Source organism: Klebsiella sp. H-Nf2, assembly GCF_002806645.1.
GTDB lineage: Bacteria > Pseudomonadota > Gammaproteobacteria > Enterobacterales > Enterobacteriaceae > Klebsiella > Klebsiella variicola.
On the sequence record NZ_PIBL01000006.1, the window covers coordinates 1 to 115,343 of the forward strand.

The following is a 115,343-nucleotide window of genomic DNA, read 5'->3' on the forward strand; positions in this document are numbered from 1 at the left end:
CTGGTCATGTTCCCGGCGAACTGAGAGCCAATGCTGCCCCCGGTGCTGATACCGCCGCCCTGATGCTGCGTCTTATAATCCGCCTGGTTGTGGATATCGCTGAAACCCAGCGTGCCGGTATCGAGGCCGTTTTTATCTGCGCTTCCTGTGGCAGCAATGACCCCGCCATTCAGCTGCGTGTGGCTGCCCACAGTGACATCAAAGCCGCCCTGACCGGCAAATATCCCGCTCTGCTCCTGCCCCGAGGACCAGTCACTGGTCATTTTGTCACGACTGGCATTCAGGCTTCCCGACCACGACCCGGCGCCGGAGGTGTAGCCCAGGCCACCGCTGAGGCTGCTCTGCGTGCTGTCGTAATTGACGGGTAAAAAAGATCCCGGCGCTGAAGTCGGGATCTTTTGCAGTTAATAAAAATCGGGATCAACCAGACCTTCAGCTTTCACGATTTCAAGGAAGCGTTTATAGGCCGTTTCATCCAGTTCAAGAAGATCGTCCAGTAACTTTTCTTTAATTAAGGCCCAGTGGTGGATACCTCTCGCATTATTCTCAAAGTATATTGCCTCAAAACTTATTTCTGGATTAATTACAGATACTTGAGTTGATCTATATGCCAGCAGCCCACCGTACCCCTTTAAAAAACCCAAAAAATAAGTTTCGTCACCAAACCAGTAAACACTAAAAACATCAACAACCCTACCTAAGGGATCTCTATGATCTCGTATCTTCATTTTTTTACCCCATCAGTTATTGAAGGACCTGGCTGCAGTGGATTCCGCTGTGGAGTAACAATTTTCATATCGTATGCTTTACCAGTATTAAAATTGTACTGATAATGTACTGATATCGATGATCCATCAGGCAGATAATGCGTCGCCTCCATTTTCTGGAATCCAGCAGAAGTAGGAAATCTGGGATCATTATTCATATCCGGCAACTTTCCACCTTGTGAAGGATTTGATTCAACCTGTTTCCAGAACGTTTGCTCATTCAAATCCCTCGGCGCTGTAAATTGTTTACCCGGCTTAGCCGTCGAGATCTTCTCCGCTGCACTAATCAGGATTTTGTTATCAATAATACCGGCTGCTTTACCCGCTAACGATAACGCTTTTTCTGCCGGGATTGACGTCAGCAGAGCCAGCGCATAATCCTTCGCCTCTTCCGCTGTCAGCAACGCCATTACCGTATCCGAGCCCGGGCTATTACTCAGAATGGCTTTGATAATATCCGCGCTTTCCGGCAAGTCGCCGCGCACGATATCCTTTAACCCGGCCTGTACCTGCTCCGGCGAAAGATTGTTGTCCTGCGCATACTTCACCCAGGATGTGGCTGCCTGTCCGGTTTCCGTCATCCCTTTTGGCAGACTCAGCGAGTTAGTCTCAACAACAATCCCAACCACAAAGGCTGGGATCTTTTCGACATAGATTAAAATCCCTTTACTTTAAAAAGGCGGAATAATGCGAGTCCAATGCCTCCAATGCTTCCACCATAAAGTCCTAATTTCGCTCCGTGCAAAACATCCTGCCAAGTTGTATTAAAACCATCGCCAAGCAGCCACAGTAACAACGAAAAAAAAATCTTTCCGCATACAGATAATGCGATCATGAATAAAATCGTAGCAACTAAGAGAAATAGAGACTGAACACATCTAACTCGGAGATCATTTTTCATTTTTATCTCCTATTTTTTTTATTACCTGTTCAGCTCCTTTACCGCCTCCCTCTGATATTACTGAAGCTCCAATATTACCCATATTGCCTGGAAGCTTACCAGGCAACATCTCCTTAGAGATCCCCAGTTGACCTTTAATTTCGGTATATTTCAGCAAGTCAGGATTAAACTTAGGATCCCAGCCGCCGGTTAGCCATTTACCAGCCGCATTTGTGCCTGAAGAGATTAGTTTGCCTCCCCAGTAACCGCTAGCAGAACCCAGACCATTAGTAATTGCTCCTGTTAAAGGATTGTCACCGTTGATCTGATTGGTTAGCACGCCACCGGCTGCATTCCAGCCCACTGTTCCCCATAAGCCATTCCCTATGCTTGCAACGTTTATCCAACCAGCAACAACAGAGTTAACCGGATTCACCTTGCCATCTTCAGCATACTGAGCACCTGCGTTTACCCCTGCGCCCAACCCCCACATCACCTGCGCGGTACCGGGTAATAACGCCACACCTCCTGTAGCCAGTGCTCCCGCATAGGCTTTGTTTTCCGCCAGGCCTCGCTGACAGGCTTCTCCAGAAGGATTGTCTGCACACGACAGCACATCCTTACCATGCTCCCTGGCTTTTTCTCCCTGCGTCCATTCATTTCCACCCAGAAGGTTATTCTCCACCGCGTTCTTCCCGCCCTGCGCGCCCGCCACCGCTGACGCCGTACTGTCCCCGGCCAGACCACCTGCCATCCCTGCTGAAATGGTGGCCAGCGTACTCACCATCTGCTTCTGTGCTTCCGTCAGCGTGGACAAGTCCGTCACGCCCGGATACAGCATACCAGCAATCGCCCTCGCGGCCAGTTCACCTGCTGCCGCACCTGCCGCGGCACTGTTGCCCTGCAGCGCCGCCACCGCACCGCCCAGGATGGCGTGCGCCACCACCGCGGCACCGTCACTCAGCCCTGAACCGTGACCGATAAGATTCGCCAGCTCCGGCGCCGATGCCCCTGCCAGCGCCCCGGCGATATCACCGCCCGCCAGTCCCTGAAGCGCTGCAGTCGCTGCCTGGATACCCCGCTGCAGGTCACTGCCGGTTCCGTATGCAGCCATCGCGGTACGACCCGCCTGGTCCGCAATCTGTTCTGCCGTCGGACTGCTGTTACCCTCTGCCTTCAGCTTCGCTTCCGCCGCCGTCAGGGCTGCAGGGTCTTTTATCGCCTTCTGTTTTGCTATCTCGCCCTGCGCGCGCGCAATATCTGCCGCCTGGCGGCCAATCTCCCCTGTCAGCTGCACTTCCTGCAGGCGCCGCTGCTCCTTCTCCTTGTCAAATATCGGCCCGATACTGCCGCTGGCGTGTTCCGTGTCGCGACTCAGGTCAGCCACGTCCTGCTTCTGATTACGATTTGACTGTAGATAAAAATATCCTGCCTCAAGAGGGCGGGATTTTAGTTATCTAATGACAGAGCTACTTTTTATTTTTATATCCGGTCTTATACGTATTTCAACCTTATTTATTAATTCTTTTGTAAGAATTTCGGCATAAATATAATCACCTAAATTATCATTCCTTATACTAAATGAACTAACACCATCGATAGAGTTATGTAAAATTTCATTTTCATGTAACCTCACCGTGTATTGAATCCAACCTTCAACAACACTAAATGAAAAGTCAACACTAAGGCCGCATTTATTTTTTGCAGTATATAAAAAACTGATATTATCTCGTTCAAACGAGACAGGTTCACTTTCAAAGAATGAAAGCAACTCAATTTCGTCTGGCTTATTTTCTATGAACATTACTTAGTTACTCCATTTTTCGGTATGGTCGTAATGAATCGATGAGAGCCGTCTTTCATAACTTCGAAAGTACTTTCAAACACTGTGGCCTTTCCTGAAGGGCCAATAAAGAAAGATTCCCTGATTTCAAAACTACCATATTGATCCGTATATTTTTTCACGATGTTATTTGAATCTTTTGTCGCTTGAGTGAAATGCTCAGCCAAAACCGCATGACCATTAATATCATCTGCCACACCTAATCGTTTCATTTCCAGAGCAAGTTGATTTGTACGATCCAGCGTATGGCTATTACCTGTTGCTTTACCAAAAAGATAATCAAATTTTTTCGCATCAACTACAGAATTTGCTATCGTCTGCGCTGTGGTAATTTCCGGCACTTTCTTCCCTGGCAGGATAATACCTGCCAGCATTCCCCCCGTGGCTTCCAGCGCCGCCTGATTTCCTCCGGCCGCTTGTTTGACCGTATCCACAACCGCTGACCAGGTTTCGCTTTTCATCAGAGCGGCGACACTGTCGGCCACGGCCTGATTCTTGCCTGACAGGTCGCTCAGCGCTTTATTACAGTAGCTGTCGCCGACCGCACAGGAGGCCAGCGCCATCACCGCATCAGCGGCGTAATCCGCTGAGCCTAATGCCGCATCGCCGGTATCCGCAAGGGCATTGATAATACCGTTCGCGATGGAAGAAGTTGTACCCTCGCCAAGCTTGTCCCTGACCTGATTTTTCAGGGATTCAGCAGCCTGTTTTACTGTTGCACGAGCCTGATCGCCCGCCAACGAGTTATTCTCAACCGCGTTCTTCCCGCCCTGCGCGCCCGCCACCGCTGACGCCGTACTGTTCCCGGCCAGACCACCTGCCATTCCCGCTGAAATAGTGGCCAGCGTACTGACCGTCTGCTTCTGTGCTTCCGTCAGCGTGGACAAGTCCGTCACGCCCGGATACAGCATACCGGCTATTGCCTTCGCGGCCAGTTCACCTGCTGCCGCGCCCGCTGCGCCCGCCGCCGCACTGTTGCCCTGCAGCGCCGCCACCGCACCGCCCAGGATGGCGTGCGCCACCACCGCGGCACCGTCACTCAGCCCTGAACCGTGACCGATAAGATTCGCCAGCTCCGGCGCCGATGCCCCTGCCAGCGCCCCGGCGATATCACCGCCCGCCAGCCCCTGCAGCGCTGCAGTCGCTGCCTGGATACCCCGCTGCAGGTCACTGCCGGTACCGTATGCAGCCATCGCGGTACGACCCGCCTGGTCCGCAATCTGTTCTGCCGTCGGACTGCTGTTACCCTCTGCCTTCAGCTTCGCTTCCGCCGCCGTCAGGGCTGCAGGGTCTTTTATCGCCTTCTGTTTTGCTATCTCGCCCTGCGTGCGCGCAATATCCGCCGCCTGGCTGCCAATCTCCCCTGTCAGCTGCACTTCCTGCAGGCGCCGCTGCTCCTTCTCCTTGTCAAATATCGGCCCGATACTGCCGCTGGCGTGTTCCGTGTCGCGACTCAGGTCAGCCACGTCCTGCTTCTGGCTGGCCTGGTCACGGATGATGATAGTGCCCTCGGATACCGCCGACTGCGTCGTACTTTCCGCATGGCCTTTGCTGCCGCCACCCGCCAGCAGGGCGCTGGTCATGTTCCCGGCGAACTGAGAGCCAATGCTGCCCCCGGTGCTGATACCGCCGCCCTGATGCTGCGTCTTATAATCCGCCTGGTTGTGGATATCGCTGAAACCCAGCGTGCCGGTATCGAGGCTGTTTTTATCTGCGCTTCCTGTGGCAGCAATCACCCCGCCATTCAGCTGCGTGTGGCTGCCCACAGTGACATCAAAGCCGCCCTGACCGGCAAATATCCCGCTCTGCTCCTGCACCGAGGACCAGTCACTGGTCATTTTGTCACGACTGGCATTCAGGCTTCCCGACCACGACCTGGCGCCGGAGGTGTAGCCCAGGCCACCGCTGAGGCTGCTCTGTGTGCTGTCATAGTGGTCGCTGTCCCGCAGGCTGGTTATCGTCAGGTCGCGGCCGACATCAGCGGTCACCTGGTGACCGCTGACCTGCGCGCCGGCCAGCGTGGTATCCCGTCCGCTACTGATGATGACCTGATGACCGGCATCCACCGTGGTTTCATTCTGCCAGGTGCCGTTACCGCTCTCGTGCCCTTTGCTGCTGCTGGCGTTTGCCGAGATGCTGATACCGGCTCCGCCGGAGCCCACCCCCACGCCGACGCCAATACTGCCGCCGCTGCTTTTGTTGCTGCCGGTAGTCTGCTGTGTATCCTGCGCCGCAATGAGGTTCACATCCCTCAACGCATCCAGCGTGACATCCTTACCGGCTTTCACCTGGCCGCCCGCGACCGTGATGTCGCCGCCCGTTGCCGTAACAGCGAGGTTATTTCCGGCATTCAGGGTGCTGCCGCTGGTCATCACCTGCTCCGAATGTGACCGGGAGGAAGAGGACTGCGAACCCAGCGACGCGCTGATACCAATCGTATTGTTATTGTCCTTATCGCTGCCGCCTCTGGCCCCATCCAGCGCGACGGCCTGGGCGGCCTGGACACCGGAAAGTGCCGCTTTTGTTCCCTGGAGCGCACTCAGGCGGCCATCACTGACCTCTTTCGCCTTCTGCGCGGCGGAAACCGTATTGTTCACCGCACCGCCTGCGCTGCCTGACAGGGCCACCGTCAGCCCGCTGGATTTCTGCTCAAACTTCTCGTCGACTGTCCGGGTGTCCTGCCCGGGGTCAATCACCACGCTGTCGCCGGTGATGCGGATATCCCGGCCCGCAACCACATCAGAACCACCGATATGCGCCTGCTTACCGGCAGAAATCACCACGCTACCGCCCGTACTTCCCGTCGTGGAAGCACTCTGGCTCTGGGTGGTACCCGCTTCACGCAGTTCGTGCGTGGTTTTACTGCTGCCGATAGAGAATCCGATCCCCCCGGTTCCCGTCAGGCCGGATTTTTTCTCTTCTTTAAATCGCCAGGCGGTATCGGTATTGGTCGCCGCCGTGATATCGACATTATTACCTGCGTGGAGCTGAACATCACCCTCACCCACCACCGCCGAACCCTGCAGCAGAAGATTATTCTCTGCCAACACCTGAACCTGATCTCCGCTTAACAGCGTACCGGCTTCACGGGTGGCGCTCTCCTCTTCGATGGTATGCGTGGTTTTCTTACTCAGGAACCCCTTTTTGGTCTTCGTCTCTTCCTTGTAGTGGTAATCGCTTTCCGTCGCCGTGGTCAGGTTCACATCGCGGCCCGCCGCCAGGCCGATATTCCCGCTGGCAGTCACCTGCGCCGCTTCGGCGTTGACGTCGCGTCCAGCAATAATCGTAGTGCTGCCGCCGCTGGCAATGTCGGTACCCTGCTGGCGCACGGATTCATCGATAACGGCTTTCTTACTGCTGTAATTGCTACTGCCTGCGGTGGTGGCTTCCGCCTGCAGGTTCACATCGCGTCCGGCCTGAATACCGACATTCCCTTCCGCTGCGATGCCTGCCGCCTGACTGGTCACATCCCGCCCGGCCACCAGCGTTACCTTATCGCCTGCGGTCACCGTGCTGCGCTCTGCGCCGCTCTGATGGCTTTCGCTGCCGCCCGTGCGGCTGCTCTGTTCGTTACCCGCCGCGTTCAGGTTCAGGTCATTGGCCGCCACCAGCTGCGCGGTGTGACCCGCATTGATGGCGCTGGCCGTCACGTTCAGATCGTTGCCCGCCCGCATTATCGCGTTACCGCCCGCCGTAATGCTGCTGCCCTGATACGTTGTGGATGATGAACGACTGTTTTTCTGGCCCCAGAAGCCAGACTGGCTGCGACTCTCGGTGAACTGGTTGGCGGCAATATTGATGTTACTCCCGGCTTCCATCACCAGATCGCCGCCGGCGCTCACCGTCGCTCCGGTTATGTTGATCGTGTTCGCCGCGGCCATATACAGGCCGTCGCTGGCAGTAATGGCAGCCGTTTGCTCGCTATCGGTACCGCTGAACTGGATATTGCCCCAGCGGCTGTCATCGCCAACACGCCACTGCTCAGTGCGGGTGACGTTATTGATGCTACCGCCGGTGCTTACCAGCTGCAGCGTTTTCGCAGATATCGTCGAACCAATGTTATTGATATCGCCAGACGCGCTCAGGTCAAGACGGCCATCCGCGCGGATAAGTCCGGCGTTAAGGTTGCTGAAGCTATTACTGCTGTCAATGGCAAGGCCGTCTCGCGCCAGCAACGTACTGCCGCTGTTGCTGATATTGCCCCCTGCCAGTTGCACGGTATTGCCGCTGATTACGCTACCGTTCCGGACGCTAACGTCCTTCGGCGACAGGTAAACTTTCGGCACCATCACGGTCCGACCATTAAGCGTTGCGGGCTCCCACCACAGAATGCTGCGATTGAGCGCCGCCACCTGTGCGGCGGTGAGCGCCACGCCAAACGTCAGGCCAAGCGAGGTCTGCACGTCGGCCGCGTTGTCCATCAGATAACGCATCTGATCGAGATCAGATCCGAGGCCATCAAGATAGCGTGACCCGGTCTGGTTCAGCACCACGTTGCTGACATACCGAGTATCAAACGCCGCATCGCCCAGAAAACGATAATCGCTGTCAGGGTTAAGCCCCAGGCGATCCAGCATATATGACGAGCCAAGGAACGAGTCGCCATCGGTGTACTGGCTGCCCGTCTCGCGTGGCGCGCTGCCTGGATTCATGCCAGCCAGCTTATACAGATCGCCAAACAGCGACGGATCGAGCTGGCCCAGGCCATTGAGCTTCGGATTGACCGTGATCAGATATGGGCTGTCCGGATCGTCGGAAATGACAAAATAGCCGTTGATGCCGGACGGCAGTGGATAGTTATCGCCCAGCGGTTCCTGAACGAGCGCCGTACCGTTGCCGATGGTCTGGCTGCCGCTACCGGTTGTGTCGTTCCAGTCCGGGCGAGTCATCGCGGCGGTATCAGCCCCGGCGAGGGACTGCAGACTCTCACTGTCGTCAGTGAGTTGCGCTGAAGGTGTGTTCAGGTCAGGCGCGACAAGCGTGTTGCTTATTTTATCCGCATTAGCGATGCTGTTGGTGTTGCTGATGTCGCTGGCGAAACTGGCGCTGACGTTGCCGCCAGCCTGGATCAACGAACGGTAAATCTCTCCCTGTTCGGCCGTGGATTCATACCCGGCCAGGGTAAAACCAATGGTAGAGCGTTCGGGCTGCGCATCCTCATAGTTATTGTCATCCGTGGGATAAGGCGCCCCCGGCGCAACGGCGTAGCCGGCGCCCTTGCCAAAGCCAATGTTGTAGCCATAGCGGTGCGGGTCGTACTGATAGATATACCAGTCAGTGACGGTACCGGCCTGCCAGCTCTGATTGTTGAGCGTATTTCCCGTTAACGCGATATCGCCATTTGCCAGAATATGGCTGGCAACGTTCTCCAGTGTGCTGGCGCTAATATGTAGATTATTCCCCGCGGCAAGGCGTGCTGCCCCGCCCCGGCTGGTGACCTCCGTCCGCGTCTGGCTGCCGATAAACTTCTGCTGTGCTGATTCGGCGTACATTGCATAATAGAGCTGGTTCCAGTTGTGATAGCTGCAGGCGCCATGACCGTTACATGCCCCTGACTCGCTTGATGCCAAATAGCTGCTCAGGCCGTACGTCCCGTCAGCCAGTTGGCTGATATCGACATCGATTATCGCCTCTCCGAGACCCGGAATGGCCTGCTCGCCGCTAGTCTGCGAGATCTTCACCTCCAGCCCATCACGCTGATTGAGCAAGTACCCGGTGCTGATGGTCATGTCACCCTGCGTGGTTTCAATCGTTCCCGAGGTGTTAATCACTTCAGTGTTGGCATCACCGCTGGCGTTTTTTTGCATCACCAGGTCATTACCCGCCAGTATGTCGCCGTGCAGGTTATGAATGCGGTTGGCAAACAGCGAGAGATTATGGCCCGCATACAGCAAGGCGGTGTTGAGGATCGTTCCGGTGGCCGTTAACACCAGGTTTCCTGCCGTACCGGTAAAGCCATCAAGCGTGATATGGCCAAGGCTGGTCAGGCTCACGTCCCCATCAGCCTGCAGAGAACCTTCCCCATTCATCGCAATCTGTTGCCCGGTCAATGCCGTCTTGCCGTTGCCAGCTACCAGTTGACCGTTATTGATGAGCTGCCCGGCGGCGGTCAGCGTTACGCCATTGCCCTGTAAGGCGCCAGCGTTGGTGATATCGCTCTGGCTGCTGATGACAAGCTGTTTGTTTGCGGCCACAGTTCCCTGAGCGATCCAGCTGTTGACCAGCGCCAGCGTCAGATTACCCAGGGCGACTATCTGACCCGCGCCGCTGAGGGAGGCGACGTTCGCCAGAAGATCGCCGCCGCTGAAGAGTTTGCCCGTGTCGTTGTTTACGCTGTCGCTGTAAAGCAACAGGTTCTGCTTGCCGAACAAGGTGCCGCTGTTGGCCAGTGTCCGGGTGTCGACACTTAACTGTGCGGCCTGAACGGTGCCGCTGTTTAATAGCGTGCTCCCCGTCAGCGTGGCCTGATTTTCCGCCAGCATCGTGCCTGCGTTGGCGATCTTCGCCGCGTCCAGAAGGAGATGGGTTGCCTGCAACCAGCCGCTGCCGCTGTAGTATGGGGTGGTAAGCGTCAGGTCTCCGCCAGAGACAATGTTGCCGGCGTTGCGGGCATATAAGGTACTGTTGAGGCTGGTTGCGCCATGGCTTTGGATCGTGCCGTCATTGCTGAACGCAGACGCCGTCAGCGTCAGCTCCCCCTGACTGAGGATGGCCCCGTTGGCCTGGTTGTTGAGCGCTTTTAGCAAGTTCAGCGTCAGATTGCGGTCCCCCTGCAGGCGTCCGCTGTTGCTGAGCGAAGCCACGCTAATCTGCGTATTCGCCCCCTGCAACTGACCGCTGTTGTTCAAGTCTTGCGCATGGAGGACAAGCGATCCCCCGGTCAGCAATTTGCCCTGCTGCTGCAGATCGCCATTCAGCAATACGTCAAGATGGCTTACCCCGCTAATCTCTCCGCTGTTGCTCAGCGAGTCGCCTTTCATCGTCAGCATACTGGCGTTCACCAGCCCCTCATTGCTGAGCGCGTGGCCGCTGATATGGACATCCCTCAGGGCAGTCATTTTACTGCCGTTAATCGCCTGCAGATCGCCGCTGAGCGTTAACGCCAGATCGACCGCGTTCTGGATCGCGCCGCTATTGATGAGGTTCGCGCCCTCAATAACGATGGTTTTCCCCTGCACCCGTCCGTGGTTAGCGATATCGCCAGCGGAGAGTGTCAGGTCGCCCTGGCTTAGCAGATCGCCGTGGTTATCCACGGTTCCGTTGCTGCTCAGCGTGAGCGCGTCAAGCCCGATAACGGTTCCTTGATTGCCGATCCTGTCTTGCGCCAGTGCGATCCGGTTTGCCTGCAGCGAACCATTGTTGTTGAACAGGGCTCCCGTAAACGACATATCGCCGGCGGCAAGGAGCTTGCCGCTGTTTGTCAGGGAGGGGGTTCGAAGGATGAAATCTCGCTGGCTCATGATGTCGCCATCATTGAGTAATGCGCCGCTGACGGTGACATACAGATTGCCTGTCGCCAGGAGAGAACCGCTTTGCCGCCAGTCCTGCGCATTAATACGCAGTTGCTGCCCTTGTATGGCGCCTGCGGCGTTTAGCGTCGTCGCGGTGAGCGACATATCCCCTGCGGTCAGCCAACGTCCTGTGGCCCCCTGAGTCAGCGAATCGCCGGTGAGCGTGAGTGCCTGATTACCCTGAAGCAGACCGTCATTGGATAAGGTGGCGGTCTTAACCGTTAACGTATCGGCGATGATGGCACCCGGATTGATCAGGGTCGTGCTGGCCAGGGTGAGCGCGTGGTCGCTGGTAATAAGCCCGCGATTGCGGATATCCGGGATATCGAGCGTCAGATTTGCCGCGCTATAGAGCGTACCGTCCTGCTGGTTATTCAACGTTTGGCTGGTAACAGAAAGTTGAGCCTCTCCCTGTAGCAAGCCATTGTTGGTGAGAGACTGGGACTGCGTGGTCAGCCTGGAGGCGATGGCCACACCGCTATTGCTGAGTTGCGGGGCTTGCAATGACAGGGTATCAGCACTGCTTTTACCACTGTGGGTCAGTTTTTCGCTGGCGTGCACGGTGAGAGCGGATTTAGCCGCCTGAGTCCCTTTTAAATCAACCTGTTTCGCCGCAATATGCAGGTGTTTTCCCTGGATTTGCGATGCCGCGCTGGTGGCGATTGTCTCCCCCGACACAGCGATAGCGCCGGTGGCGTTTATCGCGCCATTCAACGTCTGGCGGGCGGCATCAAGGGAGATGGCGTTGCCAGCGATCAGGGCGCCATGATGGGCCAGCGTCTTCGCGGTCACCGAAAGATCTTCAGTGGCCGTCATTCTTCCCTCATTCGTCACGCTATCGCCGGCCCGCAGCACGATCTGGCGACCCGCATCGATTTGGCTCTCGCTATCCTGGCGGATGGCGCTGGCCGTCAATGAGACATCCTGTCCGGCGGTCAGTTTTTCACGGCTTTGCGTGATTGAACCGCCCGCAGTCAGCCGCAGATCGGTATCGCTGGTCAGGGACCCTTTGCTCAATACCAGATCGCTCTGACTATGCAATGTGATTGCGCCCCCGGCCTTGTGATCGCCGGTGAGCATAATATGCTGGCCGCGAGCGGCGATCGCGCCGCTGGCCAGTGAGTGACGCAAAGCAAGCCTGCCATTCGCCTCAAGGGTGATATCGCCCTGGCGCGCATTCAGGTCGCCGAGGTTCACCCCCACGCCGTTTTCGCTCGACACCAGACGAATACGATTGGCGTACATGCCGCCCAGCGCCCCGGTATCCACCGCCAGCGTCGGGGTCTGATCTTCTCCACTCATTGGGGTGACAGTGCCATGGCTATCTACCCGGTTAGCCCCGGCAATCACCGATAAATCCCGGGCATGAATCGCCGCATTCACTTCCGTCGCACGGGAAATAATCGACAACGCATCGCTGCCGCTGGCGTCAATGCCTTTGCCTTCAATGGAGATGGTTCCCTTCACGACCTCCAGCGCCTGCAAATTTCCCGCCGCATCAAACACGGGTTTGCCAGTGGTCAAGGTTGCCTGGGGAGTGTTAATAAAGCCGCAGCCGTTACAGGTGATGCCATAGGGGTTGGCGACCATCACGTTCGCCGCCTTGCCTGCGACTTCGGTGTAACCGTTCAACTGCGATCGGTGACCACCGGTCACTTCGTTAATGATGCCCTTCGCTTCCCTCCCGGCCTGCAGATTCGGGTTGTTCTGGATAAACCCACCGAGCTGGGTCTGATTCAGCTTCCCGGTCGCATTGTTGAGGATTAAACCCTCCTGACCAACGTGGTAATCCTTAAACTGGTTATGCGAGATCCCGCTGCCGTTCGGGGTGGCAATATTAACGACCGGCACGCCATTTGCGGCACTATCCACACCAGTGGCGCCCTCGGGATTGATCGCTGCGCCAATGGCCGGCAGGAGCGGCTGCCCGGCCAGCAGGAGGCTAATCAGGTAACTTAGCAGACGCGATGACAGGCGAATGGGAGGCTGATGCATGACGATAATCCTTTAAAATGCCACGGCAACGCGGTAGTAGATATTGAGGCGATCGGGACCAAGCCAGTCCGGATACGCCAGCGGACCGGCCACGGTAAAAGAGGTGGATAACCAGCGATTCGTCGTGGTGAACCCTACCGCTGCGCCCCACAAGGTTCCGGCGGCGCTGGGATCGAGTCGGTCAGCATGCAACCAGCCGCCATCCAGTGCGGCCAGAGCACCGACCTGCCCAATGGCGGGGATCGTAAAAAGCGCGTAGTTCAGTTCATTACGCCAGTAGCCGCCGTTGTCCCCTGAAATGTACTGTTCTTTAAAACCACGTACTGAGCTTTCCCCGCCTAAGGTCAGGCGTTCGCTGCCGTATAAGCGGTCCGGAGACCACTGGCCGTAAAGGCTGCTAAGCCACCAGAGATCGTTGAGCAACGGGCGCTGAAAGCTGGCGCTCAGACTCCATTTTCTGAATTCCGCTTTTGGCAAATCGCCCGGTTTATTACCGTCACTTTCGGCACCAAACCACGGCATTCCGCGGGAAAACGTGGGGTTGAAGGTGGCAATCCCGGCAAACATTTTTTGCGTGTGGTTGAGGCCAAACAGCAGTGTCGTCAACTTATGGCTACTGCTCTGCAGCAAAACATCGTCGAGATAATTGTGGTTGGTCCGATAACTCAGTCCGGCGGAGAGGCCCGTTTTCAGGTCGCCGTTGCGAAAGAGAACCTGCGAGAAGTTTAGCCGGTGGGTTTCGGTGTCACCGCTGGTACGCCAGATCCAGCCGTGGTTATCGAGTGTACTCAGGTAGTTATTCCAGCTGTAGCTATAGTCAAACAGCGTATAACCGTTAGGAATGCTGACCCCTGCGGCAACATTCTGCGCATCTTTGGCATTCGAAAACGCGCTGCTGCGCCCGCCGCTGACAAACCAGCGATCGGCCAGCCCTAAAAGATTGTTGCCTGTTAAACCCGCGTTGATTTGTCCGCTACCTGTACTCTTCTGGCCGCTGTTGTCGACGCTCATCGACAACAAAAGTGGGCGCTCCGCTGTCGCCGTCAGGTTAACGATTGAACCGCCAGGTTTTTCGCCCGGCTGGATTTCAATTTGCACAGGCGTCGTGCGCGCGCGGTTAATCTGCTCCATCCCCTGTTCGATATCACGCAGGTTAAGAATATGGCCTTCCAGCCCTGGAAACGCCATTGTTAACTCACGTTTAGCCGCGCCTTCCATGGTGATTTTTTCGAGCTTTCCTTCAAGAATAGTCAGATGTAATACCCCGGAACGTAAATCCTGCTCGGTCAGAAAAGCGCGGCTGGTAATATATCCCCGACTGATATACCAGTCGGAAATAATATTTACGAGTTTAGTAATACGCGCAATATCCATGCACTGCCCAAGCCAGGGCCGGACTATTTTTTGCTGCTGACGCGGATCAATAAGCGTCGCGCCATCTAACGCGATGCGATGGATAGAAAAACAGGGGCCATCAGAGGCTTCAGGCTGCGCAGGCATCGCCGCGTGAAGGCTTGGCGTGGCGCGCTCCAGCGATTCACGTTGCTGCTGGTTCTGACGCAGTAATTGTTGCTGCTGTTGCTCAACGCTGTCGCGATCGGCTGGCGATAAAAAAGCGGCGTGGGTGGTCAGACTCAGCGTCATTAGTCCCAGAGCCAAATACAGAGATTTCATCCGTGTTCTCGTTATTACTTAACGTTCAGTGCAAAAACATATTCCATTATATGTTGCGCGGATTTAAGCATGAAACTTACGGTATGTGAACATGAAATAATGAACGAGGATCGTTTTTAGGATAATGACTTTTGCGCAGCAAAATAGACGGCAGGGGAAAATAACGAATGTATTAACACGTATTTGATATATGTTTTTCAACCGCAATAGCACAGCCAGGTTACAGGATAGGGAAAATGGTGTCCGGTACGAAAAAGCAGCAAGAGGATAAGAAGCTGATATTAAATGGCACGCCCTACAGGATTCGAACCTGTGACCTACGGCTTAGAAGGCCGTTGCTCTATCCAGCTGAGCTAAGGGCGCCCTGAGAAGCGAGTGCTTCGCGGAGTGAAACGCCTGGAATTATACGGTCCACGTCCGTTGAGTCAATCCATTTTGCCAGGAAACTGCGGGGCTTATACGATGCTGGCGAAATATCCCTCAGCAACTGTACAAGAAGCATACCACCGGGGCTCTTACGCGCGTAAATCGACTTAGTGGCCAGGCGCAACACACCAATACCCCTGCTCTGAACAGGGTCAAAACAGGCTAAATTCACCGCAGACAGGATAAAACCGCAAACGAGGACTGACAGCGAGGCCCGCTTCTGACAAAATATCCTCATCCCCCTTTCGTAAAGATACAGATGGAATCCTCTCTCTGATGGCAGCAAAAATTATTGACGGTAAAACGATTGCGCAGCAGGTACGCTCTGAGGTTGCGGAAAAAGTGAAGGCTCGCGTTGCGGCCGGAAAACGCGCCCCTGGGCTGGCCGTCGTGCTGGTCGGTAGCAACCCGGCCTCGCAGATTTATGTCGGCAGCAAGCGCAAAGCATGTGAAGAAGTGGGCTTCGTCTCCCGCTCTTACGATCTCCCGGAAACCACCAGCGAAGCCGAGCTGCTGGAGCTTATCGACACCCTGAATGCCGATAAGACCATCGACGGTATTCTGGTTCAGCTGCCCCTCCCCGCAGGGATCGACAACGTCAAAGTGCTCGAGCGCATCGCGCCGGATAAAGACGTCGACGGCTTCCATCCCTACAACGTTGGCCGCCTGTGCCAGCGGGCGCCGCGCCTGCGTCCGTGCACTCCGCGCGGTATCGTGACCTTGCTGGAACGCTACAATATCGACACCTACGGCCTCAATGCGGTGGTCATTGGCGCGTCCAATATCGTCGGTCGCCCGATGAGCATGGAGCTGCTGCTGGCCGGCTGCACCACCACCGTGACCCACCGTTTTACTAAAAACCTGCGCCATCACGTCGAAAACGCCGACCTGCTGATCGTCGCGGTAGGTAAACCGGGCTTTATTCCTGGCGAGTGGATTAAAGAAGGGGCGATTGTGGTCGATGTCGGCATTAACCGTCTGGAAAGCGGCAAAGTGGTCGGTGACGTGGTGTATGAAGACGCCGCCGAACGCGCATCCTACATCACCCCGGTTCCCGGCGGCGTTGGCCCGATGACCGTCGCCACCCTGATTCAGAACACGCTGCAGGCGTGCGAAGAGTATCACGACGTTGAGGAGGCCTGAGATGGCGACATTTTCCTTAGGTAAACACCCGCACGTAGAGCTGTGCGATCTGCTGAAGCTGGAAGGCTGGAGCGAAAGCGGCGCCCAGGCGAAGCTCGCTATCGCTGACGGGCTGGTGAAAGTTGACGGCGCGGTGGAAACCCGCAAACGCTGCAAAATCGTCGCCGGTCAGACGGTGAGCTTTGAAGGCCAGAGCGTCACCGTCACGGCCTGACAGCGAAAAGAAAAACGCCCGCTTTAGCGGGCGTTTTTTTATGGCTTACTTCCGGCGCCAGGTGGTGCCCTGCGGGCCATCTTCCAGCACAATACCCATCTCGTTGAGACGGTCGCGCGCCGCATCCGCCGCCGCCCAGTCTTTCGCTTTACGCGCGTCCAGACGCTGCTGGATGAGCGATTCGATCTCCGCCACTTCCGCGTCGTCGGCCTGCGCGCCGCTCTGCAGGAACGCGTCCGGCTCCTGCTCCAGCAGACCCAGCACAGAACCCAGCTTACGCAGGTGGGCCGCCATGCCATTTGCCGCTGCGGCGTCCTCGGTTTTCAGGCGGTTCACTTCACGCGCCATATCGAACAGCACCGAGTAGGCTTCCGGGGTGTTGAAGTCGTCGTCCATCGCCTCGATAAAGCGTGCTTCGAAGGCTTCGCCACCCGCCGCGTCGACGGATTTGTCCGTCCCGCGCAGCGCGGTGTACAGACGCTCCAGCGCCGAACGCGCCTGCTTGAGGTTCTCTTCGCTGTAGTTCAACTGGCTGCGATAGTGGCCGGACATCAGGAAGTAGCGAATCGTCTCCGCATCGTAATACTTCAGCACGTCGCGGACGGTAAAGAAGTTACCCAGCGATTTCGACATCTTCTCGCGGTCAACCATCACCATGCCGGAGTGCATCCAGTAGTTTACGTACTCGCCGTCATGGGCGCAGGTGGACTGGGCAATTTCGTTTTCATGATGCGGGAACATCAGATCCGAACCGCCGCCGTGAATATCGAAGTGGTTGCCAAGCTGCTTGCAGTTCATCGCCGAGCACTCGATATGCCAGCCCGGACGACCCGCGCCCCACGGCGACGGCCAGCTTGGCTCGCCCTCTTTCGACATCTTCCACAGGACGAAGTCCATCGGATTCCGCTTGACGTCAACCACGTCGACGCGAGCGCCCGCCTGCAGCTGATCGAGATCCTGGCGCGACAGCAAACCGTAGTTCGGGTCCGTCGGCACGTCGAACATTACGTCGCCGTTATCCGCCACATAGGCATGGCCTTTGGCGATCAGCTGTTCGGTGATCTCAATGATCTCCGCGATATGGTGCGTCGCGCGCGGCTCGCTGTCGGGACGCAGAATATTCAGCGCGTCAAAATCTTTGTGCATTTCGGCAATCATGCGATCGACCAGCGCGACAAAGCTTTCGCCGTTTTCATTAGCGCGCTTAATGATTTTGTCGTCGATATCGGTGATATTGCGCACGTACTTCAGCTTATAGCCAAGAAAACGCAGATAGCGCGCCACGACGTCAAAGGAGACGAAGGTACGGCCATGGCCGATATGACAGAGATCGTAAACGGTAATACCACACACGTACATGCCGACTTCCCCGGCATGGATAGGTTTAAATTCCTCTTTCTGGCGCGTCAGTGTATTAAAAATTTTTAACATCGAAGATTCCGTGTAGACGTGTGTGGGTAATGAAGTCTCTATAATACCCATAATTCAGACCGGACGCAGCACACATTGCAAGGTGCATCGACCCCCGCGGTTATGCTATAACACCCCCCTATATCTCACCCGACATCGGGTGCTGGCACCACACTCATCGGAACAGGATGCAAAAATGGTTACTTTCCACACCAATCATGGCGATATCGTAATCAAAACGTTTGACGACAAAGCGCCGGAAACAGTTAAAAACTTCCTGGACTACTGCCGCGAAGGTTTCTACGACAACACCATTTTCCACCGTGTTATCAACGGCTTTATGATTCAGGGCGGCGGTTTCGAACCGGGCATGAAACAAAAAGAGACCAAATCTCCGATTCAGAACGAAGCGAACAACGGCCTGAAAAACACCCGTGGTACGCTGGCAATGGCCCGTACTCAGGCGCCGCACTCCGCCACTGCCCAGTTCTTCATCAACGTGGCCGACAACGACTTCCTGAACTTCTCTGGCGAAAGCCTGCAGGGTTGGGGCTACTGCGTTTTCGCTGAAGTGGTTGAAGGCATGGACGTGGTAGACAAAATCAAAGCGGTTGCCACCGGCCGCAGCGGCATGCACCAGGATGTGCCGAAAGATGATGTGATCATCAAAAGCGTCACCGTCAGCGAGTAATTCGTGGCGACACTTTTTATTGCAGATTTGCACCTGCAAACAGAAGAACCGGCGATCACCGCCGGTTTTCTGCGTTTTTTACAGGGCGAAGCCCGCCAGGCGGACGCCCTGTATATCCTTGGCGATCTGTTTGAAGCGTGGATCGGCGATGACGATCCCAACCCGTTGCACCAGCAGATTGCCGCGGCAATCAAAGCCGTCGTCGACGCCGGCGTGCCCTGCTACTTCATCCACGGCAACCGCGATTTTCTCGTCGGCCAGCGCTTTGCCCGCCAGAGCGGGATGCTCCTGCTCGCCGAAGAAGAGCGACTGGACCTCTATGGCCGTGAAGTGTTGATTATGCATGGCGACACATTGTGCACCGATGACCCAGGCTATCTGGCGTTTCGCGCCAAAGTCCACACCCCGTGGATCCAGCGTCTGTTCCTCGCCCTGCCGCTGTTTATCCGCCGCCGCATCGCCGCTCGCATGCGCGCCGACAGCAAAGCCGCCAACAGCAGCAAATCAATGGACATTATGGATGTGAATCCACAGGCGGTGGTTGACGCGATGGAGCGGCATCACGTGCAGTGGCTGATTCATGGCCATACCCATCGCCCGGCGGTCCATGAACTGCAGGCCAACGGCCAACCCGCATGGCGCGTGGTACTCGGCGCCTGGCACAGCGAAGGTTCGATGGTCAAGGTGACGCCGGACGACGTCAAACTCATCCACTTCCCGTTCTAGTTCCTGCGCGAGCACAATTCCGAAAGCGCCTTTTGCCTGGGCGAAGGTGCGCGCTTCCCCGCGTCCTGCATGCTAGTCTCCCACGACATCACTCTCAAGGAATGAGCATGAACAGGAAAAAGTGGAGTCAGCCGCTGATGTGGGGAATGATCATCGCGATCCTCAATCCGTTAGGGGTTAGTTATATCGCCTTAATCGGCGTCGCTATCGGCAACACGCTGACGTTTGTCTGGTGTGCAATGCTGGCGTGGGCCATCTATTTCTATGCCATTTATTTGCTCTGTACCCGCCCTCACGATAGTCGGCTGGTACAAATCTATTTACTGATTATGGGCACCCTGATGCTCCCGTGGGGGTTAGTGCTGCTTATCACCTGTATCATGAATGAGATAAAGGCCAATAAGCCGCGATCGACGTCATCACTGAACGAGACAAAAGACGGCTAACCATGCGCACGCAACCGTTTTCCTTGCTGGCAGTTCATGCTATTCTCTGTGGCCTCTAAAGCAGTGTGAAACACACCCACAGGAGTTTTAAGACGCATGTCTTCCCGCAATAATTCGGCGCGTATCGCCATCGTGATGGGGTCCAAAAGCGACTGGGCTACCATGCAATTTACCGCAGAAATCCTTGATGCCCTGAACGTTCCGTACCATGTCGAGGTGGTCTCCGCCCATCGCACGCCCGATAAGCTGTTCAGCTTTGCTGAAAGCGCCGAGAGCCACGGTTATCAGGTGATTATTGCAGGGGCAGGCGGCGCGGCGCATCTGCCGGGCATGATTGCGGCGAAAACCCTGGTGCCGGTGCTCGGCGTACCGGTTCAGAGCGCAGCCTTAAGCGGTGTCGACAGCCTCTACTCCATTGTGCAAATGCCGCGCGGCATTCCGGTCGGTACGCTGGCTATCGGAAAAGCTGGCGCAGCGAATGCTGGCCTGCTCGCCGCGCAGATCCTCGCTCAGCATGATGCCGAACTTCACCAGCGCCTGAGCGCCTGGCGTCAGGCGCAAACCGATGAAGTGCTGGATAACCCGGATCCGCGGGGTGCGGCATGAAACAGGTATGCGTGCTCGGTAACGGTCAGTTAGGTCGCATGCTGCGCCAGGCCGGTGAGCCGCTGGGCATCGCCGTCTGGCCGGTGGGGCTGGAAGCCGACCCGGAAGCGGTGCCGTTCCAGCAGAGCGTCATCACGGCCGAAATTGAACGCTGGCCGGAAACCGCCCTCACCCGTGAGCTGGCCCGCCACCCGGCGTTCGTCAACCGCGATGTTTTCCCGATTATCGCCGACCGCCTGACGCAAAAGCAGCTGTTCGACAAGCTTGGCCTGGCCACTGCCCCGTGGCAGCTGCTGGCGGATAAAAGCGAATGGCCGGCGGTGTTTGCCCGTCTCGGCGAGCTGGCGATCGTTAAGCGTCGCGTCGGCGGCTACGATGGCCGCGGCCAGTGGCGTCTGCGCGCTGACGAAACCGCGCAACTCCCGGAGGATAACTACGGCGAGTGCATCGTCGAGCAAGGGATTAACTTCTCCGGCGAAGTGTCGCTGGTGGGCGCCCGCGCTCATGACGGTAGCACCGTCTTCTACCCGCTGACCCGCAACCTGCATCAGGACGGTATTCTGCGCGCCAGCGTGGCCTTCCCGCAGGCCAATGCCCGCCAGCAGGAACAAGCGGAAAGCATGCTGACGGCGATCATGAACGAGCTGAACTACGTCGGCGTGATGGCGATGGAATGCTTCGTCACCGCCGAGGGGCTGCTGATCAACGAGCTGGCGCCGCGCGTGCATAACAGCGGCCACTGGACGCAAAATGGCGCCTCCATCAGCCAGTTTGAACTGCATCTGCGAGCGATTACCGACCTGCCGCTGCCGCCGCCGGTGGTCAACAGCCCGTCGGTGATGATCAACCTGATCGGCACCGATCTCAACTACGACTGGCTGAAACTGCCGCTGGTGCACCTGCACTGGTACGATAAAGAGGTGCGTCCGGGTCGCAAAGTCGGCCACCTGAACCTCACCGACAGCGATACCGATCGCCTGAGCGCGACGCTGGAAGCGATCAAACCGCTGCTGCCGCCGGAGTACACCAGCGGCCTGTTCTGGGCGCAATCGCAGCTCAGCTAAGCCCTTCGTGCCGGGGATTTGATCTATCCCCTTCCCCGGCACACCTTGAGGCGCGTACAATCCCCCCCTTGCTGTAAAGCCCATTTCTGTTTTGACTTCAGAGGATAGCCCATGACCAATGGGACGGATTATCGCGCCATTCTCGCCAGCGATACGCCACTGATTGACGTACGCGCCCCGGTGGAGTTTAGCCAAAGCGCGATGCCGGCGGCGATCAACCTGCCGCTGATGAATGATGAAGAACGCGCCGCGGTCGGCACCTGCTACAAGCGTCAGGGGCCAGAGGCCGCGCTGGCGCTCGGCCATAAGCTGGTTGATGGCGACCTGCGCGCCAGCCGGATCCAGGCGTGGCTGGAAACCAGTGCCCGTTACCCGCACGGTTACCTGTGCTGCGCCCGCGGCGGCCAGCGGTCGCATATCGTCCAGCAGTGGCTGAAAGACGCTGGCGTGGATTACCCCTTGATCGTCGGCGGCTATAAAGCGCTACGCCAGGCGGCGATCCAGGCCACCGACGAACTGGTGCAGCGCCCAATCGTGCTGATTGGCGGCTGCACCGGCAATGGCAAAACTCAGCTGGTTTGCTCGCGCCCGGATGGTATCGATCTGGAAGGGCTTGCCCATCACCGCGGTTCATCATTCGGTCGAACCCTGCAGGATCAGCACCCGCAGGCCACCTTTGAAAACCATCTGGCGGTCAGCCTGCTTAAAAAAGCCGAACAGCAGGCCCGCTGGGTGCTGGAAGATGAAGGCCATATGATCGGCGCCAACCATCTGCCGGAGTGCCTGCGCCTCCGCATGGCGCAATCGCCGCTGGCGGTGGTGGAAGATCCGTTTGATGTTCGCCTCGAACGGCTGCGCGAAGAGTATTTCGATCGCATGTATCACGACTTTATCGCCGCGTATGGCGAAGAGAAAGGCTGGCAGGCATACGGCGAGTACCTCCATCATGGTCTGTTTGCCATCCGCCGTCGCCTGGGGCTGCAGCGTTTTGCTCAGCTGACTGAACGGCTCGATGAGGCGCTGGCGCAGCAGCAGCGCACCGCCAGCACCGAGGCGCACTTCGCCTGGCTGGTGCCGCTGCTGGAAGAATATTACGATCCAATGTATCGCTATCAGTTGGGGAAAAAAGCCGGGAAGATCCTGTTTCGCGGCAGCTGGCAGGAGGTCGCCGCCTGGCTGGCGAAGTAATCACATGCTCTATTGTCCCGGCTTGCGGCTTAAACGCCTTAGCCGGGCTACTGGTCGGCGCGATTTATAGCCCCGGTAGCGCAGCGCAACCGGGGAGTTGTGACCGCTTAGAAGTCGTAGCGCAGGCGCACCAGGTTCATATCCCCCAGGTTGTCGGTGCTGGAGGTAAACACGTGTTCGTAGTCAACGCGGAAACCGTAATCCAGCTGGAAGCTGATCCCCAGACCGTTATCGATACGCTGGTAGTTGCGGCCATTCACGTACTGCAGGCGGTCGCCCATAAAGTACGGCTGAATAGATTTAACAGCGTATTGATTGATCGGGAATTTATAGCCCGCGAAATATTCAATCCCCCAGGCGTCGCCGGCGAAGTAATTATGCACATCGGTTTTTTTGGTGGTGAGGAAGTTCTGATACCAGCCGCCGCCAAAGGAGAAGGTCCAGTTATCCGGGGTCCAGCTCAGCGCGGTACCGACGATGTTCTGGTCATAGGTTTTGTTGTCGGAACTTGACGGGTCGCGCATTTCGGCGCGAGTGTAGTTCCACGCAGTACCCCAGGTCAGGTCCTTCATGATGTGGTAGTCCGCACCAATAGAACCGCCGCCTTTACGCTTGTAACGCAGGCCGTTGCCAGGCAGATACTCACTGTCTTCGAACAGATAAGAGCCGTAAAGATCGACATCACCCACGGTTTTCTTATATTTCAGCATATTACGTGAACGATAAGAACCATCGTAATCGCCGTTAATACCGTTGCCAGGGGCCTGACCGATCATATCGTAGTCCCAAATATCGGTTTTCACGCCAACCACATCATAGTAAATGCTGTTCTGCTGCCCGTAGGTTAAGGTCCCCCAGGTATCGCTTTTTAGGCCGGTATACAGCATGCGGCGGGTGGTATTGTTTGCGCCTTCCGCGTAGTGGTTATCCCAGTCAAACAGTGCCGGAATGTTCACCCCCAGTTCGTAGTAGCTGATCCAGCTAATATCATCGAACAGGTAGTAATCCGCCGCGAAGCGGAAACGGGTGCCACCGTCGAAACCGTTACGCTTATAGGATCCTTTATCACCATCGCCACTCATCATGTTGAACTGCGGACGAATACTCCCGCCGACGGTAAAGTTAAGCCGACTTAACGGATCGCCCGCCTGCGGATCTTGTTTCAGCAGCGTGATCTCCGCGTGGGAAGCAAGTGACGTTAACGCTAATGCTGCGCCGATCGAGATCGCCAGCGCTTTTATTTTATGTGCCATAGTTTTTCCTTGATTAATAAGCAACCTTATATTTACCAGCTGAATATTAACCGCGAATCCACACAGCGTGTTGTCGGTTTTTTAATGTTTTGTGCGCTTAAAAATCAACTAGTTATCAATTTGTGCGCTTAAAATAAAAGCGCCGCCAAAAACGGCGGCGCATCATCGAAATGCAATAATCTTACTGGCTAAACTGGCGGAACAACGCTTTCCCTTTTAACAAACGCAGCCCCAGCCCGCCACCGCATAGGGATAACAACACCGCTCCCGTCAGCGGCAGCATCACCCACAAGCGCCAGTCCGGCGCCCAGGGGAAATCAAAGACTCGGGTCTGCAGCATCGCCAGCGCCACTTCCGCGCCTATCGCCGCCACCAGTCCGGAAACCAGCCCCAGCAGGGCAAACTCCGCCCACAGCGTGGCGCGTAGCAGTGATTTACCAGCCCCCAGCGTGCGCCAGACCACCAGCTCCTGATGCCGTTGGCGCATACCGACCTGGACCTGCGCCAGCAACAGCAGCACACCGCAGGCCGTGACCAGGCCCACCATCACCTCCAGCGCCCGGCTGACCTGGGAGAGCACCTGGCCGACCTGACGCAGGATGGCGCCGATGTCCAGCAGGCTAACGGTGGGAAACTCGCGGTTCAACTGGGTCAACATCGCGGGACCGTTATCCCAGCGGAAGCTGGTGAGCCAGCTCTGCGGCTGCCCGTCCAGCGCCCCGGAGGGGAAAATAAAGAAGAAGTTGGGCCGCAGGCTCTCCCAGTCAACTTTGCGCACGCTGCTGACCTTCGCGCTGAAGTCCTGAGTATCGCCGGTAAAGGTCACCGTATCGCCGATCTTCACCCCCAGCCGCTGCGCCAGTCCCTCTTCAATCGATACCTCGCCCGGCTTCGGCGGCCAGTTGCCGGCCACCAGCGGATTATGATCCGGACGATCGGCGCTCCAGGTCAGATTGAGTTCCCGGTTAAGCGCTTCATCTTTGTTCCCGTCCGTGGAGTGACCGTTGATCTGCGTCAGACGAGCCCGGACGATCGGATAAAATTCCGCCGCCCGGGTCTGGTGTTCGGCGAGGAAAGTCTTCACCGGCATTATCTGCTCAGGGGCGATATTGATCAGAAAGTAGTTCGGGCTTTCCGGGGGCAGCTGCTGCTGCCAGCGGTCAAGCAGATCGCCGCGCAGCACCAGCAGCAGCGCCAGCAGCATAAACGACAGGGAAAACGCCGCCAGCTGGCTGAGGGTCGACCACGGCTGGCGCAGCAGGCGGTTCACCGCCAGGCGCAGCGGCAAGGCTTTGAGCGTCAGGCGTTTGAGCAGCCACAGCAATCCCCAGCCCACCAGGCCGCACAGCAGCGCCAGTACCACTGCCCCGGCCAGTACCGACCACAGCAGCGGGCTGCCGCCCATCAGCCAGGCCAGCCCGCCGACCACAATCGCGCAGACCACAGGAATATAGTGTTTCAGCGGCCAGACGTTAGCCACGACATCCTGACGCAGCACCCGCAGCGGCAGGGTCGCCAGCAGCAGTCGATACGGCCGCAGGCCCACCAGCAGGGAAATGACGCCTGTCGCCCCGATAGCCCACAGCCACGGCCAACCACTGGCAGCGGGTAGTGCGGCGGGCAGCACCGGTTTGAGCATCAACAATAGCAGGCGCTCCAGCGCCAGGCCCACGACCCCACCGGTTATCACCGACAGCGTCAGCAGCAGCAGCCACTGACCGACGATAAGCTTGCGCAGCTGCGCCCGCCCCGCGCCCAGCGTCTTCAAAATCGCGACCAGATCGTAGCGGCTGCGACAGTAGTGGCTCATCGCCACGGCGATCGCGGCAACGGCCAGCAGCAACGTCAACAGCGCGGATAACAGCAGGAACTGCTGCGAGCGTTCGAGGGATTTGCCCAGCGCGCTGTCGTCCTGTTCGAGGCCAGTCCAGCGATGCTCCGCGCCGAGCTTCGGCAGCAGCCATTGTTCATAATCCGCCAGCTGTTGCGCGTTACCGGCGAACTTATAGCGCCATGCGACGCGACTGCCGGGCTGCACGGCCCCGGTTCTTGCCACGTCGGCCATATTCATCATCAGTCGCGGCGCCATCTGGAAGGGGTTAAACCCCGCGTCTGGCTCCTGAATCACTTCCCCGGCAATGCGCAGCGTGGCATCGCCCACGTCAATCGTATCGCCGGTTTTTAGGTTCAGGAGCGCCATCAGCCTTGGCGCCAGCAGCACGCTCCCCGCCTGCGGTTTCAGCCCCGGCGGTTGCGTTTCGAGGGTGCCATACAGCGGATAGCGATCGTCCACCGCCTTAACGTCCGCCAGCTGCGGCGTATCACCGGCGAACGTCATGGTGGCAAAGCTCAGCTGCTCGCCGACGGTCAGCCCTGACTTCCGCGCTTGCGCGATCCACTCGGCGGGTACCTCGCGGGAACTGCGCAGCGTACGGTCGCCGGCCATAAACTCCCGGCTTTGCTGGCTAAGGCCTTTCTCCATCCGATCGCTTATCGACCCCAGAGCCAGCACGCAGGCCACAGAGAGACTTAACGCCAGCCAGACGATCAGCAGCGACGGCGAGCGCCATTCGCGCCAGAACCAGCGGGCGATCATGCTTCCTCCCGCAGCTGGCCATCCACCAGGCGCAGACGGCGATCGCAGCGCGCCGCCAGCAGCGGATCGTGAGTGACGAGGATCAGGGTGGTACCGTGTTCGCGATTAAGCGAGAACAGCAGATCGGCAATTTTGTCCCCGGTCTGGCGATCGAGGTTGCCGGTGGGCTCATCGGCGAACAGGAGGGCCGGGCGACCGTTAAAGGCCCGGGCCAGCGCCACTCTCTGCTGTTCACCGCCGGAGAGTTGCGCCGGCAGGTGGTGCAGGCGTTTGCCAAGCCCCAGTTGCTCAAGCAGCGCGCGGGCATCGCCCTGACTCTCGCTGTCGCTGGCGCCGCGCAGCAGCGCCGGCAGCTCGACGTTCTCCAGGGCGTTGAGCGTTGGGATCAGCATAAAGGACTGAAAAACAAAGCCAACGTGCTGCGCCCGCAGCGCCGCCCGCGCCTCTTCATCCATTTGGTGCAGCGGTTTGCCCAGCATTGAGACTTCCCCGCTACTGCCATCGTCCAGGCCAGCGAGGATCGCCAGCAGGGTCGATTTGCCGGAACCCGACTCGCCAATCAAGGCGATGGTCTGCCGCGGTTTGACAACCAGCTCAACTCCGGTGAGGATGGAGAGCTGATGCTCTCCCTGACCGACGGATTTCTTAAGATGATGAACTTCAAGTATGTTTTCCGCTGGCATGTGCCTTTCCTGTTTTTGTTCCTGTTTACCTGCCGCGCGATGGCGGCGGACACGCTGCTAATACTCGGCGACAGCCTGAGCGCTGGCTATCGAATGGCGGCCAACGCCGCCTGGCCTGCGCTGCTCAATGAGAAGTGGCAGGCGAAAACGCCGGTAGTGAACGCCAGCATCAGCGGCGATACCTCGCAGCAGGGGCTGGCCCGCCTGCCTGCGCTGCTTAAGCAGCATCAGCCGCGCTGGGTGCTGGTTGAGCTCGGCGGCAATGACGGACTGCGAGGCTTTCCACCGCAGCAAACCGAGCAGACGCTGCGCACCATTATCAAGGATATCAAAGCGGCCAACGCCGAGCCGCTGCTGATGCAAATTCACCTGCCGGCGAACTATGGCCGCCGTTATAATGAAGCCTTCGGCGCGATTTACCCGGCCCTGGCCAGGGAGTTCAATATTCCTCTCCTGCCCTTTTTTATGGAAGAGGTGTATCTGAAACCACAATGGATGCAAGACGACGGTATTCACCCGAATCGCGACGCGCAGCCGTTTATCGCCGACTGGATGGCGAACCGGCTGGCTCCCTTAGTTAATCATGACTCCTGAACGCCAGGGGTCGCTGACAGGTAAAGTTATGCAAAAATCGGTTTTAGTGACAGGCTGTTCCAGCGGAATTGGTCTGGAAAGCGCGCTGGATTTAACCCGCCAGGGCTTTCGCGTGCTGGCGGCCTGCCGCAAAGCGGAGGACGTCGCGCGGATGCAGGAGCTGGGGCTAACCGGTATTTTGCTCGATCTGGATGACCCACAGAGCGTGGAGCGCGCGGCGGCGGAGGTGATTGCGCTGACCGATAATCGTCTCTATGGCCTGTTCAATAACGCCGGTTATGGCGTCTATGGCCCGCTGAACACCATCAGCCGCCAGCAGATGGAACAGCAGTTTTCCGCCAACTTTTTCGGCGCGCATCAGCTGACCATGCTGCTGCTGCCGGCGATGACGCCGCACGGCGAAGGGCGCATCGTGATGACCTCCTCGGTGATGGGGCTTATTGCCAGTCCCGGTCGCGGCGCCTATGCCGCCAGTAAATACGCCCTCGAGGCGTGGTCCGATGCGCTACGCATGGAACTGCGCCACAGTGGTATTCAGGTCAGCCTGATTGAACCGGGCCCGATCCGCACCCGCTTTACCGATAACGTCAACCAGACGCAAAGCGATAAACCCGTAGAAAATCCGGGCATTGCCGCCCGCTTTACCCTCGGACCGGAGGCGGTGGTGGAAAAAGTGCGCCACGCTTTTACCAGCGATAAGCCAAAGCTGCGCTATCCGGTCACCCTGGTCACCCATGCGGTGGCGCTGCTCAAACGCCTGCTGCCCGCCCGCGCGATGGACAAAATTATCCACGGCTGAGTTGAAGCGCGGAATGCCGCCCCCATGTAAAACAGAAATCGACTAACGAGAAATGCCCATGTCCGAACAGAATATTGTCAATATTAGCGAAGCGAACCTGCAGCAGACGCTACAGCAGTCCATGAACGCCCCGGTGCTGTTTTATTTCTGGTCTGCCCGCAGCCAGCACTGCGAACAGCTGACCCCAGTACTCGAGCGACTGGCCGCCCAGTACAACGGCCAGTTCACGCTGGCGAAGGTCGATTGCGACGCCGAGCAAATGCTCGCTTCACAGTTTGGTCTGCGCGCCATCCCTACGGTTTATCTGTTCCAGAACGGCCAGCCGGTGGACGGTTTTGAAGGCCCGCAGCCGGAAGAAGCGATTCGCGCCCTGCTGGATAAAGTCCTGCCGCGCGAAGAGGAGCTGAAAGCCCAGCAGGCGTTGGCCCTGATGCAGGAAGAAAAATACGCCGAGGCATTACCGCTGCTGAAGGAAGCCTGGCAGCTGTCGAATCAGGACAGCCAGATTGGTCTGCTGCTGGCGGAAACGCTGATTGCCCTGCACCGTTCCGATGAAGCGGAAAGCGTGCTGAAAACCATCCCGCTGCAGGATCAGGATACCCACTATCAGGGGCTGGTGGCGCAGATTGAGTTGCTCAAACAGGCCGCCGACACCCCGGAAATCCAGCAACTGCAGCAGCAGGTGGAACAGAATCCGGACGATGCGCAACTGGCCTCCCAGCTGGCGCTGCAGCTGCATCAGGTCGGGCGTAATGAAGAAGCGCTGGCGCTGCTGTTCAGCCATCTGCAGAAGGATTTAGGTGCCGGCGATGGCCAGGCGCGCAAGATGCTGCAGGAGATCCTCGCCGCCCTCGGTACTGGCGATGCGCTGGCCGCCAAATATCGTCGTCAGCTGTATTCGCTGCTGTACTAATCCGTTGCTCTTACCCGGATAGCGCTGCGCTTATCCGGGCTACAGATTACGCCGTGGTAGCCCGGGTAAGGCGTGAACGCCGCAACCCGGGATCGTTCACGGGCGCTTTTTCAGCTGCGTCACCACCAGCTGATGGCGGGCATTGAAGAACTTCCGGTAGGTCAGATAGCCGGCGATAATCGTCGACAGGCTGGCGGTCGACAGCAGCATAAAGGTCACCATGATCTGGTACTTAATCGCCTTCACCGGGTCAATACCGGCAAAAATTAGCCCCGACATCATCCCAGGCAAGCTCACCAGCCCGACCGTTTTCGCTGAATCGACGGTGGGAATCAATGACGCGCGAATGCTCTCGCGAATCAGCCGCGCCGCAGCCATCTTCGGCGTCGCGCCGAGGCTCAGCTTCTCCTGAATCTGCTGCTGCTCGCTGCTGAAGCGCTGGCCCATATTGTTGTAGCACAGCCCCACCGCCACCATGGCGTTACCGGCCACCATCCCGGCAATTGGAATAACCTGCATCGGCACAAAGGCGATCGACCCCGAAAAGACCAGTACCGCCAACGTTAGTCCGGCGCCGGTGGTAATAGCGATAAACGACGAGACAAAAGCTTTATCGATATATTTACTGCGCTTCTTCGCATTCCACGCCGCGTTAAAGCAGATAAACAGCACCATCAACAGCGTCAGAACCGCATGATTGACGTTAAAGATATATTTCAGCACATAGCCGACGATAATCAGCTGCACGATCGCCCGGCAAATGCTCCAGATAATATCTTTTTCCAGTGCCAGTTTTTCCCGATAGCTGACCAGAATAGCGATCAGCACCAGCACCATCGACAGCGCCAGTGATTCGTTCGTAATGTTATGCCCGTTCATGCTGTACCTCCTGCATGTTTCCGCCGGCAGGTTGCAGCGTAATCACTTCATCGGCATGCGAAATTTCGTTGCGATCGTGGGTGACCCACAGAACAGCGACCTGTTTTTCCGTCGCGTAGCCATGAATAATTTCATTCACATTCTGTTTATTACTTTCATCCAGCGCGCTGGTAATTTCGTCCAGCAGCAGCACGCGCGGCAGAAATTGTAAATTGCGGATCAGCGATACGCGCTGCTTTTCCCCGCCGGACAGTTCATTAATAGACTTTTCCAGCATATTTTCGCCAAGGCCAAAGCGCTGTAGGTCAGCCACCAGCGCCTGCGGATCGGGTTGTTTATTGCGGATCTGCCACGGAAAAACCAGGTTATCGTAGACTGAATCACCGAACAGCGCCGGCGTCTGCGCGCAGTAAGACACCTGCTGACGATAGGTTTCCGGCGACAGCGTCGCGATATCCACATCGTCAAAAAACAGGCGTCCGGAGGTTGGGCTGAGCAGCGAGGCGATAATCTTCAGCAAGGTGCTTTTCCCGCAGCCGGAAGGCCCGGTAATCAGCTTAAATTCTCCGGGTCTGAGCTGAAGAGTGATATTGTGTAAAATAACTGCGTCGTCGGTCTTAAACCCCACACCTTCGAGACGCAAAAGCGCGTTATTTTCCTTCATGAGTCTTCCTGATTATTTTCTGAAACACCGCTAGTTTACCCCACTTTCCTTTCTCCAGGATGAGGAGAAAGATATACTCAGTTTAAACAGGCGCTATTTCCTTGTAGCGCCCCACCAGGCAACAAGACAGGAGGTTTTTGATGCTGATTTTTATTCCTATCCTTATTTTCGTCGCGCTGGTCATTGTGGCCGCGTCGGTGAAAATTGTCCCGCAAGGCTATCAGTGGACGGTAGAGCGTTTTGGACGCTTTACCCAGACGCTGCAGCCGGGATTAAGCTTAGTCGTGCCGTTTATGGACCGAATCGGCCGCAAAGTGAACATGATGGAGCAGGTGCTCGACATCCCCTCGCAGGAGGTTATCTCCCGGGATAACGCCAACGTCACCATCGACGCGGTCTGCTTTATTCAGGTGATTGACGCGCCAAAGGCCGCCTACGAGGTCAGCAATCTTGAGCTGGCGATCGTCAACCTGACGATGACCAACATCCGTACCGTGCTCGGCTCGATGGAACTGGATGAAATGCTCTCCCAGCGCGACAGTATTAACACCCGACTACTGCATATCGTTGACGACGCAACTAACCCGTGGGGGGTGAAAATCACCCGCGTCGAAATTCGCGACGTTCGCCCACCGGCGGAGCTTATCGCCTCGATGAACGCCCAGATGAAAGCCGAACGTACCAAGCGTGCCTATATTCTGGAGGCGGAAGGGATCCGCCAGGCGGAAATTCTGAAAGCAGAAGGGGAAAAACAGTCGCAGATCCTCAAAGCCGAGGGCGAACGGCAGTCCGCGTTCCTGCAGGCGGAAGCTCGCGAACGTTCCGCCGAAGCGGAAGCCCGCGCCACCCAGATGGTGTCATCGGCGATCGCCTCGGGCGATATTCAGGCGATCAACTACTTCGTGGCGCAGAAATATACCGACGCACTGCTCCAGATTGGATCCGCTAACAACAGCAAAGTAGTGATGATGCCACTGGATGCCAGCAGCCTGATGGGATCGATCGCCGGGATCAGCGAGCTGATTAAAGAAGGCGCTGGCGATCGGAAAAAATCATGATCGACATGATCCTCGCCCACCCCCATCTGTTCTGGCTAAGCCTGGGTGGACTGCTGCTGGCGGCCGAGATGCTTGGCGGCAGCGGATACCTGCTGTGGAGCGGTGTCGCTGGCGTGGCGACCGGCGCTCTCACCTGGCTCCTGCCGCTGAGCTGGGAATGGCAAGGGACGCTGTTTGCCGTTCTCACCCTGCTGGCGGCGTGGCTGTGGTCGAAATGGCTGCGCAAGCGCGTCAAAACGCAGCGCCCGGCCGATGCTCAGCTTAACCAGCGCGGGCAGCAGCTGGTTGGCCGCCGCCTGACGCTGGATGCCCCGCTGGTAAATGGCCGCGGCCACGTGCGCGTGGGCGACAGCTCCTGGCCGGTAATTGCTGACGAAGACCTCGCGGCGGGCAGCAAGGTCGAAGTGGTCGCCGTGGAAGGGATTACGCTACGGATCAGGCCCGCTGTCCGTTAAGCCTGCGCCTTGCGATGACAGCAGCCGGAAAGATTATCGATAATCGGGCACTCCGCGCTGTCATCGCCGGGGCAGGATTCGGCCAGCGCCAGCAGGTGCGCGCGCATATTTTGCAGCTCGCGGATATGGTTCTCGATATCCGCCACTTTCTCCAGCGTGCGTTTTTTCACATCAGCGCTGTGGCGCGACGGATCGTTAAATAAGGCCACCAGCTCGCGGCACTCTTCCAGATTAAACCCCACCTGTCGCGCCTGGCGCAGTAACGTCAGCTCATCGAGATGCTGCTGACTGTAGGTGCGGTAGCCGTTTTCGCTCCGCAACGGCGGCGTCACCAGCCCCTTCTCTTCGTAAAAACGAATCGCTTTGCTGGTTAAACCGGTTTTTTTCGCCACATCGCTGATATTCATTTTTTCTCCTTGACCTTCCCCTTGCTGGAAGGTTTAACCTTCTTAATACTCGATGAAAGAGTGGGTCTGGTCAATCGTTGACCGGAAAATTATTCAGGAGTTTTTGTATGTCTAACACTATCGACCTAACGCTGGATGGCCTCTCCTGTGGGCATTGCGTCAAACGCGTGAAAGAGAGTCTGGAACAGCGTCCTGACGTTGAGCAAGCCGAGGTGACCCTCACTGAAGCCCATGTCACGGGTAGCGCCAGTGCGCAAGCGCTGATTGATACCGTGAAACAAGCCGGATACGGCGCGGAGCTCAGCCACCCAAAGGCTAAACCGCTGGCAGAATCATCAATCCCGTCGGAAGCACTGACAGCGGCCACTCCTGAGCTTCCGGCAGCCCATGACGAAGATGACAGTCAACAGCTGCTGATCAACGGCATGAGCTGCGCCAGCTGCGTCTCCCGGGTACAAAACGCGCTTGCCGCGGTGCCGGGCGTCTCACAGGCGCGGGTTAACCTGGCGGAACGCACGGCGCTGGTGATGGGCAGTGCGTCCGCCGCAGAATTAGTGCAGGCAGTGGAAAAAGCCGGCTATGGCGCGGAGGCGATCGAAGACGATCTGGAACGCCGCGAACGTCAGCAGGAAACCGCTATCGCTACGATGAAGCGTTTTCGCTGGCAGGCGATTGTCGCCCTGCTGGTCGGCGTGCCGGTGATGGTCTGGGGGATGATCGGCGATAACATGATGGTCAGCGACGACAACCGTTCGCTGTGGCTGGTCATCGGCCTTATCACCCTCGCCGTCATGGTCTTCGCCGGCGGCCACTTCTACCGCAGCGCGTGGAAAAGCCTGAAAAACGGCACCGCCACCATGGATACGCTGGTGGCGCTCGGCACCGGCGTCGCCTGGCTGTACTCCATGAGCGTCAACCTGTGGCCACAGTGGTTCCCGATGGAATCCCGGCATCTGTATTACGAAGCCAGCGCGATGATTATCGGCCTGATTAACCTCGGCCATATGCTGGAGGCCCGCGCTCGCCAGCGCTCCTCGAAAGCGCTGGAGAAACTGCTCGATCTGACGCCGCCTTCAGCCCGCGTGGTGACCCCTGAGGGGGAAAAGGATCTGCCGCTCGCGGAAGTTCAGGCCGGCATGACCCTGCGCCTGACCACCGGCGACCGCGTCCCGGTCGACGGCGTGATAAGCCAGGGCGAAGCCTGGTTTGATGAAGCGATGCTCACCGGCGAACCGGTGCCGCAGCAAAAAGGCGATGGCGATGCCATTCACGCCGGCACCGTGGTGCAGGACGGCAGCGTGCTGTTCACCGCCAGCGCCGTCGGCAGTCAGACCACTCTGGCAAGAATTATCCGTATGGTGCGCCAGGCGCAGAGCAGCAAGCCGGAGATCGGCCAGCTGGCGGATAAAATCTCTGCAGTATTTGTTCCGGCGGTAGTCGCCATTGCGCTGATCAGCGCCGCGATCTGGTACTTCTTCGGCCCGGCGCCGCAGATCGTCTATACCCTGGTCATTGCCACCACGGTACTGATTATCGCCTGTCCATGTGCCTTAGGCCTGGCGACGCCGATGTCGATTATTTCCGGTGTTGGCCGGGCGGCGGAATACGGCGTGCTGGTGCGCGATGCCGATGCCCTGCAGCGCGCCAGCGAACTCGACACCCTGGTGTTCGATAAAACCGGCACCCTGACCGAAGGCAAGCCGCAGGTGGTGGCGGTGAAAACTTTCTCAACCTTTGATGAATCCACCGTCGTGCGTCTTGCCGCCGCGCTGGAACAGGGCTCAAGCCATCCGCTGGCGCGAGCGATCCTTGATAAAGCCGCCGACAGTTCGTTTCCGGAAGTCAGTGGCTTCCGCACCCTGCGCGGCCTTGGCGTCAGCGGCGAAGCGGAAGGTCATCGCCTGCTGCTCGGCAACCAGGCGCTGCTCAACGAGCAGCATATCAATACCGCCGACATAGAAAGCGAGATGACGGCGCAGGCCTCGCGCGGCGCCACGCCGGTGCTGCTGGCGGTGGATGGCCAGGCCGCCGCGCTGTTCGCCATCCGCGACCCGTTACGTGAGGATAGCGTCGACGCGCTGGCGCGCCTGCATCGTCAGGGCTACCGTCTGGTGATGCTGACCGGGGATAACCCCACTACAGCGAATGCCATCGCCAAAGAAGCGGGCATTGATGAAGTGATCGCTGGCGTACTGCCGGACGGTAAAGCCGATGCCATTAAACGTCTGCAGAGCCAGGGACACAAAGTCGCGATGGTCGGCGACGGCATTAACGACGCTCCGGCACTGGCCCAGGCCGATGTCGGGATCGCCATGGGCGGCGGCAGCGATGTCGCCATTGAAACCGCGGCGATTACCCTGATGCGCCATAGCCTCAACGGCGTGGCCGATGCGCTGGCAATTTCGAAAGCAACGTTACGCAATATGAAGCAGAACCTGCTGGGCGCGTTTGTCTACAACTCGCTGGGTATCCCGATTGCCGCCGGGATCCTCTGGCCGCTGACCGGCACCCTGCTCAACCCGGTGGTCGCCGGTGCGGCGATGGCGCTGTCATCGATCACCGTGGTGAGTAACGCTAACCGCCTGCTGCGCTTTAAACCGAAAGAGTAAACGAAACGGGCACCGACGTTGTTCGGCGCCCGTTTTTTTGCTGAGACAAGAAAAGCCCGCCGGAAGGGTGACGTGTATCACCATATGCGCTAGCATGAAGTCCTCACACTTCGGAGCGCGTATGGGCCTGTTAAACCGGATAAAAATGCTGTGGCGAGCCGCCGTCGGCTCGTCTTATTCCTGGCCTGCAATGGATATCGTCCTGCCCGGCGAACGTTATTTGCATCTCGTCGGCAGCATCCATATGGGTACCCGCGACATGGCGCCGCCGCCAGCGAAGCTTCTGAAAAAAATACGCCAGGCCGATGCGTTAATCGTCGAGGCCGATATCAGCGGCAATGAAACCCCCTTTAGCAATCTCCCCACTTACCCACCGCTGGCGGAACGCCTGAGCGATGCGCAGTTGAGCGAGCTAGAGGCGCGAGCCGGCGAGCTGGGCCTGTCGGTCGGGCTGTTCGATAACCAGCCGCTGTGGCAGGTGGCGATGGTCCTGCAGGCCACCCAGGCGCAAAAGCTGGGACTGCGACCGGATTACGGCATCGATTATCAGTTGCTGATGGCCGCCCGCGAGAGCAACATAACGGTGATGGAACTGGAAGGCGCCGACAGCCAAATCGCGCTGCTGCGCGATCTGCCCGACGGGGGGATGGCCCTGCTGGAAGACACACTGAGCCACTGGCGGACCAATGCCCGCCTGCTACAGGTGATGATCGGCTGGTGGCTGGAACAACCGCCATCGCGCGGTGCGGTATCTCTGCCGACGACTTTCAGCCAGTCTTTATATGATGTGCTGATGCACCAGCGCAATCTCGCCTGGCGCGAGACGCTGCTGGCCTTGCCGCCGGGGCGCTACGTGGTTGCCGTCGGCGCGCTGCATCTGTATGGCGAAGGGAATCTGCCGGACATGCTGACATAAAAAAATGGCCAATATTGCTATTGGCCCGTCAAAGAGGAATTTCATCATTATTATTATCCCGGGATATACATCCCGGATCGTCTGATTGTCGCTCAAAGTGACCATCACTGCCAATACTATTGCGCAAGATGGTACTATTTTTTATACAACCTGCGGGCGTATTCTGACGTCACGCAAAACCGGTTGGTAAGAAGGATAGCTATGACTCCCGCCGTTAAATTACTCGAAAAAAACAAAATCCCCTTTCAAATCCACAGTTACGATCACGATCCCAATGAGACCAACTTCGGTGATGAAGTGGTGCGCAAGCTCGGCCTCAATGCCGACCAGGTTTACAAGACCCTGCTGGTCGCCGTTAACGGCGATATGAAGCATTTGGCGGTCGCCGTCACCCCGGTCGCCGGGCAGCTGGATTTGAAGAAAGTGGCTAAAGCGCTGGGCGCTAAGAAAGTCGACATGGCCGACCCGATGGTGGCGCAGCGTATCACCGGCTATCTGGTGGGCGGCATCAGCCCGCTGGGGCAGAAGAAGCGCCTGCCGACAGTGATTGACGCCCCGGCGCAGGAATTTGCCACCATCTATATTTCCGGCGGCAAACGCGGTCTGGATATTGAGCTGGCGGCCAGCGATCTGGCGCAGCTTCTGGACGCGAAGTTCGCCGATATCGCCCGCCGCGATTGATGGCACTATCCCGGATAGCGGCGCACGCGCCTTATCCGGGTTACCCAACTCGTAGCCCCGGTAAGCGCAGCGCCACCGGGGAAATCGCCAACCTGAAGCCCAGGCTTACTGCCAGCTCACCTCGCCTTTCGGCTCGTAGGCTGCCGCATCCAGCGGCGAGTTCTTCTCGATATACTCTTTCAGCACTTCGGCATCGATAAAGCCGGTATTCACATATCCGGGTTTATCGGCGATGTTCGGATAGCCATCGCCGCCGGTGGCGTTAAAGCTCAGCGTCGCCATCCGGTAGGTCTTCGCCGGATCCACCGGTTCGCCTTTGATTTTCAGATCGTTCAGCTTGCCATCTTTGGCCACGAAGCTGACGTTAGCAAACTGCGGATAGGCGCCGGAATCCGGCTTCATCTGCGCGACGGCGGTCAGATAATCCACCACTTCCTTGCCGCTCATATCGACATAGGTCAGCACATTGCCGAACGGCTGGACCTTCATCACATCCTTGTAGGTGATATCGCCCGCCTCGATGGAGTCGCGGATCCCACCGCCGCTCATCACCGCGAAATCCGCGTTGCTGCGCGCCATTTGCGCCGCCAGCAGCAGGTGACCCATATTGGTCTGCACAAAGCGCACTTTACTGCGATCGCCCTCCAGATGACCATTCACACTGCCGATTTTGACCTGCAGTTGCGCTTTGCCTTTGTTCTGAAACGGCGTCAGTAGCGACATCATCTGCGGGTTCTCCGCGATCTGCGGCGTATACAGCACCCGCTCGCTTTGGCCGTTATCGTAAGTCACTTTTTTCTTCAGGTTCACCGGGATCAGCTGGTAGTGCACCAGCTTCATCTCGCCGTTGCGGAACTCAAAATCGGCGCGGCCGACGTATTTGCCCCACTCATGCGCCTGGACGATCCAGATGCCATTCTGACGATCCGGCGCGCACGGGGTGCCTGGCACATAATCGACCTGCTTTTTATTTTCCGACGCCATGCATACCGGATCCTGCGAGTGACCGCCGACGATCATCGCCAGCGATCCGGCAGGTAAACTCCGCGCCATTTCAACGTCGCCCGGCGCGTTGGAGCCGTGGTTACCATTGTCGTAATGACCCATGTGGGTGGTGGCCAGGATCACGTCCGGCTTTTCATTCTGCTGCAGCTCCTGGATAACCAGCTTCGCCTCTTCCGCCGGTTTGCGGAATTCGATATCGGTGAAATATTCCGGATTGCCGATCTTGGCCGTATCGTCGGTGGTTAGGCCAATCACCGCGATTTTCAGCCCACCGCGCTTAAACAGCGCCCAGGGTTTAAACAGCCGTTCACCCGTGCTTTTCTGATAAATATTGGCCGACAGGAACGGGAACTTAGCCCACTTTTCCTGCTGGCGCAGCACGCTCAGCGGATTATCAAATTCATGGTTACCCACCGCCATCGCGTCGTAGCCGATCAGGTTCATGCCGCGAAAATCGGGCTCTGCATCCTGTAAATCAGATTCTGGCACGCCGGTATTAATATCGCCGCCGGATAACAGCAGGACGCTCCCCCCTTCCGCCGCCACCTCTTTGCGGATGCCATCGACCAGCGTTTTCTGCGCCGCCAGACCATATTCGCCATAGTCATTGCGCCAGAAATGGCCGTGGTGATCGTTGGTGTGCAGGATGGTAATTTTATAGGTTTTATCCTGCTCATAGGCCTGCGCGGACAGGCTGCCCAGCGATAAGGCGGCAAATAACGCCAGCGCCACGCTGTGTTTGAAATAATGCATGCTTCACTCCCTGACTTAATCCCAAGTGCCGAAAGTATAGCGAGTTAGCCGCGTTGACAAATATGTTTTCAGAATTGCGACTTCCTTCAAACCTTATCAACAGGTATGTTAGTTGGATAATAATTCTACCCGTCATACTTCAAGTTGCATGTGCGTTGGCTTTCCTCGCTCACCCCAGTCACTTACTTGAGTAAGCTCCTGGGGATTCGCTGCGTCGCCGCCTTCCTGCAACTCGAATTATTTAGGGTATCAACCTGCATTCTCTACAACAAATAGAACTCGCTGAAGTGAACCTATGACAACCAACCAATCCGCTCAGACCTTACCCAGTACCGACGCGCCGCCGCAAAAAGCACGCACCTCGTTTGGCATCTTAGGCGCGATCAGCCTGTCCCATTTGCTTAACGATATGATCCAGTCGCTCATTCTGGCTATCTATCCGCTGCTGCAGGCTGAATTCTCCCTCTCCTTCGTGCAGATCGGGATGATCACTCTCACCTTCCAGCTGACCTCATCGCTATTCCAGCCGGTGATCGGCTACATCACCGATAAGCGCTCGATGCCGTGGTCCCTGCCGGTGGGCATGTGCTTCACCCTCTGCGGTTTGATTCTGCTGGCGCTGGCAGGGAGTTTCGGCATGGTGCTGCTGGCTGCCGCGCTGGTGGGTACCGGCTCCTCGGTTTTCCATCCGGAATCGTCCCGCGTGGCGCGGATGGCCTCCGGCGGCCGTCACGGCCTGGCCCAGTCGCTGTTCCAGGTCGGCGGTAACTTCGGCAGCTCGCTTGGCCCATTGCTGGCGGCGGTGATTATCGCCCCCTATGGCAAAGGCAATGTCGCCTGGTTCGTGCTGGCCGCCCTGCTGGCTATTGTGGTGCTATCGCAAATCAGCCGCTGGTATGCCGCGCAGCACCGGATGAATAAGGGCAAACCGAAGCCGGTCATCGTCAATCCGCTGCCGCGCAATAAGGTCATTCTGGCGGTAAGCATTCTGCTGATGCTGATTTTCTCGAAATATTTCTATATGGCGAGTATCAGTAGCTATTACACCTTTTATCTGATGCACAAGTTCGGATTATCGGTGCAAAACGCACAGCTTCATCTGTTTGCCTTCCTGTTCGCGGTTGCCGCCGGGACGGTGATCGGCGGGCCGGTTGGCGATAAGATTGGGCGAAAATATGTTATTTGGGGCTCTATCCTCGGCGTAGCGCCGTTTACCCTCGTTTTACCCTACGCCAGCCTTGAATGGACGGGGATTTTGACGGTGATTATTGGTTTTATCCTCGCCTCGGCCTTTTCGGCTATCCTGGTCTATGCGCAGGAGCTGCTGCCGGGCCGAATCGGCATGGTTTCTGGCCTGTTCTTCGGCTTCGCCTTTGGCATGGGTGGCCTTGGCGCCGCGGTGCTGGGCCTGCTCGCGGACCATACCAGTATCGATCTGGTGTATAAAATCTGTGCCTTCCTGCCGCTGCTGGGTTTCCTGACGATATTTCTTCCTGATAACCGGCAAAAAGCCTGATTATCCGGCGGCCAAAGTGCAACGCTGGCCGCCGTTATCCCTTGCGCCATCAGCCTGATGCGCGCATTCCCTCCGCGATTTTCCCTTCTGTGCCTTTTGGCCGGTTAATTCCATTTTTTTGCACAATTCAAGAATTATTCATAAACAAAGTGAACGTTTTTGTCATAAACTATTACCCGGATAGGGTAGCAAAATGGACCGATACACCACTGGAAAGGAGACGGAATGCACCACGCAACACCGCTTATCACCACCATTGTCGGCGGCCTCGTGCTCGCCTTTATTCTCGGCATGATTGCCAATAAGCTACGTATTTCTCCTCTGGTGGGATATCTCTTAGCGGGCGTGCTGGCCGGACCTTTCACCCCTGGCTTTGTTGCTGATACCAAACTGGCTCCTGAACTGGCAGAACTCGGCGTGATCCTGCTGATGTTCGGCGTCGGGCTGCATTTTTCGCTTAAAGACCTGATGGCGGTAAAGTCGATCGCCATTCCCGGGGCTATCGCCCAGATAGCCGTGGCGACACTGTTAGGTATGGCACTCTCCGCCGCCCTTGGCTGGTCGCTGATGACCGGCATCGTCTTTGGCCTGTGTCTCTCCACCGCCAGTACCGTGGTGCTACTGCGCGCGCTGGAGGAGCGACAGCTGATTGACAGTCAGCGCGGGCAGATTGCCATCGGCTGGCTGATTGTGGAAGACCTGGTGATGGTCCTGACGCTGGTCCTGCTGCCAGCAATTGCCGGGATGACGGAGAAAGGTGACGTTGGCTTCGCCTCTCTGGCCCTCGACCTCGGGATCACCATTGGTAAAGTGGTGGCCTTTATCGCCATCATGATGCTGGTCGGTCGCCGGCTGGTACCGTGGATCATGTCGCGCAGCGCCGCCACCGGCTCACGCGAGCTGTTCACCCTGTCAGTTCTGGCTCTGGCGCTGGGCATCGCCTTCGGCGCCGTGGAGCTGTTTGATGTTTCCTTCGCCCTTGGCGCCTTCTTCGCCGGCATGGTGCTTAACGAATCTGAGCTGAGCCACCGCGCCGCCCATGACACCCTGCCGCTGCGCGACGCCTTCGCGGTGCTGTTTTTTGTCTCCGTCGGCATGCTGTTTGACCCGATGGTGCTGGTCCAGCAGCCGCTGGCGGTGCTGGCAACGCTGGCGATTATTATCTTTGGTAAATCCGCCGCCGCCTTTTTCCTCGTGCGTATGTTTGGTCATTCGCCGCGTACCGCACTGACCATTGCCGCCAGCCTGGCGCAGATTGGTGAGTTTGCCTTTATTCTCGCCGGTCTGGGGATGGCGCTTAACCTGCTGCCGCAGGCCGGACAAAACCTGGTGCTGGCCGGGGCGATCATCTCGATTATGCTCAACCCGGTGCTGTTTACCCTGCTGGAAAAATATCTCGATAAAACCGAAACCCTCGACGAGCAGACGCTGGAAGAGGTGCTGGAAGATGAGAAGCAGGTGCCAGTCGATATCTGCAACCACGCGCTGCTGGTTGGCTTCGGTCGCGTCGGCAGCCTGCTGGGCGAGAAGCTGATGGCCCAGGGGATCCCGCTGGTGGTGGTTGAGACTTCGCGCACCCGCGTGGATGAGCTACGCGAGCGCGGGATCAGCGCGGTGCTGGGCAATGCCGCCAATGAAGAGATCATGGAGCTGGCGCATCTCGACTGCGCCCGCTGGCTGCTGCTGACTATCCCCAACGGCTACGAGGCCGGAGAGATTGTCGCTTCCGCACGGGAAAAATGCCCGAACATCGAGATCATTGCCCGCGCCCATTATGATGATGAAGTGGACTACATTATTGAACGCGGGGCCAATCAGGTGGTGATGGGCGAGCGGGAAATTGCCCGTGCCATGCTACAGCTTCTGGAAACGCCACCGGCCGGTGAAGTGGTCACCGGCTGATGCACGCCCCTCTCCCATCAGGAGAGGGGCTCGCTTAACGCTCCCAGTATGCCTCTTCCAGGCTGTCCTCACGTTCCGGCAGGCCGCGGGTTAAACGCGGCGAGTGCTGGTTCAGCACCTGATAGCTCACGCGGTTGGCATATTTACACACCTGCGCCAGCGACGAGTAGGTCAGCCATTTGCATTTGTGCTTGCTGGAGTTGGGCACATTATTACGATGGTAGTTATTGGCGGTGATGTCATGTAGCAGCGCCGCCAGCGCGCCGTCGCCTGCGCCGTTGGTATTCATGATTTTTTCAGGTCCGCCCATATACGGGGCGATATGGGAATAGATACGCAGCGGATTAACGCAATCCTGGTGACGCATCGCACGGCTGAATTCAAACTGGTTAAACTCCGGGATCGCCCCCGGCAGCAGCGGATGCTGGGTTTTACGCTTTGCTTCTTCTTCGGTAAAGCCCGCCATATACAGGCCCGCCGGCCCGGCGGTGCACAGCACCAGGTCGACCCAGTCCAGCGCTTTATCCGCCGCCGACAGTGGATCGGCAAAACCGGTCAGCGCTTCCCCTTCCTCTTCATTCATCGCCAGAATAGAGACATGCTCCTGCAGGAACTGCTGCCACCACGCCGGGTTATCGGCAATCACGTATTTGGTCCCGAGAGTTAACACCACCGGCACATCGTGCTTTTTGGCGTACTCGATGGCTTTCATCGTGGCGTCCGGCATTGGCTCGCCCGGCTTGCAGCGTACCAGGTAAGAGGTCAGCACCAGCGCCGAGGCGCCGGCGATCACCGCTTCCGGAATGCTTTCCGGGCGCAGCTTGTTCATATGGCCCGGGCTGATGGCGAAGGTGCGCTCGCCGCTGTCGCTGATCAGGGTAAAACAGCGGCCAATGGCGCCGTCGACGCCCTGCAGATAGTTCAGATCGGTGCGGCTGGAGGTATTGCACAGGTAGCGATAGGCATAGCCGCCGATTTCGATATTGCTGCACATCACGCCAAGCAGCACCGAGCGATCGTCCGCCAGCACCGAGTAGTTGTGCATGGTATTGCCGATGGTGCCGCCGGCAAACTGATGGGTAATGAGATTGTTGCGTACCAGCTCCTGGTACAGCGCCTCGGCGACATCATCTTCAATCACCAGAGAGTGGCCTGCACTCAGGCCATAGCGCACGATAAACGCTTCATCCACTTTCGCTTCGATATCCACCAGCGTCTGGTCGATACCCACCACCCAGGAGACGCTGGATTCATTCTCCGGCTGTATTTGCTGGAGCAGCGGGTCGCGGGCGTTAACGGGAAAATAGTGTTTGGATTTGCGTTTACCGGGAAATTTCATAGTGGCGCTTAAATAACAGGGAACAAGCGGGAAATAGTAGCATATTCCCCGCCCTGCGCGCGATCAGCGATAAGGTGCCGTCAGGTTGACCATCATCTCAATATGCGCCACATCCGCGTTTAGCGCCGGAATATATTCATACTGCTCGCCACCCGCTTCGAGGAAAACTTCCCGGTTCTGAACGGCAATCTCTTCCAGCGTCTCTAGACAGTCGGCGGAAAAACCCGGGCACAGCACCTGAATATGCTTCGTCCCCTTCTCGCCAAGCATTTTCAGCGTTTCATCGGTGTAGGGCGTCAGCCAGGGCTCGCGGCCAAAGCGCGACTGGAAGGTCATCATCACCTGCTCCGGCGGCAACCCCAGCGCGGAGACCAGTTCCCGCGTGGTATCGCGACAGCGCTGGGGATAATCGTCCCCCTGATTGGCATAGCGCTGCGGGATCCCATGATAGGAGAGCAGCAGCAGATCGGGTTCACCGTGCACGGCGAAGGAGGCGCGCACGCTGGCCGCCAGCGCATGGATATAGTCCGGATGTTCGGCATAGTCGCGAATAAACGAGATACCGGGAATGGCGCGCTTTTTCGCAAGGATCCGCGCCAGCTCATCCCAGACGGCAGCCACCGTCGAGCAGGAATACTGTGGGTACAGCGGCAGCACCACGATGTGTCCCACCCCCTGCGCCAGTAAATCATCCACCGCGCTGGCCAGCGACGGCGAACCATAGCTCATACCCAGCGCCACCGGCGTATCCGGCAGCCTGGCGGCCAGCGCCTGCTGCTGGCGACGGCTGTATACCATCAGCGGCGAACCCTCATCCATCCATACGGACTGATAGAGCTTCGCCACGCGCGGGGAGCGAATCGGCAGTATGACGCCACGCAGCAGCGGCCACCATAGCAGACGAGACGTATCCACCACCCGTTTGTCGCTGAGGAATTGTCGCAGATAGCGCTTCACCGCACCGGGGGTGGGCGCATCGGGAGTGCCTAAATTGGCCAGCAAGATACCTGTTTTCGTCTGATGCATTACCGCCTCTTAACCATTTGAATCGCAGCCAATTGTAGCTGAAATGGCGCTAAACGGAACCAATCATAGCAAAAGGTGGAAATGAGAGGAGTTCTCATCCTGCCGCAGCAGGATGAGAAAAGGCTTTATCAGCCGAGGATTTTTTCCAGTTCGGCGCGCACGTCAGCCACCGCTTTGGTGCCGTCGACTTTGGCGTATTTGGTGTTGCCCGCCTGCGCTTCTTTGGTGTAGTAGCCGATCAGCGGCGCTGTCATCTGATGGTATTCCACCAGGCGCTTACGCACGGTCTCTTCCTGGTCGTCTTTACGGGTGGTCAGCTCTTCGCCGGTCACGTCGTCTTTGCCTTCCACCTTCGGCGGATTGAATTTGATGTGGTATACGCGACCGGATGCCGCATGAACGCGACGGCCAACGATGCGGTCGACGATCAGTTCGTCCGGCACGTCGAATTCCAGCACGTAATCAACGGTAATACCCGCTTCTTTCATGGCGTCAGCCTGCGGAATGGTGCGCGGGAAGCCGTCCAGCAGGAAGCCGTTACGGCAATCTTCCTGGGCGATACGCTCTTTCACCAGCGCGATGACCAGCTCATCGGTCACCAGCTTGCCGGCGTCCATAATGTCTTTCGCTTGCTTACCGAGCTCAGAGCCGGATTTTACCGCCGCGCGCAGCATATCGCCGGTGGAGATTTGCGGAATACCGTATTTCTCCATGATGAACTGAGCCTGAGTTCCTTTACCCGCGCCCGGAGCGCCAAGCAGAATAATACGCATTACGAAAATCCCCTCAAAAGTCGATTCAATTTTTCAAAAACGCTAAACCATACCACCAGAACGGCGATGGCTCAAGGAAGGCGGTGTGGCTGAAACGGTTAATGGTGAGATATTTTATGCAATCCAATGTGAAATGCCCCACCGGAGCAAATTGCTCAGGCGGGGCATTTATCCCGTTCCCGGCGTCGCGTCGCTCGGCCGGGCTACTCGTTCAGGTTCGCGTCAGGAAGCCAGCAGCTGGTTCATACGGCGGATAAACTGGTTCGGATCTTCCAGCGTGCCACGCTCAGCCAGCAGCGCCTGATCCAGAAGCAGCTCTACCCATTCACCGAACTGCGCGTCATCCTGGGTATCGGCGGCACGTTTCACCAGCTGATGCGCCGGGTTCAGTTCGAAGATGTATTTCACTTCCGGCGCCGCCTGGCCCGCTGCCGCGAACAGCTTCGCCATCTGCGTGCTCATCTCGTCGGCATCGGTAGTGACAATCGCCGGGGTGTCGGTCAGACGATGGGTCAGACGCACCTCTTTCACCCGGTCGCCAAGCAGGTTTTTCACACGCTCAACGAACGGCTCCAGCGCTTTTTCAGCTTCTTTGGTGGACTCGTCCACTTCATCCGCCAGCTTATCCAGCGACTCGTCGGCTTTCGCCACCGACTGGAACGCTTTGCCGTCAAACTCGGTCAGGTAGCTCATCATCCACTCGTCGATGCGATCGGAGAGCAGCAGAACTTCAATCCCTTTCTTACGCAGCAGTTCGAGGTGCGGACTGCTCTTCGCCGCCGCATAGCTGTCGGCAGTGATGTAGTAGATCTTCTCCTGGCCTTCTTTCATGCGCGAGACATACTCTTCCAGCGACACGGTCTGTGCGGAGGAGTCGGTATGCGTCGTCGCGAAGCGCAGCAGTTTGGCGATCGCTTCCTGGTTGCTCGGATCTTCCGCCGGGCCCTCTTTCAGCACCAGGCCGAACTGTTTCCAGAAGGTTTGATATTTTTCAGCGTCATCTTTCGCCAGCTTATCCAGCATCTGCAGCGCGCGTTTGGTCAGCGCGGTGCGCAGGTTGCGGGTCACGCTGCTGTCCTGCAGGATTTCACGGGAGACGTTCAGCGGCAGATCGTTGGAGTCTATCAGGCCGCGCACGAAGCGCAGGTAGTTCGGCATAAACTGCTCGGCGTCGTCCATAATGAACACACGCTGCACGTACAGCTTCAGGCCGTGTTTATGATCGCGGTTCCACATATCCCACGGCGCCTGCGACGGGATATACAGCAGGCTGGTGTACTCCTGCTTACCTTCCACGCGGTTGTGGCTCCAGGTCAGCGGATCGCTGTAGTCGTGAGCGATATGCTTGTAAAACTCTTTGTATTCGTCGTCGTTAACTTCGGACTTGCTGCGGGTCCACAGGGCCTGCGCCTTGTTGATTTTTTCCCACGAAATCACGGTTTCGTCGTCTTTTTCTTCCTGCTTTTCAATCTCAACCGGCAGCGCGATATGGTCGGAATACTTGCTGATGATGGAGCGCACGCGCCAGTCGTTGAGGAAATCGTCTTCGCCTTCACGCAGATGCAGGGTGATTTCGGTGCCGCGATCGGCTTTGGTGATATCAGCAACGGTATATTCCCCTTCGCCGGCGGATTCCCAGAACACGCCGTTCTCAGGTTTATCGCCCGCCGCACGGGTACGCACGGTCACTTTATCCGCCACGATGAAAGCAGAGTAGAAGCCGACGCCGAACTGGCCGATCAGCTGGCTGTCTTTCGCCTGGTCGGAACCCATCGATTCCAGAAACGCTTTGGTACCGGATTTAGCGATGGTGCCGAGATGGTCGATAACCTCTTCCCGGTTCATGCCGATACCGTTATCGGCAATGGTCAGGGTGCGGTTGTCTTTATCAAACGAAACCCGTACGCGCAGCTCACCATCGCCCTCATACAAATCCGGCTGCGACAGCGCGCGGAAACGCAGCTTATCGGCCGCATCAGAGGCGTTGGAAATCAGCTCACGCAGAAAGATTTCTTTGTTGGAATAGAGGGAATGGATCATCAGGTGCAGAAGTTGCTTTACCTCTGACTGAAAACCACGAGTTTCTTGTCCTTTCATCTGATTCAACCTCAACAATGCCATTTTAAATGGGGTAAAAAAACCGTTGAGTGGGAGATGGGGACTGCGGGGAAATTTTTCAAGCGGAGACGGCGCTGGCCGCCTCCATTTGTTCAGAAAGTAATCTTGTGACGACCGGCCAGCGAGTGGGACAGCGTGGTGCCGTCAACCATCTCCAGCTCACCACCCACCGGCACGCCGTGGGCGATTCGGCTGGCATCAACGCCATACTGCGCGCACAGCTCCGCGATGTAGTTGGCCGTCGCCTCGCCCTCAACGGTCGGGTTGGTGGCAAGGATCACCTCGGTGATCGACTCCGCTTCCAGCCGTTGTTCAAGGCGATCGAGCCCGATGTCATCTGGCCCGATGCCGTCGAGCGGCGACAGGTGCCCCATCAGCACGAAGTAGCGGCCGGAATACTGCCCGGTCTGCTCAATGGCATGGATGTCCGCCGGACTCTCCACCACGCAGATCTGGCCGTTTTCCTGGCGACGCGGGTTGCTGCAGATATTGCACACCTCCTGCTCGGTGAAGGTGCGGCAATCGGCGCAGTGGCCGATTTCCGACATCGCACGCGTCAGCGCCTGCGCCAGGCGCATACCACCGCTGCGATCGCGCTGCAGCAGGGTAAACGCCATGCGCTGCGCCGACTTCGGGCCAACGCCCGGCAGACAGCGCAGCGCTTCCATAAGCTGAGTTAACAGCGGGCTGGTTTGCATCAGAACGGCATCTTGAAGCCTGGCGGCAGCTGCATACCGGCAGAAACGGAAGCCATCTTCTCTTTCTGGGTCTCTTCAATGCGGCGCGCGGCGTCGTTAAACGCGGCAGCCACCAGATCTTCCAGCATGTCTTTGTCGTCTTCCAGCAGGCTTGGGTCGATTTCCACACGGCGGCAGTTGTGCGCGCCGTTAATGGTCACTTTCACCAGACCCGCGCCGGATTCGCCGGTCACTTCCAGCTGAGCGATCTCTTCCTGCATCTTCTGCATTTTGTCTTGCATCTGCTGGGCCTGTTTCATCAGGTTACCCAGGCCGCCTTTTCCACCAAACATAGGCTTCTCTCTCAGTCAGTCATTGTTAAAGGTACTGAATGCCAGTCAGACTGGCGTTCAAATGGGGCGGATACTCTCTTCATCCAGATCGGCGTCGAAGAAACGACGCAGGGTCTGAATGTTATTATCCGCAATAATAGCTTCGCGCGCCTGCGCGAGCTTCTCTTCATAAATTGCCTGCCGCCACTCCAGCGGCGTACGCATCGCGGGATTATCGTCTTCCACGATGGTCAATTCAACCGGCGTACCGTACAACACCCCCAGCGCTTCAGCCAGCTTTTGCTGCGCGCCGGCGGAATTGAGGTGACGCTGGCTGGGGCGCAGATGCAGACAGATGCGACTGCCCTCCTGCTCTTTCCACGCGTTGAGCGCCACCTGCTCGACCAGCTTTGGCACCGCCAGTTGGCTCACTTCCGCCGCCCAGCTGTCGCGCTCGACCGCTTCTTCGGCGAGCTTGGCCGCCAGCTCCGGCGTCTTCTCATGCTCCAGTGCCTTTTTCAGCGCTTTTGGCGTGGCGACTTCGACTTTGGTCTCTTCAACCACTGTCGTCGCCTTCCAGCGATAGGCCTCTTTCTTCGCCGGGGCCTGCTCAAGCGCAGCCGCCGCCGGACGAGCCTGTACGCGCTCGCTAATTGAACTCAGTCGTTCCAGCGCAGCGTTATTCACCGGCCGCGCGCGGGAAGCGGCTGCCGGTTCACTCTTTTTTGGGGTGGTTGCTCCCTGGCTGCGCTGCAGATGGCTGCGGGCCGCCAGCACCTGGCTGGTGGTCGGCGGCAAACTCTGCGGCGGCTGTTGCGGTGGCGCAGCGGGAGCAACGGGCTGACGCGGCGTGGGTGCGGCGGTCTGTGCCGGCTGCACTTCCGGCTCTGGCAGCGGCTTACGCGGATGAAACGCCAGCGCGCGCAGCAGCGTCATTTCGACGCCCATCCGCCGGTCCGGCGCATAAGGCAGCTCTTTGCGGCCCATCAGCAACGTTTGGTAGTAAAGCTGAACGTCGCCCGGCGGTACGGTTCGCGCCAGTTCGCGCATCCGCACTTCGACCGTGGCCATATCGGCGCCCAGCGCCGAAGGCGACAACTGAACCATGGCGATGCGGTGCAGCAGGCTCTGCATCTCGACCAGCAGTGCCTCCCACTCGACACCGCGTGCGGCGGCATCATTGACACCCTCCATGACCCGCTCGCCGTCGGCAGCGACCAGCGCTTCAATCAGCGACAGCGCCTGATCGTCATCAAGGGTGCCGAGCATAGTGCTCACCGATGCGGCCGTCAGTTGCCCTTCTCCACTGGCAATCGCCTGATCGGTCAGGCTTAAAGCATCGCGCAGGCTGCCGTCGGCTGCCCGCGACAGCAGCTGCAGCGCGCGGGGCTCAAAGGCAATCTGCTCTTCGCCAAGAATATGCTCCAGCTGATGGCGGATCTGTTCAACATCCAGGGCTTTGAGATGGAACTGCAGGCAGCGGGATAAGATCGTCACCGGCAGCTTCTGCGGATCCGTCGTCGCCAGCAGGAATTTGACGTGCGCCGGCGGCTCCTCCAGCGTTTTTAATAACGCGTTGAAGCTGTGGCGCGACAACATATGGACTTCGTCGATGAGATAGACCTTAAAGCGGCCGCGGGCCGGCGCATACTGGACGTTATCCAGCAGGTCGCGGGTATCTTCGACTTTGGTTCGCGAGGCGGCGTCAATCTCAATCAGATCGACAAAACGCCCCTGTTCAATTTCCCGGCAGTTATCGCACACGCCGCAGGGGGTGGCGGTGATGCCGGTTTCACAGTTTAACCCTTTCGCCAGCAGGCGGGCGATAGAGGTCTTACCGACCCCGCGGGTACCGGAAAAGAGATAAGCGTGATGAATGCGCCCTAACGACAAGCCGTTCGCCAGTGCGGTCAGCACATGTTCCTGGCCGACGACGTCAGCAAAGGTTTGTGGGCGCCATTTACGGGCTAAGACCTGATAACTCATGGGCTGGCTCTGAAACGCTGGAAGGTGAAATCACGAAGGGGTCATGCTATCACAGCCCCGCCCGATCGGCGAGGCTATGTGGAGGGATTTGCTTAGTGGCCCGGGAACGGCACCAGGCTGTAGCAGTGGATCCCCAGCTTCTCCAGGCGCTGTTCGCCGCCCAGATCGAACAGGTTGATAATGAAAGCGGCATCGTGCACTTCGCCACCGAGACGACGGATCAGTTTGACCGTCGCGTCGATGGTGCCGCCGGTCGCCAGCAGATCGTCAACCACCAGCACTTTGTCACCCGGTTTGATTGCGTCAACGTGGATCTCCAGCTGATCGGTGCCATACTCCAGCTCATAGCTCTCGGCAATGGTTTCACGCGGCAACTTACGCGGCTTGCGAACCGGAACAAAGCCCACGCCCAGCGCCAGCGCGACCGGGGCGCCGAACAGGAAGCCACGCGCTTCGGTCCCTACCACTTTGGTAATACCCGCGTCTTTGTAGCGCTCGGTCAGCAGTTCAATGCTAAGCGCGTAGGCCTTCGGGTCTTCCAGTAAGCTGGTGACATCGCGGAAAAGAATGCCAGGTTTTGGATAATCCTCGATACTCTGGATGCTGTTCTTCAGATATTCAAGCTGCTGTGCAGTTGCGGTCATAAGTGTATGCCTGATTGAAACGGTGTTACCCACGGGCGTGCAAAAGGGGCCAAAGAAACATTTGTTTAACCTTTGACCAGGCTTACCCGCGCTCGAAAACGCCAGAATTTACTGGCTGTCAGCAACAATTGCAACAGGCATTATTGCGCATCAGTGCTTTTGTTGCTTTGCGTCAACCACCGGAATGCGCCACATAAAGATCAGCAGACAGGCCAGAATGACCAACAGCATGATGCGCACCCACGTAAGCTTAACCAGCCACAGCGAAATAGCAAAAGTCACCACGATCATCGCAATGGCGCGCGGTTTGGCGCCGCGAGGCATTGCACGGTACTGCTGCCAGTGGCGAAGATAGCCGCCAAACCAGGAGCGATACAGCAGCCATTGGTGAAAGCGCGGCGATGAGCGAGCAAAGCACCAGGCGGCGAGCAGAATAAACGGCGTCGTCGGCAGCAACGGTAAGAAGATGCCCAGCGTACCCAGCGCTACCGCCAGCCAGCCGATAATGGTTAGAATAACAGGTGGCATAATGCGAATCGTTATCAAACAGATGAGGCTACTGTAGCACAGTTGGCTGAAAGGGAATGGAGGGGTTTGGTGAAAACAGCTCAACTTTTACAAACGCTGAACGATCAGCTCAGCGAGCTGGCCGCGCTGGTTGCGCCGATGGCGGAGCACGCGACCCTGAGCCCGCGCTTTGACCGTCAGCTCTTTCACACCCGCAGCACGCTGATGCAGGCCTATCTGGCGGAAGCCCAGCAAAATTTTACCCAACTGAGCCAGGCCGTCGAGCGTCAGCAGCTGCCGCAGGTGGTCTGGATTGCCGAGCGTCTGGCGGCGCAAATCGCCGCGCTACGTCGTGAAACCGCGACCTGGTCGTTGCGCAGTTGGGACCACGCCTCGCCGGCGCTGAGCCGCTGGCAGCGCCGTCGCCTGCAACATCAGGAGTATGAGCGCCGCCTGCTGGCGATGCGCGACCAACGCCAGCGCCAGCTGACGCAGGCGACCAGCCTTGACGAACAGCAGCGACTGGCCAGAGAAGTTGAGGCCTACAGCGGCCGGCTAGCCCGCTGCAGGCAGGCACTGGACAAAATTGAAAACGTACTGGCGCGGCTGACGCGCTAACAGGAGAGCCCATTGTCACTGGAAAATGCATCCGATGAGGTCAAACTGGCCGTCGATTTAATCATGTTGCTGGAATCGCATCAGATCCCGGCGCAAACCGTGCTGGGCGCGCTGGAAATTGTCCGGCGGGATTATGCAAACAAGTTAAAAAACGCGGAAAGCGGGTCGCAAAACCCAGAGAAGTAGGATGTTGTCTCCGGCAGTATGCTGGCAGTCTGGTCCTCTGCGCATGACGCCACTGGAGACAATATTCATGGAGAAAGTCAGTCAAACCCCACACGACGCGGTGTTTCGTCAGATGCTCATGCATCAGGCGGTCGCGAAGGATTTTTTGCAGTTGTACCTCCCCGCGCCGTTTCTGGCGATCTGCGAACTGGATTCGCTGCAGCTGGTCTCCGGTAGCTTTGTTGAAGAGGACCTGCGCGCCAGCTATTCCGATATCCTTTACTCACTGCGCACGCGTCACGGACCCGGCTATGTTTACGCGCTGATTGAGCACCAGAGTACCCCGGACAAGCTGATGGCGTTTCGCCTGCTGCGCTATGCGCTGGCCGCCATGCAGCGTCATCTGGACGCCGGCCACGACACGCTGCCGCTGGTGGTGCCCATTCTCTTTTATCACGGCAAAGTGAGCCCCTGGCCCTGGGCCCGTAACTGGCAACAGCTATTCGCCGATCCGGCGCTGGCGAAGACGCTCTATAGCAATGATTTTCCGCTGGTGGACCTCACCGTTATGCCAGATAATCAGATCGCCCGTCATCGGCGGATGGCCATGCTGGAGCTGCTGCAAAAGCATATCCGCCATCGCGATCTGGCCGAGCTGCAGGTGCCGCTGATTGCGCTGATGACGCAAGGCTATCTGACCGAAGCGCAGCTGAATACGCTGCTGCGCTATATGTTGCAGGCGGGAACTACGGAACATCCGGGGGCGCTGATCCGCACGCTGGCGGCGCAGTCGCCCAGGCATAAGGAGCTGATGATGACCATTGCCGAATGGCTGGAAGAAAAAGGCCGTAAACAGGGACAGCAAGAGGGTGAGCAGGAAGCCACTCGCAGCATCGCCGCCAGAATGCTGGCGCGCGGCCTCGAACGTCAAACCGTGCAGGAACTCACCGGGCTCAGCGATGAAGAACTCGCCGCACTGGTGCCTTGATGCAGCAGGGGCGGCTTTGCGCCGCCCCTCTTCGATCAGGACGCGGTGGTGGGCGCCAGATCGTCCCCCTTCCCGTCCCGCTTCACTTCGGTGACTTCATCGCCTTTTTCATTGCGCAGATGAACTTCCAGCTGGTTAAAGGCAATGTTGATGTCATTCTCCCGGCACAGGCGGTCGATGGCGCGGTTGAGCTCATCCACCGTGTAGCTGCGATCGCGCAGTTCACGAACATACAGACGCAGTTCATGATCCAGCGTACTGGCCCCGAAGGTGGTGAAGAAGACCGACGGCGCCGGCTCCTGCATTACTTTCGGATGATCGTGCGCGGCCTTCAGCAGCACCTCTTTCACTTTATCCAGGTCTGAACCATAGGCAACGCCGAGGCGGATCACCACGCGAGTCACGGTGTCGGAGAGCGACCAGTTGATCAAGCGCTCGGTAACGAACGCCTTGTTCGGGATAATCACCTCTTTGCGATCGAAGTCGGTGATGGTGGTGGCGCGAATACGGATTTTGCTTACCGTACCGGAGAAAGTACCGATGGTTACCGTATCCCCAATGCGCACCGGACGCTCGAACAGAATGATCAGGCCGGAGACGAAGTTACCGAAGATCTCCTGCAGGCCAAAACCTAAACCAACCGACAGCGCGGCCGCCAGCCATTGCAGTTTATCCCATGAGACGCCCAGCGACCCGAACACCGTCATCGCACCGATAGCGATAATCGCATAGTTAAGAATGGTGGTGATGGCGTAGGAGGTTCCCTGACGCATATTGAGACGCGAGAGAACCAGCACCTCCAGCAGACCCGGCAGGTTGCGTATTAGCGCCCAGGCGACCATCGACGCCACAATGGCAAACAGCAGACTGCCCATCGTGACGCTGCGCACCACGCTGGCCCCCGCTTCGGTACCGTTGTAGTGCCAGAGGGTAATGCTGTCGAGATAGGCGAAAACGGTGATCAGATCAGACCAAATCGCCCAGAACATGACGGCAAAAAGCGCGATCATCACTAACATGGTGATACGCAGCGTCTGCTGGTTGACTTGCTCAAGAGCAATGGCCGGCTCTTCCTGTGGCTCGGCGCCTTCCGCGCCCTCCTTCACCAGATGCTGACGGCGCGCCAGTGCGCGACGCCAGGCGATACGCCGCGCCGCCACGCTCAGACCGCGCAGCACGGTCTGGTACAGCAGGTTCCAGATCATCACCAGATACACGGTCTCGATCCAGCGTCCCGCCAGGCGCAGCGTGGTGTAGAAGTAACCCGTTGCCGTCAGCACCATCAGGGCTACCGGGACAATAGACAGCACGGTGATCGTCAGCAGGCGCAGGCTGTGCGACTCTTTATCGCGCCAGCTTTCCCGGCACATCGGCCAGACCAGCACGGCAATCAGCAGCAGATTGAAGAAAATCACAAACTGCCCCAGCACGTCGTCCATCAGGTTCAGTGGCGACAGCTCGGAAATCACCGACCAGAAATTCAGCGGCAGCAGCGCGAGGCTGACGCGAACAATTTGTCGCCGCCAGTGGCTGGTCAACTGTGCGGGCATATTGAAGTGGCTGACCGCCACGCCGTTCTTTTCCAGCACTTTCCAGCACAGGCCAAAGACCAGCCAGAACATGGCCAGCTTTTTACTGTACGCCCACAGCAGTCCGCTGATATTAAGCTGCATGGTGAGTAAGATCAGGCCAATCGCCAAAATTACCAGCACCACCGGCAAGGCACGAATCAGGTCGATCAGGATCGCCTTTGGCGTATGCAGCTGGGTATCGTTGCGCAGCTGCCCCACCTGGGAAGCAAGCTTAGCCTGATAATCCTTCAGCCACTGCAGACGCCAGCGGATCAGGCCGGCAATCAGCAGCAATGGTAAACCGGCCAGGAAAGCGATAAACACCGCGGGCCACGCTTTTTCCCAGTTCACGGTGATTTTCATCGCCTTAAACTGACCTTTCAGCGCTTCCGGGAAGGCCTTAATCCACTCCCAGTCCATCGGTTTATTGCTGTTCACCCAGAAAATTTGCTGGGTCAAAATTTCCCTCAGGCTGCTTGAGACACTCATCAGCTGTTGCTGATTGATCTGCAGATTGATGGCCATCATCAGCTGGTTCCCCAGCTGTTTATTAAACTGGTCAAGCAGCTCGCGGCGCATGTCGATCACTTCCAGCAGCGCGGCGTGCACTTCATCGTTCACTTCGCTGCTGTGTCCCTCTTCCAGTTTGGCGACAAAGGCGTCGCTCTGGAACAGCGCGTCGCGCTGCTGGTTCACCTCAAACTGTTCGAGCCGCAGGTCGGCGATGCGGTTGGTCATATCCTGCAGTTCGTCCGCCGACGGCAGCGTCTGCTGTTGCTGATAAAGAATGCGCGACAGCAGCAGACTGCCTCTGAGCACGGAGATTTGCTCTTTTATATCCCGCTCAGACTGCAGAGCGCGGTCGAGCCAGTTCTTCACCTGGATATTGCGCTGTACCAGCTGGTTGCCGTTCTCCGTCGCCTGGATCAGCTTCTCGCTCAGCTGGTGGTTGATATCCAGCTCTTGTTTGACCAGCGGATTGGCCTGAATTCGCGTGGTTTCATCCGGGGTGACCGCCTCCTGGGCGGTTTTCTCCGTCAGCGTCAGCCGTTTGCTGTTCACCGCCTCCTGCAGCAGCTGCAGCTGATGCTCCAGGCGGTTGCTCCAGGCGGTGACGTAGTCACGCTGCTTCTGCAGGGTATCCTGCAGGACGGTGTTGCCTTCGAGGCTCTTGCGCTGCTGCTCGATCTGCGCGTTGAGCAATGCCTGTTGCGCTTGCAACAGCACCTGCTGGGTCGGGCGCAGGGTCTCGTCGCCCACCGAAGTGCCATTCAGCCGATTGCGGATCTGCTGCAGCTGCTGGGAGGCGTTATACATGGCGTTCTGCACACGTTCCGGCTGCGTTTGCAGGGAAACCAGCTGGCTGTTGTAAGTCGCCAGATCGTTTTGCGCATTCTGCAGGTCGTCCAGCGTCTGGGTGACGCGTGACTCCAGTTGACGCAGAGAGAGTGTACTGAGCGTTTTGCGGGTGGCGGCGTCGTCGGGGACGTCGCTCAAGTTGTTAAGACTATCCACCGCCTGGCGCAGCTTCGCCGGGGCTTGCTCGACCTGCTGGCGGAGCTGCGTCGTCTCGCTTTTGATGCGCTCGATTTTATCCAGCGTTTCCAGCGTCTGGGTCAAATCCTGCTGGACCAGTTTGTCCTGCGGAGTCAGTTCTTTTTGCTTGTTTAATGTATTGAGCTGGCTCTGCACCTCTGCCCGGTCAGGGAGATCCGCGGCGCGGCCCTGAACTGGGCTGAAAAGGCCAATAAAGCAGAGCAGCGTAATAAGAAAGATAAACGTGGCGCGTTGCCTGGAGATCGTGTGCAGCATAGTAATATGAATGATTGCAAATGCCGGAGAATACCGGGGGTCGTCGCAAGCGCGCAGAATAGCACTTCTCTTCGCTGGCGAATAGCGGCGGACGGCGCTAAAAATTCACGTTCATCCGCGCGCTACGTTAAGCTGTCAGGCTCTCCGGGCCGCGTAGCGTGGGACAGAACTGATACATCTCCAGCAGGATGGCGACGTAGTCTCGCGCTTCCGCATGCAGGTCGAATGAATCAGGGGCAAACAGCCAGTTTTCCATCAGTCCGGAAAGGTAGCTGCGCATTAACACGGCCGCCCGCCGGGTGAGTAAATTGGCGGGCAATAGCTTCGCAGCGATGCACTCTTTTAAGGTCTGCTCGATACGCTCGTAGCTCGCCAGGGAGAGCTGCCGCTGGGCCTGCTGCACCACAGTCATCTCACCGACAAACTCACACTTATGGTAGATAATCTCCATCATTAATCGTCGACGTTCCTCTGTCACTGTCGCTTCAAGAACATAGACTAATATCTCCCTGATAACTGAGAGTGGATCGTTAGGGAATTTTGCCCGATACTCAACTTCGAGATCGCTAATACTGGCGTCTGACAGCTCCCAAATTTCATTGAATAAATCTGATTTATTCTTGAAATGCCAGTAGATAGCCCCCCTCGTTACACCCGCAGCTTTTGCAATTGTTGCCAACGAGGTAGATGATACGCCTTGCTGCGAAAACAGACGCAGAGCAACATCCAGAATCAGTTGCCGGGTTTCACGTGCCTGTTGTTTGGTTTTTCGTGCCATAGGTTAATGACTTTACAGAGGTTACGTTTACATACATTTGTGAATGTATGTACCATAGCATGACCATAATAGAAAGACTGTAGTGGGTTTGTGGTTGTTTGAGCCACTGAACATTTTGAAATTGGACACTCGAGGTTTACATATGAACAAAAACAGAGGGTTAACGCCTCTGGCGGTCGTTCTGATGCTCTCAGGCAGCTTAGCGCTAACAGGATGTGACGACAAACCGGCTCAACAGGGAGGCCAGCACATGCCGGAAGTCGGTATTGTGACGCTCCAATCCGCACCTCTACAAATAACCACCGAACTGCCAGGCCGCACCAGCGCCTATCGCATTGCGGAAGTCCGTCCTCAGGTCAGTGGCATTATTTTAAAACGTAACTTCGTGGAAGGTAGCGACATCCAGGCCGGCGTCTCCCTGTATCAGATCGATCCCGCCACCTATCAGGCCAGCTATGACAGCGCCAAAGGCGACCTGGCAAAAGCCCAGGCGGCGGCAAACATGGATCAACTGACGGTCAAGCGTTATCAGAAACTGTTAGGCACCAAATATATTAGTCAACAAGACTACGATACCGCCGTCGCAACGGCGCAGCAAAGCAATGCGGCCGTGGTCGCGGCGAAAGCGGCCGTTGAAACCGCGCGCATCAATCTGGCCTACACCAAAGTCACCTCGCCCATTAGCGGCCGGATTGGTAAATCCGCGGTGACCGAAGGGGCGCTGGTGCAGAATGGTCAATCGACCGCGCTGGCAACTGTTCAGCAGCTGGATCCGATCTATGTTGACGTCACCCAGTCGAGCAATGATTTCCTGCGCCTGAAACAGGAGCTGGCCGATGGCCGCCTGAAACAGGAAAATGGCAAAGCGAAAGTAGAGCTGGTCACCAATGACGGTCTTAAGTATCCGCAGTCCGGTACGCTGGAATTCTCGGATGTGACAGTCGATCAGACCACCGGCTCTATCACGCTGCGCGCGATTTTCCCGAACCCGGATCACAGCCTGTTACCAGGGATGTTCGTCCGTGCGCGTCTGGAAGAAGGGGTCAACCCTGACGCCCTGCTGGTACCGCAACAAGGCGTTACCCGTACGCCGCGCGGCGACGCCAGCGTCATGGTGGTCGGTGAAGGCGATAAAGTCGAAGTCCGCCAGGTCACAGCGTCTCAGGCGATCGGCGATAAATGGCTGGTGACTGACGGTCTGAAAACGGGCGATCGCGTTATCGTCACCGGCCTGCAAAAAATCAAACCAGGCGTGCAGGTAAAAGCGCAGGAAGTAGCTTCTGATGATAAACAGCAAGCCGCAGGCAACGCGCCATCAGAACAAACCAAGTCTTAACTTAAACAGGAGCCGTTAAGACATGCCTAATTTCTTTATCGATCGCCCCATATTTGCATGGGTGATCGCCATCATCATCATGCTGGCTGGGGGATTATCGATCCTCAAATTGCCGGTAGCGCAATATCCGACGATTGCGCCGCCAGCAATTTCCATTACCGCCATGTACCCCGGTGCTGACGCCGAAACCGTGCAGAACACCGTGACTCAGGTTATCGAACAGAATATGAACGGTATCGACCACCTGATGTACATGTCCTCCAATGGCGACTCCACCGGTACGGCGACCATCACCCTGACCTTCGAATCCGGTACCGATCCGGATATTGCCCAGGTTCAGGTTCAGAACAAGCTGGCGCTGGCGACGCCTCTGCTGCCGCAAGAAGTACAGCAGCAAGGGATTAGCGTTGAGAAAGCGTCCAGCAGCTTCCTGATGGTTGTCGGCGTTATTAACACCAACGGCACCATGAACCAGGACGATATTTCGGACTACGTGGCGGCCAACATGAAGGACCCGATCAGTCGTACCAGCGGCGTCGGTGACGTTCAGCTGTTCGGTTCCCAGTACGCCATGCGTATCTGGATGGATCCGAACAAACTGAACAACTTCCAGCTGACGCCGGTAGACGTGATCAGCGCCCTGAAAGCGCAGAACGCCCAGGTGGCCGCGGGTCAGTTAGGGGGTACGCCGCCGGTGAAAGGCCAGCAGCTTAACGCCTCTATCATCGCGCAAACCCGTCTGACCAATACCGAAGAGTTTGGCAACATTCTGCTGAAGGTGAACCAGGACGGTTCCCAGGTTCGTCTGCGCGATGTCGCCAAAATTGAACTGGGTGGCGAAAGCTATGACGTGGTGGCGAAGTTTAACGGCCAGCCGGCATCCGGTCTGGGTATTAAACTGGCTACCGGCGCGAACGCGCTGGATACTGCCAACGCTATCCGCGCAGAACTGGCGAAGATGGAGCCGTTTTTCCCGTCGGGCCTGAAAATCGTTTACCCGTATGACACCACCCCGTTCGTGAAAATCTCTATTCACGAAGTGGTTAAAACGCTGGTTGAAGCGATCATCCTGGTGTTCCTGGTCATGTATCTGTTCCTGCAGAACTTCCGCGCCACGCTGATCCCGACCATCGCCGTACCGGTGGTACTGTTAGGCACCTTTGCGGTACTGGCAGCATTCGGCTTCTCGATAAACACCCTGACGATGTTCGGGATGGTGCTCGCCATCGGCCTGTTGGTGGATGACGCCATCGTCGTGGTCGAGAACGTCGAGCGCGTGATGGCGGAAGAGGGTCTACCGCCGAAAGAAGCGACGCGTAAATCGATGGGACAGATCCAGGGCGCGCTGGTCGGTATCGCCATGGTGCTGTCGGCGGTATTTATCCCGATGGCGTTCTTCGGCGGTTCAACCGGGGCCATCTATCGCCAGTTCTCCATCACCATCGTTTCTGCGATGGCGCTGTCGGTACTGGTGGCGTTGATCCTGACGCCAGCGCTGTGCGCCACCATGCTGAAGCCTATTCAGAAAGGCAGCCATGGCGCGACCACCGGTTTCTTCGGCTGGTTTAACCGCATGTTCGATAAGAGCACGCACCACTACACCGACAGCGTAGGCAACATTCTGCGCAGCACCGGTCGTTATCTGGTGCTGTATCTGATCATCGTGGTGGGCATGGCGTGGCTGTTCGTCCGTCTGCCGAGCTCGTTCCTGCCGGACGAGGACCAGGGGGTATTCCTGAGCATGGCGCAGCTGCCTGCTGGTGCCACCCAGGAGCGTACGCAGAAAGTGCTGGATGAGATGACGGACTACTATCTCACCAAAGAGAAGAACAACGTGGAATCCGTGTTTGCGGTTAACGGCTTCGGTTTCGCCGGTCGTGGCCAGAACACCGGCATCGCGTTCGTCTCGCTGAAAGACTGGAGCCAGCGTCCGGGTGAGGAAAACAAAGTTGAAGCGATCACCGGCCGGGCGATGGGCTACTTCTCGCAGATTAAAGATGCGATGGTGTTCGCCTTTAACCTGCCAGCTATCGTTGAACTGGGTACCGCGACCGGCTTTGACTTCCAGCTCATTGACCAGGGCAGTCTGGGACACGAAAAACTGACGCAAGCGCGAAATCAGCTGTTTGGCATGGTGGCGCAGCATCCTGACGTGTTAACCGGCGTGCGTCCTAACGGTCTGGAAGATACACCGCAGTTCAAAGTCGATATCGATCAGGAAAAAGCCCAGGCGCTGGGTGTCTCCATCAGCGACATTAACACCACGCTGGGCGCAGCCTGGGGCGGGAGCTATGTCAACGACTTTATTGACCGTGGCCGCGTGAAGAAAGTGTACATCATGTCTGAAGCGAAATACCGTATGCTGCCGGAAGACATTGGCAAGTGGTATGTTCGCGGCAGCGATGGTCAGATGGTGCCATTCTCCGCCTTCTCTACCTCGCGCTGGGAATACGGTTCACCGCGTCTGGAACGCTACAACGGTCTGCCGTCGCTGGAAATTCTCGGCCAGGCAGCGCCAGGCAAGAGTACGGGTGAGGCGATGAGCCTGATGGAAGAGCTGGCGGGTAAACTGCCTTCTGGTATCGGCTACGACTGGACCGGGATGTCTTATCAGGAACGACTGTCCGGCAACCAGGCCCCTGCCCTGTACGCCATCTCCCTGATTGTCGTCTTCCTGTGTCTGGCGGCGCTGTATGAGAGCTGGTCGATACCGTTCTCGGTCATGCTGGTCGTCCCGTTGGGTGTGGTCGGTGCGCTGTTAGCCGCCACCTTCCGCGGTTTAACCAACGACGTTTACTTCCAGGTGGGTCTGTTGACCACCATCGGCCTGTCGGCGAAGAACGCCATATTGATCGTTGAATTCGCCAAAGATCTGATGGAGAAAGAGGGCAAAGGGCTGATTGAGGCGACGCTTGAAGCAGTACGTATGCGTCTGCGTCCGATCCTGATGACCTCCCTGGCGTTTATCCTCGGCGTTATGCCGCTGGTTATCAGCTCGGGTGCCGGCTCCGGCGCACAGAACGCAGTAGGTACTGGCGTAATGGGCGGGATGGTGACGGCGACGATTCTGGCGATCTTCTTCGTGCCGGTGTTCTTCGTGGTGGTTCGCCGCCGCTTTAGCAAGAAAACGGAAGATATTGAGCACAGCCATCAGGTTGAGCATCATTAATCGTTACACCTGAACAAAGGGCCGCATTCGCGGCCCTTTTTTTGTCCCTCGCCGCAGGGCACATATTGCCATTGTTTATTTTTCGTGCTGCATTTAATATATATTGATATGGCCCTGGCTATTTTTTCACATTGCCTTGCGCTCATGATCTTTACACACTCATTGACCAGGAATAATCCTAATACCAGTGCCCTCGGCCGGCGGTTTCTGAACGCGACTGCTGCCTGCCTTAAGCCAATGATTGATAAGACTTCTCTATTTCTCAGGCTGTGCGCCAGGGCCAAAGAAATTAATTTGTCTATTTTTAAGATAATTTCTCTCTGATAATTGTAATTTTTCGTAATAGCACGATGAAATCTGTTGGAGAGTGGATTATAGTTAAATCAGCAGGATTACTCAGTTAGTGTCAGGTCGGTTAGTCGTGTTCATCCCACAACGGTGTTTGTTAGTCGTCGTTTAAACCACTCAAAAGGGGATGCGTTATGGACGAATACTCGCCAAAAAGACATGATATTGCACAGCTACGCTTTCTCTGCGAAACGCTGTATCATGACTGCCTTGCAAACCTGGAAGAGAGCAACCATGGCTGGGTCAACGACCCGACTTCGGCTGTCAATCTTCAGTTAAATGAATTGATCGAGCACATTGCCACGTTCGCGCTTAATTATAAAATTAAGTACACTGAGGATAATAAGCTGGTCGCCCAGGTTGACGAATATCTGGACGATACTTTTACCTTGTTCAGTAACTACGGCATTAACTCAGCGGATTTGCAAAAGTGGAAAAAATCAGGTAATCGGCTATTTCGTTGCTTTGTCAACGCCAGTCGGGAAAACCCGGCCAGTCTCTCGTGTTAGAATTATTACAATCAAAAGGTGGAATTATGTCTGATAAGCCATTAACTAAAACAGACTATTTGATGCGCTTACGTCGTTGCCAGACAATTGACACGCTGGAGCGCGTCATTGAAAAAAATAAATATGAACTGTCTGATAATGAGCTGGCGGTATTTTACTCAGCCGCTGACCATCGTCTGGCTGAACTGACCATGAATAAGCTGTACGATAAGATCCCCACATCAGTCTGGAAGTTTATCCGCTAATTACTGCGCACGTAATGGTTTGCCGACCGGACGCTAACCGCCGGCATTGCAGGGTATCTTTGTGACACGATTCACAGCATTCATTCAACAGCAACCCTGTAACCGGTTTCTTTTTTATACTGCTGCGACCATTAAAAGTCAGGTATAAGGAAGACCCATGAGTGAAGAAAAACGCAAAATGATCGCCGGTGAGCTTTATCTATCTGGCGACCCGACCCTTCGCGCCGATCGCCTGCGCGCCAGACAGTTGTTGCATCGTTATAATCATTCCTCCCCGGATGCGCAGGAAGAGCGTCAGCATATTCTGGCCGAGCTGTTCGGTCGCGCCGGCGATGCGTATATCGAGCCAAGCTTTCGCTGCGACTACGGCTACAATATCTTTCTCGGCAACGCTTTTTACGCCAATTTTGACTGCGTGATGCTGGACGTCTGCCCTATTCATATTGGCGATAATTGCATGCTGGCGCCGGGTGTCCATATTTATACCGCCACCCATCCGCTGGATGCTGAGGCGCGTAACAGCGGCCAGGAATATGGCAAACCGGTGACCATTGGCCACAATGTGTGGATTGGCGGCCGGGCGGTGATCAATCCCGGGGTGACCATTGGCGATAATGCGGTCATTGCATCTGGAGCGGTAGTGACCAAAGATGTCCCGGCCTGGGCTGTCGTCGGCGGCAACCCGGCGCAGATCATCAAGCGCCTTCCGGTACCAAATCCGTAACTGTTATGCTTTTCTGTAACTGATCTGTTACTTTCGCCTCGGAATATTGCAACATAAAATAGCCTTCAGGCTGAGCCTGCTACGCCTGGTCCGCCGGGCGCACGCGGTTGGCTCATTGCAGAATTCGGGGACCAAGATGACAGAAATACAACGCCTGCTAACTCACACTATTGACGAACTCAACGTTCAGGAAAAACGCGATAATCGCCCGCGTTTTAGCATCAGTTTTATTCGCAACCATCCGGGGCTGTTTGTTGCCATGTATGCCGCGTTTCTGGCGACGCTGGTGGTCATGTTGCGCTCTGAAACGCTGGTAGACTCGGTCTGGTTACTGGTGGTGCTGTTCATCCTGTTCAACGCTTTTTTCTTCTTTGACGTCTATCCACGCTATCGTTATGAAGATATCGATGTCCTCGACTTTCGGGTGTGCTACAACGGGGAATGGTACAACACCCGCTTTGTTCCCCGGCAGCTGATCGAGCGTATTCTTCAGTCGCCGGATGTCGATGGCGAGCAGAAGGCGCAGCTCAAAAAGATGGTCGCCACCAAAGGCGAGCTCTCCTTCTACGACGTCTTTACACTGACCCGCGCCGGTGCTGCACAATAAGACGATTTAGCGTCCGCAGCGCCAACGGATAGCGGGAAGCAGAAGTATTACCATATCCCAGCACCAGCCCGCTCCGCGCTCGCTGCGGGTCGAGATAGAAATGACTTAACGCGGCAGGCGCCAGTTGAAACTGACGCGCCTGCTGTACAATCGCCTGGTCATCAATCCCTTCCATTGCCACCGTCAGATGGAGCCCCCCTTCCCCGCCAAGGACGTCGCATGGCACGGTTATCTCTTGCGCCAGTGCCTCACGCAGCTGTTGTTGACGCTTGCGGTACAGGCGACGCATGGCCGCCAGATGGCGAGCATAGTGCCCCTTCTCAATAAACCTGGCCAGCGCCCGCTGTTCAGTGCGGTGTCCCCCACGCAGCAACGTGCCAATCGCACCCTGCGCGGCATCCGCCAGCGCAGGCGGCATCACCATGAAGCCAATACGCAGCGCCGGAAAGAGCGTTTTGCTGAAGGTACCGAGATACACCACCGGGGCATCAGGCACCATTCCCAGCATCGCCGGGATCGGCTCTCCGCTATGGCGAAACTCGCTGTCGTAGTCATCCTCCACAATCCACGCCCCGTGCAGGCGGGCATACTCCACCAGCGCCAGACGTCGCGCAGCGCTCATGACGCTCCCGAGGGGATACTGATGAGAGGGAGAGGTGAAGATAAGCCGGGGCGGCTCCGCGACGCCGTTGGCGATACCCATCCCTTCATCATCGACCGCCATCCCGCTGACCCGCAGCCCTGCCCGCTGGAAGCTGCTCCTGGCCCCCAGGTAACCCGGCTCTTCCCCCCACACGCTGTCGCCAGGATCCGTCAGTAGCGAAGCGCATAAGTTCACCCCTTCCAGCGCCCCCTCGGTAATGACAATCTGCCGAATATCGCAACGGATCCCCCGGGACAGCGCCAGATGGCGAGCGATAGCCTCACGCAGCAGAGAGTCGCCTGCCGCCTCACCATAGCCCAGCAGCGCGCTGCCCTCGTCACGTAAGACGTTATCCATCAGCCGCCGCCACAGCGGCAACGGAAAATAGTTCACCGCCGGCATGCCAGGGGTAAACAGCAGCGCCGGAGAGTCGCGACGCATCGCGGCTGGCAGCCCTTGCAGCCGCTCAGGCAGCACAACGGGCGGCACCTTCACAGCCTCTTCGCGGCAGGCGGCGAGCGGTACCACCTGCGTCCCCTGACGGCTCCGCGTCAGGTACCCCTCCAGCGCCAGCTGCTCCAGTGCAGCATTGACCGTATTCCGCGACAGCTGCAGCCGTCCGGCAATCACTCGCGATCCGGGCAAACGGCAGCTGGCCGCCAGGGTTCCCTGCAGGATGGCATGGCGCAATGTGTGGTAAAGGGCCCGCTGCAGGGTCTCGTCCATTCGGTCACGCATCCCCTGCGTCACCAGCGTAAAAAACCCATCGTCCGGTATGTTCATTTCACCTCCTCGTGGCCCTATAAAAACATACTCCTGTGGCACTTTTTATGGAACCAGTGAACGAGTACGCTGCCTGAAATACCCCGCTAAGGAAACCGCAATGTGTGAATACAATCAGTTTGGACAAGCGCTCGGCGCCGCGTTGCCTGACTGGCAACCGCGTCCATGGCCAGCACGGCAGGTATTACAGGGCAGCCGCTGCCAGCTCGAACCGCTGACTCTTGCTCATGCCAGCGATCTGTTTGCTGCTCACCAGCTGGCGCCAGACGCCCGGAGCTGGACGTGGCTGCTGCGTGAACCTGAGAGCAACCTTGCAGAATTCAGTGCCTGGGTGGAGCAGGTCGCCACGCTGGCAGACCCGATCCATTTTGCCGTCGTTGACCAGCGGCAAGGGAAAGCGGTTGGCTCGCTGGCGTTAATGCGCATCGACGCCACCCACGGTGTGGTAGAGGTGGGACATGTGCATTTTTCACCGTTGCTGAGCCGAACGGCTATGGCCACCGAAGCGCACTGGCTGTTGATGCAGTATGTGTTTGATACGCTCGGCTATCGTCGCTATGAATGGAAATGTAATAGTCTCAATACGCCGTCGGGCCGGGCGGCAAGACGGCTGGGTTTTCAGTACGAAGGACGTTTTCGCCAGGCGCTGGTGAGCAAAGGACATAACCGGGATACGGACTGGTTTTCGGTGATAGACGGCGAATGGCCGCCGCTGGATAACGCCATGCGGCAATGGCTGGCCGCCGACAATTTTACCGCCGACGGTCAGCAGCGCCGCACCCTGGAGAGTTTCCGTTAACGACGTTTTTTGCGCCCCTGCACCGCTTTAAAGCGGGGGTTGCTCTTACAGATAACGTACAGCCGCCCTTTGCGCTTGACCAGCTGACAATCCGGGTGGCGCTGTTTGGCGCTGCGTAATGAGTTAACGACCTGCATCATGCCTTCCTTTTCGCATCAATAAAGCTGCCGAAGCGCTGACGGAACCGGGCCGCGCTGCCCTCGCTGGCGAAGGTTTTTTGTTTGCCGGTGTAGTACGGATGCGATTTCGAGGAGACCTCGATCGTCACATATGGAAAAGTTTCGCCGTCGAGTTCAATTACGCGATCGGTGCGGATGGTTGAACCGACTTTAAAATACTCATTAACGCTGGTGTCGTGAAACACCACCGTGCGATAGGGGGGATGGATATGGGCTTTCATGATGACCTCGTCATTATGTTATAACATAACATTTAAGTTACGCCGTTCCACGACAAAGATCAACCATGTTCAAATTAAGGGTAATGGGCCTAAGGCGAGTTTCCCCGCCTTAGGTTTCAGGGCGCCAGACGGTGGGCGATGGCGCGTAGCTGTTCCGCGATGGCCTGCAGATCTTTGCCTTGCTCAGTTCTGGCGCCGCTGGAATGACGTATCACCAGGCGCGCCGGCAGGATGGATGAAGTATGTGGCGCACCGCTGGTGCTGGCGAGGATCCGCCGCACCGCTTCTTTCCCCTGCAGATCGAGGTCCAGCGACACCGTACTCAGCGCCGGATAGAAAAAGGAGCTTTCGTAGGTATCGTCATAGCCAATGACGGACTTCTCCCCCGGCACCGCCACCTGGTGCTGATGGAAGGCGCTGAGCACCCCCAGCGCCATCTGGTCATTACCCACCAGCACGGCGCTGAAATTGGGCGTTTCGCGCAGCATCTGCAGCGCGCCGGCATAGCCGCTTTGCGCATCCCAGTTGCCGTGCAGAACGGTCACCGGCTTCAGGCCGTAGCCCTCGAGAGTCTCCAGCCAGCTTTTCAGCCGGAGTTTGGCCGAGACGGAGCTGTCCGGCCCCGCCAGCAGCGCGATCTCCCGATGCCCCATCTCATAAAGATATTTGACGCTGGCCCGGGTGCCATCTGCCGGATTAAACGAAACGTTAAACACGGAACTGTAGGGGTCGACATCGAGAAAAAGGCAGACGATATCATCGTTGTCAGCGGCGATTTTCTGTGCCTGCTCGGTCTCCAGCGGCACGTTGATAATGACTTTATCCACCCGCTGAGATTTCAGCTCATTGATGGAATCCTGGATACTTTGGTTGACGCTCTCATCGATCATCGAAATCAGCACCTGGTAACCTTCCAGATTGGCATAGCGTTTTACCGCCGCCGCCACCTGGGAAGGCGCATGCCAGGCCAGCGAAATCGTCACCAGCCCGACCGTCTGGCTCTCCTTCCCCACCAGCTGCTGCGCCAGCCGGTTTGGCACATACCGTAAGGCCTCTATCGATTTCTCCACCTTGCGGCGCGTCGCTTCGGATACATTGGCAGATTTATTGAGTACCCTGGACACGGTCTGGTAAGAGACGCCCGCATGGCGTGCGACGTCTTCCAGAGTAGCGCTTTTAGACTTCATGGTCCGGTTCCTTATGTTGTTATCCCATGATTGTAACAGGGGCCATTTGAAAAAACGCTCACCGCCACCTTTCATCGCAAAATTACACCTCAAAAAGTATTACGTTCACAATACAGTTAATTGTGAATCACCTCACCCATCACAACAAAAACCAGCATGATTATTTGCACTCAATCACACAATAATCATATCTCATTTGCCTGAAGTTACATTTAGGCATTTTATGACATCAGTTATGTGAACGTAATACAAAACAATAAGAGGATAGAGATGAATACGACACTGCGCGCCCTTTCCGCCGCGTTAGCCGCTGCGCTAATCGCCCCTTCCGCGCTTGCGGCTACCGCCGCGATCCCGAGTATCGATTTCCATGGCTATATGCGCGCCGGGGTTGGGGTCTCCGGCGACGGTAGCGAAGCGGAATGGCAAAAGAACAAGCTGGGCCGTTTGGGTAACGAATCGGATACCTATGGTGAGTTAGAGCTGGGCTCCGAGGTCTACAAGAAAGATGACGTCAGCTTCTATCTCGACAGCATGGTCAGCATGGTATCCGACGGCTCTAACGATAATGAAACCACGCTGAATGATGATGCGCAGTTCGGCTTACGTCAGTTGAACCTGCAGATCAAAGGGCTGATCCCGGGCGATCCGAATGCGGTGATTTGGGGCGGAAAGCGTTACTATCAGCGTCACGATCTGCACATCATCGATACTAAATACTGGAATATTTCCGGCTCAGGAGCCGGGGTGGAAAACTACACCCTTGGCCCGGGCGCCGTCTCGCTGGCCTGGATCCGCGGCGATGCCAACGACGTCGACTATCGCGTCGATGGCGACAGCAACGTCAATATTAACTATATCGATTTACGCTACGCAGGCTGGAAGCCGTGGTCGGGTTCGTGGACCGAATTCGGCATCGACTACGCCATGCCGAACACCACCAAAAAACAGGACAGCTACGGCGGGCTGTACGATGCCGATAATGGCGTGATGCTAACCGGTGAAATCAGTCAGGATATGCTGGGCGGCTATAACAAAACCGTGCTGCAGTATGCCAACAAAGGGCTGGCGCAGAACATGGTCTCCCAGGGCGGCGGCTGGTACGATATGTGGAACTACGTGAACGATGCCACCGGCTATCGCGTGATTAACACCGGCCTGATCCCGATTACCGAAAAGTTCTCCATCAACCACGTCCTGACCTGGGGCTCGGCGGATGATATTACCGACTACACCGACAAAACGCGGATGCTGTCGCTGGTTGCCCGTGGGCAGTATCAGTTCACTGACTACGTCCGCCTGATTGGCGAAGTCGGCGGTTTCTATCAGAAAGACAGCTATAACAATGGCACCAGCTACAAACAGGCCGGTGAGAAATATACCATTGCGCTGGGCCTCGCGGACGGGCCGGACTTTATGTCACGCCCGGAATTACGCATTTTTGCTTCATACCTGAATGATTCCGAAGATGGTAAACCGTTTGAAGACCAGACGGCGAATAATACCTGGAATTTCGGCGTGCAGGTTGAGGCCTGGTGGTAATATCGCGCCGGTAAGACAAGTACATTATTTTTATCTCCAACTGTAAGGTCGTTAATTACCCCTCCGGTAATCATTATTGCCACTGCTGTTTTTGTCTTATTTTCGGGATAACCTGTTTCCAGGTTATCCCGTTTTATTTATTTCCGGGTAGCAAAATGCTCATCCAGCAATTGACGCAGCGCATCGGACTGCTTACCGAAAATAGCATGAACCTGCTGACCGAGAATAATGACGCCCAGCGCGCCCTGCTGCTGTAATGCGTCAGTATCCACGGCCGCAAGATGACGAACCGTCACCCGCAGACGAGTAATACAGGCATCCACTTGCATAATATTCGCTTCGCCACCAAAGGCCTGAATAAGCGCCTCGATTTGCTGTTTTTCCGCCTCGCTTAATGGCTGTGCCGGACGCGCAGGGGAGAAATAGTGCAGGAAAGATTTTAAACTCACCATCATAAACTCCAGGTTTAAGATAAAAAAAAGCCTGCTCAGCAGAGCAGGCGTGGAGAAAAAAGGATTAGGCGTGACGACGAAGAATACGGCAATCCCATGCTGTCAGGGTCAGCGGGTCCGACATCGCCGCGTCGGTCAGGCAATCCCGATACCCAGGCGGCAGAGTCAGGGTATGACTTTGCGCGCTGTAGTTCTGCAGGAAGACAAACGTACTCTCACCGTCGGTGCGCGCGGTAGCCACCACTCCGGGTGGTAAATCCGCCGCTATCGCCCGCGGCAGAGCCAGCTCCCTGCTCAGGGCGGCAAAGAAGTCGCGCTGGAAGGCTAAATCGTTGCGGGAAGCCACATGCCAGGCTTTACCTCTCCCGAAGCCGTTCACCGTCACCGCCGGCCGTCCGGCATAGAAATCATCCCGGTAGGTGGCCAGCGTCTGAGCGCTCTCGGTATGGATTAGTTCACAGAGATGGCGCACCTGATAGGGGCCCTGCAGACCGCACTGATTCCCGGCAAGCCCCTGCACAAGATTAAACTCGCCGTCATTCAGGCAGTCGATCTCTTCCGCCCAGATCCCCAGCAGATTGCGCAGCGGGCCCGGGAAGCCACCGAGATAGCAGAGATCGGACTCATTGACGATGCCGGTCCAGTAGGTGGTCACCAGGTGGCCGCCGCTGGCGACAAACGCCTCTGCCCGCCCGGCAAAGCCATCGCGCACCATATATAACATCGGAGCAATCACTAACCGGTACGGCGTTAAATCGACATCAGCGTCAATCACATCGACGGCAATGCCCTGCTCCCAGAACGGGCGGTAGTGCTCGTTGACCGTCTTCTCATACTCCATACCCAGATTGCGCGGCCCCTGGGCGTCATCAAGCGCCCAGCGGTTTTGCTGGTCGAAGATAATCGCTACTTTCGCCTCGGTGCGACAGCCCCGGACCTCCGGCAGCTTGCTCAGTATCTCACCGAGCTGGCTGACTTCACGGCCAATACGGGTATCGATGTGCCCGACGTGGTCGACCACCGCGCCGTGAAATTTCTCAACCGAACCGCGACTTTTCCGCCACTGGAAATACTGCACCGAGTCGGCGCCATGCGCCACCGCCTGCAGCGAGGAGAGAATATGCATTCCCGGCTTCTTCAGTTTGCTGGTCGGCTGCCAGTTGGTGGCGCCCGGTGTGGACTCCATCAGCACAAACGGTTTGCCGCCCTTCAGACTGCGCATCATGTCGTGATACATCGCGGTGTAGCAGGCCAGCGCGGTTTCATCTTTATCGCGGTGCCACATCGGATAGCTGTCCCACGAGATAAAGTCCAGCGCCTCCGCCAGCTGCCAGTAGTCGTAATCGTAGAAATACTCCATAAAGTTGGTGGTCACCGGCAGGGAGGCGTTCGCCGCCTTCAGCGGGGCAATTTCATGGCGGCAGAAATCGGTCACCTGAGCGGTGTTAAAGCGATGCCAGTCAAGATTGAGTCCGTGGATTGACACCTCGCCCTGCGGCGCAGGTGATTCAATTTGCGACCAGTCGGTATAGGTATGACTCCAGAAGGTGCTCCACCAGGCCTGGTTGAGGTTCTCAAGGGTCTGGTAACGCGCCTTCAGCCAGTCGCGAAAACGGTTCTGGCAGAGATCGCAATGGCATTCGCCGCCATATTCGTTGGAAATATGCCAGCCCAGCACCGCCGGGTGCGCGGAATAACGCTCCGCCAGCAGGGTATTGATTTTCAGGGTCTTCTCGCGATAGACCGGTGACGACATACAGTGGTTATGACGGCCACCGTGCAGGGCCGGTACCCGATCGCGTCCCACCCGCAGAACCTGCGGATAACGCTGAGACATCCACGCCGGACGCGCGCCGCTCGGCGTGGCCAGAAAAACATGAATGCCGGCGGCATACAGTTTATCGAGGATAGTATCCAGCCAGGCGAAATCAAATACCCCTTCGCGTGGCTCCAGTTTCGCCCAGCTAAATATTCCCACCGACATCACATTGCATTTTGCCTGCTGCATCATGGCAATGTCTTTATCAATAATATCGGGGTCATTCTCCCATTGCTCCGGATTATAATCCGCGCCATGCAGCAGCGTACTAACCTTCGGATGTAAAGGTGCAAATTTATTCATAATAAACTTCCTGAAAAAGACGACAAAAAATTAATTAAAAACTTTTACCGACGGCAATACTTTTCCCTGGCAATCAAATAGCGCCTGATTTTCACGTGCATTGCCTTCTTTCCACTCGTCGTGGATATATTTCATCCCCGCCGGGGTAGCCCAGGTATTTCCCGGCACGGCAATCCACGTGGGCTCCCAGTAAAAAATACCTTTGCCGCGCTGGTCGGGAACATCTATTACGGCCTGCATCAGATCGTGAATATAGTGATATTGCCCCTGCACGGTGGCGGGATAACCCCCGTCCTTTTCCTCTTTCGCCTGGAAACTATTTTCCGCGTTGTCGCAGTTGGCCAGGGTATAGGCATAGGCCGCCTCGACGACGATAACGTCTTTGTTATAGCGTTTGCTGATGTCATCCATGTTAGCCTTCAGAGCGCTGATCGGGCCATTCCAGTAGGTGTACATCGACAGACCAATCACGTCATACGGCACATGGCGTTTATCAATCTCATCAAACCACCAGCGGAAGGTATCGTTCTTGGTCCCTTCGGCCAGATGCAGCATGATTTTCACCTGCTCGCCGTGATGCAGGTTTTCCTTCAGGCCATCAATAGCCGCGTTCAGCAGCCCGGCTAGACGGTCGAACTCTCCGCCGCCCTGCCCCCAGCTTTTCCCTTCCGGCCACAGGATGCCACCGTTGATTTCGTTGCCGATCTGCACCATATCCGGCAGGACGCCCGCCTGCTTAAAGCGGGCGATGGTATCGCGGGTATAGTCATGAATCGCCGTTTTCAGCTGCGGATAATCCATCTTTTCCCAGGCTTTCGGTTTGAACTGCTTGCCGGGATCGGTCCAGAAATCGCTGTAATGAAAATCGAGCAGCAGTTTCATCCCCTGGGCTTTCGCCCGTTTCGCCAGGGTCAGGGTGGTGGCCAGGTCGTTATTTCCGCCGCCATAGTCCTCGCCGCTCGCCGATTTCGGATCCACCCACAGACGGAGGCGAACATAGTTGACGCCGTTCTCTTTCAGAATCGCGATCGGATCCTTGCGCTGATTATTCTGGTCGTAGAACGTCGCCCCGTGCTTTTCGGCATCCAGCAGCGTGGAGATATCCGCGCCTTTGATAAAGTCCGCCGGCATGCCCTGAAACGCGCGGGTTTCAAGTGCGTCCGCGGCCAGAGAAGGGGTGGAGAAACTGCATGCCAGACAAACCGCAAGCCATGCGGGTGTGAATCTTTTCATGTGCTTATCCTTTAGTACTGCCCGAGGTCAGGCCGGAGACAAAGTATTTTTGTAACGCCAGGTAGAGGATCGCCACCGGTACGGCAATCAACACCGCCCCCGCCGCGTAGGTGGTGTAGCTGGCACCCATTTTTTGTGCCACCAGGTTATACAGACCAATAGGCAGCGTGTATTTATCCGGGGTGCGCAGGATGGTGCTGGAGAGGATGAAATCCCCCAGCGGACCGGTGAAAGAGAACAGCGCCACCACCGCGAGGATAGGCCTCGACAACGGCATGATGATCTCGATAAAGATGCGAAAGCTGCTGGCGCCATCCATGCGGGCGGACTCATCCAGATCTTTGGGGATCGCGTCGAGATACCCCTTCATCAGCCAGGTATTCATCGGGATCATCCCCCCGACGTAGATCAGTACCAGCGCCAGATGGCTGTTAATCAGGCCAAGCAGTTGCGACAGCACAAAGATCGCAATCAGCGCGGAAAACTGCGGGATCATCTGCAGCAGCAGGAACAGCATCAGCCCGTTCTGCCGCCCTTTAAAGCGGAAGCGGGAGAAGGCGTAAGCGGTAAAGCTGACGCTAATCAGGGTCAGCACCATGGTCAGGAAGCTGATTTTCATTGAGTTCCAGTACCAGGTGAGGTAATTCACATTGCCATTGAACAGATCGGCATAGTGCTGGAACGACAGGTTTTCCGGAATGATCGAGGTACTGAGCAGGCTATTGCCGGCGTTCAGCGATGCCCCGACCGTCCAGACCAGCGGATAGATAATCACCACCGAGACCAGAATAACCACCAGCCAGGTAAGAGAGAGTCGGATCCACTTTTCGCGTTTAATACTGGGTGATTGAGCCATGTTGCTTCCCTTACGCCATATCGTCATTTTTGAAGGATTTGGTGGCGCGGAACTGCCACAGCGCCAGGCCGACGACGAAGATCGACAGCAGGATCGTGATGGTCGCCGCGATGGCGTACTGCGACGAGGACATCGTCAGCTTATAGATCCACGACACCAGAATATCCGTCCCACCGGCGTTGGAGCCCGCCACCGCAGGACCGCCGTTGTTAAACAGATAAATGATGTTGAAGTTATTAAAGTTGAAGGTGTACTGGGTGATAATGATCGGCGCGATCGCGTACAGCACCAGCGGCAGGGTGATGGTGCGCAGACGAGTAAAGGCGCTGGCGCCGTCCATCGTCGCCGCTTCATACAGATCGTCCGGGATCGCCTGCAGCACGCCGGTGGTCATAGCAAAGACAAACGGGAAGCCAAGCCAGGTCTGCATCATGATCAGCGCCGTTTTGGTCCAGAATGGGTCGGTCAACCATGCCTTCGGGCTGATGCCGAAGAACGACAGGATCGCGTTGTTGATGACCCCGAATGAATCGTTAAACATCCCGGCAAAGACGAGGATGGTGACAAACCCCGGCACCGCCCACGGCAAAATAAAGATGGTGCGGATCAGCGGCTTAAAGCGCAGATCTTTTTGGTTCACCAGAATCGCCAGCAGCACGCCCACCGTACACTGCAGGGTGGTCGCCAGCAGCGTCCACACCACGGTCCACTGCAGCACATCCAGGAAGGTGGAGCGCCAAATGGAGAGGGTGAAAATATTGACGAAGTTTTTCAGGCCCACCCAGTCCACCAGCTTCGCCGGCGGCGTGTGGTACAGGTTGTAGTTGGTGAAGGCGATGGCGAAACCGAACAGAATCGGAAAGATCACTACAAACACCAGCAGAATAAAGCCCGGGGTGATCATCAGATACGGAAATCCGTCGCTCAGCAGCATCTGGTACTGCTTACGCACGCTGTTCAGGGCGATCCCCTCATCGCGTTTTTTGCCATTCAGCCACGCATCCCGCAGCGAGAGAAAATAGATCAGCACGCCGAAGGCGACAATCAGCACGCTGATAATCCCCTCCGCTAGCAGGAAGATAGAGTTATCCCGGGGCACCTCTTCGCCCAGGGTATATAACCCCCACAGCCCCTCGCGCAGGAAATCATAAAAAATGCCCAGAAAGCTGCTCAGCAGCACCAGGAAGACCAGCCCTTTCAGCCACTGGCGATGATAAAACTGACCGAAACCCGGCACGATTGCCAGCAGCAGGCCGCACCACGCATGACGCCCGGGCCCGCGCGCGTCGCTAAAATTTTCGCTGGAATGGATGCTCACACTCAACTCCTTCTACAAACGGGAGGTCCCCCTCCCGCTCGGTGACTTCATGTAACGGTGAATTACTGATTGCTGGCCTGCATTGCTTCGATCTGCATCGTGATCTGTTTCACCGCATTATCGAGTGCGGCCTGCGGCGCCTGCTTACCGGTGAGGCTCAGTTCAAGCGCGGCGTTGGCCGGCCCCCACACTTCCCCCATCTCCGGAATGCCCGGCATCGCCACCGCCCGCGCCGACTGGATGGCAACGGCGCTGGCCTTTTGGTCGTTTTTAATCACCGGATCGTCAATCATCGCCTTCAGCGGCGGAATTTCGCCGGTGGCGACATAGCGGGCTTTCACATACTGCGGCTGGTTGATGAACTCGATAAACTGTTGCGCCAGCGCTTTGTCTTTACTCCAGGTCGATACCACATAGCCTTTGACGCCCAGGAAGGAGCTCATCGGCTTGCCGTCCGGCAGGGTCGGCAGCGGCGCCACGCCATAGTTAATGCCAGCGGCTTCATACGGCTGGAAGGCCCAGGGGCCGTTGATCACCGCCGCCGCTTTTTTCTCGGTAAACAGCGAGTCGATGGCATTCAGCCCGTTATCGCCGAGGATCCCCGCCGGAAAGACCTTCTCGGTATAGAATTTTTTCAGGAAGGTGACGGCTTCCACGGCGCCAGGGGTATTGAGACCCACCTGCTGCGGGTTAAAGCCGCCGCTGTCGTTTTTAGCAAAGATATAGCCGCCCATCGGGCCAATCGCCCCCCAGCTGTAATAGATCTGGTCAAACTTGGCGAGCAGGCCGTATTTGTTCTGCTCGCGCTGGGTTTTCGAGTAGTCCAGCCAGGCCTGCAGGCTGTCCAGCGGCTTGTCGATCAGGTCTTTGTTGTAGATAAGCACCAGGGTTTCCACCGCCTTCGGGATCCCGTACAACGCGTTATCCATGCGGAAGGCATTGATGGAGGCTGGCGTAAAGGCATCCTGTTTCGCCTGATCGACGCTGAGCGGCGAGAGAAGTCCCTGAACCACGGCGCCGCCGAGCTGGTCATTCGGGATCACCAGCACGTCCGGCCCAATGCCCGCCGGGCCGTCGAGGCGCAGTTTTTCCAGCTGCTGGGCATAAGGCATCTCCTGGAGATTAACCTTCACGTTGTACTGCTTTTCAAAATCGCTAACCGCGGTTTTGATGCCGGCGGATTTTTTAATGTCTTCCCAGACGTTGAGCTGCCCGGCGGCGTGCGCCTGCAGGCTGGTGAGTTGCCCCGCCGCCAGGGTGGTAAGGATCAGTGCAGCAAGCGTGTTCTTTTTCATTATCAACCTCATGTGAAGGTATAACAATTTAATGGTTTTTATTGGACTTATCTCTGCCAGTCAGAAAAATAAATCACTTCAAACTGCCGAGTTATATGAGAAAAAGGTTCCAGCTCTCTTTTGTTATACGCTACCCGTAGATTGCTGACAAAACTACCATAAGCTGCCAGTTGTGTGATCATCCTTGCAGAAATGAAACGCCGCTGTATGGCGCTAAAACCGCGGAAGTTATAGTCAGGACATGATTTTACTGCTGTTGAACATCGCCACGCTGAATTGTTACACGTAATACAATTCATACTAAACACAGCGGCATACCAACGGCAAACAACAGCTACTCACTTCGGGGAATGTGGATGTCCAATATACGACTGAGGAATGTCACCAAAAGGTTCGGCAGCACGGTGACGCTGCACCAGGTCAATCTCGATATTGAAGATGGCGAGTTTGCCGTCTTCGTCGGTCCTTCCGGCTGTGGAAAATCGACGCTGCTGCGCATGATTGCCGGTCTGGAAGAGGTCAGCGAGGGTGAAGTGCTGATCGGCGATGAGGTGATGAATGATGTGGTGCCCGCTCGCCGCGGCGTGGCGATGGTCTTCCAGTCCTATGCGCTCTACCCGCACATGACGGTGGCAGAGAACATGGGCTACGGGCTGAAGGTTAACAAAGTACCGAAAATGGAGATCCGCCGCCAGGTGGAAATGGTAGCCAAAACGCTGCAGCTCTCGCACCTGCTGGATCGTAAACCGAAGCAGCTCTCCGGCGGCCAGCGGCAGCGCGTGGCTATTGGCCGCGCGATCGTACGGAATCCCCGGGTGTTTATGTTCGATGAGCCGCTCTCTAACCTCGATGCGGAGCTGCGCGTCGATATGCGCCTGCATATTGCCCGTCTGCACCAGGAGCTGAAGACCACCATGGTGTATGTCACGCACGATCAGGTAGAGGCGATGACGCTGGCCGATAAAATCGTGGTCATGAACTACGGGAAGGTCGAACAAATGGGTTCGCCGATGGCGCTGTATTACAATCCGGTCAACAAATTCGTCGCCGGCTTTATCGGCTCACCGAAGATGAACTTTTTGCCGGCCATCATCAGCGACTGGCAGCCGGAACGCTTAACGGTCACCCTCGCGCAGGACCATCAGTTGGCCCTCAATATCGCTACCCAGCCGCTGAAGCCCGGCGCCGCGGTGACGCTGGGGATCCGGCCAGAGCATCTCACGCCCGACGTCACTACCGGTACCGTGGTGGAGTTTCAATGTGAAGTGGTGGAGCGTCTGGGTAACAATACCTATCTGTTCGGCCAGTGCTACGGCCACGATAACGTCAAGGTCCTGCTGCCAGGCGACGTCCATTTCCGCCCGTGGCAGAAAATAAATCTGGCCTTCGATGAGCGCTTCTGCATGGTATTTGATGAGAACGACCTGCGTATCAGCGCCGATATCCCGGCTCCAGATGCGCACTAGCTAACATATTGCTGTCATCTGCGCAGCGTATGCTGCGACTGAATGCCGGAACACACCCTGCCCGGCATTCACACCCTCATTTTTTATTCTGCTGCATCGGAATCATCCTTCTCTCCCGGCATCGCAGCCTCTCGCGATGCCGGTTTTTTCGCGACCTCGGGTCACTTCTCTCGCTGCGCCCGGTTTATCTTTCGCATATACTGATGACACCCGGCGAACGATAAGGACACAGGCATGAGGACCCGGCATCTGGTGGCGCTGTTTACAGGGGTGCTGATACTGGCCATCATCCTGCCCATCTCACTCAGCATCTGGCAGGCAGCGCGACAGGCCAAAATGCAGTTTTATCGTGAACTGGATGATTATTCCAATCGTATCGTCGTCCGCACGCTGCAGGTCGCCGATCAGGCGCGGGAAGCGCTGCGCGAGGCCGACTCACACACTGCCGCCTCCTGTAGCCCTGAGCATCTGCTCACGCTCCGTCGCATCGCCTATACCCATCGCTACGTGCAGGAAGTGCTCTGGCTGCGTGATTCCGTGCCGCAATGTTCCTCGCTGGAAGATCATAGCGTCGCGGTCACTTTTCCCCCGCCGGATCACATTGCCGCCGACGGCTATCGCACCTGGCTGACCTCGATTAACGATCTCGGCCTCGATCACCAGATGACGGCCATGGGCAGTCAACAGCATATGGTAATGATCGATCCCATCTCTTTTATCGATGTGGTTCCTGCCAGCGAGGAGAAGATCCATACCATGCTGTTTGGTTTGGACCACCTGAAAATGGTGATCAGCAGCCAACCGCTGCCGGACACGGTCTGGCAACGCATTAAAGATCCGCATGTTAATATGCTGACGCTGGATAACACGGTCTATCGGATCCAGCGCATTCCCGAGCTAGGCTCCGGCATCGTGACCTGGTCGTCCACACTGCCGCTGCAGCAGCGCATTCGACAACAGCTGATCTTTTGGCTCCCTGTCGGCATCTTCACCAGCCTGCTTGCCACCTGGTTGCTGCTGCGCCTGCTCAGGCATCTGCGCTCACCGCGTAACAGCATGCTGGACGCACTCAACTCCGAAGCGATTCAGGTTTACTATCAGCCGATAATCTCGTTGCAGGATGGGAAAATCGCCGGGGCCGAGGCGCTGGCGCGCTGGCAGCAACCCGACGGCACCTTTTTATCACCGGATATTTTTATTCCCCTGGCCGAGCAGACCGGGCTGATTACGCAGTTGACGGAAGATATCGTCAGGAAAATTTTTACCGACCTGGGCCCCTGGCTGCGGCAGCGGCCGGAAGTGCATATCTCCATCAATCTCTCAGTAGATGATTTACGTTCCTCCACCCTGCCCACGCTGTTGCGGGATCAGCTTCAGCATTGGGGAATCGCCGCCGAACAGATCATCCTTGAAATTACCGAGCGCGGGTTTGTCGACCCGGAGACCACCATGCCGGTGATCGCTCACTACCGCCAGGCCGGGCACCGCATCTCGATTGACGATTTTGGTACCGGTTACTCCAGCCTCAGCTATCTGCAGAAGCTGGACGTCGACACGCTGAAAATCGATAAATCCTTTGTCGATACCCTCGAATACCGGCCACTGACGCCGCACATTATTGAAATGGCCAAAGCGCTCAATCTGGCCACCGTCGCCGAAGGGGTGGAAACTGAAAGCCAGCGCGACTGGCTGCGACAGCATGGCGTCCAGTACGCCCAGGGGTGGCTGTACAGCAAGGCGCTGCCGAAAGAGAAGTTCATTCTGTGGGCGGAAAATAACCTCCATGCCCATTAAGCGACAGGAGCGTTGAGCGGAACACCAGCGGGAGCGGCCTCTTGGCCGCCCGCTGCCAGGTGCTACTTCAGATAGGATTTAATGACCTGCATCACCGTTTCCAGATCCGCTTCACGCTGCGTCTCGTCTGGCTCTTTCACCACATGGTCGGTCAGATGCCCCTGAATAACCTGCAGCATCATGCCGTTGACCGCGCCGCGGATCGCCGCCAGCTGCTGTAGCACCTCAGCGCACTCATGCTCGCGATTAAGCATTTTCTCTAACGCGGAACTCTGCCCCTGAATTTTCTTCAGCCGGGTCAGTAACATCTTCTTGTGTCGAACTGTATGTGACATTGCACGATCCACCGTTTCATTCTGTCCGTCATTGCCCGGCCCTCGTCGCCGGCAACGCCTGCCAGCATAGCATGATCCTTTTTGCCCGCCGCTTTTTCTACTGGGGGGTAGTATTTCACTACTGGGGGGGAGTAGGATGAACGCACTTTTGGCAAGGATCCCGATATGAACGATTTCACTTCCCTTCTGCAGCAGGGCAATGCCTGGCTGTTTATACCCAGCGCAATACTGCTCGGCGCGCTGCATGGCCTTGAACCCGGGCACTCAAAAACAATGATGGCCGCCTTTATCGTGGCGGTGCGGGGAACCTTAAAGCAGGCGGTACTGCTGGGGCTGGCGGCGACGGTTTCGCATACGGCGGTGGTCTGGCTGATCGCCATGGCCGGCCTGTGGTTTGGCCGCGGCTGGAACGCGCAGACGTCAGAGCCCTGGTTTCAACTGTTCTCGGGGATAGCGATTGTACTGATTGCCTGCTGGATGCTCTGGCGCACCTGGCGAGAATCGCAGCCCCACACACACCATGATCACCACCATGAACATGAGCATCACCACGAACATGAGCACCACCATGACCATGAGCATCACCATGACCATCACCATACGCCCTCATCCGCTGCGCCGCTGGTGGTGGCGGAGTGGCAGGACGCGCACCAGCGAGCTCATGCGCTGGAGATCAACCGGCGCTTTGATGGTCGCCAGGTGACAACCGGGCAGATCGTGCTGTTTGGCCTGACCGGCGGGCTGATCCCCTGCCCGGCGTCCATTACCGTGCTGCTTATTTGTTTACAGCTGAAGAAATTCTCCCTTGGCGCCACGCTGGTGCTGGGTTTTAGCGTTGGTCTGGCGCTGACGCTGGTGGCTTCCGGAGCCATCGCCGCGTTGAGTCTTAAACAGGCCACCCGCCGCTGGCCCTGGCTTAACGATGTCTCGCGCAAGGCGCCCTGGTTCTCAGGTTTACTGATTATCGTGGTGGGGATCTACATGATGCTTCACGGCCTGAGCGGCCTGTAAGCGGCGGCTCGCCCTCTTCACGACGCAGAGGGCGAGTCGTTAATTCAGGAAACTATCTCCTGCGGAGTGCTGACCGCTTTGCGGCTGACGGGCTGGCGAAACCACGGCAGGCACAGCTGGATCAGCGGCCCAATCGACAGCGCGTAAATCACGGTGCCGACGCCAAACTTACCGCCCAGCAGCCAGCCAATCACCAGCACGGTGAGCTCAATAGCCGTACGGATACCGCGTAATGACCAGCCGGTACGAGCGTGCAGACCAGTCATCAGGCCATCGCGCGGCCCGGGGCCAAAGCCCGCGCCGATATACATCCCGGTGGCGATAGCATTCAGCACAATCGCCCCCACCAGCAGCACACTGCGGGCCACCAGCGACTCCAGCGGCGGCAGGACGGCCAGCGTGGCATCCGCCGCCAGCCCCAGCACGATGACGTTGCTCACCGTGCCGAGCCCCGGCATTTGCCGGATCGGGATCCACAGCAGCAGCACCGCCGCGCCGGTCAGGATAATCACCGTACCGAAACTGATACCCAGCTGTTTAGCCACCCCGAGATGGAAAACATCCCACGGATCGGCGCCAAGATTGGCATGCACGAAGAGCGCCGTGGATACCCCATAAAGCACCAGACCAATATATAACTGCAGCAGGCGACGAAGCATATTTTTTCCTCTACATCATTGCGAATGCCCTCATCATCAGTAAAAATGGACTGATAATTAATGGCCAGTTTTGGAAAAGTGGATCGCTATGTCAACCCGACGCTTTGGGACGCAATCGCTGGTACGCCTGCTCGGCAACTGGCAGGAGTCCACTTCACGCACGCCGCTATGGCGTCAGTTGGCGGAAGCGCTCCGCCTGCTGATCCTCGATGGTCGACTGACGCTGCAAACGCGCCTGCCCGGCGAGCGCGAGCTGGCGACGGCGCTGAACGTCAGCCGGACGACCATCGCCAGCGCGCTCGGTCAGCTGCGGGAGGAAGGTTTTCTCTACAGCCGTCAGGGAAGCGGTTCGCGCATTGTCTTGCCAGAGCGCCCCGCCGACCTACCGCCCCCCTCAGGCATCCCCTCCACGCTGAATCTCTCTACCGCCGCCCTCAGCGCCGGACCGGAAGTCCATCAGGCCTTCCAGCATGCCATGACGCTGCTACCCCCCTACCTGACGCAAACTGGCTACGATCAGCATGGATTGCCGGTGCTACGGGAGGCCATTGCCCTGCGCTACAGCGAACGCGGCCTGCCGACGCGACCCGATGAGGTGATGGTGGTCAACGGCGCCCTTAGCGCCTTCGCATTGATCCTGCGCCTGTTTACCGGCCCGGGTGATCGGGTGGTCATTGACGCCCCCACCTATCCGATGGCGATTAGCGCCATTCAGGGTGCCTCCTGCCGCCCGGTCGGCGTTGCGCTTCCGCAGCAGGGATGGGACTGTGATGGACTCGCAGCGACTATTGCGCAGACCGCACCGCGTCTGGCGTGGCTGATGCCGGATTTTCACAATCCCACCGGGCGCTGTATGGATGCTCCCACCCGCCAACGGGTCGCGGACATCGCCGCCAGGACGCGAACGACGCTGGTGATCGACGAGACCATGGTTGATCTCTGGTATAACGCGCCACCGCCCCCGCCGCTGGCCTGCTTTAATCCCGATGCCGCGGTGATCACCATTGGTTCAGCCGGGAAAAGTTTCTGGGGAGGACTACGCATCGGCTGGATCCGCGCCAGTTCGCGAACCATCGCCTCCCTTATTCAGGCACGCGATTCCCTGGATTTAGGTACGCCGTTGCTGGAGCAACTGGCCTGCAGCTGGCTGCTGGCCAATGCCGCCACGCTGCTGCCGCCGCGGCGGGAAATGCTGAAGGCGCGCCGGGACATGTGCGAAACGCTAATGGCGGAGTATTTTCCCCGCTGGCGATTTTCACCGCCGGAAGGTGGCCTCTCTTTTTGGGTGGAACTTCCTGACATGCTGGCCACGCTGTTCTCTGCGCGCGCGGAAAGTCAGGGGATCCATATCGGCACCGGTACACGTTTTGGTCTTGAGGGAGCATTTGATCGCTATTTGCGTCTGCCATTTACACTGCCAGACGAAGCATTGCGCCAGGCCTTCTCGACGCTACAACCGCTGTGGCAAAGCCTTGCAGAGCAGAAGGAAAATACGCGTTTGCGGAAAATAATATAAGAAAATATCGACGGGCTGGCTTCAGCCCGTCAAATGACCATCATCCATGAGGTATATGAGATGTTTTTATAAAATTGCCTGCCTATCCTGCCCTCTGGTTATGGCAACCCGGTGACAGAAAAAAGGCAATTTCATTAATGCTGGCGCGGAATAGGAAACCCTTTCAGGGAAATAATAAAGCCATCTTCATCTTTTTTTATTTTTGCGCCGGTGTCACACCAGTCGGAGGCAATGCGAAAAAACTCATCACTACCGATATTCCAGTTCAGGCGCACGTGTTTTACGTATCCTGAGCGCAACATATCGCAAGCTTCGCTATAGTTGCTGGCTGTAGAGAATTGTTGTTTCATTTTTTCTTCTTCAGAAGTTTTCTTAATGCTTTGATTTCTTTAGGGGTTAATGGAGTCGCTTCCTCTTCGGTATGCTGGCTGTCAATGTCCTCTTCCGTCACCCCCGCCTCACCTGCTGACTCCTCCAGCTGAAAAGCCAGCTGCAGCAGCTTTTCCGTTGCTGTACCCAGGTTCTCGTTATTCACTTCCGCATAATGACGCAGCTTCTCTTTTAACTCGGCGTCAATTTTTACATTCAAAACCACTGTGGTCATAGCTACGCTTCCCGTGCAATAAAATCATCATAATTAATACACGAAGTTAACATGCTGATCCAGAGATATATTTTATAGCATGGCTCTGGCAACAAATTCCCATCAGTAAGATGCCCTTTATTTATGACATACAAATGACATTAATATTTCAGTAGTATTTCATATTTATGACAAGTGAATATTATGGAATAAAAAGGGGGTGTTTTAACAACTAAAAATAATATGTGACCTGTATCAGAAATTAATTATAGCAGAAGTAAAGACCGGACAAATATAAGGGAGACATCAGAAGGGCGAAATGGGTGGGGGCCCTGCCAGCTACATCCCGGCACACACGTCGTCTGCTCTGGCTGCTTCCTTCCGGACCTGACCTGGTAAACAGAGTAGCGTTGCGGGAGAACCAACAGAGCCCCCATTGAGAGCGCTAGTTACCTAACGCGCTGGCGCATTATCCCTGCTGACCTGGTGAATTGCAAGCTCGCCCCGCTCACCTGCCGGTTTATTGCACAATACGCCAATAAAACCAGCAACTCACGGTCAACCGGTAAGATTGCGAGCGCGCGCTCAGCACACAAGCGGGTTATCCACCATACTTAGCCACCTTGCGTCCCCTTTTATCATCAGCACTTTGTCTCTACGGTAATCGAATGACTGACTCATCACCACAGACCATCACTCTGCCTTTACCCGCTATTGAAGGGATGACCATCGCCTTTCATGGCGTGAACTATCTGCGCCCGGAAAAAATGCTCGACTTCGTGACCATCAGTCAGGCACCAGTGCGAGCAGTCACACCGCTGGCGCTGCTCTATTCCACCGTCGGCGTGCTGCGCCAGGTGGAACTGCGCAAGCTGCCCGTCTACATCAGCGGTCGGGTGGTTTACCCCATTTCGTCGCTGACCATGCCGGGCCTGCGCGCGAAGCTAATCATTAACGCCACCTCGCAGCGTTTGAAATTTCTTGAGAGCCTCATCGCCAGTTCACCGTCTGACAATGTCCATGGCATGCAGATCCTCGGCCTGGCCCTGACTTTCACCATCGAACAACCCGCCTGAACCGAGGCAGGCTGTACAGCCTGCGGCTCAGCGCTTATGCTGGCGTTTTCCGGTTAACAGGGCTGAACATGGATCCGCACGACACATTCCCCCAACGCGTCTGGCACATCGTGGCGTCGATACCGGAAGGCTATGTCGCCACCTACGGCGATATCGCTCGCCTGGCCGGTTCACCGCGCGCCGCGCGCCAGGTAGGCGGCGTACTGAAGCGCCTGCCGGAAGGGTCCACCCTGCCCTGGCATCGGGTGGTCAATCGCCATGGCGATATCTCCCTCACCGGGCCCGATCTTCAGCGACAGCGTCAGGCGTTGCTGGCCGAAGGGGTTCAGGTCTCCGGCAGCGGCCATATCGATCTTCAGCATTATCGCTGGGTTTACTGAAGGTAAAAAAAAGCCCCCGTCAGGGGGCTCGGCGAGCTTATTGCGCAACGGGAACGGCGGTCTGCGTGACCGGAACCAGCGTCAGGTCGGCATGCGTCCCCCCCTGGTTTATCACCGTCTGCACGGTATCGGTAATGAACATCAACTGGCCATTCACCGCGATCGCGGCACTCAGCAGAATACGGGCGTTCGGCTGAATGTCTGCCGGGTTATAAGGCAGTGCAAAGTTAAATGGCGCCTGCTTGCCTTCGGTACGCACCGCTTTTTGCGACAATACGCGGGCTGGCGCATCTGCCAGAGAAGCATCCGACAGGGTCACCGTCAGTACCGCATCCGGCGGTAAAGCGATTCTCTGGCGGATATTAATCGTCCCCGTAACGCTCGGCTGCTGCTGTGCCACGCTCAGCGTCGCGATGCCGTAAGGGTCGGGCGCGGCAGCCTGAGTCGAAGAACTGGCAGAGTGGTGATTAGCACAGGCGGTTAGCGTCGCGGCGACGGCTAAGGCACTAAACATATAGGCAAATTTCATGATGTTCTCCTTATCATCCCTTAATACCCAGGAGGATGTTCCGCCGCTTCGCCGGCAGGAACTTTCGTGTCGTCAATAAGTGTGGCACAGATCTCAGATTTGTTCCTGTTGACCGCTCGTTATTCAGATTATTACACCCATCGGACCACTTGCGATTCCAGGTTATACTTTGCCACATCACGCGCACAGCACCGCGCTGCGCCGCCATCATTAATTGAGGATAAGTATGAGTCAGGCACTCTCTAACCTGCTGGCATTATTAGATCTGGAAAAAATTGAGGAAGGGTTATTCCGCGGACAGAGCGAAGACCTGGGATTGCGCCAGGTTTTTGGCGGCCAGGTGGTGGGCCAGGCGCTGTATGCAGCAAAAGAGACCGTGCCCGTTGAACGTCTGGTGCATTCATTTCACAGCTATTTTCTGCGCCCCGGCGACAGCCAGAAACCGATCGTCTACGATGTGGAAGTGCTGCGCGATGGCAACAGCTTTAGCGCCCGGCGAGTGGCCGCCATTCAGAACGGGAAGCCGATCTTCTATATGACCGCCTCCTTCCAGGCACCAGAGCACGGCTATGAGCATCAGAAAGCGATGCCTCCCGCCCCCTCTCCTGACGGCCTGCACTCGGAAACCGATATCGCCCGCAAGCTGGCACACCTTCTGCCGCCGCAGGTGAAAGATAAATTCCTCTGTGATAAACCGCTGGAGATCCGCCCGGTTGAATTTCATAACCCGATGAAAGGCCATATCGCCGAACCGGTGCGCCAGGTGTGGCTGCGCGCCAACGGCGCCGTTCCCGACGATCTACGTATTCATCAGTATCTGCTGGGCTATGCCTCGGACTTTAATTTCCTGCCAGTCGCGCTGCAGCCGCACGGCGTCGGCTTCCTTGAGCCAGGCATGCAGGTCGCCACCATCGACCACTCAATGTGGTTCCACCGGCCGTTTAATATCAATGAATGGCTGCTGTACAGTGTCGAAAGCACCTCGGCCTCCAGCGCCCGTGGCTTCGTCCGCGGCGAGTTCTACACTCAGGATGGAACGCTGGTAGCTTCAACGGTCCAGGAAGGGGTGATGCGCAACCGCAACGCATAAAAAAAGCCTCCCGGACGGGAGGCTTTTTGCTACAAGGAGAAGGGTTTTCTATCAGGCGTTGTAGGCGTTTTCGCCATGGCTGTTGACGTCCAGCCCTTCGCGCTCCTGCTCTTCCGGTACGCGCAGCCCTACGGTCATGTCAGCCACTTTGTAGCCAATGTAAGCCACGACGCCCGACCAGACGATGGTGATGGCGATACTTTCGAGTTGCACCAGCAACTGATGGCCCATGGTGACGCCTTCAGCATAACCCACGCCGCCCAGAGAGGTGGCCGCGAAGATACCGGTCAGGATACAGCCGACGATGCCGCAGACGCCGTGGACGCCGAAGACGTCGCAAGGGTCATCAACCCGCAGCCAGCGTTTCAGCGCTGTTACGCCCCAAATACCCGCCAGACCAGATGCGATACCCACAATCAACGCCCCACCGACACCGATATACCCGCACGCCGGGGTGACGCCAACCAGACCGGCAATTGCACCGGAGCAGGCGCCCAGCAGAGAAGGCTTACCGCGCAGGGCCCATTCGCCAAAGGTCCAGGCCAGGATGGCTGCCGCTGTGGCGACGACGGTGTTGACGAAAGCCAATGCGGCAATTTCGTTCGCTGCGCTGGCGGAGCCGGCGTTGAAGCCGAACCAGCCCACGTAGAGGATGGCAGTGCCGGTGAACACCATCGGCAGATTATGCGGTTTGAACGCTTCTTTGCCGAAGCCCACACGTTTGCCCATCATGTACGCACCCACCAGCCCGGCGACGGCGGCGTTGATGTGTACAACGGTACCGCCCGCGAAGTCCAGTGCGCCGTGGGTCGCCAGCAGACCGCCGCCCCAGACCATGTGCGCAATCGGAACATAAGAGAGTGTCATCCACACCACCACAAAAATCAGCACGGCGGAGAAACGAATACGTTCAGCCAGCGCCCCCACGATCAGCCCGACGGTGATACAGGCGAACGATCCCTGGAAGGCCACGTGGATGTACTGATAGAAGGTGCCCATCAGCGCTTTCAGTTCAATATTTTTCAGCATCACCCAGTCAAAGCTACCGAAGAAGCTGCCGCCGGTGCCGAAGGCCAGGGTATAGCCATAAATCACCCACAGTACACAGACCAGGCCAAAGGTCACAATCACCTGGGTCAGCATGGAAAGAACGTTTTTGCCGCGGATCAGGCCGCCGTAAAACAGCGCGATCCCCGGGATAGTCATAAACAGAACCAACGCGGTGCAAATCATCATAAACGCGTTATCGGCTTTGTCCGCCACTGCGGGCGCAGCCATTGCCAGTCCCGGAAGAAGGGCCAATGCCCCCAGACCCGATTTCATTGTTGCCATTTTCATTGTTTCGTTCCCCATCACTGTGTGGTCTGGAAATTACAGTGCCGCTTCGTCAGCTTCGCCGGTACGGATGCGAATGACGCGCTGCAATTCAGCGACGAAAATTTTGCCGTCGCCAATTTTTCCGGTGTAAGCCGCTTTGCTGATCACATCGATGACTTCATCCAGCTGATCGTCGGCAATCGCCACATCAATCTTCACTTTTGGCAGAAAGTTGACGCTATACTCGGCGCCGCGGTAGAGCTCCGCATGACCTTTCTGACGGCCAAAGCCCTTGACTTCAGTGACCGTCAGGCCCTGAATGCCGATGGAAGACAAGGCTTCACGCACGTCTTCCAGTTTGAATGGTTTGATTACCACGGTAACCAGCTTCATAAGTCCCCTCCAGTCAGTATTCGGTAATGGCCGCAGCTAACACGATGGATATAAAGCAAGGGCTATGCCAGAAATGAAAAAAGGCCGCAGAGCGGCCCTTTGATGGCAAAAAACAGGGTACAGGTCAGACAATTGCCTGCTGAAACGCGTTTGCAGCGCAAAAATGCACCACAACAGTGCATTTGATGTAACGTTTTTGCACCACGGCAGGCCACGCTTTCTTCGCTGCCTGCTGGTGGTGCATCAGGCGCTGAGCGATTCTTCTCTGGCGCTGGCCGCCAGCTCTTCGCCAGCCAGCTGCAGCTGATACATCTGCCAGTATCGCCCTTTCGCCGCCAGCAGCTGCTGATGATTACCTCGCTCGACAGCCTGTCCGCGATGCAGAACCAGGATGGTATCGGCCTCAACGATGGTTGACAGCCGATGGGCGATGACCACCAGGGTGGTATGCTGACGGACTTTCGCCAGCGCCAGTTGAATCGCCTGCTCGGTGCCGGAGTCGATGTTGGCCGTCGCCTCATCCAGAATCAACACCTGCGGAGTCTCCACCAGTACGCGCGCCAGCGCCAGCAGCTGCTTCTGCCCGACGGAGAGGTTATTGCCCTGCTCGCCCAACTGGGTGTACAGGCCATCGCTCATGCTGCGCGCCACCTCCGCCAGTTGCACCGCCTCCAGCGCTTCCCAGACCTGCGTCTCACTGATGTCCCGACCCAGCGCGACGTTGGCATAGAAGGTATCCGCCAGCACCACCGGATCCTGTTGCACCATCGCGATGCCCCGACGCAACGCGCTGTGGCTGAGGGAAGCGAGCGGCCGGCCATCGATGCGGATCTCCCCGTGGGTTAACGGGTAATAGCCCATCATCAGACTCGCGAGGGTACTCTTCCCGCTGCCGGTATGCCCGACCAGCGCCACGAAGCTGCGCGAGGGAATGTCCAGGCTGATATCCTGCAGGACCAGTCGATCACCCCGGTAGGCAAAAGAGAGATGGTCAATTTCCACCCGACCGCTGCGCAGCGGCGCGTCATCCGAGCCCCACGCCTGGCGCGGGCGATCCATCAGCTCAAAAACGCGTTCGCCGGCGACCACCGCCTGCTGCAGCATCGACTGCTGGGTGGTCAGCTCAATGAGTGGCTCATTGAGGCGTCCGAGATAGCTGATAAACGCGTACAGGACACCGACCTCGATCGTGCCCACCGCGCTAAAGCCAAACAGCATCAGCAGCCCGCACAGCACCAGCGAAGAAAAAAGGCTCAGCAGCGGGCGCAGCAGGAAACCGTCGAGGCGCAGCGTCTGCATTCGCGCCAGGTAGTGGGCGTAGCTGGCCTCGCGCATCCGCTCACCAAAGCGCGCCTGCTGGCGGAACTGCTGGATGACCCCCATGCCGTTGATCACTTCGTTGAAACCATCGTTGATATCAGCAAGCCAGGCGCGCACCCGGCGCACAATCGGCGTGCTATAGCGCTGATAGATAATCATCACGATCAGTACCGCCGGGAAAATCGCGATCGCCACCAGCGCCATTCGCCAGTCGAGGCTGAACATTGCCACCAGCATCGCGCCGATCAGCGCGGCGCTGCGCAGCACGGTTGCCACCACCGTCACGTACAGGTCACGAATGACTTCGGTATCGTTGGTCACCCGTGAGATAAGCTGCCCAACCGGCTGGGTATCAAACTCGCTGAGCGGCTGATGCAGGGCGGCATCCATCACGTCGCTGCGCAACTGCTGGACGACGCCGACCGCGGCGCGGTTAAACAGTAACGACTGGTTATAGTGCAGTAACGCCGCCAGCAGCTGCAGGCCGATATAGGCTACCGCCAGGCCTGCCACCAGCTTCAGCGGCAGCGTATGTTTCGCCACCATATTATCGATGAAATAGCTGATGAGCAGCGGACCGCTCACTTCCGCCGCCGCCGCGATCCACATCATCCCCACCGCGATGGCCAGCGGCTTACGCCACGGTGAACCATAGGCCAGCAGGCGTTTAAGCGTCGGCCAGAGTTCGGTAAAGCTACGCATCCAGGGCCTCCTCTTGCGCCTGCGGAACCTCGTCGAGCGCGGCTTCCAGTTGCTGATAACGATACATGTCGCGGTACCAGCCTGGCTGCACGGCCAGCGCCTCATGGCGGCCACGCTGGGCAATATGCCCATGTTGCAGCACCAGAATTTCACTGGCCTCGGTCAGCGCCGACAGCCGGTGGGCGCTGATAATCACCGTCCGCCCCTCTCCCCACTGGCGCAGGTTGTGCAGGATCTGGTGCTCCGTACGGCCATCCACCGCCGACAAAGCATCATCCAGGATCAAAATTTCGGCCTCCAGCAGCAGAGCGCGGGCAATCGAGATGCGCTGTTTCTGGCCGCCGGAGAGCATCACGCCGCGCTCGCCCACTTCGGTATCGTACCCCTGGGGCAGGCGCAGAATGTCGTCATGCACGCTGGCCAGCCGTGCCACGCGTTCAATCTGCGCTGGTGTCGCATCCGGTTTGCCCAGCGCGATATTATTGGCGACGGTGTCGGAGAATAAAAATGGCGTCTGATTGACCACCGCCAGCCGGGCGCGCCAGCTGTCGAGCTGCAGACGCGGCAGCGGCAGATCGTGAAAGCGGATCTCGCCGCTGGTGACGTCAAAATGACGTTGCAGCAGCGCCAGAATGGTACTTTTACCGGCGCCCGTCGGCCCGCAGATACCCAGCATTTGCCCCGGCTGGAGGGTAAAATTAACCTGCTCCAGCGAAGGTTTACTCGCCTGCGGATAGATGAAGTTGCGAATGGCAACCTGCAGGACACCGCGGCCTGCCGGCACGGCTTCAGTACCGTCGTCCACCGCTGGCGCCTCTTCGAGCATCGTGCGGATACGGCCATAGGCCGCGCTACCGCGCTCAACAATGTTAAACATCCACGCCAGCGCCAGCATCGGCCAAATCATCAGGCCAAGATACATCACAAAGCTGGTCAGCTGGCCCAGCGTCAGGCTGCCGTGGATCACCATCCAGCTGCCGCCGCCGATAGCCAGCAGGTTAGCGGCCCCAATGGCGATATAGATGGTGGGGTCGAAACGCGCGTCAATGCGTGCCACGCGCATATTTTTCGCGCCGGTATCGGCGGCATCGGCGGCAAACTGCGCCGACTGGCGATCCTCCAGCCCAAAAGCCTTAATCATGCGGATGCTGGTCAGGCTCTCCTGTGTGCGATCGTTAAGGCTGGAAAAGGCCGCCTGGGCCACGCGAAAACGTTCGTGAAGCGCATCGCCGTTGCGTTTAATCGCCAGCGCCATCAGCGGCATCGGCAACAGCGCCAGCAGGGTGAGCTGCCAGCTAATCTGCGTCGACATCACAATCAATACCGCACAGCCCATCACCATCGAATCCACCAGGGTTAACACCCCTTCACCGGCGGCAAATACCACCCGGTCAACATCGTTGGTGGCGCGGGCGATCAGATCGCCAGTGCGATGGCGCAAATAGAATGCCGGATGCTGGCGACTCAGTTGCCGGTAAAAATCTTCCCGCAGTTCGACCGCCAGCTGGTAAGAGGCGCCGAACAGCAGCACGCGCCAGACATAGCGCAGCAGGTAGACCATTACCGCGACCAGCACCAGCGCGCCGATCCACATCCACACCTTCTCGGCGGTGTAATGTTGTTGCGTCACTCCGTCCACCACAATGCCCACCACCTTCGGCGGAATAAGCTGCAGGACGGCAATAATGGCCAGCAGGGCAATCGCGCCAAGATAGCGGCGCCACTCCCGGCGGAAGTACCAGCTGAGTTGAGCAAATAATCGCAAGCAGTAAAATCCTGATTTGTAATGGGTTACGGCGCAATACCGTTATTCGACAGGCAAGGCGGTGGTATATTTTATCTGTTCCATGGCAAAACTCGAAGTGACATCCGACAGCCCCGGCACGCTGTTCACTAAACGTTTATAAAAATCGTCATAACGTTTCATATCAGCCACCTGTACCCGTAGCAGGTAGTCATACTCTCCCGCCATCCGCCAGAAGCCGAGCACTTCCGCCATCTGCGTCACTTCGCTCACAAAATGGCAATACCAGTCGCTGCTGTGATGCTGGGTCTTGATCAGGACAAACGCCGTCAGGCCCAGCCCCACCTTTTCCGCATCCAGTAAGGCGACGCGCCCGCGCAAAATACCTTCATCTTCGAGCCGTTTCAGGCGTTTCCAGCAGGGCGTGGTGGTCAGATTAACGGCATCGGCCAGCGCCTGCAAAGAGAGGGTGCAATCTTCCTGCAGCAGCGCCAGCAGCTTACGGTCAATTTTATCTAACATAGGGCATCCGAAGAGAAAATTTTGCTCCCATAATGGTAATCCAAAGGCTAAATGGCAACAATTTTTCCCGGACTTTCCGCTAAGCTAGGCACAAAATGACAAACAGGAAATCACGATGAATAGCGCCTGGGTTAAACATGCCATTAGCGAAATCAACGCCGACTATCAGCGCTCCGCTGACACGCATCTGATCCGGCTGGCGCTGCCTGCGTTTCCGGGCATCCAGCTGTATCTGAAAGATGAAAGTACCCACCCTACCGGCAGCCTTAAGCATCGCCTGGCACGGTCGCTGTTTCTCTATGGCCTGTGCAACGGCTGGATCAAAGAAGGTACGCCGATTATTGAATCCTCCTCGGGCTCAACCGCCGTTTCGGAGGCCTACTTCGCCCGCCTGCTGGGGCTGCCGTTTATCGCCGTGATGCCTTCCTGCACCGCCAAACGTAAAATCGAACAGATCGAGTTTTACGGCGGACGCTGCCATTTTGTGCAGAGCGCCTGCGAAATCTACGACGCTTCCGAAATGCTGGCCCGCGAGCTGAACGGCCATTATATGGATCAATTCACCTTTGCCGAGCGGGCCACCGACTGGCGCGGTAACAATAATATCGCCGACAGTATTTTCCGTCAGATGAGCCATGAACCGCACCCGCAGCCGTCATGGATCGTCATGAGCGCCGGCACCGGCGGCACCTCGGCAACCATTGGCCGCTATATCCGCAGCCAGGGCCATGAGACGCAGTTGATGGTCGTTGACCCGCAGAATTCGGTCTTCCTCGAGTACTGGCAGACCCGCGATGCCAGCCTGCGCAGCCCGGTCGGCAGCAAAATTGAAGGCATCGGTCGCCCACGCGTCGAACCGTCATTTATTCCCGACGTCGTCGACGAGATGCTGCGCGTGCCGGATGCGGCGAGCGTGGCCACCGCCCTGTGGCTGGAAACACAGCTTGGGCGCAAGGTCGGCGCTTCTACCGGCACCAATATGTGGGGCGTATTGCAGCTGGCCGCGCGGATGCGCGAGGAAGGGCGAACGGGTTCCATCGTCACGCTGTTGTGCGACAGCGGCGAGCGCTACCTGGAAACCTATTACAACCCGCAGTGGGTGACCGCCAATATCGGCGATATCGCACCCTGGCAGGCGGAGATCGCCAGGCTGGTCGGCAGGTCATAAAAAAAGCCAGATAGAAAACTATCTGGCTTGCCGGAAGGGTCTCTCTATTCGGGGGAATAAGGAAGATCAGGATTATCCAGCCAATGCGTTAAAAAGTGGGAGACCGCCTGATGTCGGCAGTCACCGATAACCGGAAGATGCGGCAGCTCGGCTTTCAGCTGCGGCATCGCGTTGCCCATGATAAATCCCCGCCCAACGCTGCCCAGCATCTCGCGGTCGTTCATCGCATCGCCAAACGCCATGCACTCCTGCAGGGTAAAGCCTAAGTGCTGGCTGAGCACCGCCAGCGCCGCACCTTTATTACACCCAACCGGCAGCACTTCCAGACAATCCATCGCCGAGAAACAGAGAAAGGCGCGATCGCCCAGCGTCTCAATCAGCTGGATCCGCAGGCGGCGGAGATCGTCATGATCGCCGCAGAAACAGATCTTGGTGACATGATGTGCCGGCATGCGTTTCGGATCGCACAGTTGATAGTGAAAGCCGCTAAAGGCATGCGCTTTCAGCAGCTCAGGTCTTGCCTGACCGGTAAACCAGCCGCCATCGTTAAACACATGCATGCTGGCCTGAGTATCCCATTTGCTGTGCAGCACCGCTTCCGCCGCCTCAGGAGCGAGATCCTGGCGATAAAGCTCCTCCCCTTCCAGCGAATGGATGCGCGTCCCGTTGCCAGTGATCAGAAATGCGTCCAGGGAAAATTCGCCAATCACATGGTGCATCTCCAGCACATGGCGACCGGTAGCGAACGTCAGGGTGATATTACGTTCCCGCAGCCGTTTCAGCGCGGTGAGCGTTTGCTCGCCGAGACGATGGTCCGGCATCAGCAGGGTGCCGTCCATATCAAATGCGGCCAGTTTTGCCATGATGTATTCCCCGATGTGTGATGGGCTTCGCTTGTGTTGAAGTATCACCTGGGATATACGGAAGTAATAGTGAATAGATATTATTAATTGTTCCGGGTTTACAGCAGCCCGGTGGACGACGGCTCCCATGCGACTCTTACACCGTTTAAATCAGTACCAGCGATTGTGGCAACCCTCAGCCGGGGCGCAGCAGCAGGTGACCGTCGGCGAACTGGCGGAGCGCTGTTTTTGCAGCGAACGCCACGTCCGCACTCTGCTGCGGCAGGCGCAGGAGGCGGGGTGGTTAAGCTGGCAGGCCAGCTCCGGGCGCGGCAAACGCGGGCAACTCTCATTTCACAAAACCCCGGAAAGTCTGCGCAACGAGATGATGGAGCACGCGCTGAACAACGGTCAGCAGCAAAACGCGCTGGAGCTGGCGCAGCTGGCCCCGGTGGAGCTGAAAGCCCTGCTCCATCCCTTCCTCGGCGGTCAGTGGCAAAACAATACTCCGACGCTGCGTATTCCTTACTATCGCCCACTGGAGCCGCTGCGCCCTGGCTTTCTGCCCGGACGCGCCGAGCAGCATCTGGCCGGGCAGATCTATGCCGGGCTAACGCGCTTCGACGAAGGCGACAATATGCCGATCGGCGATCTGGCGCATCACTGGCAGGTCTCACCGGACGGCCTGCGCTGGCATTTTTATATTCGCTCCACGCTGTACTGGCACAATGGCGATGCGGTGGAAACCGCGCAGCTGCGGCAGCGGTTACGGCTGCTGCTTGAGCTGCCCGCCTTGCGGACCCTCTTCGCCAGCCTTAGCCGTATCGATGTCACTCACGCCCAGTGCCTAACCATCACGCTGCATCGTCCTGACTACTGGCTGCCGTTCCGTCTCGCCAGCTACTGCAGCGTGCTGGCGCATCCTGACGATCCGGCCATCGGCTGCGGGCCATTCCGCCTGAAGCGGTTCAGTCCGGAACTCGTCCGGCTGGAGAACCATCCCCGTTACCACCTGCAGCATCCGCTGATCCAGGCGGTGGAGTACTGGATCACTCCTCAACTCTTTGACCGCGATCTCGGCACCAGCTGCCGCCATCCGGTGCAGATCACCATCGGCGATCGCGAAGAGCTCCACAATCTGCGCCAGGTCAGCAACCGTATCAGCCTTGGCTTCTGCTATCTCACCCTGCGCCACAGCCCGCGTCTTAGCAAAGCGCAGGCCCAGCGGCTGGTGTCGATAATCCATCACTCATCTCTGCTGGAAACGCTGCCGCTGGAGGAGGATCTGATTACGCCGAGCCATGAGGTGCTGCCAGGATGGTCCATCCCACAGGGGCCGGAAAACAACGCGGTACCGCTTCCGGCCAGACTTACCCTGCTCTATCATCTGCCGGTCGAGCTTCATGCGATGGCCGAACAGCTGAGGCAACGGCTGGCTCTGCTGGGCTGCGAGCTGACACTCATATTTCATGACGCCAAAAACTGGGAAGGCTGTCAGCATCTGGGGCAGGCCGATCTGATGATGGGCGACCGGCTAATCGGCGAAGCGCCGGAGTACGCCCTCGAACAGTGGCTGCGCTGCGATGTGCTGTGGCCTAATTTGCTGACCGGGGCGCAATATGCCCATCTGCAGGCGACATTAGACGCCGTGCAGGCGCAGCCCGACGCCCGCAGTCGCAACGATGCGCTGCGCAACGTGTTCAACAGTCTGATGGAAGACGCCATCATGACGCCGCTGTTCAAATATAACTATCGGATCAGCGCGCCACCGGGGGTCAATGGCCTGCGTCTTAACGCCCGGGGCTGGTTCGACTTCGCCAGCGCCTGGCTACCGGCGTCATCGTCGTGAGAGAGCTGGTCGCCGCGCGCGTCTGGCGCTACCATATCGCCTTTACTCATTTAGTCAGGAATTGCCATGAAACGCGCCGTAGTTGTCTTCAGCGGAGGACAAGATTCAACCACCTGTCTGGTGCAGGCTCTGCAACAGTATGATGAAGTGCATTGCGTCACTTTTGATTATGGCCAACGCCACCGCGCGGAAATCGACGTGGCGCGCGAACTCGCCCTGAAACTGGGCGCTGTCGCGCATAAAGTGCTGGACGTCACCCTGCTCAACGAACTGGCAGTCAGCAGCCTGACCCGCGATAACATTCCGGTACCCGACTATCAGCCTGATGCCGAGGGCATTCCCAACACCTTTGTCCCCGGGCGCAATATTCTGTTTTTAACCCTGACAGCAATCTACGCCTATCAGGTGAAAGCCGAAGCCATCATCACCGGCGTATGCGAGACCGACTTCTCCGGCTACCCGGACTGCCGCGATGAGTTTGTCAAAGCGCTGCACCACGCCGTCAGCCTTGGGATGGCGAAAGACATTCGCTTTGAGACGCCGCTGATGTGGCTGAATAAAGCCGAGACCTGGGCGCTTGCCGACTTCTGGGGTCAGCTGGATCTGGTGCGCCAGGAAACCCTCACCTGCTACAACGGCATTAAGGGCGATGGCTGCGGCCAGTGCGCCGCCTGTAACCTGCGCGCAAACGGACTCAACCAGTATCTGGGGGACAAAGTCGGCGTAATGGCGGTGATGAAGCAAAAAACCGGGCTGGCACAGGCATAGCCTCCGGGGAGCGATTTACCGGAGCTTTGACTCAAATTCCCCGGTGGCGCGACGCTTACCGGGGCTACGGGTTCATCACCTGCCGTGGGCCCGGCACTCACGCGACGGTTGTCAACGCAAGTTCATCTGGTCAAGTTTCTCGCGCAACTCCCCTTCCAGCGGCAGCGCCTTCTGGGTTTTCAAATCGATACAGACGAAGGTAATCAGCGCATCGGCCACCACTTCGCCATTGGGGTTGAGGGTGACCACCTGGCTTAGCGTGCCGCTTTTGCCGTTGAGTTGCTCCAGTTTGCTGCTCACTGTCAGCACATCGCCCAGTACCGCCGGACGACGGTAGTTAATATTGATATTCACCACCACGAAAGCGATATTTTTCTCCATCATCCACTGAAACGCGGGGCTGTTTTCCAGGCCATCCCAGCGGGCTTCCTCAAGGAACTCCAGGTAGCGTGCGTTGTTCACATGCTGGTAGACGTCGAGATGATAGCCGCGAACTTTAATTTGTGTCTGCATAGCACCAATGCCTTTCTGTTATTTTTGTTTGTGAGGTAAGAGGTCACACCACTTGATGCAACCTCTTTATCCTGGCAAAAAATCACCGCTGTGCAAGGTCTGGCATAAAATTTACAGCGTCAGATGGGCTAAATTGCGCTCCACCAGCGAGCTGCCCATTCCCGGGACCTGCTTCAGATCATCAAGGGTTTTGAACGGCCCGTACTCTTCGCGGTAGCTGACAATGGCCTGGGCTTTTTTCAACCCCACGCCATTCAACGCCTGAGCCAGCTGTTCGGCGCTGGCGCGGTTAATGCTGACCTTTGTCACCCCGTTGTCCGCCTCACCGGGTACCGCTTCCGCCTTCGCCGAAGCGGTCGCCTGCACATTTTCTTTATTCACCGCCGCTTTACCGCTGGCGGGTGCCGCCAGCGCGCCCTGTACGCCTACCGCGAAAACCAGAACGCCCGCGGCCATCAGTGTTTTTATTCCATATTTCATGCTGATATCTCCTTGTGTGTAGACAGCAAGGTTACGATAGCGTCAGTGCGGATGGCCGACAAAAGGCAAATCACAGAAATGGAAAGGGCCGCGAAAGCGGCCCTTGGGGATTACATCGTGTTGCTCATTTTTGCGAGACGACGCGAAATTACTGCTGCTGGTCGATGCTGTCGCCCAGTTTAATTTTCGCCGCCTTGCGCAGGTTGCTCATCAGCGCTTCGAAAGCGATTTGGGCGTTGTTCTGGGTAATCCCCTGAACCATGGCCTTCTTCTGCTCTTCCGGCATGTTGCCTGCTTTCACTTCATCCAGCGCCACCAGCACCACATCGCCTTGCATATTGCTGCCAACGCCATAGACCGGTTTGCCCTGCTGCGGCAGCGGCAGAGTAAATGCCAGTTGGCTCAGCGGATCCTGGCCGGTACGAGAAAGCGTCTGCGGCGCGCCGAAGCTCAGGCCAGCCGCCTTCATTGCTTCATCGCCTTTGCCGTCTTTCAGCGCCGCCAGCAGCTTGTCGGCATCCAGTTTCGCCTGCTGTTCCGCTTTATTGTGCTTAACGATATCGCTGACCTGCGCCTTCACTTCGGCCAGCGGTTTCACCGCCTCGGCTTTGTGTTCGCTAATGCGCAGAACAAAAGCGCGATCGCCGTCAACGGTAATGATGTCGGAGTTGCTGCCCGGCGCGCCGTTCTCACCCACCAGACCGCCGTTGAAGATTGCGTCAGCGACCGGTTTAAAGTTCAGCTCTTCCGGCAGGTTATCGCGGCCAAACCAGCCGGTTTCCACCACCTTCAGTCCGGCGACCTGCGCAGCGCCCGCCAGCGATTCATTATCGTTGCTGGCCGCATCGCTCACCTTCTGCTGCAGCGCGTAGTAAGCATCCAGCGCTTTTTCCTGCTTCACTTTCGCCGCAATGTCATTGCGCACGTCAGCCAGCGGTTTCACCTGCGCCGGCTGGACGTCGTCCAGACGGGCCACCAGGAAGCCAACTGAGGATTTGATCACGCCAGACAGCTGGCCCTTCTCTTTCAGCCCGGCATCTTTCAGCTCAGGCACCGTAGAGGCATCTTCCATCCACCCCATATCGCCGCCGTTGCGGGCAGAGATAATATCGGTCGATTTTTCTTTCGCCAGCGTGGCGAAATCTGCCCCTTTTTGCAGCTCGGCCAGCACCGCTTTCGCATCGGCTTCCGATTTGGTCTGAATCACGCTGTAGCGGTTGCGCTGCGGCTGAGTGAACTGATCCTTGTGCTGGTCATACCATGACTGAATCTCTTCGTCAGAGGCACTTTCCTGCATGCTGGCGGCATCCATTTTGATATAGCTGACGCGGAACTGTTCCGGTGCCATAAAACGGGCCTGATTCTGCTGCCAGAAGGCGTTGATTTCCTCATCGCTGGCCGTCTGTTTTGCCGCCAGGGCATTCACGTTGATGGTCGCTTCGCGGACGACACGCTGCTGAGACACCAGCGCCGCCAGTTGATCGGACTCGCCCGGCAGCATGAAGTCGGTACCCGCAATGGCGTTAATCAGCTGCTGTGTGGTCAGTTGGTTACGCAGCGCCTGAGCGTACTGATCGGTGGTCATCCCCATCTGGGCGACAATACCGCTGAAACGCTGGTTGTCGAACTTACCGTTCGTCTGGAACGCCTGGGTCTGGAAGATCGCCTGCTTCACCTGCTCATCGCTGATGCTGAGACCCAGCTCGCGGGCATACTGATCCAGAAGCGACTCATCGATCAGGCGGTTCAGCACCTGCTGGCGCATGGTTTTCATGTAGTTTTCGTTCGCCGCCAGCTCGGAGAACTGGTCGCCAAGCTGCTGCTGCATACGGTTACGTTCGCTGGCGACGGCGTTTTCAAACTGCCCACGGCCAATCTCCTGGCCATTCACTTTTGCGGCATAGTTTTTGCCACCGCCAATCAGGTAACCACTCACCCCGGTCAAAATGAACGAGACGATAATGATACCGAAAATAATCTTGAGCACGACGCTGTTGGCGGCCGTGCGTAGGTTGTCCATCATGGTGTAACAACGCTCCGCTGTAGATGACTTTAGCTCGCGCAGCATAGCACGTGATGGCCGCCGCGCGTGAGGACGTATTTTGACAAGAAAACAGGGTGATTGTCAGCCCACAAGTGGCGATAAACACACATAAAGTGGTCTGAAAAGGCAATAAAAAAGGCACATCTCACGATGCGCCCTTGTACTTCGTCACATTCCCTGACGGGAAAGCCGATCAGTTCACCGCGTCTTTCAGCGCTTTACCAGCACGGAAGCCCGGCACTTTTGCGGCAGCGATAGTAATTTCTTTACCTGTTTGTGGGTTGCGACCAGTACGGGCGGCACGTTCTTTAACAGCAAAGGTACCAAAACCTACCAGCGCAACGTCATCCCCAGCCTGCAGAGATTCAGTAACAGAAGCGATTAAAGCATCTAACGCACGTCCAGCTGCAGCTTTAGAAATGTCCGCACCCGCAGCAATTTTGTCAATCAGTTGAGATTTATTCACTGTTCTCTTCCTCTCTTTATAATTTATATCGCACCTGAGTCCTTCATAGTGCGACCGCGCAGCAGTTATATCAGGACTGTCATGCCCTTACAACAGCAGTTGTCGATGACCCCCCTGCCAGCGATCTAAGTTAGCTACACAAAAAAAGGCTGGCAAGTCCGAAATGACTTACCAACCCTATTTTTATTAGCGCAATTTGCGCAGAATCACTATTTCGCGGTCACAACCTGCATGCCGAACGGTTCATTCTGCAGCGCAAGTGTCAGAACTTCCTCGATTCGTTTCACCGGATGGATATCCAAATCGGCGATAACGTTATCTGGAATTTCTTCAAGGTCGCGTTTGTTCTCATCAGGAATCAGAACAGTCTTAATGCCGCCGCGATGCGCCGCCAGCAGTTTTTCCTTCAGACCGCCGATCGGCAGCACCTGACCACGCAGAGTGATTTCACCGGTCATCGCCACATCAGCGCGTACCGGGTTACCGGTCAGACAGGAGACCAGCGCCGTACACATGGCGATACCCGCGCTCGGACCATCCTTCGGCGTCGCCCCTTCCGGGACGTGGACGTGAATATCACGCTTCTCGTAGAAGTCGGCGTTAATGCCCAGTTTATCCGCCCGCGAACGTACCACGGTCAGCGCAGCCTGAATCGACTCCTGCATGACTTCACCCAGCGAGCCGGTGTAGGTCAACTTGCCTTTGCCTGGTACGCAGGCGGTTTCGATGGTCAGCAGATCGCCACCCACCTCCGTCCACGCCAGACCGGTCACCTGACCAACGCGGTTCTCGCTATCGGCACGGCCATAGTCAAAGCGCTGTACGCCGAGATAATCGTGCAGATTCTCACCGTTAATCTCGATGTGTTTCAGCGTCTTATCCAGCAGCAGCTGTTTTACGGCTTTACGGCACAGCTTGGAGATTTCACGCTCCAGGCTTCGAACCCCCGCTTCACGCGTGTAGTAACGAATAATGCCGATAATGGCGCTATCGTCGACGGTCAGCTCGCCTTTCTTCAGCGCGTTACGTTCAATCTGCTTCGGCAGCAGGTGACGCTTAGCGATGTTCAGCTTTTCATCTTCGGTATAACCGGAGAGGCGAATCACTTCCATACGGTCCAGCAGCGGCGCCGGAATGTTCATGGAGTTAGACGTCGCCACGAACATCACGTCGCTGAGATCGTAATCCACTTCCAGATAGTGGTCGTTAAAGGCCACGTTCTGTTCCGGATCCAGCACCTCAAGCAACGCTGAAGCTGGGTCGCCGCGCATGTCGGAAGACATTTTATCGATCTCATCCAGCAGGAATAGCGGGTTTTTGACCCCCACTTTCGCCATTTTCTGGATCAGTTTGCCCGGCATCGAGCCAATATAGGTCCGACGGTGACCGCGGATTTCCGCTTCATCGCGCACGCCACCTAACGCCATACGTACGTATTTACGTCCGGTCGCTTTGGCGATCGATTGGCCCAGCGAGGTTTTACCTACCCCCGGCGGTCCCACCAGACAGAGGATTGGCCCCTTGATTTTGTTCACCCGGCTCTGCACCGCGAGATATTCAAGGATGCGATCCTTCACGCGCTCCAGACCATAGTGATCGGTATCGAGGATCTCCTGGGCCTGACGCAGGTCTTTTTTGACCTTACTGCGCGCATTCCACGGCACCTGCACCATCCAGTCGATGTAGCCACGCACGACGGTCGCTTCCGCAGACATCGGCGACATCATCTTCAGCTTCTGCAGTTCCGCTTCGGTTTTTTCTTTCGCCTCTTTCGGCATTTTCGCCGCGTCGATCTTACGCTTCAGCGCTTCGTTTTCGTCCGGGGCGTCGTCCATCTCGCCGAGTTCTTTCTGAATCGCTTTCATTTGCTCGTTCAGATAGTACTCGCGCTGGGATTTCTCCATCTGCTTTTTGACGCGGTTGCGAATGCGCTTCTCAACCTGCAGCAGATCGATTTCCGATTCCATCATCGCCATCAGATATTCCAGACGTTCGTTGATGTCGGACATCTCGAGCACGGACTGCTTGTCAGCCAGCTTCAGCGGCATGTGCGCCGCGATGGTATCCGCCAGGCGCGCCGGATCGTCGATACTGTTCAGCGACGTCAGCACTTCCGGTGGGATCTTCTTGTTCAGCTTGATATAGCCTTCAAACTGGCTGATAGCGGTGCGAACCAGCACTTCCTGCTCACGTTCGTCAATCGCCGGCGAGTCGAGATACTCCGCTTTCGCCGAGAAATGTTCGCCATTATCAGACAGCGCAGAAATACGTGCACGCTGCAGCCCTTCGACCAGCACCTTCACGGTACCGTCCGGCAGCTTCAGCATTTGCAAAATAGACGCCACGGTTCCAACGGTGAAAAGATCGTTTACACCCGGCTCATCCGTCGACGCTTCTTTCTGCGCAACCAGCATGATTTTTTTATCATGGTCCATGGCCGCTTCGAGGCAACGAATAGATTTTTCCCGCCCTACGAACAGGGGTATGACCATGTGCGGATAAACCACCACATCGCGCAATGGCAATACGGGGATTTCAATGCGTTCAGAACGCTCAGGATTCATAGAGCTCTCTCTTAGTTTAAAGTCCGCCAGGTAGCCGACGACGCCATACTCCACTGCATCGTCGTTAATATGTAATCCAGTATATGGGGATGTATTCCACACATTCAACGGCGGGAATGCAGGAAAAATAAAAGGGGAGATAAAATCCCCCCTTTTTGTTAACTGCTTGAGTGAAATGGTTAATTATTCACCAGATGCCTGCTGAGCTTCCGGTTTACCGTAGATCAGCAGCGGTTTGCTCTGCCCCTCGATAACCGACTCATCAATGACCACTTTTTCGACATCATCCATCGAAGGCAGGTCATACATGGTATCCAGCAGCGCCGCTTCCACAATCGAGCGCAGGCCACGGGCGCCGGTTTTACGCGCCATCGCTTTCTTGGCGATAGCATCCAGCGCTTCGTCGCGGAATTCAAGTTCTGCGCCCTCAAGGCTAAACAGCGCCTGATACTGCTTGGTCAGGGCGTTTTTCGGCTCTTTCAGGATCTGGATCAGCGCTTCTTCGCTCAGCTCATTCAGCGTCGCCACCACCGGCAGACGACCGATGAATTCAGGGATCAGACCAAATTTGATCAGATCTTCCGGTTCAACCTGAGACAGCAGCTCACCTTCGCTGGCTTTGTCGGACTTCGCTTTTACCGTCGCGCCAAAACCAATGCCAGAGCCGGTTTCAACACGGTGGGAAATCACTTTGTCCAGGCCGGCAAACGCGCCGCCGCAGATGAAGAGGATCTTGGAGGTATCAACCTGCAAGAACTCCTGCTGCGGATGTTTACGTCCGCCCTGCGGTGGAACGGCGGCGACGGTGCCTTCGATAAGCTTCAGCAGCGCCTGCTGTACGCCCTCGCCGGAGACGTCGCGGGTAATCGACGGGTTATCGGATTTACGCGAAATTTTGTCGATTTCGTCGATATAGACGATGCCGCGCTGCGCTTTCTGCACGTCGTAGTCGCACTTCTGCAGCAGTTTCTGAATGATATTTTCGACGTCCTCACCCACATAACCCGCTTCGGTCAGGGTGGTGGCGTCTGCCATGGTAAACGGCACATCCAGCAGGCGCGCCAGCGTTTCCGCCAGCAGCGTTTTACCGGAACCGGTCGGCCCGATCAGCAGAATGTTACTTTTACCCAGCTCTACGCCATTGCTGGTATCGCCATTGCGCAGACGTTTGTAGTGGTTGTATACCGCGACTGCCAACACTTTCTTCGCCTGTTCCTGACCGATGACATAGTCATCAAGGTGGTGGCGAATCTCGTGCGGCGTCGGCAACGCGCTGCGCTCGCGGTGCGGCGCAACTTCTTTAATCTCTTCGCGAATGATGTCGTTACATAAATCAACGCATTCGTCGCAGATATACACGGATGGCCCGGCGATCAGCTTACGCACTTCATGCTGGCTTTTGCCGCAAAAAGAGCAATACAACAATTTGCCCGATCCATCTTTGCGTTTATCTGTCATGAGTCCAAACCTCTTTTTAAGTTCTTTGTGCCGCACACGACGACGCAAATGCCATTCTCAGGCGCAAGCCGCCATATAGCGTTGTGCCGCCCTTCATTAGTATATACACAAAATCCTTCGCGCTACATCGAGGCGGTGGCAAAGCAACCGGCCGCAAGCCTGACCGGCAAGCGTCCGGAAAAATGCCAACCACTCACGAAAACGTGGCGAGAAGAATGAAGCGTAAAGCGGCACCCTTGCGCCTCGGGCATCAATTACGATGGGTCAAAATAGAGTCGACCAGCCCGTACTCCACGGCTTCCGCAGCAGAAAGGAAGCGGTCACGCTCGGTGTCACGCTCAATCTGCTCAAGAGACTGGCCGGTATGATGCGCCATCAGCTCATTCATGCGCCCTTTCACCTTCAGGATTTCACGGGCGTGGATCTCAATATCCGTCGCCTGTCCCTGATAGCCGCCCAGCGGTTGGTGGATCATCACGCGGGAGTTCGGCAGGCAGAAGCGCTTGCCTTTCGCCCCGGCGGTCAGCAGGAACGCCCCCATGGAAGCGGCCTGGCCCATACAGATGGTGCTGACGTCCGGCTTGATGAACTGCATGGTGTCATAAATCGACATCCCGGCGGTGATCACCCCGCCCGGAGAGTTAATGTACAGGTAAATGTCTTTTTCCGGGTTTTCCGCTTCCAGAAACAGCATCTGCGCCACGATCAGGTTTGCCATGTGGTCTTCGACCTGGCCGGTCAGAAAAATGACGCGTTCCTTAAGCAGACGGGAGTAGATATCAAAAGAACGTTCACCGCGTGAGGTCTGTTCAATGACCATCGGCACCAGGGCCATATGGGGTGCAAAGTTGTCTCGTTCGCCACTGTATGACATTTCCGTCTCCTGGAGTAATTTTAAAATACCTGCTGCACTGATTGTAACCTTACGGACGGATTATCAGCCACAGTTTCTATCCGCTGAACGCGTCACCGCCTCTTTAACACGCGTGCGATTGCGGATGCAGTTGCCTCCCCCGGTAATGGGGATGGTGTTGCCATATTTCAAGCATAACAAGCTTTTGCTGTAACGCTATCATGGTAAATGCGTTTTAGCACCGTGCCTGAGGCTATCATTATCCTAAAAAAAAACCCGCCGCCTTTCGGCAACGGGTTTTTGCTCGAACCTTAAACAATCGCGGCGAAATTACGCCTGCTGGTTCATCAGTTCGTTGAAGGAAGTGGCTTTTTCAGACACTTTGGCTTTCGCCAGCACGGCTTCAACAGCCTGCTCTTCCAGCGCCACGTTGCGCATGTTGTCCATCAGCTCTTTGTTCTTGCTGTAGAACTCAACCACTTCTGACGGATCTTCGTACGCAGAAGCCATCTCTTCGATCAGGCCTTTCACGCGCTCTTCGTCAGCTTTCAGCTCGTTGGTGCGAATCACTTCGCCCAGCAGCAGACCGACAACGACGCGGCGTTTAGCTTGCTCTTCGAACAGCTCGCGCGGCAGTTCCAGAGCCTGTTTCTCGTTGCCACCGAAACGCTGAGCAGCCTGGCGACGCAGCACGTCGATTTCGCTGTCGATCAGGGCAGCCGGAACGTCGATCTCGTTAGCTTTAACCAGACCTTCAATTGCCTGAGACTTCACGCGGTTACGTACAGCGCCTTTCAGCTCGCGTTCCATGTTTTTACGCACTTCAGCGCGCAGGCCTGCGACAGAACCATCTTCCACGCCGAAACGTTTGATAAATTCTTCGGTCAGCTCAGGCAGTTCACGCTCTTCAACTTTTTTCAGGTTGATAACGAACTTAGCCGCTTTACCTTTCAGGTTTTCTGCGTGGTACTCTTCCGGGAAAGTCACGTCGATGGTGAACTCTTCACCCGCTTTGTGACCTTTGATACCGTCTTCGAAGCCCGGGATCATGCGACCCTGGCCCATCGCCAGTACGAAGTCAGAGGCTTTACCGCCTTCGAACTCTTCGCCGTCTACGGAACCGGTGAAGTCGATGGTTACGCGATCTTCAGCGTCAACGGCGCCGTCTTTGTCTTTCCAGGTCGCCTGCTGCTTGCGCAGGGTTTCCAGCATGGTGTCCACGTCAGCGTCGGTCACGTCAACAACCGGTTTTTCAACTTCGATCGCGTCCAGACCCTGCAGCTCAACTTCCGGATACACTTCGAACTCTACCGCGTAGGTGAAGTCTTCGCCCAGTTTGTATTCGCCCGGAACGTAGTTCGGCGCACCAGCCGGATTGATTTTCTCTTTGATGATCGCGTCAACGAAATGACGGCTCATCAGGTCGCCCAGCACGTCCTGGCGAACGGATGCGCCATAACGCTGAGCAACAACATTCATCGGCACTTTGCCTTTACGGAAGCCGTCAATGCGAACTTTTTTCGCTACGTTGACCAGCTCGCTTTTGACAGCATTCTCGATGCTGTCAGCGGCGATAGTAATCGTTACACGGCGCCCAAGGCCCTGAGTGGTTTCAACTGAAACTTGCATCTTGTTACCTCAAAAAAATCACAGTGCTCGGTCAACTCTGGAAGCGCGTGTAGGTGGCTTCGCAGAACCGGGATGCCCTCTTCAAATCAGAAACACATTCCCTGTCGTCAGAATCATCCCGAAGACATTCATATATAAGACGCGGCATTATAGCGGCATCACTTTTGTGAGTCGAGAACGGTTGTCGCCCACTGCTGCGGCATTTTTCACATTTCCCGCTCAAATTTGTCCGCAAAAGCGCTAACTTTGCGCATTTTCCAGGCAAAACAAAACGGCCCGTAGGCCGTTTTTGCTAAATCTGCAAGCAACATACTGGAAAAGCGCCAGCGGTTGCAAATGGGATTTCTAGGCGATACTCCCCGCACCGCGGCAAGGCGGCGAGGCGAAAACCGTATCTTGTAGTGCTTCCCACTCTTTAATCGTGTAGGTGTGCAGCGCCAGGGCATGCACCGTATTCGACAGCTCCTCAGTTAGCGTGCCGTAGATCATACGGTGGCGATTGAGGAAACGCTCGCCAGTGAAGCGATCGCTCACTAACACCACTTTAAAATGACTTTCAGAGCCCGCTGGGACGTTGTGACGATAACTTTCATCCACGACTTCGAGATACATCGGGTCGAACGCTGCTCTAAGTTTTGCTTCGATCTGTTCACGTATCATCATGAATTTTCTCCTCCGACAACGCTGAGATGCCGCCACTCCCTATAAATGTTAGCCGCTTTTACCGCTTCCATTAGGAGAAAACAACAAAAAATTAGCATTGTTCTGATATTTTCATTCAAAAGTATCACGTTTACTGGCTCTGGTCGCCAGAACTGCCGGGGAAAGAGCGATTAACCATGGCGGGACGCTCAGAAAACCGCCAGGGCGATGGATTTACACGCGTTGCCACTTCCCCTTGCCGTTGGCAATGCTATGATGGCGGTAATTTTCCTTATAACAACACCATGCGTTGAGACCTGAACATGCTTAAGAAGATCCTTTTCCCGTTGGTCGCCATGTTTATGCTGGCAGGATGCGCCACGCCGCCGACCACCATTGAAGTATCGCCGAAAATCACGCTGCCGCAGCAGGATCCGAGCCTGATGGGCGTGACCGTCAGCATCAACGGCGCTGACCAGCGTCCGGACCAGGCGCTGGCAAAAGTCACGCGTGACAATCAGCAGGTCACCCTCACCGCCTCCCGCGATCTGCGCTTCCTGCTGCAGGAAGTGCTGGAGAAACAGATGACCGCACGCGGTTATATGATTGGCCCGAACGGCGCGGTTGATCTGCAAATTATCGTCAACAAACTCTACGCTGACGTCTCCCAGGGTAATGTGCGTTACAACATCGCCACGAAAGCAGATATCGCCATCATTGCCACCGCGGCAAACGGCACGAAGATGACCAAAAACTACCGCGCCAGCTACTCCATTGAAGGCGCTTTCCAGGCCTCGAACAAGAACATCGCTGATGCCGTTAACAGCGTCCTGACCGATACCATCGCCGATATGGCGCAGGACACCAGCATCCACGATTTCATCAAGCAAAACGCGCGTTAATGCCACCACGAACCCGGCCTCAGCCGGGTTCGTGCTTTATGCTATGTCCAGTCATTACTTACGCATTTTTCAACAGCCGAAATCAGCGATTTTGCTGATCCTCGGTTTCGCCTCAGGCCTGCCGCTGGCCCTCACCTCCGGTACCCTGCAGGCCTGGATGACGGTGGAAAATATCGATCTGAAAACGATCGGTTTTTTCTCACTCGTCGGCCAGGCCTATGTCTTTAAATTTCTCTGGTCCCCGCTGATGGACCGCTATACGCCGCCGTTTCTTGGGCGTCGTCGCGGTTGGCTGCTGACTACCCAGGTCCTGCTCCTGCTGGCCATTGCGGCGATGGGCTTTCTTGAGCCCGTCTCCCAGCTCCGCTGGATGGCGGCGCTGGCGGTGGTGATCGCCTTCTGCTCGGCGTCACAGGATATCGTGTTCGATGCCTGGAAAACCGACGTTCTGCCGGCGGAAGAGCGCGGTACCGGTGCCGCTATCAGCGTGCTGGGCTATCGCCTCGGGATGCTGGTGTCCGGTGGTCTGGCTCTGTGGCTTGCCGACCGCTATCTCGGCTGGCAGGGGATGTACTGGCTGATGGCGGCGCTGCTGGTGCCCTGTATCATCGCCACACTGCTGGCACCTGAGCCGAGCGACGTTATCCCGGTTCCCAGGTCGCTGGAGCAGGCGGTCGCCGAACCGCTGCGCGATTTTTTCGGTCGCAATAACGCCTGGCTTATTCTGCTGCTCATCGTCCTTTATAAGCTTGGCGATGCGTTTGCCATGAGCCTGACCACTACCTTCCTCATCCGCGGCGTTGGCTTTGATGCCGGAGAAGTCGGGATGGTGAACAAAACTTTGGGCCTGTTTGCCACCATTCTCGGCGCCCTGTACGGCGGGGTCCTGATGCAGCGTCTGACACTGTTTCGGGCGCTGCTGATCTTCGGTGTGCTGCAGGGGGTCTCCAACGCCGGCTACTGGCTGCTGTCGATTACCGATAAGCACCTCTATTCCATGGCAACCGCCGTGTTCTTTGAAAACCTGTGTGGGGGAATGGGGACGGCGGCGTTTGTCGCACTGCTGATGACGCTGTGCAATAAATCATTCTCCGCCACCCAGTTCGCGCTGCTCTCTGCGCTGTCTGCGGTCGGCCGCGTGTACGTTGGGCCAATCGCCGGCTGGTTTGTCGAGGCCCACGGCTGGTCGACGTTCTATCTCTTCTCGGTCGTCGCGGCGGTGCCGGGGATTGCCCTGCTGCTGCTGTGCCGGCAAACGCTTGAGCATACCCAACGTACGGCAAGCTTCATGCCGCGAAGCGAATACCCGCAGGCCTATGCGCTGGCGCTGGGGATCCTGGCACTGGGCTGCCTGCTGCTGACGGTATGGCTGGCTTTGCTTATCATGAACGCCCTGGATTACACCGCCTTCTCTTTCCTGTCCGGTCTGCTGGAGGTTGCCGCGCTGACTGCCGTTGGCGGTATTTTGTTCGGCGGTCTGCTCGACTACCTGGCGCTGCGTAAAACTCGCCTGATTTAAGGAAGCTGCATCATTATTAGCCGTTGTAATTACGAAACGTAATTATAACGGCTTATTAACGCTTTTATATTGTCCGCCGCGCTATTTGTTGTTTTGTGCGTTTTTGATTTCTGGAAATTATTGACAGTTTTCATTCGATTCTTTAAATAATTTAACCGATTCAGCTACAGCGATTTTATTTTAGGTTTTCACAATGTCTTTTATTTGATAATTAAATGTTAAACAATTGTTCTAATTTATGGGTGGTTATGCCCATTCGCCGCTAAGTACTCCTTTTCTTATCCCTTTCGTTATCAATCCCATGAAATTCAGGCTTTGCAAGCGATTACGTAACACTACGTAACATATGTGACAAACCAAGCAGAAGCCGCTAACACAGAACTGACAGAGATCCAATCATGTTTACAGTAATGCAACCTTACCGTAAAATGCCCGTACACTTTAAACGCCACCAGATCCCGTGGAATTGAGGTCGTTCAATGAGACTCAGGAAATACAATAAAAGTTTGGGATGGATGTCATTAATCGCAAGTACTGTATTACTCAGTGGTTGTGATTCTGCACTCCTTGACCCAAAAGGACAGATTGGACTGGAGCAACGCTCTTTGATTCTGACGGCTTTCGGCCTGATGATGATTGTCGTTATTCCCGCCGTCTTGATGGCAGTAGGATTTGCCTGGAAGTATCGCGAGAGCAATAAAGATGCGAAGTATAGCCCGAACTGGTCACACTCCAACAAAGTGGAAGCTGTGGTCTGGACGGTACCTATTCTGATCATCCTGTTCCTGGCCGTTCTGACCTGGAAAACCACTCACGCACTGGAGCCAAGCAAACCGCTTGCCCATGACGAGAAACCAATCACCATCGAAGTCGTTTCGATGGACTGGAAATGGTTCTTTATCTATCCGGAACAGGGTATTGCTACCGTTAACGAAATCGCCTTCCCGGCGAACGTACCGGTACACTTCAAAGTGACCTCTAATTCGGTGATGAACTCGTTCTTTATTCCGCGCTTAGGTAGCCAGATTTACGCAATGGCCGGGATGCAGACTCAGCTGCACCTCATTGCTGACGAAGCTGGTACTTATGACGGTATCTCCGCTAGCTACAGTGGCCCGGGCTTCTCAGGTATGAAGTTCAAAGCGATTGCTACCCCGGATCGTGCAACCTTCGATCAGTGGGTTGAAAAAGCCAAACAGTCGCCGAACTCCATGGACTCCATGGCCGCGTTCGATAAAGTGGCTGTGCCTAGCGAATACAACAAAGTGGAATACTTCTCTAACGTGAAGCCGGATCTGTTCAAAGATGTTGTGAACAAATTCATGTCTCACGAGAGCATGAACATGTCCAAACCTGAAGGCGAGCACGCTGCTCACGACGGGATGGAAGGCATGGACATGAGCCACGCGGAAACCGCTCACTAAGGGGCCGAGGAAGAAAACGATGTTCGGAAAACTTACACTGGATGCAGTGCCCTACCACGAACCCATTATCGTGGTTACGGTGGCTGCGATTATCATTGGGGGACTGGCGCTTCTGGCTGCCATCACTTACTTCGGTAAGTGGTCCTACCTGTGGAACGAGTGGCTGACTTCTGTCGACCACAAACGTCTCGGTATCATGTACGTTATCGTGGCAATCGTCATGCTGCTGCGTGGCTTTGCTGATGCCGTGATGATGCGTAGCCAGCAGGTGCTGGCCTCAGCCGGGGAAGCAGGCTTCCTGCCACCTCATCACTACGATCAGATCTTTACCGCCCACGGCGTTATCATGATCTTCTTCGTGGCGATGCCGTTCGTTATCGGTCTGATGAACCTGGTGGTTCCGCTTCAGCTCGGCGCGCGCGACGTGGCCTTCCCGTTCCTCAACAACCTGAGCTTCTGGTTCACCGTTGTGGGCGTGATTCTGGTTAACCTGTCTCTGGGCGTCGGTGAGTTCGCGCAGACTGGTTGGCTGGCCTATCCGCCGCTGTCGGGAATTGAATACAGTCCTGGCGTAGGGGTCGATTACTGGATTTGGGCGCTGCAGCTCTCCGGTATCGGTACTACCCTGACCGGTATTAACTTCTTTGTGACCATTATCAAGATGCGTGCCCCGGGCATGACCATGTTCAAGATGCCGGTATTCTCCTGGGCATCTCTGTGCGCCAACATCCTGATTATCGCCTCCTTCCCAATTCTGACCGTCACCATCGCGCTGCTGACCCTGGATCGTTACCTGGGCACCCATTTCTTTACCAACGATATGGGTGGCAACATGATGATGTACATCAACCTGATTTGGGCCTGGGGTCACCCGGAAGTGTACATCCTGGTTCTGCCAGTGTTCGGGGTCTTCTCCGAAATCGCGGCGACCTTCTCGCGTAAGCGTCTGTTTGGTTACACCTCTCTGGTGTGGGCAACCGTCTGTATTACCGTTCTGTCGTTCATCGTTTGGCTGCACCACTTCTTCACCATGGGTGCGGGTGCGAACGTTAACGCCTTCTTCGGTATTACCACCATGATTATCGCGATCCCTACCGGGGTTAAGATCTTCAACTGGCTGTTCACCATGTATCAGGGTCGCATCGTCTTCAACTCGGCGATGATGTGGACTATCGGCTTTATCGTGACCTTCTCCGTAGGTGGGATGACCGGCGTGCTGCTGGCGGTACCGGGCGCGGACTTCGTTCTGCACAACAGCCTGTTCCTGATCGCGCACTTCCATAACGTTATCATCGGCGGCGTGGTATTCGGTTGCTTCGCAGGTCTGACCTACTGGTGGCCGAAAGCCTTTGGCTTTACCCTGAACGAAACCTGGGGCAAACGCGCTTTCTGGTTCTGGATCATCGGCTTCTTCGTCGCATTTATGCCGCTGTACGTGCTGGGCTTCATGGGTATGACCCGTCGTCTGAGCCAGCAGATCGATCCGCAGTTCCACCCGATGCTGGTTGTTGCAGCCTGCGGGGCGGCGCTGATCGCTTGCGGTATCCTGTGCCAGCTGATTCAGTTCTACGTATCTATTCGCGACCGCGAACAGAACCGTGACCTGACCGGTGACCCATGGGGTGGTCGTACGCTGGAGTGGGCAACCTCTTCTCCGCCGCCGTTCTACAACTTCGCTATCGTTCCTCAGGTTCACGAGCGTGACGCCTTCTGGGAAATGAAAGAGAAAGGTGAAGCGTACAAACAGCCTGCCCATTATGAAGAAATTCATATGCCGAAAAACAGCGGCGCCGGTATCGTCATTGCCGCCTTCGCCACGGTATTTGGTTTCGCCATGATCTGGCATATCTGGTGGCTGGCGATCGCAAGCTTCATCGGCATCGTAGCGACCTGGATTATGAAGAGCTTTGACGAGGACGTGGATTACTACGTACCGGTTGCAGAAGTCGAAAAACTGGAAAAACAGCATTTCGATGAGATTAACAAAGCAGGGCTGAAAAATGGCAACTGATACTCTTGCGCATACTGCCCACGCGCATGAACACGGGCACCATGATACAGGACCGATGAAGGTATTCGGTTTCTGGATCTACCTGATGAGCGACTGCATCATCTTCGCTACGCTGTTTGCTACCTATGCCGTTCTGGTGAACGGCACGGCCGGCGGACCGACGGGCAAAGATATTTTCGAACTGCCGTTCGTTCTGGTTGAAACCGCACTGCTGCTGTTCAGCTCCATCACCTACGGCATGGCGGCTATCGCCATGTACAAAAACAACAAGAGCCAGGTTGTTTCCTGGCTAGCGCTGACCTTCCTCTTCGGGGCAGGGTTCATCGCGATGGAACTCTATGAGTTCCATCACCTGATTGTTGAAGGTATGGGTCCGGATCGTAGCGGCTTCCTGTCAGCGTTCTTCGCGCTGGTCGGCACCCATGGTCTGCACGTGACTTCGGGTCTGATCTGGATGGCTGTGCTGATGTTCCAGGTTTCACGTCGTGGTCTGACCAACACTAACCGCACGCGTATCCTGTGCCTGAGCCTGTTCTGGCACTTCCTGGACGTTGTGTGGATCTGCGTGTTCTCGGTTGTCTATCTGATGGGGGCGATGTAATGAG

At 56.8% G+C, this 115,343-nt stretch carries 101 protein-coding genes, 1 tRNA gene, 1 other RNA gene, 3 pseudogenes and 1 other annotated feature (1 of these 107 running past the window's edge); of the genes and pseudogenes, 46 read left to right on the forward strand and 60 right to left on the reverse strand.

The features are described from left to right. The 9 genes and pseudogenes from CWM58_RS15600 to CWM58_RS15640 all read right to left on the reverse strand — a co-directional run. A pseudogene (locus CWM58_RS15600) lies at positions 1-359 on the reverse strand (hypothetical protein); the annotation flags it as partial. Between the two features lie 45 nt (positions 360-404). After that, the gene (locus CWM58_RS15605; protein WP_100681294.1) at positions 405-728 is read right to left on the reverse strand and encodes a hypothetical protein; all 324 of its coding nucleotides are present in this window, start codon (positions 726-728) and stop codon (positions 405-407) included. Further along, complete coding sequence (locus CWM58_RS15610) at positions 725-1,396, reverse strand: hypothetical protein (protein ID WP_227520716.1); 672 nt, start codon at positions 1,394-1,396, stop codon at positions 725-727. Before CWM58_RS15610 ends, CWM58_RS15605 begins: the two co-directional genes overlap by 4 nt. Positions 1,397-1,422: 26 nt before the next feature. Beyond that, positions 1,423-1,668 (reverse strand): hypothetical protein, encoded by a 246-nt coding sequence (locus CWM58_RS15615; RefSeq protein ID WP_063266827.1) that lies wholly within the window; start codon positions 1,666-1,668, stop codon positions 1,423-1,425. Beyond that, positions 1,658-2,755, reverse strand: a pseudogene (locus CWM58_RS15620) (VENN motif pre-toxin domain-containing protein); the annotation flags it as partial. The gene CWM58_RS15615 and the pseudogene CWM58_RS15620, both read right to left, overlap by 11 nt. 345 nt (positions 2,756-3,100) lie before the next feature. After that, on the reverse strand, positions 3,101-3,451 hold the full coding sequence (locus tag CWM58_RS15625; RefSeq protein WP_048267608.1) for a hypothetical protein: 351 nt from the start codon (positions 3,449-3,451) through the stop codon (positions 3,101-3,103). Continuing rightward, a complete protein-coding gene (locus CWM58_RS15630; protein WP_100681296.1) occupies positions 3,451-12,996 on the reverse strand; it encodes a hemagglutinin repeat-containing protein in 9,546 nt (3,181 codons plus the stop codon). Before CWM58_RS15630 ends, CWM58_RS15625 begins: the two co-directional genes overlap by 1 nt. Positions 12,997-13,008: 12 nt before the next feature. Further along, positions 13,009-14,670, reverse strand: a complete 1,662-nt coding sequence (locus CWM58_RS15635; RefSeq protein WP_100681297.1) for a ShlB/FhaC/HecB family hemolysin secretion/activation protein — start codon at positions 14,668-14,670, stop codon at positions 13,009-13,011. A gap of 286 nt (positions 14,671-14,956) precedes the next feature. Then, positions 14,957-15,033, reverse strand: a tRNA-Arg gene (locus CWM58_RS15640). 339 nt (positions 15,034-15,372) lie between these two features. On the opposite strand from CWM58_RS15640, the gene folD reads away from it, so the two are divergent. Then, on the forward strand, positions 15,373-16,239 hold the full coding sequence (gene folD, locus CWM58_RS15650; RefSeq protein WP_004143017.1) for a bifunctional methylenetetrahydrofolate dehydrogenase/methenyltetrahydrofolate cyclohydrolase FolD: 867 nt from the start codon (positions 15,373-15,375) through the stop codon (positions 16,237-16,239). Between the two features lies 1 nt (position 16,240). Then, complete coding sequence (gene ybcJ / locus CWM58_RS15655) at positions 16,241-16,453, forward strand: ribosome-associated protein YbcJ (RefSeq protein ID WP_048267531.1); 213 nt, start codon at positions 16,241-16,243, stop codon at positions 16,451-16,453. 45 nt (positions 16,454-16,498) lie between these two features. Here ybcJ and cysS read toward each other — a convergent pair whose 3' ends face one another. Next, complete coding sequence (gene cysS / locus CWM58_RS15660) at positions 16,499-17,884, reverse strand: cysteine--tRNA ligase (RefSeq protein ID WP_100681299.1); 1,386 nt, start codon at positions 17,882-17,884, stop codon at positions 16,499-16,501. A 175-nt stretch (positions 17,885-18,059) separates the two neighbouring features. Here cysS and ppiB point away from each other — a divergent pair, with 175 nt between their 5' ends. The 6 genes from ppiB to mnmH all read left to right on the forward strand — a co-directional run bounded on the left by ppiB (position 18,060) and on the right by mnmH (position 22,584). After that, positions 18,060-18,554 carry a peptidylprolyl isomerase B gene (ppiB, locus tag CWM58_RS15665; RefSeq protein WP_008805471.1) on the forward strand — a complete coding sequence of 165 codons (495 nt, stop codon included), beginning with the start codon at positions 18,060-18,062 and terminating at the stop codon, positions 18,552-18,554. A gap of 3 nt (positions 18,555-18,557) precedes the next feature. Next, positions 18,558-19,280 carry a UDP-2,3-diacylglucosamine diphosphatase gene (gene lpxH / locus CWM58_RS15670; protein WP_061155485.1) on the forward strand — a complete coding sequence of 241 codons (723 nt, stop codon included), beginning with the start codon at positions 18,558-18,560 and terminating at the stop codon, positions 19,278-19,280. Positions 19,281-19,387: 107 nt separating this feature from the next. Next, positions 19,388-19,726 carry a hypothetical protein gene (locus tag CWM58_RS15675; RefSeq protein ID WP_060876188.1) on the forward strand — a complete coding sequence of 113 codons (339 nt, stop codon included), beginning with the start codon at positions 19,388-19,390 and terminating at the stop codon, positions 19,724-19,726. 96 nt (positions 19,727-19,822) lie between these two features. Continuing rightward, positions 19,823-20,332: a 5-(carboxyamino)imidazole ribonucleotide mutase gene (gene purE, locus CWM58_RS15685; RefSeq protein WP_004151322.1), complete on the forward strand. Its 510-nt coding sequence runs from the start codon at positions 19,823-19,825 to the stop codon at positions 20,330-20,332. Next, positions 20,329-21,396 carry a 5-(carboxyamino)imidazole ribonucleotide synthase gene (gene purK, locus CWM58_RS15690; protein WP_008805468.1) on the forward strand — a complete coding sequence of 356 codons (1,068 nt, stop codon included), beginning with the start codon at positions 20,329-20,331 and terminating at the stop codon, positions 21,394-21,396. Before purE ends, purK begins: the two co-directional genes overlap by 4 nt. Positions 21,397-21,507: 111 nt before the next feature. Beyond that, complete coding sequence (gene mnmH / locus CWM58_RS15695) at positions 21,508-22,584, forward strand: tRNA 2-selenouridine(34) synthase MnmH (RefSeq protein WP_100681300.1); 1,077 nt, start codon at positions 21,508-21,510, stop codon at positions 22,582-22,584. A gap of 107 nt (positions 22,585-22,691) precedes the next feature. Here the strand turns inward: mnmH and CWM58_RS15700 are convergent, their stop codons facing one another. Next, the gene (locus CWM58_RS15700) at positions 22,692-23,837 is read right to left on the reverse strand and encodes a porin (protein ID WP_100681301.1); all 1,146 of its coding nucleotides are present in this window, start codon (positions 23,835-23,837) and stop codon (positions 22,692-22,694) included. Positions 23,838-23,955: 118 nt separating this feature from the next. Between CWM58_RS15700 and CWM58_RS28665 the strand changes: the two genes are divergently transcribed. Further along, positions 23,956-24,057 (forward strand): hypothetical protein, encoded by a 102-nt coding sequence (locus CWM58_RS28665; RefSeq protein WP_227520718.1) that lies wholly within the window; start codon positions 23,956-23,958, stop codon positions 24,055-24,057. Here the strand turns inward: CWM58_RS28665 and ybbP are convergent. Both ybbP and ybbA read right to left on the reverse strand, forming a co-directional pair. After that, the gene (gene ybbP / locus CWM58_RS15705) at positions 24,019-26,433 is read right to left on the reverse strand and encodes a putative ABC transporter permease subunit YbbP (RefSeq protein WP_100681302.1); all 2,415 of its coding nucleotides are present in this window, start codon (positions 26,431-26,433) and stop codon (positions 24,019-24,021) included. The genes CWM58_RS28665 and ybbP overlap by 39 nt on opposite strands. Then, positions 26,430-27,116, reverse strand: coding sequence for a putative ABC transporter ATP-binding protein YbbA (gene ybbA / locus CWM58_RS15710; protein ID WP_061156406.1), 687 nt, complete (start codon positions 27,114-27,116; stop codon positions 26,430-26,432). Before ybbA ends, ybbP begins: the two co-directional genes overlap by 4 nt. Between ybbA and tesA the strand changes: the two genes are divergently transcribed. Genes tesA through CWM58_RS15725 form a run of 3 tightly spaced genes read left to right on the forward strand, consistent with a single transcriptional unit; the run spans position 27,087 to position 29,422 of the window. After that, positions 27,087-27,710: a multifunctional acyl-CoA thioesterase I/protease I/lysophospholipase L1 gene (tesA, locus tag CWM58_RS15715; protein WP_061156407.1), complete on the forward strand. Its 624-nt coding sequence runs from the start codon at positions 27,087-27,089 to the stop codon at positions 27,708-27,710. The two genes, ybbA and tesA, sit on opposite strands and share 30 nt — an antisense overlap. Then, positions 27,700-28,509, forward strand: coding sequence for an SDR family oxidoreductase (locus CWM58_RS15720; protein ID WP_165785805.1), 810 nt, complete (start codon positions 27,700-27,702; stop codon positions 28,507-28,509). Before tesA ends, CWM58_RS15720 begins: the two co-directional genes overlap by 11 nt. 58 nt (positions 28,510-28,567) lie before the next feature. Then, on the forward strand, positions 28,568-29,422 hold the full coding sequence (locus tag CWM58_RS15725; RefSeq protein ID WP_074386703.1) for a co-chaperone YbbN: 855 nt from the start codon (positions 28,568-28,570) through the stop codon (positions 29,420-29,422). Between the two features lie 96 nt (positions 29,423-29,518). On the opposite strand, the gene fetB is transcribed toward CWM58_RS15725, so the two are convergent. Together fetB and fetA are read right to left on the reverse strand one after the other, a co-directional pair. Further along, positions 29,519-30,301 (reverse strand): iron efflux ABC transporter permease subunit FetB, encoded by a 783-nt coding sequence (gene fetB, locus CWM58_RS15730; RefSeq protein WP_012968803.1) that lies wholly within the window; start codon positions 30,299-30,301, stop codon positions 29,519-29,521. Then, complete coding sequence (gene fetA / locus CWM58_RS15735) at positions 30,288-30,965, reverse strand: iron efflux ABC transporter ATP-binding subunit FetA (protein WP_061155505.1); 678 nt, start codon at positions 30,963-30,965, stop codon at positions 30,288-30,290. Before fetA ends, fetB begins: the two co-directional genes overlap by 14 nt. Before the next feature lie 140 nt (positions 30,966-31,105). Here fetA and CWM58_RS15740 point away from each other — a divergent pair, with 140 nt between their 5' ends. Beyond that, on the forward strand, positions 31,106-32,023 hold the full coding sequence (locus tag CWM58_RS15740) for an SPFH domain-containing protein (protein ID WP_061155506.1): 918 nt from the start codon (positions 31,106-31,108) through the stop codon (positions 32,021-32,023). Then, positions 32,020-32,478, forward strand: coding sequence for an NfeD family protein (locus tag CWM58_RS15745; protein WP_100681304.1), 459 nt, complete (start codon positions 32,020-32,022; stop codon positions 32,476-32,478). The genes CWM58_RS15740 and CWM58_RS15745 overlap by 4 nt, the downstream gene beginning before the upstream one ends. Here the strand turns inward: CWM58_RS15745 and cueR are convergent. After that, positions 32,475-32,885 (reverse strand): Cu(I)-responsive transcriptional regulator, encoded by a 411-nt coding sequence (cueR, locus tag CWM58_RS15750; RefSeq protein WP_002892208.1) that lies wholly within the window; start codon positions 32,883-32,885, stop codon positions 32,475-32,477. The two genes, CWM58_RS15745 and cueR, sit on opposite strands and share 4 nt — an antisense overlap. 107 nt (positions 32,886-32,992) lie before the next feature. On the opposite strand from cueR, the gene copA reads away from it, so the two are divergent. From copA to ybaK, 3 genes are all read left to right on the forward strand, one after another. After that, entirely contained in the window at positions 32,993-35,494 is a 2,502-nt protein-coding gene (copA, locus tag CWM58_RS15755; RefSeq protein ID WP_100681305.1) for a copper-exporting P-type ATPase CopA, read from the forward strand. Positions 35,495-35,615: 121 nt separating this feature from the next. Beyond that, the gene (locus CWM58_RS15760; protein ID WP_100681306.1) at positions 35,616-36,410 is read left to right on the forward strand and encodes a TraB/GumN family protein; all 795 of its coding nucleotides are present in this window, start codon (positions 35,616-35,618) and stop codon (positions 36,408-36,410) included. A 201-nt stretch (positions 36,411-36,611) separates the two neighbouring features. Further along, positions 36,612-37,091: a Cys-tRNA(Pro)/Cys-tRNA(Cys) deacylase YbaK gene (gene ybaK, locus CWM58_RS15765; protein WP_004204728.1), complete on the forward strand. Its 480-nt coding sequence runs from the start codon at positions 36,612-36,614 to the stop codon at positions 37,089-37,091. 105 nt (positions 37,092-37,196) lie between these two features. Here the strand turns inward: ybaK and ushA are convergent, their stop codons facing one another. Further along, positions 37,197-38,849 carry a bifunctional UDP-sugar hydrolase/5'-nucleotidase UshA gene (gene ushA / locus CWM58_RS15770; protein ID WP_032734896.1) on the reverse strand — a complete coding sequence of 551 codons (1,653 nt, stop codon included), beginning with the start codon at positions 38,847-38,849 and terminating at the stop codon, positions 37,197-37,199. 295 nt (positions 38,850-39,144) lie between these two features. On the opposite strand from ushA, the gene CWM58_RS15775 reads away from it, so the two are divergent. Both CWM58_RS15775 and ybaL read left to right on the forward strand, forming a co-directional pair. Then, positions 39,145-40,365 carry an MFS transporter gene (locus tag CWM58_RS15775; RefSeq protein ID WP_100681307.1) on the forward strand — a complete coding sequence of 407 codons (1,221 nt, stop codon included), beginning with the start codon at positions 39,145-39,147 and terminating at the stop codon, positions 40,363-40,365. Between the two features lie 225 nt (positions 40,366-40,590). After that, positions 40,591-42,267 carry a YbaL family putative K(+) efflux transporter gene (gene ybaL / locus CWM58_RS15780; RefSeq protein WP_061155513.1) on the forward strand — a complete coding sequence of 559 codons (1,677 nt, stop codon included), beginning with the start codon at positions 40,591-40,593 and terminating at the stop codon, positions 42,265-42,267. Positions 42,268-42,301: 34 nt separating this feature from the next. Here the strand turns inward: ybaL and CWM58_RS15785 are convergent, their stop codons facing one another. From CWM58_RS15785 to CWM58_RS15825, 9 genes are all read right to left on the reverse strand, one after another. Continuing rightward, complete coding sequence (locus CWM58_RS15785; RefSeq protein WP_100681308.1) at positions 42,302-43,606, reverse strand: inosine/guanosine kinase; 1,305 nt, start codon at positions 43,604-43,606, stop codon at positions 42,302-42,304. Positions 43,607-43,669: 63 nt separating this feature from the next. Next, positions 43,670-44,632, reverse strand: coding sequence for a ferrochelatase (hemH, locus tag CWM58_RS15790; RefSeq protein ID WP_100631440.1), 963 nt, complete (start codon positions 44,630-44,632; stop codon positions 43,670-43,672). 128 nt (positions 44,633-44,760) lie between these two features. Beyond that, positions 44,761-45,405: an adenylate kinase gene (gene adk, locus CWM58_RS15795; protein WP_002892184.1), complete on the reverse strand. Its 645-nt coding sequence runs from the start codon at positions 45,403-45,405 to the stop codon at positions 44,761-44,763. A 222-nt stretch (positions 45,406-45,627) separates the two neighbouring features. Beyond that, complete coding sequence (gene htpG, locus CWM58_RS15800) at positions 45,628-47,502, reverse strand: molecular chaperone HtpG (protein WP_100681309.1); 1,875 nt, start codon at positions 47,500-47,502, stop codon at positions 45,628-45,630. Positions 47,503-47,615: 113 nt separating this feature from the next. Further along, on the reverse strand, positions 47,616-48,221 hold the full coding sequence (recR, locus tag CWM58_RS15805; protein WP_008805449.1) for a recombination mediator RecR: 606 nt from the start codon (positions 48,219-48,221) through the stop codon (positions 47,616-47,618). Beyond that, positions 48,221-48,553 (reverse strand): YbaB/EbfC family nucleoid-associated protein, encoded by a 333-nt coding sequence (locus tag CWM58_RS15810; protein WP_061155516.1) that lies wholly within the window; start codon positions 48,551-48,553, stop codon positions 48,221-48,223. Before CWM58_RS15810 ends, recR begins: the two co-directional genes overlap by 1 nt. Before the next feature lie 57 nt (positions 48,554-48,610). Then, on the reverse strand, positions 48,611-50,518 hold the full coding sequence (gene dnaX / locus CWM58_RS15815; RefSeq protein WP_100681310.1) for a DNA polymerase III subunit gamma/tau: 1,908 nt from the start codon (positions 50,516-50,518) through the stop codon (positions 48,611-48,613). Then, positions 49,214-49,278: a sequence feature (DnaX frameshifting element), on the reverse strand. Its footprint overlaps the gene before it by 65 nt. Before the next feature lie 92 nt (positions 50,519-50,610). Further along, complete coding sequence (gene apt / locus CWM58_RS15820) at positions 50,611-51,162, reverse strand: adenine phosphoribosyltransferase (protein ID WP_012542663.1); 552 nt, start codon at positions 51,160-51,162, stop codon at positions 50,611-50,613. Between the two features lie 150 nt (positions 51,163-51,312). Further along, positions 51,313-51,690, reverse strand: coding sequence for a DUF454 family protein (locus CWM58_RS15825; protein ID WP_008805444.1), 378 nt, complete (start codon positions 51,688-51,690; stop codon positions 51,313-51,315). A 69-nt stretch (positions 51,691-51,759) separates the two neighbouring features. On the opposite strand from CWM58_RS15825, the gene priC reads away from it, so the two are divergent. From priC to CWM58_RS15840, 3 genes are all read left to right on the forward strand, one after another. Further along, positions 51,760-52,287, forward strand: coding sequence for a primosomal replication protein N'' (priC, locus tag CWM58_RS15830; protein ID WP_100681311.1), 528 nt, complete (start codon positions 51,760-51,762; stop codon positions 52,285-52,287). A 12-nt stretch (positions 52,288-52,299) separates the two neighbouring features. Then, positions 52,300-52,473 carry a pleiotropic regulatory protein RsmS gene (gene rsmS / locus CWM58_RS15835; protein WP_008805442.1) on the forward strand — a complete coding sequence of 58 codons (174 nt, stop codon included), beginning with the start codon at positions 52,300-52,302 and terminating at the stop codon, positions 52,471-52,473. A 67-nt stretch (positions 52,474-52,540) separates the two neighbouring features. Next, a complete protein-coding gene (locus CWM58_RS15840) occupies positions 52,541-53,440 on the forward strand; it encodes an Rpn family recombination-promoting nuclease/putative transposase (RefSeq protein WP_061155519.1) in 900 nt (299 codons plus the stop codon). Between the two features lie 35 nt (positions 53,441-53,475). Here the strand turns inward: CWM58_RS15840 and mscK are convergent, their stop codons facing one another. Beyond that, positions 53,476-56,823: a mechanosensitive channel MscK gene (gene mscK, locus CWM58_RS15845; protein ID WP_100681312.1), complete on the reverse strand. Its 3,348-nt coding sequence runs from the start codon at positions 56,821-56,823 to the stop codon at positions 53,476-53,478. A gap of 127 nt (positions 56,824-56,950) precedes the next feature. Continuing rightward, complete coding sequence (gene acrR, locus CWM58_RS15850) at positions 56,951-57,601, reverse strand: multidrug efflux transporter transcriptional repressor AcrR (RefSeq protein ID WP_061155521.1); 651 nt, start codon at positions 57,599-57,601, stop codon at positions 56,951-56,953. 142 nt (positions 57,602-57,743) lie between these two features. On the opposite strand from acrR, the gene acrA reads away from it, so the two are divergent. From acrA to maa, 5 genes are all read left to right on the forward strand, one after another. Further along, entirely contained in the window at positions 57,744-58,937 is a 1,194-nt protein-coding gene (gene acrA, locus CWM58_RS15855; RefSeq protein WP_061155522.1) for a multidrug efflux RND transporter periplasmic adaptor subunit AcrA, read from the forward strand. Positions 58,938-58,959: 22 nt separating this feature from the next. Beyond that, on the forward strand, positions 58,960-62,106 hold the full coding sequence (gene acrB / locus CWM58_RS15860) for a multidrug efflux RND transporter permease subunit AcrB (protein WP_100681313.1): 3,147 nt from the start codon (positions 58,960-58,962) through the stop codon (positions 62,104-62,106). A 482-nt stretch (positions 62,107-62,588) separates the two neighbouring features. Beyond that, the gene (tomB, locus tag CWM58_RS15865; RefSeq protein ID WP_074386716.1) at positions 62,589-62,963 is read left to right on the forward strand and encodes an Hha toxicity modulator TomB; all 375 of its coding nucleotides are present in this window, start codon (positions 62,589-62,591) and stop codon (positions 62,961-62,963) included. 26 nt (positions 62,964-62,989) lie between these two features. Then, positions 62,990-63,208 (forward strand): HHA domain-containing protein, encoded by a 219-nt coding sequence (locus CWM58_RS15870; protein WP_002892050.1) that lies wholly within the window; start codon positions 62,990-62,992, stop codon positions 63,206-63,208. Between the two features lie 157 nt (positions 63,209-63,365). After that, the gene (gene maa, locus CWM58_RS15875) at positions 63,366-63,932 is read left to right on the forward strand and encodes a maltose O-acetyltransferase (RefSeq protein ID WP_061155525.1); all 567 of its coding nucleotides are present in this window, start codon (positions 63,366-63,368) and stop codon (positions 63,930-63,932) included. Here the strand turns inward: maa and CWM58_RS28675 are convergent. Continuing rightward, positions 63,904-64,035 (reverse strand): annotated as a pseudogene (locus CWM58_RS28675) (hypothetical protein). The gene maa and the pseudogene CWM58_RS28675 sit on opposite strands and share 29 nt — an antisense overlap. Before the next feature lie 33 nt (positions 64,036-64,068). Between CWM58_RS28675 and CWM58_RS15880 the strand changes: the two are divergent. Next, on the forward strand, positions 64,069-64,539 hold the full coding sequence (locus tag CWM58_RS15880) for a YlaC family protein (protein WP_061155526.1): 471 nt from the start codon (positions 64,069-64,071) through the stop codon (positions 64,537-64,539). On the opposite strand, the gene CWM58_RS15885 is transcribed toward CWM58_RS15880, so the two are convergent. Continuing rightward, the gene (locus tag CWM58_RS15885; RefSeq protein ID WP_100681314.1) at positions 64,508-65,965 is read right to left on the reverse strand and encodes a PLP-dependent aminotransferase family protein; all 1,458 of its coding nucleotides are present in this window, start codon (positions 65,963-65,965) and stop codon (positions 64,508-64,510) included. The two genes, CWM58_RS15880 and CWM58_RS15885, sit on opposite strands and share 32 nt — an antisense overlap. A 100-nt stretch (positions 65,966-66,065) precedes the next feature. Between CWM58_RS15885 and CWM58_RS15890 the strand changes: the two genes are divergently transcribed. Beyond that, positions 66,066-66,764, forward strand: coding sequence for a GNAT family N-acetyltransferase (locus tag CWM58_RS15890; protein WP_100681315.1), 699 nt, complete (start codon positions 66,066-66,068; stop codon positions 66,762-66,764). On the opposite strand, the gene ykgO is transcribed toward CWM58_RS15890, so the two are convergent. The 3 genes from ykgO to CWM58_RS15905 form a co-directional block, all read right to left on the reverse strand. Beyond that, positions 66,761-66,901, reverse strand: a complete 141-nt coding sequence (gene ykgO / locus CWM58_RS15895; RefSeq protein WP_002892018.1) for a type B 50S ribosomal protein L36 — start codon at positions 66,899-66,901, stop codon at positions 66,761-66,763. The genes CWM58_RS15890 and ykgO overlap by 4 nt on opposite strands. Next, positions 66,901-67,164, reverse strand: a complete 264-nt coding sequence (locus CWM58_RS15900; RefSeq protein ID WP_100681316.1) for a type B 50S ribosomal protein L31 — start codon at positions 67,162-67,164, stop codon at positions 66,901-66,903. Before CWM58_RS15900 ends, ykgO begins: the two co-directional genes overlap by 1 nt. A 116-nt stretch (positions 67,165-67,280) precedes the next feature. Then, complete coding sequence (locus CWM58_RS15905; protein ID WP_008805430.1) at positions 67,281-68,351, reverse strand: LacI family DNA-binding transcriptional regulator; 1,071 nt, start codon at positions 68,349-68,351, stop codon at positions 67,281-67,283. A 270-nt stretch (positions 68,352-68,621) separates the two neighbouring features. Here CWM58_RS15905 and CWM58_RS15910 point away from each other — a divergent pair, with 270 nt between their 5' ends. Beyond that, a complete protein-coding gene (locus CWM58_RS15910) occupies positions 68,622-69,893 on the forward strand; it encodes a maltoporin (RefSeq protein WP_100681317.1) in 1,272 nt (423 codons plus the stop codon). Positions 69,894-70,030: 137 nt separating this feature from the next. Here the strand turns inward: CWM58_RS15910 and CWM58_RS15915 are convergent, their stop codons facing one another. From CWM58_RS15915 to CWM58_RS15940, 6 genes are all read right to left on the reverse strand, one after another. Further along, the gene (locus tag CWM58_RS15915; RefSeq protein WP_100681318.1) at positions 70,031-70,345 is read right to left on the reverse strand and encodes a glucose PTS transporter subunit EIIB; all 315 of its coding nucleotides are present in this window, start codon (positions 70,343-70,345) and stop codon (positions 70,031-70,033) included. A gap of 64 nt (positions 70,346-70,409) precedes the next feature. Next, on the reverse strand, positions 70,410-72,467 hold the full coding sequence (locus CWM58_RS15920) for a beta-galactosidase (protein ID WP_100681319.1): 2,058 nt from the start codon (positions 72,465-72,467) through the stop codon (positions 70,410-70,412). Positions 72,468-72,497: 30 nt separating this feature from the next. Then, complete coding sequence (locus CWM58_RS15925; protein ID WP_100681320.1) at positions 72,498-73,700, reverse strand: arabinogalactan endo-beta-1,4-galactanase; 1,203 nt, start codon at positions 73,698-73,700, stop codon at positions 72,498-72,500. A gap of 4 nt (positions 73,701-73,704) precedes the next feature. Then, complete coding sequence (locus CWM58_RS15930; protein ID WP_004204761.1) at positions 73,705-74,556, reverse strand: sugar ABC transporter permease; 852 nt, start codon at positions 74,554-74,556, stop codon at positions 73,705-73,707. A 10-nt stretch (positions 74,557-74,566) separates the two neighbouring features. Next, positions 74,567-75,874: a carbohydrate ABC transporter permease gene (locus CWM58_RS15935; protein ID WP_008805425.1), complete on the reverse strand. Its 1,308-nt coding sequence runs from the start codon at positions 75,872-75,874 to the stop codon at positions 74,567-74,569. 62 nt (positions 75,875-75,936) lie between these two features. Then, positions 75,937-77,169, reverse strand: coding sequence for a maltodextrin ABC transporter substrate-binding protein (locus CWM58_RS15940; protein ID WP_100681321.1), 1,233 nt, complete (start codon positions 77,167-77,169; stop codon positions 75,937-75,939). Between the two features lie 356 nt (positions 77,170-77,525). Between CWM58_RS15940 and CWM58_RS15945 the strand changes: the two genes are divergently transcribed. Both CWM58_RS15945 and CWM58_RS15950 read left to right on the forward strand, forming a co-directional pair. Next, the gene (locus CWM58_RS15945; protein ID WP_100681322.1) at positions 77,526-78,635 is read left to right on the forward strand and encodes an ABC transporter ATP-binding protein; all 1,110 of its coding nucleotides are present in this window, start codon (positions 77,526-77,528) and stop codon (positions 78,633-78,635) included. A gap of 234 nt (positions 78,636-78,869) precedes the next feature. Beyond that, the gene (locus CWM58_RS15950; RefSeq protein WP_061155534.1) at positions 78,870-80,429 is read left to right on the forward strand and encodes an EAL domain-containing protein; all 1,560 of its coding nucleotides are present in this window, start codon (positions 78,870-78,872) and stop codon (positions 80,427-80,429) included. Positions 80,430-80,491: 62 nt separating this feature from the next. On the opposite strand, the gene CWM58_RS15955 is transcribed toward CWM58_RS15950, so the two are convergent. Continuing rightward, positions 80,492-80,764 carry a metal/formaldehyde-sensitive transcriptional repressor gene (locus CWM58_RS15955; protein ID WP_061155535.1) on the reverse strand — a complete coding sequence of 91 codons (273 nt, stop codon included), beginning with the start codon at positions 80,762-80,764 and terminating at the stop codon, positions 80,492-80,494. Between the two features lie 165 nt (positions 80,765-80,929). Here CWM58_RS15955 and CWM58_RS15960 point away from each other — a divergent pair, with 165 nt between their 5' ends. Next, positions 80,930-81,775: a nickel/cobalt efflux protein RcnA gene (locus CWM58_RS15960; RefSeq protein ID WP_100681323.1), complete on the forward strand. Its 846-nt coding sequence runs from the start codon at positions 80,930-80,932 to the stop codon at positions 81,773-81,775. A gap of 44 nt (positions 81,776-81,819) precedes the next feature. Here the strand turns inward: CWM58_RS15960 and CWM58_RS15965 are convergent, their stop codons facing one another. Next, positions 81,820-82,434, reverse strand: coding sequence for a YczE/YyaS/YitT family protein (locus CWM58_RS15965; protein ID WP_008805419.1), 615 nt, complete (start codon positions 82,432-82,434; stop codon positions 81,820-81,822). A gap of 88 nt (positions 82,435-82,522) precedes the next feature. Here CWM58_RS15965 and CWM58_RS15970 point away from each other — a divergent pair, with 88 nt between their 5' ends. After that, complete coding sequence (locus CWM58_RS15970; protein WP_100681324.1) at positions 82,523-83,950, forward strand: PLP-dependent aminotransferase family protein; 1,428 nt, start codon at positions 82,523-82,525, stop codon at positions 83,948-83,950. Positions 83,951-84,084: 134 nt separating this feature from the next. On the opposite strand, the gene CWM58_RS15975 is transcribed toward CWM58_RS15970, so the two are convergent. The 3 genes from CWM58_RS15975 to ffs all read right to left on the reverse strand — a co-directional run bounded on the left by CWM58_RS15975 (position 84,085) and on the right by ffs (position 84,960). Beyond that, positions 84,085-84,300 (reverse strand): hypothetical protein, encoded by a 216-nt coding sequence (locus CWM58_RS15975; protein ID WP_004142688.1) that lies wholly within the window; start codon positions 84,298-84,300, stop codon positions 84,085-84,087. Next, positions 84,297-84,554, reverse strand: coding sequence for a hypothetical protein (locus CWM58_RS15980; RefSeq protein WP_002891977.1), 258 nt, complete (start codon positions 84,552-84,554; stop codon positions 84,297-84,299). Before CWM58_RS15980 ends, CWM58_RS15975 begins: the two co-directional genes overlap by 4 nt. A 309-nt stretch (positions 84,555-84,863) precedes the next feature. Next, positions 84,864-84,960: signal recognition particle sRNA small type (gene ffs, locus CWM58_RS15985), an RNA gene on the reverse strand. A 241-nt stretch (positions 84,961-85,201) separates the two neighbouring features. Here ffs and CWM58_RS15990 point away from each other — a divergent pair. Together CWM58_RS15990 and CWM58_RS15995 are read left to right on the forward strand one after the other, a co-directional pair. After that, the gene (locus CWM58_RS15990; protein ID WP_061155539.1) at positions 85,202-85,609 is read left to right on the forward strand and encodes a hypothetical protein; all 408 of its coding nucleotides are present in this window, start codon (positions 85,202-85,204) and stop codon (positions 85,607-85,609) included. A gap of 68 nt (positions 85,610-85,677) precedes the next feature. Beyond that, a complete protein-coding gene (locus CWM58_RS15995; protein WP_061155540.1) occupies positions 85,678-85,989 on the forward strand; it encodes an MGMT family protein in 312 nt (103 codons plus the stop codon). A 37-nt stretch (positions 85,990-86,026) separates the two neighbouring features. On the opposite strand, the gene CWM58_RS16000 is transcribed toward CWM58_RS15995, so the two are convergent. Then, positions 86,027-86,518, reverse strand: a complete 492-nt coding sequence (locus CWM58_RS16000) for a YbaY family lipoprotein (protein WP_061155541.1) — start codon at positions 86,516-86,518, stop codon at positions 86,027-86,029. A gap of 226 nt (positions 86,519-86,744) precedes the next feature. Between CWM58_RS16000 and tesB the strand changes: the two genes are divergently transcribed. Then, positions 86,745-87,608: an acyl-CoA thioesterase II gene (gene tesB, locus CWM58_RS16005; RefSeq protein WP_008805414.1), complete on the forward strand. Its 864-nt coding sequence runs from the start codon at positions 86,745-86,747 to the stop codon at positions 87,606-87,608. A gap of 51 nt (positions 87,609-87,659) precedes the next feature. On the opposite strand, the gene amtB is transcribed toward tesB, so the two are convergent. The 5 genes from amtB to CWM58_RS16030 all read right to left on the reverse strand — a co-directional run bounded on the left by amtB (position 87,660) and on the right by CWM58_RS16030 (position 93,606). Next, complete coding sequence (gene amtB / locus CWM58_RS16010) at positions 87,660-88,946, reverse strand: ammonium transporter AmtB (protein WP_061155542.1); 1,287 nt, start codon at positions 88,944-88,946, stop codon at positions 87,660-87,662. A gap of 33 nt (positions 88,947-88,979) precedes the next feature. Next, positions 88,980-89,318, reverse strand: a complete 339-nt coding sequence (gene glnK, locus CWM58_RS16015; protein WP_002891893.1) for a P-II family nitrogen regulator — start codon at positions 89,316-89,318, stop codon at positions 88,980-88,982. Positions 89,319-89,561: 243 nt separating this feature from the next. Then, positions 89,562-91,340 carry a SmdB family multidrug efflux ABC transporter permease/ATP-binding protein gene (locus CWM58_RS16020; RefSeq protein ID WP_061155543.1) on the reverse strand — a complete coding sequence of 593 codons (1,779 nt, stop codon included), beginning with the start codon at positions 91,338-91,340 and terminating at the stop codon, positions 89,562-89,564. Next, a complete protein-coding gene (locus tag CWM58_RS16025; protein WP_008805411.1) occupies positions 91,333-93,105 on the reverse strand; it encodes a SmdA family multidrug ABC transporter permease/ATP-binding protein in 1,773 nt (590 codons plus the stop codon). Before CWM58_RS16025 ends, CWM58_RS16020 begins: the two co-directional genes overlap by 8 nt. 42 nt (positions 93,106-93,147) lie before the next feature. Continuing rightward, positions 93,148-93,606, reverse strand: coding sequence for an Lrp/AsnC family transcriptional regulator (locus CWM58_RS16030; protein WP_004204786.1), 459 nt, complete (start codon positions 93,604-93,606; stop codon positions 93,148-93,150). A gap of 115 nt (positions 93,607-93,721) precedes the next feature. Between CWM58_RS16030 and CWM58_RS16035 the strand changes: the two genes are divergently transcribed. Next, a complete protein-coding gene (locus CWM58_RS16035; RefSeq protein ID WP_100681325.1) occupies positions 93,722-94,774 on the forward strand; it encodes a PLP-dependent cysteine synthase family protein in 1,053 nt (350 codons plus the stop codon). A 44-nt stretch (positions 94,775-94,818) separates the two neighbouring features. Here the strand turns inward: CWM58_RS16035 and cof are convergent, their stop codons facing one another. Further along, positions 94,819-95,637 (reverse strand): HMP-PP phosphatase, encoded by an 819-nt coding sequence (cof, locus tag CWM58_RS16040; RefSeq protein WP_100681326.1) that lies wholly within the window; start codon positions 95,635-95,637, stop codon positions 94,819-94,821. 127 nt (positions 95,638-95,764) lie between these two features. On the opposite strand from cof, the gene CWM58_RS16045 reads away from it, so the two are divergent. Together CWM58_RS16045 and queC are read left to right on the forward strand one after the other, a co-directional pair. Beyond that, entirely contained in the window at positions 95,765-97,465 is a 1,701-nt protein-coding gene (locus CWM58_RS16045) for an SgrR family transcriptional regulator (RefSeq protein ID WP_100681327.1), read from the forward strand. 66 nt (positions 97,466-97,531) lie between these two features. Then, positions 97,532-98,233 carry a 7-cyano-7-deazaguanine synthase QueC gene (queC, locus tag CWM58_RS16050; RefSeq protein WP_008805406.1) on the forward strand — a complete coding sequence of 234 codons (702 nt, stop codon included), beginning with the start codon at positions 97,532-97,534 and terminating at the stop codon, positions 98,231-98,233. 111 nt (positions 98,234-98,344) lie between these two features. Here queC and CWM58_RS16055 read toward each other — a convergent pair whose 3' ends face one another. The 9 genes from CWM58_RS16055 to bolA form a co-directional block, all read right to left on the reverse strand. Further along, the gene (locus tag CWM58_RS16055; RefSeq protein ID WP_008805405.1) at positions 98,345-98,746 is read right to left on the reverse strand and encodes a YbgC/FadM family acyl-CoA thioesterase; all 402 of its coding nucleotides are present in this window, start codon (positions 98,744-98,746) and stop codon (positions 98,345-98,347) included. Between the two features lie 111 nt (positions 98,747-98,857). Continuing rightward, the gene (locus CWM58_RS16060; RefSeq protein WP_100681328.1) at positions 98,858-99,226 is read right to left on the reverse strand and encodes a helix-hairpin-helix domain-containing protein; all 369 of its coding nucleotides are present in this window, start codon (positions 99,224-99,226) and stop codon (positions 98,858-98,860) included. Positions 99,227-99,374: 148 nt separating this feature from the next. Further along, complete coding sequence (gene ppiD / locus CWM58_RS16065; protein ID WP_100681329.1) at positions 99,375-101,249, reverse strand: peptidylprolyl isomerase; 1,875 nt, start codon at positions 101,247-101,249, stop codon at positions 99,375-99,377. Between the two features lie 214 nt (positions 101,250-101,463). Continuing rightward, complete coding sequence (hupB, locus tag CWM58_RS16070) at positions 101,464-101,736, reverse strand: nucleoid-associated protein HU-beta (protein ID WP_002444653.1); 273 nt, start codon at positions 101,734-101,736, stop codon at positions 101,464-101,466. 209 nt (positions 101,737-101,945) lie between these two features. After that, the gene (lon, locus tag CWM58_RS16075; protein ID WP_061155551.1) at positions 101,946-104,300 is read right to left on the reverse strand and encodes an endopeptidase La; all 2,355 of its coding nucleotides are present in this window, start codon (positions 104,298-104,300) and stop codon (positions 101,946-101,948) included. Positions 104,301-104,483: 183 nt separating this feature from the next. After that, on the reverse strand, positions 104,484-105,758 hold the full coding sequence (clpX, locus tag CWM58_RS16080) for an ATP-dependent protease ATP-binding subunit ClpX (RefSeq protein WP_061155552.1): 1,275 nt from the start codon (positions 105,756-105,758) through the stop codon (positions 104,484-104,486). Positions 105,759-106,008: 250 nt separating this feature from the next. Further along, complete coding sequence (gene clpP, locus CWM58_RS16085) at positions 106,009-106,632, reverse strand: ATP-dependent Clp endopeptidase proteolytic subunit ClpP (RefSeq protein ID WP_002891804.1); 624 nt, start codon at positions 106,630-106,632, stop codon at positions 106,009-106,011. A 309-nt stretch (positions 106,633-106,941) separates the two neighbouring features. Next, on the reverse strand, positions 106,942-108,240 hold the full coding sequence (gene tig, locus CWM58_RS16090; protein ID WP_061155553.1) for a trigger factor: 1,299 nt from the start codon (positions 108,238-108,240) through the stop codon (positions 106,942-106,944). A 345-nt stretch (positions 108,241-108,585) separates the two neighbouring features. Next, positions 108,586-108,903, reverse strand: a complete 318-nt coding sequence (gene bolA / locus CWM58_RS16105) for a transcriptional regulator BolA (RefSeq protein ID WP_002891649.1) — start codon at positions 108,901-108,903, stop codon at positions 108,586-108,588. A gap of 302 nt (positions 108,904-109,205) precedes the next feature. Between bolA and CWM58_RS16110 the strand changes: the two genes are divergently transcribed. The 6 genes from CWM58_RS16110 to CWM58_RS16135 form a co-directional block, all read left to right on the forward strand. Continuing rightward, a complete protein-coding gene (locus CWM58_RS16110) occupies positions 109,206-109,784 on the forward strand; it encodes a lipoprotein (RefSeq protein WP_061155554.1) in 579 nt (192 codons plus the stop codon). A gap of 43 nt (positions 109,785-109,827) precedes the next feature. Further along, the gene (gene ampG / locus CWM58_RS16115; RefSeq protein ID WP_100681330.1) at positions 109,828-111,303 is read left to right on the forward strand and encodes a muropeptide MFS transporter AmpG; all 1,476 of its coding nucleotides are present in this window, start codon (positions 109,828-109,830) and stop codon (positions 111,301-111,303) included. A 479-nt stretch (positions 111,304-111,782) separates the two neighbouring features. Further along, entirely contained in the window at positions 111,783-112,727 is a 945-nt protein-coding gene (gene cyoA, locus CWM58_RS16120; RefSeq protein ID WP_074386735.1) for a cytochrome o ubiquinol oxidase subunit II, read from the forward strand. A 19-nt stretch (positions 112,728-112,746) separates the two neighbouring features. After that, positions 112,747-114,738: a cytochrome o ubiquinol oxidase subunit I gene (gene cyoB / locus CWM58_RS16125; protein ID WP_100681331.1), complete on the forward strand. Its 1,992-nt coding sequence runs from the start codon at positions 112,747-112,749 to the stop codon at positions 114,736-114,738. Then, a complete protein-coding gene (locus CWM58_RS16130; RefSeq protein ID WP_061155558.1) occupies positions 114,728-115,339 on the forward strand; it encodes a cytochrome o ubiquinol oxidase subunit III in 612 nt (203 codons plus the stop codon). The genes cyoB and CWM58_RS16130 overlap by 11 nt, the downstream gene beginning before the upstream one ends. Next, a protein-coding gene (locus CWM58_RS16135) for a cytochrome o ubiquinol oxidase subunit IV (RefSeq protein WP_032732610.1) crosses the window boundary here: on the forward strand, positions 115,339-115,343 show its beginning. The gene runs 325 nt beyond the window's last position; the window shows 5 of its 330 coding nt (coding positions 1-5); the start codon lies at positions 115,339-115,341; the stop codon falls past the right edge of the window. The genes CWM58_RS16130 and CWM58_RS16135 overlap by 1 nt, the downstream gene beginning before the upstream one ends.

Excerpts from the sequence above, each read along its gene's own strand:
- CWM58_RS15825 (WP_008805444.1), bottom strand. The coding sequence starts at position 51,690 with ATGCCACCTGTTATTCTAACCATTATCGGCTGGCTGGCGGTAGCGCTG.
- ybbP (WP_100681302.1), bottom strand. The coding sequence starts at position 26,433 with ATGATCGCCCGCTGGTTCTGGCGCGAATGGCGCTCGCCGTCGCTGCTG.
- CWM58_RS15925 (WP_100681320.1), bottom strand. The coding sequence starts at position 73,700 with ATGAAAAGATTCACACCCGCATGGCTTGCGGTTTGTCTGGCATGCAGT.
- CWM58_RS15945 (WP_100681322.1), top strand. The coding sequence starts at position 77,526 with ATGTCCAATATACGACTGAGGAATGTCACCAAAAGGTTCGGCAGCACG.
- cyoA (WP_074386735.1), top strand. The coding sequence starts at position 111,783 with ATGAGACTCAGGAAATACAATAAAAGTTTGGGATGGATGTCATTAATC.
- mscK (WP_100681312.1), bottom strand. The coding sequence starts at position 56,823 with ATGCTGCACACGATCTCCAGGCAACGCGCCACGTTTATCTTTCTTATT.
- tesA (WP_061156407.1), top strand. The coding sequence starts at position 27,087 with ATGAACTTCAAGTATGTTTTCCGCTGGCATGTGCCTTTCCTGTTTTTG.
- hemH (WP_100631440.1), bottom strand. The coding sequence starts at position 44,632 with ATGCATCAGACGAAAACAGGTATCTTGCTGGCCAATTTAGGCACTCCC.
- lon (WP_061155551.1), bottom strand. The coding sequence starts at position 104,300 with ATGAATCCTGAGCGTTCTGAACGCATTGAAATCCCCGTATTGCCATTG.
- CWM58_RS15955 (WP_061155535.1), bottom strand. The coding sequence starts at position 80,764 with ATGTCACATACAGTTCGACACAAGAAGATGTTACTGACCCGGCTGAAG.
- CWM58_RS16000 (WP_061155541.1), bottom strand. The coding sequence starts at position 86,518 with ATGAAATTTGCCTATATGTTTAGTGCCTTAGCCGTCGCCGCGACGCTA.
- CWM58_RS16060 (WP_100681328.1), bottom strand. The coding sequence starts at position 99,226 with ATGAAATATGGAATAAAAACACTGATGGCCGCGGGCGTTCTGGTTTTC.
- CWM58_RS15960 (WP_100681323.1), top strand. The coding sequence starts at position 80,930 with ATGAACGATTTCACTTCCCTTCTGCAGCAGGGCAATGCCTGGCTGTTT.
- CWM58_RS15990 (WP_061155539.1), top strand. The coding sequence starts at position 85,202 with ATGACTGACTCATCACCACAGACCATCACTCTGCCTTTACCCGCTATT.
- CWM58_RS15980 (WP_002891977.1), bottom strand. The coding sequence starts at position 84,554 with ATGACCACAGTGGTTTTGAATGTAAAAATTGACGCCGAGTTAAAAGAG.
- folD (WP_004143017.1), top strand. The coding sequence starts at position 15,373 with ATGGCAGCAAAAATTATTGACGGTAAAACGATTGCGCAGCAGGTACGC.
- acrA (WP_061155522.1), top strand. The coding sequence starts at position 57,744 with ATGAACAAAAACAGAGGGTTAACGCCTCTGGCGGTCGTTCTGATGCTC.
- tesB (WP_008805414.1), top strand. The coding sequence starts at position 86,745 with ATGAGTCAGGCACTCTCTAACCTGCTGGCATTATTAGATCTGGAAAAA.
- queC (WP_008805406.1), top strand. The coding sequence starts at position 97,532 with ATGAAACGCGCCGTAGTTGTCTTCAGCGGAGGACAAGATTCAACCACC.
- CWM58_RS16035 (WP_100681325.1), top strand. The coding sequence starts at position 93,722 with ATGAATAGCGCCTGGGTTAAACATGCCATTAGCGAAATCAACGCCGAC.
- CWM58_RS16110 (WP_061155554.1), top strand. The coding sequence starts at position 109,206 with ATGCTTAAGAAGATCCTTTTCCCGTTGGTCGCCATGTTTATGCTGGCA.
- clpX (WP_061155552.1), bottom strand. The coding sequence starts at position 105,758 with ATGACAGATAAACGCAAAGATGGATCGGGCAAATTGTTGTATTGCTCT.
- ybaL (WP_061155513.1), top strand. The coding sequence starts at position 40,591 with ATGCACCACGCAACACCGCTTATCACCACCATTGTCGGCGGCCTCGTG.
- CWM58_RS15630 (WP_100681296.1), bottom strand. The coding sequence starts at position 12,996 with ATGCATCAGCCTCCCATTCGCCTGTCATCGCGTCTGCTAAGTTACCTG.
- ampG (WP_100681330.1), top strand. The coding sequence starts at position 109,828 with ATGTCCAGTCATTACTTACGCATTTTTCAACAGCCGAAATCAGCGATT.
- fetA (WP_061155505.1), bottom strand. The coding sequence starts at position 30,965 with ATGAAGGAAAATAACGCGCTTTTGCGTCTCGAAGGTGTGGGGTTTAAG.
- ybaK (WP_004204728.1), top strand. The coding sequence starts at position 36,612 with ATGACTCCCGCCGTTAAATTACTCGAAAAAAACAAAATCCCCTTTCAA.
- CWM58_RS15920 (WP_100681319.1), bottom strand. The coding sequence starts at position 72,467 with ATGAATAAATTTGCACCTTTACATCCGAAGGTTAGTACGCTGCTGCAT.
- acrB (WP_100681313.1), top strand. The coding sequence starts at position 58,960 with ATGCCTAATTTCTTTATCGATCGCCCCATATTTGCATGGGTGATCGCC.
- CWM58_RS15880 (WP_061155526.1), top strand. The coding sequence starts at position 64,069 with ATGACAGAAATACAACGCCTGCTAACTCACACTATTGACGAACTCAAC.
- amtB (WP_061155542.1), bottom strand. The coding sequence starts at position 88,946 with ATGAAAATGGCAACAATGAAATCGGGTCTGGGGGCATTGGCCCTTCTT.
- CWM58_RS15970 (WP_100681324.1), top strand. The coding sequence starts at position 82,523 with ATGTCAACCCGACGCTTTGGGACGCAATCGCTGGTACGCCTGCTCGGC.
- CWM58_RS15840 (WP_061155519.1), top strand. The coding sequence starts at position 52,541 with ATGGAGAAAGTCAGTCAAACCCCACACGACGCGGTGTTTCGTCAGATG.
- clpP (WP_002891804.1), bottom strand. The coding sequence starts at position 106,632 with ATGTCATACAGTGGCGAACGAGACAACTTTGCACCCCATATGGCCCTG.
- maa (WP_061155525.1), top strand. The coding sequence starts at position 63,366 with ATGAGTGAAGAAAAACGCAAAATGATCGCCGGTGAGCTTTATCTATCT.
- CWM58_RS15725 (WP_074386703.1), top strand. The coding sequence starts at position 28,568 with ATGTCCGAACAGAATATTGTCAATATTAGCGAAGCGAACCTGCAGCAG.
- mnmH (WP_100681300.1), top strand. The coding sequence starts at position 21,508 with ATGACCAATGGGACGGATTATCGCGCCATTCTCGCCAGCGATACGCCA.
- htpG (WP_100681309.1), bottom strand. The coding sequence starts at position 47,502 with ATGAAAGGACAAGAAACTCGTGGTTTTCAGTCAGAGGTAAAGCAACTT.
- CWM58_RS15940 (WP_100681321.1), bottom strand. The coding sequence starts at position 77,169 with ATGAAAAAGAACACGCTTGCTGCACTGATCCTTACCACCCTGGCGGCG.
- bolA (WP_002891649.1), bottom strand. The coding sequence starts at position 108,903 with ATGATGATACGTGAACAGATCGAAGCAAAACTTAGAGCAGCGTTCGAC.
- CWM58_RS15785 (WP_100681308.1), bottom strand. The coding sequence starts at position 43,606 with ATGAAATTTCCCGGTAAACGCAAATCCAAACACTATTTTCCCGTTAAC.
- tomB (WP_074386716.1), top strand. The coding sequence starts at position 62,589 with ATGGACGAATACTCGCCAAAAAGACATGATATTGCACAGCTACGCTTT.
- apt (WP_012542663.1), bottom strand. The coding sequence starts at position 51,162 with ATGACCGCAACTGCACAGCAGCTTGAATATCTGAAGAACAGCATCCAG.
- CWM58_RS16020 (WP_061155543.1), bottom strand. The coding sequence starts at position 91,340 with ATGCGTAGCTTTACCGAACTCTGGCCGACGCTTAAACGCCTGCTGGCC.
- tig (WP_061155553.1), bottom strand. The coding sequence starts at position 108,240 with ATGCAAGTTTCAGTTGAAACCACTCAGGGCCTTGGGCGCCGTGTAACG.
- ykgO (WP_002892018.1), bottom strand. The coding sequence starts at position 66,901 with ATGCAGGTCGTTAACTCATTACGCAGCGCCAAACAGCGCCACCCGGAT.
- purK (WP_008805468.1), top strand. The coding sequence starts at position 20,329 with ATGAAACAGGTATGCGTGCTCGGTAACGGTCAGTTAGGTCGCATGCTG.
- CWM58_RS15900 (WP_100681316.1), bottom strand. The coding sequence starts at position 67,164 with ATGAAAGCCCATATCCATCCCCCCTATCGCACGGTGGTGTTTCACGAC.
- adk (WP_002892184.1), bottom strand. The coding sequence starts at position 45,405 with ATGCGTATTATTCTGCTTGGCGCTCCGGGCGCGGGTAAAGGAACTCAG.
- CWM58_RS15700 (WP_100681301.1), bottom strand. The coding sequence starts at position 23,837 with ATGGCACATAAAATAAAAGCGCTGGCGATCTCGATCGGCGCAGCATTA.
- CWM58_RS15625 (WP_048267608.1), bottom strand. The coding sequence starts at position 3,451 with ATGTTCATAGAAAATAAGCCAGACGAAATTGAGTTGCTTTCATTCTTT.
- ybcJ (WP_048267531.1), top strand. The coding sequence starts at position 16,241 with ATGGCGACATTTTCCTTAGGTAAACACCCGCACGTAGAGCTGTGCGAT.
- CWM58_RS15745 (WP_100681304.1), top strand. The coding sequence starts at position 32,020 with ATGATCGACATGATCCTCGCCCACCCCCATCTGTTCTGGCTAAGCCTG.
- cyoB (WP_100681331.1), top strand. The coding sequence starts at position 112,747 with ATGTTCGGAAAACTTACACTGGATGCAGTGCCCTACCACGAACCCATT.
- CWM58_RS15965 (WP_008805419.1), bottom strand. The coding sequence starts at position 82,434 with ATGCTTCGTCGCCTGCTGCAGTTATATATTGGTCTGGTGCTTTATGGG.
- CWM58_RS16130 (WP_061155558.1), top strand. The coding sequence starts at position 114,728 with ATGGCAACTGATACTCTTGCGCATACTGCCCACGCGCATGAACACGGG.
- fetB (WP_012968803.1), bottom strand. The coding sequence starts at position 30,301 with ATGAACGGGCATAACATTACGAACGAATCACTGGCGCTGTCGATGGTG.
- CWM58_RS15870 (WP_002892050.1), top strand. The coding sequence starts at position 62,990 with ATGTCTGATAAGCCATTAACTAAAACAGACTATTTGATGCGCTTACGT.
- CWM58_RS15915 (WP_100681318.1), bottom strand. The coding sequence starts at position 70,345 with ATGGTGAGTTTAAAATCTTTCCTGCACTATTTCTCCCCTGCGCGTCCG.
- CWM58_RS15910 (WP_100681317.1), top strand. The coding sequence starts at position 68,622 with ATGAATACGACACTGCGCGCCCTTTCCGCCGCGTTAGCCGCTGCGCTA.
- recR (WP_008805449.1), bottom strand. The coding sequence starts at position 48,221 with ATGCAAACCAGCCCGCTGTTAACTCAGCTTATGGAAGCGCTGCGCTGT.
- CWM58_RS16045 (WP_100681327.1), top strand. The coding sequence starts at position 95,765 with ATGCGACTCTTACACCGTTTAAATCAGTACCAGCGATTGTGGCAACCC.
- cueR (WP_002892208.1), bottom strand. The coding sequence starts at position 32,885 with ATGAATATCAGCGATGTGGCGAAAAAAACCGGTTTAACCAGCAAAGCG.
- CWM58_RS15635 (WP_100681297.1), bottom strand. The coding sequence starts at position 14,670 with ATGAAATCTCTGTATTTGGCTCTGGGACTAATGACGCTGAGTCTGACC.
- CWM58_RS15720 (WP_165785805.1), top strand. The coding sequence starts at position 27,700 with ATGACTCCTGAACGCCAGGGGTCGCTGACAGGTAAAGTTATGCAAAAA.
- CWM58_RS15740 (WP_061155506.1), top strand. The coding sequence starts at position 31,106 with ATGCTGATTTTTATTCCTATCCTTATTTTCGTCGCGCTGGTCATTGTG.
- CWM58_RS15675 (WP_060876188.1), top strand. The coding sequence starts at position 19,388 with ATGAACAGGAAAAAGTGGAGTCAGCCGCTGATGTGGGGAATGATCATC.
- CWM58_RS15975 (WP_004142688.1), bottom strand. The coding sequence starts at position 84,300 with ATGAAACAACAATTCTCTACAGCCAGCAACTATAGCGAAGCTTGCGAT.
- CWM58_RS15905 (WP_008805430.1), bottom strand. The coding sequence starts at position 68,351 with ATGAAGTCTAAAAGCGCTACTCTGGAAGACGTCGCACGCCATGCGGGC.
- CWM58_RS15950 (WP_061155534.1), top strand. The coding sequence starts at position 78,870 with ATGAGGACCCGGCATCTGGTGGCGCTGTTTACAGGGGTGCTGATACTG.
- CWM58_RS15605 (WP_100681294.1), bottom strand. The coding sequence starts at position 728 with ATGAAGATACGAGATCATAGAGATCCCTTAGGTAGGGTTGTTGATGTT.
- ybbA (WP_061156406.1), bottom strand. The coding sequence starts at position 27,116 with ATGCCAGCGGAAAACATACTTGAAGTTCATCATCTTAAGAAATCCGTC.
- CWM58_RS15810 (WP_061155516.1), bottom strand. The coding sequence starts at position 48,553 with ATGTTTGGTGGAAAAGGCGGCCTGGGTAACCTGATGAAACAGGCCCAG.
- cysS (WP_100681299.1), bottom strand. The coding sequence starts at position 17,884 with ATGTTAAAAATTTTTAATACACTGACGCGCCAGAAAGAGGAATTTAAA.
- CWM58_RS15760 (WP_100681306.1), top strand. The coding sequence starts at position 35,616 with ATGGGCCTGTTAAACCGGATAAAAATGCTGTGGCGAGCCGCCGTCGGC.
- CWM58_RS15995 (WP_061155540.1), top strand. The coding sequence starts at position 85,678 with ATGGATCCGCACGACACATTCCCCCAACGCGTCTGGCACATCGTGGCG.
- ppiB (WP_008805471.1), top strand. The coding sequence starts at position 18,060 with ATGGTTACTTTCCACACCAATCATGGCGATATCGTAATCAAAACGTTT.
- CWM58_RS16055 (WP_008805405.1), bottom strand. The coding sequence starts at position 98,746 with ATGCAGACACAAATTAAAGTTCGCGGCTATCATCTCGACGTCTACCAG.
- purE (WP_004151322.1), top strand. The coding sequence starts at position 19,823 with ATGTCTTCCCGCAATAATTCGGCGCGTATCGCCATCGTGATGGGGTCC.
- acrR (WP_061155521.1), bottom strand. The coding sequence starts at position 57,601 with ATGGCACGAAAAACCAAACAACAGGCACGTGAAACCCGGCAACTGATT.
- CWM58_RS15890 (WP_100681315.1), top strand. The coding sequence starts at position 66,066 with ATGTGTGAATACAATCAGTTTGGACAAGCGCTCGGCGCCGCGTTGCCT.
- ppiD (WP_100681329.1), bottom strand. The coding sequence starts at position 101,249 with ATGATGGACAACCTACGCACGGCCGCCAACAGCGTCGTGCTCAAGATT.
- copA (WP_100681305.1), top strand. The coding sequence starts at position 32,993 with ATGTCTAACACTATCGACCTAACGCTGGATGGCCTCTCCTGTGGGCAT.
- glnK (WP_002891893.1), bottom strand. The coding sequence starts at position 89,318 with ATGAAGCTGGTTACCGTGGTAATCAAACCATTCAAACTGGAAGACGTG.
- CWM58_RS16030 (WP_004204786.1), bottom strand. The coding sequence starts at position 93,606 with ATGTTAGATAAAATTGACCGTAAGCTGCTGGCGCTGCTGCAGGAAGAT.
- CWM58_RS15930 (WP_004204761.1), bottom strand. The coding sequence starts at position 74,556 with ATGGCTCAATCACCCAGTATTAAACGCGAAAAGTGGATCCGACTCTCT.
- ushA (WP_032734896.1), bottom strand. The coding sequence starts at position 38,849 with ATGCATTATTTCAAACACAGCGTGGCGCTGGCGTTATTTGCCGCCTTA.
- CWM58_RS15615 (WP_063266827.1), bottom strand. The coding sequence starts at position 1,668 with ATGAAAAATGATCTCCGAGTTAGATGTGTTCAGTCTCTATTTCTCTTA.
- cof (WP_100681326.1), bottom strand. The coding sequence starts at position 95,637 with ATGGCAAAACTGGCCGCATTTGATATGGACGGCACCCTGCTGATGCCG.
- dnaX (WP_100681310.1), bottom strand. The coding sequence starts at position 50,518 with ATGAGTTATCAGGTCTTAGCCCGTAAATGGCGCCCACAAACCTTTGCT.
- CWM58_RS15775 (WP_100681307.1), top strand. The coding sequence starts at position 39,145 with ATGACAACCAACCAATCCGCTCAGACCTTACCCAGTACCGACGCGCCG.
- CWM58_RS15885 (WP_100681314.1), bottom strand. The coding sequence starts at position 65,965 with ATGAACATACCGGACGATGGGTTTTTTACGCTGGTGACGCAGGGGATG.